The organism is Streptomyces sp. TAA486, from assembly GCF_000426165.1.
Genome location: NZ_KE384503.1, coordinates 57,672 through 171,856 on the forward strand (window position 1 = coordinate 57,672; position 114,185 = coordinate 171,856).

Here is a 114,185-nt window from a genome sequence, read left to right on the forward strand (position 1 = left end):
GCGTTGTCGATGGACACCGCGGCGCGGGAGGCCAGTTCGGCGGCGAGGGAGAGGTCGTCGTCCTCGAACGGCTCGGGCTTCTCCGAGCGCCAGAAGTTGACCACGCCCAGCAGCACCCCGCGGGCGCGGAGCGGCGCGGCGATGAGCGAGTGGATCCCGTACTCCAGGACCCGGTCGGTGCGTTCGGGGTCCTGCTCGCGCCATCCGGCCGCCTCGCTCAGCCGGGGCTCGATCACCGCCTGACCGCTCTCGAAGCAGCGGCCCTGCGGCGAGAGCGCGTCGAACCTGATCAACTCCTTGAGCGGATACAGGGGTTGATCGTCGCGGATCCCGTGGACGGCTGTGCGCCGCATGGACGGCCTGCCGCCGCTCGGTTCGTCCCCGCGCAGCACGGCCTCCGCCAGGTCCACGGTGACGAAGTCGGCGAACCGCGGGACCGCGACCTGCGCCAGCTCCTCGGCGGTGCGCCGCACACCGAGGGTGGTTCCGATGCCGCCGCTGGCGTCGTAGAGCAACTCGAGGCGCTTGCGGGCGACTTCGACCCTGCTGGAGAGGAGTCGCAGTTCGGTGGTGTCACGGATCGTGGCGACCCAGCCGGGAGGCCCTCCGTTGCGGTCGGTGGAACGATTGTTCACGGCGAGCAGCCTGCCGCCCGCAGGCAGCACCTCGTCGGTGGCAACGCGCCCCGGATACAGCAGCGCGCTCATGGGGGCCTCGAGGCCGAGCTCGGAGACGTCGCGCCCCTGGGCGTCGGGGGGCAGGTCGAGCAGCCGGGTCGCCTCGTCGTTGGCGAGCAGCAGCCTGCCCTCGCCGCTGACGATCAGCACACCCTCGTGGACGGCGTGCAGCACCGCGTCGTGGTGCTCGTACATGCGCGTCATCTCGAGCGTGCCGAGGCCGTGGGTCTGTCTGCGCAACCGCCGGCTGACCAGGGCCGTGCCGCCCGTGGCGAGCGCGAGCCCGGCGGCCGCGGCGAAGAGCAGGATCGGCAGCTGCCGGTTCACGACGCCGCTGACCTTGTCGACCTTGATGCCCGCGGAGACGAGGCCGACGACCTTGCCGTCCTGACCGGTCACGGGCACCACGACCTGGACGATGCGGCCGATGGTGCCCTCGATGGTCTCGGCGTGCACACGTCCGGCGAGGGCAGGCCCGAGCGTGCCGACGAACTTCTTCCCGATCCTGTCCCTGAGCGGGTGGGTGTACCGGATGCCCTGATTGTTCATCACGACGACGAAGTCCACGCCCGTACGTTTCCGGGCGGCCTCGGCGGGCCCCTGGAGCCGTGCGCTCGGATCGGACGAGCGGAGCGCGCTCACCGTCCCCGGCGAGTTCGCGAGGGTCTCGGCGACGGCGAGCGACCGGTCGCGGGCCGCCTGCGTACCGTCGCGCCGCACCTGGAGCACCAGCGCGACGACGGCGGCGACGACGAGCAGCAGCACCACGACGACCTGCAGGACGAAGACCTGCCCCGCGACGCTTCCCCCACCCAGCACCGGCCGCCGCAGGCGCCTGCCGGGGTTCAGCGTTGCGGCCAGGGCCCGGGGACGTGTCAGCGGTCCTGCCATTGCCCCTGTTTACACTGCTTGTCCCTGTCAGTCGACAGGCGGTCGGCTGGCTCGAAGGTGTGGTGGAACACGGGGCGGCCTGCCCGCACGCCCCGTGCCCGCTCCTCGTGCGCTCCCTCCGGACTCCTCACGTCATCAGGCTTCGGCCTTCTCGGCGCCGCTCTTCCCGGGGCCCTCGAGCGCCGTGCCCGGCTCGGCGGTGCCGCGCGGCATGAGGATCAGGGCGGCCATGGCAAGCACGCAGCAGCCGACCATGTACCAGCTGATGCCGATGCTGGAGTCGGTGCTCTCGAGGATCGCCGCGGCGATGAGCGGTGCCGGGCCGCCCGCGATCACCGAGGCGAGCTGGTAGCCGAGGCCGGCGCCGCTGTAGCGGACGTTCGCCCCGAAGCTCTCGGCGATCAGCGCGGCCTGCGGCCCGTACTGGATGTCGTGGAAGAACAGCGACAGCACGATGGCGGCCATCACCAGTCCCGAGCTGCCGGTGTTGAGCATCGCGAAGTACGGGAACGCGAAGGCGCCGACGCAGGCGATGCCGATCCCGTACGTCAGCCGGCGCCCGATGATGTCGGAGAGATATCCCCACAGCGGAACGCTGACGAGTCCCACGGCCGCGGCGATGAGGGTGTCGTTGAGCAGCTCTTCCTTGGACAGCCCCACCTTCTCTGTGCCGTAGGTGAGGACGAAGGTGATGAAGAGGTAGAACGGCGCCTGTTCGGAGAGGCGCACGAAGGCGGAGGTGATGACCTCGCGGGGCTGATCGCGCAGCACGCGCAGCACCGGCATCTTCACGACCTCCCGCTCCTCCTTCACCTCCTGGAAGGCCGGGCTCTCCAGCACGCGCAGCCGCACGTACATGCCGATGCCGATCAGCACGAAGCTCGCCAGGAACGGCACGCGCCAGCCCCAGCTCTCGAAGCCGTCGCCCGATGCGGAACTCATCAGCTGGACCATGGCGGTCGAGGCGAGCAGCCCGACCGGGACGCCGAGCTGCGGCCAGCTGGCCATCAGCCCGCGGCGCTTCTTGGAGCCCCACTCCATCGACAGCAGGACCGAACCGCCCCATTCGCCGCCGACGCCTATGCCCTGGACGATGCGGAGGAGCACGAGCAGCACCGGCGCCGCGATGCCGATCGACGCGTATGTCGGCAGCAGCCCGATGAGGAAGGTGCTGACTCCCATCAGCATCAGCGTCATCACCAGGGTCGACTTGCGCCCGACGCGGTCGCCGAAGTGGCCGAATATCGCGGCGCCGATGGGGCGCGCCGCGAAGCCCACGAACTGGGTGCCGAAGGACGCGAGCACGCCGACGTACGCGGACTGGCCGGGGAAGAAGAGCTGCGGGAAGACCAGGGCCGCGGCGGTGCCGTAGAGGAAGAAGTCGTACCACTCGATGGCGGTGCCGACCGTGCTGGCGACCACTGCGCGGCGTCGCTGGCTGCGCACGGTCCCCGGCTCGGTTGCGGGTGTGGACGTGGTCATGGCGGACTCCTCAGGGTGGACTGGCCAGTGATCCACTGAACGAGAGATGCCGGAAGGTTCGAGCCAATGGGGCGCCCTGTCAAGGGAATGCGCCGCACGGCCTGCGGACGGGGCGGCGGCCGGTGGAGAACGAAGCACGACGAGGCGGATCCTGTGAGGAAGTCGGCGGAAGGGTGCCGCCTCAGCCGGCGGGCCGGTGCCTCGCCGGGCGCCCTCAGTGGTCCGGTTCCTCAGTGGTCCCAAGGTCCCCGGTGGTCCTCAGTGGCGGAGTTTCCGGCGGATCCCGTCATAGGTCAGCCCGTCCCAGCCGAGGCGGGCGAGCGTGCGCCCGGTGTGCCGGTAGTCCTCGCCGCCGAGCGTGGAGAACAGGCTGACCAGAGCGTCGGTCATCGGGGTCGGCACGGCGGCGCGTTCCGCGAGCTGCGTCAGGGGGACGAGCGTGGAGGACACGTCCTCCCTGAGAAAGCGGTGGTCCAGGGAGCGCGGCGCGGTGATGTCCCGGTAGACGCGCACGCTGCGCATCGCCTCCAGCAGCGTCTCGCCCTCGCAGCCGTAGTAGCGGTCCAGGAGTTCCACCATGGACGGGACGGGTGCGTCGTACGCCTCGCCCACGCGCTGGAACTCACGTTCCACTTGCTCCATGAGGACCACGGTCCGCTCGGAGAGCCCCTCGCGGTAGAAGAGGAGTTCCTCCGCACGGTCGATGCGGCTGATGTTGGCCAGGGCGATCGTGGCGTGCGCGACGGCGCCGAAGTCCGTGAGACCCCGCTGCACTTGGCAGCCGGCGCGCTCGAGTCCCGGGAAGAGCCCGCGCAGACGCTCTTCGTGCCGTTCGGTAGCCGCGCGGTCGAGGCCTGTGAAGAGGTTCCACTTCTTCTCGCCGTGGATGACCACGCCCTCGTCCTCCCAAGCGCGTGCCGCGAAGAGGGCGTCGGTCTCCACCACGTCGACGGGGCGGCGCCGCATCCGGCCAGCGCATGGCCGAACTCGGCGCTGCCGCAGAGCTTTCCGGAGAAGAGCACGACGACGTGACCGGACCGGAGATGAGGTGCGAGGGCGGCGGCGACGGACCGGTAGGCGGTGGTGACGGTCGCGACGAAGAGCACTCCGCACCGTTCGACGGTCTCCTTCAGGTCGCTGCCGACGGCGGCCAGCGGGAAGCGTCCATGGAGCAGTCCCCGTGCCCGGATCTCACGGGAGCGGCCGATCGCCCGGATCCGCCCGGGGTCGCGGGTGTGCAGATGAACCGGCTCGCCGCGGGACGCCAGGTGAGCGGCGAGAGCCAGACCTTCGCTGCCGGCTCCCAGAACCCCGGTCTCGCCGGAGCGGCGTTCAGGGGACACGCCCGCAGTACCTCCTGTGGTCCTCGCCGGCGGATGGTCGGTCCGCCCGGCGTGCACCAGCGTAGGGCTCGCGGATCATCCGCCCGAAGGCGCCCCCGTCCCTTTCGTGCCGACCTGTACTGCGGTGAACCGACCGGCACCGACCGGCGATCGGCAGGTATGGCCGACGGACCGGTGCGCGCCGCGAACGCCGAACGGGACGGCGCCCGAAGGCGGTTGCTCACTCCCCGGTGGCGCCCGGAGGGGTCCGGCGGCCCATGCGGTCCCGGATCGGCGCGTAGTGCCTGACGATCGCTCCGCGCAGCAGCGCGCTGTCCGCCGCGCCGATCGCGTCCAGGACGGCGACGTGCGCGGAGGCTGTCTGAGCGAGGTCCGTCGTGCCGGGCAGCGCGCCGAGGGCGATGGAGTGGACGTCCCAGAAGGCGCCGGTGAGCTGAACGGCGAGCGCGTTGCCGGTCGCCTGCATCAGCAGCAGATGGAACTCCCGGTCCTCCGCGAGGAACTCCTCCCCGCGCGCCGCCCGTTCGTGCATCGTCGCGGTCAACTCACGCATGGCGGACATCACTTCGGGAGTCGTCCGCTCGACGATCACCTCGGCGAGGCTCGTCTCGATCAGCTCGCGCACGTCGATCAGGTCGGCCATGACGTCCTGGTCGTCCTGCGCGTTGAGCATCCCGCGGAAGGCCAGCGACTCCACCATCGCCGTGAGGCCGAGCCTCCCCACGTAGGTGCCGTAGCCGTGCCGCACCTCGACGATGTCGAGCGCCGACAGCGTCTTCATCGCCTCGCGGATGCGTGACCTGCTCACGGCGAGCTGCTCGCTGAGCTCGTTCTCGGTGGGCATCGGATCGCCGGGCGCGAGCCTGTTGAGGAGGATGTACTCCTTGATCCGGTCCACCACGGACAGCTCCGCCGGGCGGGAGCCGCGCAGATCACCGCCGCGAAGACGGGGCCGGTCACGCGGATCACGGGAGTCGCGGAGGCGGCGGGCATCGAGGGGGCCGTGCTCCGCGGGAAGCTTCTTCGCCGGCATCCGAGGGCGGACCTCCGAGGTCAGGAGCGACCTCGCGGTCGCCCGGGCGTGTGCGTCCCGACATCGGACATCCTATGTCCGCTTCCACAGGTCCCGGCCGGGGGCCAAGGCGGTCTTGCCGCGCCTGACTGCGCCCTCTAGCGTCAGGACATCAGACATCTGACGTCCGATGTGGGGGCGAGGGCAGGCCATGACCGACAAGAGCGAGAGCCCAGAGCGCCGGACGCCCTGGTACCGGGAGATATCCGGCACGCAGTGGCGTTCCTTCACCGCCGCCTGGCTCGGCTATCTGCTCGACGGCTTCGACTTCGTGATCATCACGCTCGTGCTGACCGAGGTGACCGACGAGTTCGGCCTCTCGCCCGTGACCGCCGCAGCACTGGTCTCCGCGGCGTTCATCTCCCGGTGGTTCGGCGGGCTCGCGCTCGGGGCGTTCGCCGACCGCTTCGGACGCAGGAACGCCATGGTCGTCAGCATCGTCCTGTTCTCCGCCGGGTCGGCGCTGTGCGCCGTGGCCCCCGCCTACTGGGTGCTCTTCGCGGCCCGCCTGCTGATCGGGCTCGGCATGGCGGGCGAGTACGGATCGAGCTCGACGTACGTCATCGAGTCGTGGCCGGAGCACCTGCGCAACAAGGCATCGGGCTTTCTGATCAGCGGATTCTCCATCGGGGCCGCGCTGTGCGCCCAGACCTACCGGTTCGTCGTGCCCGAGTGGGGATGGCGGGCCCTCTTCGCCGTGGGCCTCGTACCGATCGTGGTCGCGCTGTGGCTGCGCCGTGCGTTGCCCGAGTCCGGCGACTGGCAGCGGGCGCGTGACGCGCACAAGGCGGGAGCGCGGGGGACGCCCGACATGTTCCGCACGCTCTACCGGAGCGCACGCGCACACATCAACGCCGCCAACACGGCGCTGACGCTCGTCGCCTTCGGCGCCCTGCTGCTCGTCTTCGCCGGAATCGTCCAGGGTGCGGTTCCCGTGACGGGCCTCGCGGTCGTGGTCACCGCGGTCTTCGTCTGCTTCATGGTCCAGTTCTCGGGACGGAGGTGGCCGACGGGAGTCACGCTGATGATCGTCGTCTTCACGGCGTTCCTGTACTCCTGGCCGATCCAGGCCCTGCTGCCGACGTATCTCAAGTCGGATCTCGGGCTCGACCCCGGACACGTGGCCGACCTGCTCTTCTTCTCCGGCTTCGGCGCGGCCGCCGGCTGCGTGCTCGGCGGCTTCCTGGGCGACCGCTTCGGCACACGCAGGGCGTACTGGACGAGCCTCGTCGTCTCGCAGGTCCTCGTCTTCCCGGTCTTCCTCGCCGGGAGCGGGTCGCTGTTCCTGCTCGGGGCGCTCCTCTTCCTCCAGCAGGTCTTCGGGCAGGGCATCTCGGGTCTGCTGCCGAAGTGGATCGGCGGCTACTTCGCGGTGGAGCAGCGCGCGGCGGGCCTCGGCTTCGCCTACAACGTGGGCGCGCTGGGCGGTGCGGTGGCGCCCGTGCTCGGTGCGGGACTGGCGCAGACGATGCCGCTCGGCACGGCTCTGGCGGTGCTCTCCTTCGCGCTGACGGCAGTCGTGATCGTCCTCGTGGCGGTGAACGCACCGCTCCGCGCGCAGCGAGCGCTCGCGCCCGCGCACGTGTGGGAGACGGACGCCCTCGATGTCATTCCACGCGCTCCGGCACCGGCGGCAGTTGCCGACGCCGGGCGGGAAGGCATGACCCCATGACAACCTCCGCGCACTCCGGCCGGTCGTCCGGCAAAGGCCCCGCGACCCGACGCCCACCGCTCACGGGCGGCGTCGTGCCGCCCCTCGTCACCCCGCTCACCGAGGACCGCACGCTCGACATCCCCTCGTTCGAGCGGCTGATCGGCCGGCTCCTCGCGGCCGGGGCCGACGGGCTGTTCGTACTCGGCTCGACGGGCGAAGCGGCGTTCTGCACCGACGAGTTGCGGACCCGGGTCATCAGGGAGGCCGTCCGTGTCACGGAGGGGCGCGCGCCGGTCCTCGCGGGCGTCATCGACACCCAGACGGGCCGGGTCCTGCGGCAGCTCGAAGCCGCTCAGAAGGCGGGTGCGGACGCGGTGGTCGCGACCGCGCCGTTCTACGCCGTCACCCACGCCCCGCAGATCAGGCGCCACTTCGAGATCCTCGGCGAGCGGGCGGACGTACCGGTCTACGCGTACGACATCCCGCTCTGCGTGCACACGAAGCTCGACCCGGACATGCTCGTCGAGCTCGGGCTGAGCGGGGCGCTCGCCGGGGTGAAGGACTCCTCCGGCGACGACATCTCCTTCCGGCGGCTCGCGCTGCGCAACCGCGCCGAGGGCGGACCGCTCACCCTCTTCACCGGGCACGAGGTCGTCGTCGACGGGGCATACCTCGCGGGCGCGGACGGCGTCGTGCCCGGCCTGGCGAACGTCGACCCGGACGGGTACGTACGCATGCACGCGGCCTTCCGCCGAAGCGACTGGGCGGCGGTGCGCACCGAACAGGACCGGCTCGCGGCCCTCATGGAGATCACCCGCGCCGGCTCGTCGGTCACGGGGTGGGGCGCGGGCGTCGGTGCGTTCAAGACCGCGCTGATGCTGCAAGGGGTCATCGCGCACAACCAGCTGCCCGAACCCTTCGAGGCGCTCGACGGCGACGACGTGGAGGCCGTCAAGGCGATCCTCGGTACGGCGGGCCTGCTCCCACCGTCACTCCCCCCGCTTCCCTGACCGCGTTCTTCCGCGTTCTTCCCCGTTGTTCCCCCGCTTCCGTGACCGTGCGAACACGACTCCGCACGGCCCGTGTCACTTGTCTATCGTGGTGGCAAAACCCTGCTGCCAGGGCACCGTCCGCGTCGTACGCTTCCGGCGCGGCGGGTCCGTGATCACTGGTCCGCCGTGACACCACCGCGCCAGGCACGGAAGGACCCTCGGGTTGTCGCTCTTCACGCGTTCGCTTCGGCAGCAGCGGAACAAGGACAAGGAAGATACGGAGAAGGGCGTGAACCCTGAGGCCGGAACCGGCTCCGCCGCGGCCGCGACCACGGACGGGACCACGGACGGGACCACGAGCGGGGCCGAGGACAGGGACGCCGCCGGGTCCACGGGCGCCGCGGATGCGGTCGGCGCCGATGACGCCGCACCCGGCGCGGACGCGCCCGACGCCTCCGCCGGTGACGGCGGCGACAGCAGCACCGGTGCCGGCAGCGGCAGCGGAGGCGGCTGGCGGGAGCGGTACCCCACCGCGGCCCGCTCCGTCTCCGTCACGATCACCGTCCTGGCGGCCGCCCTCGTGCTCGCCGCGCTCCTCCTGCCGAACGCGCTCATGCGGCTCACGCCCAGCGCCTTCGCGCGAATACCCGTGGAGGGGATATTCGGCGCGGTCGTGCTGCTGGTACTGCCGCCCCGGGTGAGACGGTGGGGAGCCGTTCTCGCGGGGGCCCTGCTCGGCCTGGTGACCATCCTGAAGTTCATCGACATGGGCTTCTACGAGGTGCTCGCCCGCCCCTTCGACCTCGTCCTCGACTGGATCCTCTTCGACGACGCGAATTCGTTCCTCAAGGACACCCTCGGCCGGACCGGAGCCGTCGTGGCCCTCGTCGGCATCGTGATCCTGGCGCTCTCCGTCGTCGTCTTCATGGCGCTGGCTGTCAGGCGGTTGAGCCGCATCATGTCCCGGCACAGCGTGGCGACGGGCCGCGCCGCCCTCGCGCTCGGCACCGTCTGGATCGTCTGCGCCGTCTTCGGCGTCCAGACGGGCGACCATGTCGACGTCGCCTCCAGGAACACGGCCCTGCTCGTCCAGCACCGCGTGAAGGCGGTCAAGGCCGGCATGGAGGACGAGAAGGCGTTCGCCAAGGAGGCCCGCGTCGACCGCTTCGACGGCACCCCGGGCGACAAGCTCGTGCCGGCCCTGCGCGGCAAGAACGTCATCTTCGCCTTCGTCGAGAGCTACGGTCGCAGCGCGATCGAGGACCCCGAGATGGCTCCGGGCGTCAACTCCGTACTCGCGGACAGGACCAAGGCGCTGGACGACGCCGGCTTCTCCTCCAAGAGCGGCTGGCTCACCTCACCGATCTCCGGAGCGGGCAGCTGGATGGGCCACTCCACCCTGATGTCGGGCCTGTGGATCGCGAACCAGCAGCGCTACCGCAGCGTCACCTCGAACGACCGCCTCACCATCACCAGGGCGTTCCGCAGGACGGGCGACTACCGGATGGTCGGCATCATGCCGGGCGTGCGCCGCTCGTGGCCCGAGGCGAAGTTCTACGGCATGGACCACGTCTACGACTCCCGCCAACTGGGCTACAAGGGCCCGTACTTCAGCTGGTCGCCCGTGCCCGACCAGTTCACCCTGAAGGCGTTCGAGAAGCTGGAGCACAGCAAGGCCGGCCACAAGCCGCTGATGGCGACGATCATCCTCGCCTCCAGCCACAACCCGTGGTCGCCGCTGCCGACGATGCTGCCCTGGGACGAGCTCGGCGACGGCTCGGTCTACAAGCCGATCCACGACGCCGGTGCACGGCCCACCGAGGTGTGGAAGGACCCGCACCGGGTGCGCGCCCAGTACAGGAAGGCCATCGAGTACTCGGTCGAGAGCCTCACCGAGTACATGGAGAGGTACGCCGACAAGGACACCGTGCTCGTCTTCCTGGGCGACCACCAGCCCGTGCCGACCGTGACGAGCGGCAGCAAGAACAAGGACGTGCCGATCTCCATCGTCGCCAAGGACAAGAAGGTGATGGACAAGGTCTCCGGCTGGGGCTGGAACGAGGGCCTCAAGCCCGACCGCAAGGCGCCGGTCTGGCGGATGGACAAGTTCCGCGACCGCTTCCTGACCGCGTACGGGTCGGAGCCCGAGTCCGGGTCCAAGTCCGGGTCCAAGTCCGGGTCCAAGTAGGCGGATCGCGGCCCGGGCCCCGGGTGGCCCGTTGACCTGCCGCGAACCCTTCGTCCACAGTGGCGGGCATCCCGGCCCGGGCGGTACGCCGTCCGGACCGGCGGCTCCGTGTGCGAGGAGGTTGTGGACGTGACCCCGACGACCCGCCGGCACCCCGCGATCCCGGACCCGGCCGGGCATACGGGCCGCGGGCACCGCCACGCCCGTGCGGTCAGCCACCTCGCTGCCGACGCATTCGCCGGCCCAGCCGTTCCCGTACGCACGGCGGCCGGATGAGCGCCTACGCGGAGCGGCCGTGGCTCGGTCTCTACACGGAGGGCACTCCGTCCGGCATCGTCCCCGAACACGGCACGCTGCTGGAGATGTTCCGCGCGTCCCTCGGACGCGCCCCCGGCGCCGAGGCGATCCGCTACTTCGACGGCGTGCTCACGCCGGCCGACCTGGACGCCGCCTCCGACGCGCTCGCCGTGGCACTCGCGGACCGCGGCTTCGCGCACGGCGACCGGCTCGCGGTGTACGTGCAGAACAACCCCGCCTTCGTCGTCGGCCTGCTCGCGGCGTGGAAGGCGGGTGGCAGCGCCGTGGCGGTCAACCCGATGAACAAGGCGCGCGAAGTGACGTATCTGCTCACGGACTCCGGTGCGACGGCGCTGCTGTGCCTGGACGAGCTCCACGAAAGCGTGGCCTCCGGGGTGGTCGCCTCGGGGGACACACGCGTCGGCACCGTCGTCACGTGCTCGGCGCGGGACTGGCAGACCCGCGACGACCCCCGGCTCTTCGCGTCCCCCGACGGGCGCGGCACAGCGGACGCCGCCCGTGACGCGGGCACGCTCGATCTCCTCACCCTCATCGACGAGAACGCGGGGCGCACGCCCGAACCGCACTCACCCGAACCGGACGACGTCGCCGTGCTCACCTACACCTCCGGGACGACGGGCGTGCCGAAGGGGGCGATGAACACACACGCGGGGATGGTCTTCAACACCTGCACCTACCGGGACTGGATGGGCCTGACCTCGGCGGACAGCGTGCTCGGCGTCGCACCGCTCTTCCACATCACCGGCCTGATCGGTCATCTCACGCTCGCGCTGCTGCTGCCGTGCCCGCTCGTACTGGCCCACCGCTTCCACCCGGAGGTGATGCTCGACGCGCTCCGCGAGCACAGGCCGACCTTCACCGTCGGCGCCATCACCGTCTTCATCAGCCTCTCCACCACGCCCGGTGCCCGGCGGGAGGACTTCTCGTCGCTGCGCGTCGTGTACTCGGGAGGAGCGCCCGTCGCGCCCGCGGTCACGGCCCGTCTGCGGGAGGTCACCGGGATGTTCGTCCACAACTGCTACGGGCTCACAGAGACCACCTCGCCGTCCCACATGGTCCCGTTGTACGCGGACGCGCCCGTAGACCCCGCGTCCGGGGCGCTGTCGGTGGGGGTGCCGGTCTTCGACACCGTCGTACGCATCGTGGGCGACGACGGCCGGGAGGTCCCGGTCGGGGAGGCCGGCGAGATCGCCACGTCCGGCCCGCAGGTGGTCCCCGGCTACTGGGGCAAGCCCGAGGCGACCGCCGAGTCGCTGCCGGGCGGCGAACTGCGCACCGGCGACGTCGGGTTCATGGACGAGCAGGGGTGGTTCTACCTCGTCGACCGCAAGAAGGACATGATCAACGCGGCAGGCTACAAGGTGTGGCCGCGCGAGGTGGAGGACGTCCTCTACGGGCATCCCGCCGTGCGCGAAGCGGCCGTCGTCGGTGTCCCGGACGAATACCGCGGCGAGACGGTGAAGGCCTTCGTGTCCCTCAACTCCCCCGACGTGCAAGGCCCGGAGGGGGCCGGGGGAGGGGAAGCCGTCACGGAGGACGCCCTGATCGCCTACTGCAAGGAGCGGATGGCGGCGTACAAGTACCCCAGGTCCGTCGTCTTCCTCGACGACCTGCCGAAGACGTCGACGGGCAAGATCCTCCGCCGCCAACTGCGCGCGGGCACACGGGAGAACGACCGGCCCGCCTGAGAAACACCCCGCCGGTGCGGCTGCCCCTGCCCGACGCGGCCCCGGCTACGCGGCTCTGTCGGAGCGGGACCGACCCGTGCTAGCTTTTTGGTCAATCGCCCAGGGCGAGTGACCAGTTCCAGAACGGAGGGCTTCACATGCCCCGTGGCTACGAGCGATTCGCCTCCCGCCGACGTGCTGAACTCAATGCCGGCGGCACCCTGCTCACCACGCGCGTCGGAACCGTCGAATACGCCGAGCTCGGCCCGGCCACGGGCCTGCCGGTCCTGTTCTTCCCCGGTGGCCACGCCGGCCACGACCAGACACAGCTCCTCTCCCGCCTCGCCGCGTCGGGGTGCCGCGTCATCGGATGGTCCCGGCCGGGATATCTGCGCACCCCCCTGACGACGGGAAGCAGCTTCGCCGCGCAGGCCGACGCCGCAGCGGCGCTGCTCGACGGACTCGGCGTCCCCGGCGCGGTCGCCTACGGGATCAGCGGAGGCGGGCCCATGGCCATCGAGTTCGCACGCCGGCATCCCACGATGACGCAGGGCCTTGTGCTGGAGTCGGCGGTGAGCAGGCGCTACGCACCGAAGATCTCGCCGCTCGCCAAGGCGCTGTTCCTCACGCCTCGCGGCACCTGGCTGACCACCCGGTTCGCTCATCGCCGGCCACGCGCCTACACGGCCGGCTTCGTCCGCCAGGAGTCGACACTCGACCGCCGGAGCAGGCAGCGGGTCGTCGACTGGATACTCGCCGACAGCGGGCGCCTCGCGCTTCTGCAGGCCGTCACGGACTTCATCACTCCGCACGAGGACCGTGCCGAGGGTTCGCAGAACGACCTGCGCCGGTGGGCCGCGCTCGACGACTCGCTCACCGCCGGCGTCCGCTGCCCCACTCTGGTGGTGCACGGCAGCCATGACGGGGACGTCGATCCCGCGCACGCGCACCACTCCGCCTCCACGATCCCGGGCGCGCGCCTGCACATGGTCGAAGAGGGCTGGCATCTGCTGCCGCTCTCGATGGGTGGTGAGTCAGCGTACGAAGCGACGTGCGCCTTCCTCGGCGTCGACGCCGCGGGCCGGCCGGATCAGTGAGCGCCGTTGCTCAGGCCGCGCATGTAGGTGCGGCGGGCGTGCTCCACGAGGGCGATCAGCACCTCCTTGGCCGATTCCCGCTCCCGGGCGTCGCACAGCACGACGGGTGTCTCCGCGTCCAGGTCGAGAGCGTCACGCACGTCCTGGGACGCGTAAGTGTGCGCTCCCGTGAAGCAGTTGACGGCGACCACGAAGGGCAGGCCCCGGCGCTCGAAGTAGTCGACGGCCGGGAAGCAGTCCTGGAGGCGGCGTGTGTCCGCGAGGACCGCCGCTCCGAGCGCCCCGTTGGCCAGTTCGTCCCACAGGAACCAGAACCGGTCCTGGCCGGGGGTGCCGAACAGATACAGCGACAGGGTGTCCTCGAAGGTGATGCGCCCGAAGTCCATGGCGACCGTCGTGGTCGTCTTGGCCTCGACGCCGCCGAGGTCGTCGATGGGCCGTCCGGCCTCGGTGAGGCGTTCCTCGGTGCGCAGCGGGCGGATCTCGCTGACCGCCCCGACGAAGGTCGTCTTGCCCACGCCGAAGCCGCCGGCCACGAGGATCTTCAACGAGACGAACGAGCCGCCGACCCGGTCGGGCCTTTGCTCTTCAGAGTGCACGGAGTCCATTGATCACTTCCCTGAGAATGCGCTCATCGGGCAACTGGGCCGGTGTCAACGGCCGTCCGACGCTGATGTGGCCGGCGTCCAGCAGATCGCCGAGCAGCACGCGCACGACGCCGACCGGAAGGTCCGAGTCGGCCGCGACGTCGGCGACGGACCGCGAGGCGACGCGGCACAGCGAGACGATCGCGGCGTGCTCGGGCGACGGGAACGGCGGCGCGTCCTCGGGGGCCTCCGCGGCGTGGATGAGCGCGATCAGGTCGAACGACTCGCTGGTGGGACGGGCTCGGCCCGCCGTCATCGCGAACAGGCGGACGAGCGGCCCCGCTTCGTCGTCGAACCACTCCGGATGCTCCGGCGGTGCCTCCGGTTGCGGCCCGAGCGGCGCGACGTCGTGCGAACCGTCGTCGAACCAGTTCCTGTGGGAGTCGGTCATGGCGGTCCGGTCACTCCTGGGCCGCTGTGGCGGGCAGCGATCCGCCGGAGCGTGTCGGCACCCCGAGGTGCTCGGCCACACGCCTCACCAGGCGGGCCATCTCGTAGGCGACCAGGCCCACATCGGCGTCGGCGTCCGTGAAAAGGGAGAGGCACGAACCCTCGCCCGCTGCGGCGACGAAGAGGAACCCGCCTTCCAGTTCGACCATCGTCTGCACGACGTGACCTGCCTGGAAGTGACGGCCGACCCCCTTGGCCAGGCTGTGGAAGCCTGAGGCGATGGCGGCGAAGCGCTCGCCCTCGTCCCGTGAGAGTTCGGCGGACGCCCCAATGGCCAGGCCGTCGCCGGAGAGCACCACCGCGTGTCTGACCTGCGGCACCTGGGAGACCAACTCATCCAGTAGCCAGTTGAGTTCGCCGGTTGTTTCCATCGTCCCGGACATCAGGCGTCGTCTCCTTGTGACGGTGTCTCGGCTGTCTTCCCCGTCTCGGACCTTCCGGCGCTCTCGCCGGGGTGGCGCGGCACGGACGGCGGCCGCTCCTCACCGGCCGCACTCCCGTCCGTGTGGCCGTGCGTGTGGCCGTGCGTGTGGCCGTGCGTGTGGCCGTGCGTGTGGCCGGCCCCGGGTCTGCCCCCATGGCCGTCCGCGTCGCCGCCCGCGGGTCCGCGCGCGTGTTCATCGGCGCGGCCTCCGCTGAGCCAGCCGCTGCGCAGGGCGGACATGGTGGCGCGGGCCCGGTCCGGCGTCCGCTGGGCGGCGGGAGCCGGCGGTGCCGCGGCCGCGGGGTGGTGCGGCGAGGCCGCCGGGGGGCCGGGCGGTGCGTCGCGCAGCTGCGGGGCGAGGCTCGCCTGCCGCACCCGGCGCGGCAGCGGCGCGGGCTCCCCGGGATCGGACGGTGTCTGCGGACCGTCTTCGGACGGTGCCTGCGGACCGGCCTCGGACGGTGCCTGCGGCGCGACAGAGTGAGCCCGCGCCGTGGGGTGGTCCGGCGCCGTGGGCCACTTCGGCTCGATGGGCCGCTCCGGCCGGAAGGGCTGGTCCGGCCGGTCCGGCTCCGCGACGGGCAGCGGCCCCGGAGGCGCCGACGACGCTCCCCCACCGGACTCCAGGACGGTGTGCGCCGGGGCGACATCCCCGTCCCCGGGGTGGGAGATGCGCCCCGCCCCGACCCGGTCGCGAGCCCTCTGTGCGGCGGTCCGCCGGGCCTGCAGTACGGGGAACTCCCCCGTCGACGGCAGGTGTTCGGGCATGCTTCCGTCCGCCGAGCCGGGCTGTGCCGCCGACCCCTCCCTCTCCAACAGCTCCTCGGGGATGAGCACGACGGCCGTGACGCCGCCGTACGCCGAACGCTGCAACGAGACCTGGATGTTGCGGCGGTGAGCGAGCCGGTTGACCACGAACAGGCCGAGGCGGTCCGTGTCGAGCAGGTCGACCTGGGAGGCGTCCGCGATCTTGCTGTTGGCGTCCTCGAGGGACTCGCGGCTCATGCCCAGGCCCCGGTCCTCGATCTCCAACGCGAGGCCGGTGCCCACGCGTTCGCCGCGCACCCGCACCTTGGTGTGGGGCGGCGAGAAGACCACGGCGTTCTCGACGAGTTCGGCGACGAGATGCGTGAGGTCGGCGACGGCCGCACCGGACACACGGACCGACTCCGGCACCCGTACCTCGACGCGGGTGAAGTCCTCGACCTCGGCCACGGCCGCCCGCACGATGTCGAGCATCGGCACCGGCCTGCGCCAGCCGCGCACGGGCGCGGCACCGGAGAGGATGATCAGACTCTCGGCGTGGCGGCGCATGCGGGTCGTGAGGTGGTCGAGCCGGAAGAGGTCCTCCAGCTCGGCCGGATCGTCGACCCGGCGCTCCATGCTGTCGAGCAGGCTGAGCTGCCGGTGCAGCAGCACCTGGCTTCGGCGGGCCAGCTTCACGTACACGCCGGAGATCCCGCTGAGCACCTCGGCACGCTCCGCCGCGGCCTTGATCGCGGCGCGGTGCACCGCGTTCAGCGCGGCGCCGACCTGCCCGATCTCGTCCTCACCGCGGCGCTGGACGGGGGCTTCGGCATCGATGTCCACGTCCTCGCCGGAGTGCAGCCGCCGCAGCGACTGGGGGAGCTTGTGTCCTGCCATCTCCAGGGCCGAGTTGCGCATGCCGACGAGTTCGACGACGAGCCCGCGGCCGATCTGCATCGAGATCAGCAGCGAGAGCAGCACACCTGCCAGGCCGAGGACGACCGCCACACCCGAGCTGCCGATGACGTCGAAGGAGAACGGCTCGGCCTTGCCGGCCGCGGTCGTGCTCGCCTTGCGCTCCGCCCCCCGCAGATCCCGCAGGACGGATCCGGCGGCCTCGTCCCACGAGACGGCGGAGACGCCGGATGCGACGTTGCCCGCTCCTGACTCCTCCAACGCCCGTTCCATGGCGGTCAGTTGCTTGTACTGGTCGCTGCCGGCGGCGGCGCGGTAGGCGGGACGGTCGGCCGGCCGCAGATCCTCGACGGCGGACTTCAGCAGGGTCCGGTGGGCGGCGACGGAGCCCGTGAAGAGGCGGTAGCCCTCCCTGGTCATCTGCTTCCCGGCGAGCGCGGCGCCGACGAGGGCGTCCTCGCGGGCGATCATCTCCCGGGCGCGGGAGAGTTCCTGGACGACGCGTGCCTCGGAGGCGACCGCCTCCTCCTGGTCCTGTCCCGGCCCCGAGGGATTCACGCCAGTCAGCGCGCCTCCCACGGCGAACCCGAGCTCGATGGTCTCGGAGTACGCGGTGTAGGCGTCCTCCCAGCCGGTCTTCTCCGAGGTCACGCCCTTGCGCAGGGCCGGCAGCTCCTTCGACGCATCGGTCAGCCGGTCCGCCCTCGCGGGGAGTTCGGGCTGGATCGCGGCGGTGTCGGTGCTGCTGGCGTTGATGCCGCGCCGGAGGCTCGCGGCGGCGGAGTCGGTGGACTTGGCGCGGGTGTTCAGGACACCGAGTCGCGCGGAGTCCGGCTTCGCCAGATAGCGGGCCGCGGCGCTCCGCTCGGCCTGGACCGCGGTGATGTAGTCGCTCGTGGGGGCGAGGAGGTTGGCGCTGACCTCCTTGAACCGGGAGATGTCGGAGACGCTCTGCGCCGTGGTGACCGTCGCGAAGCCCCACAGCGCCATCAGCGAGACGACGGGGACCATCAGCAGCGAAACGATCTTCGCTCGTACGGACTTGGGACGCAGCCGGCCCGGCACCGGCGACCACGGGCGGCCGGGGCGCGCTGCCTGCGGCTCTCGGAATGCGTGCTTCGGTCCGCTCTGCGCGGGCGGCGGCAGCGGCGGCGGGCTCTCATCGTTGTGGCGGCCCTCGACCAGGACCGGCGCGCGGGTTGGACGCATGACTTCCTCGATCGGGAGTGACGAAAGGGCGGGCGCCTGGTCAGGGCGTGGGTATCTCGGGGAGGGCAGGAATGGCGGTAAGGGACTTCGCGGGCCGGGCGCGTCACGGCGCCATTTCGACTCCGTGCGCCTCGACGTCGTGCAGGCGTTGTACGGCCGACTCGGATTCCCTGCGCTGTTGCGCGGTGGGCGACAGCGCGACGAACGCGGAGGTGAGGAAGAGGAAGGAGCCCAGGACCACCGTGAGCGGGAAGATGAACTCCGTGGCGGTGGCACCGGACAGCACCGCCCGGCCCGGCGAGAGCTGGATGCTCACGGCGGACATGCCGGTGTAGTGCATGCTGCTGACGGCCAGGCCCATGACGAGGGAGGCGGCGGTGGCTCCGGCGGCCCCGTGCACGGTGAGCGCCGCCCACAGGCCGGCGGTCGCGGCGGCCACCGCGATCAGCACGGACAGGCCCACCAGCACCGGGTCGTAGTCGATGCCGCCGTGAAGCCGCAGCGCTGCCATGCCGATGTAGTGCATGGCGGCGACACCGACACCGGTGCCGAGCCCGCCCATCAGCAGGTAGCTCAAGCGTGAACGGCCCTGCCCGACGGTGAAGACTCCGGCTCCCACGACGAGCACGGCGACGAGGAGGCTGAGCACGGTGAGCGGTACGTCGTAGCGGATCGCCGAGCCCGAGACCCCGAAGCCGAGCATCGCCACGAAGTGCATGGTCCAGATGCCCGAGCCGATGGCGAGGGCGGCGGTGAGCAGCCAGTTGCGGCGTGAGCTCGCCGTCGACGCGGCGAGTGCCCGGACGGTACAGCGCAGGCCGAGCGCCGAGCCGACGCACGCCATCACATAGGACAGGACGGGCGTCAGCCATCCGTAAGTGAAGTGATGCATCTGTTCCACAGGGGTCCCCTTCGCGACTGCTGCTCTGGGGCGTCGGACGCTAACACAGGAAATTCACACTCGGCAGAATTCCTTCCGCATTCAACAGCGTGCAGACACGGGTACTCGTTGGTATACCTCTGGTAACGATGCCCACGTCAGAGGTCCCGAGAGGGAGTGCCCGGCAGCACGGGGAAATACGAACTCCGCCCGCGCCGGGGCGAGTTGGGACGGCAGCCGAATTCCTCACCCGGGCCCGGAACATGAATGTGACGGGGAATCAGGAAATCGTTGAAATCAGCCGCGCTTCACGGGATTCCAATTCAGACATTCCGGCCAGCGGGGAACCCGGACGGGGCGCCGCCTTCGGCGCCCCGTCATAGCGGTACAAGTACGCCTTCGAGGCAATTGACGCACTGACACGTGCAAGCCCGGACCGGCACCCTGTGCCCCGTATGGTCGATCGGGCCAGGGGCGTGGCCCCGTGCTCAGCCGGCCGGCGCCAGCACCACCCACACCTGACCGCGCGCGAACGCGAGCCGCTTCCCGTCGGCGTCGGTGAACGTCGTGCCGTCCGTCGCCGACGGACGCTTCCAGCGGGCCTCGTACTCCTTGCCGTCCCGCAGCACCAGCGCCCGTCCCTCGCCCACCGTCTCGTTGAACGGGGTGATGTTGCCGCCCTTGTCGCCGAGCTCGGAATCGCGGATCTTCACGTACTGCACCACCACGGTGGCCGCCTCCAGCCGCCCGTCATCGGTCGTGCGGGCCGGGGAGCCGTCGAAGGAGACGAGCCAGTGCTTCATGTCCGCCGACCAGTCGAAGCTGTAGCGCGCGGACGGGAAGCGGACGGTGCGCCCCGAGGTCTTCTTGCCGCCCTTGGGCGCGGAGCCGAACCGGAAGCCGATGTCCTTCGGCGCCCCCACGTCGGAGGCGGCGTCCGAGTCGAGGGCACGGCCGGGACGCAGATAGAGGTTGTGCGGCGCGGGCCGGTCGCCCTTCCGTACGTACGCCTCGCGGACACGCCCCGGGAACAGCGCGTCCAGCGGCGCGGAATCGATCCTTGAGCGGAGCTTGGACTGGACGCCCGAGTAGGCGAGCCCCGGGTGGTCGTACTGGCGCAGCAGCTCCAGGTCGGACTCGCGGGCACTGCGCACGGGCCCGACGAGCGACGGCAGCCGGGAGGCGAAGACGGCCATTATCCGGGTGAGGCCCGCCTCGACCTGCTCGATGTAGACGATGTCGGCCTTCTCCAGGCCGGTGTGCGGCCGGGCGGCCTCCACGTTGTCGATCTTCACGGCGATCACCTTGTCGCCGACGCCCTTCCGGCCGGTGAACGGCGAACGCTCCGCGTCGTCGTCGCCTCCGCCACCTCCCCCGCCGTCCCCGGAATCACAGGCGGCTCCCAGGAGCGACAGCCCCGCCGCCAGCAGCACCGTGCGCCGCGTCCCCGTCCACTCCATGGCGACCGCCTCCTCCGCGCTCTGGGGTGAGCTTTCCACGTGAGTGGCGCCTGGCGGCACACGGCGGACGAGAATTGTCCGTATGGCCGCCGAGGCTGCCGGGACGGCGGACCGGGGCTGCAACCGGTGGTCAGGGACCGATCGCACGTCGGCATGTGGCCCGGGGGGAGCCGACGTGGGCGGGCCCCGCACACCGGCTGCCGGTGTGCGGGGCCCGCCCACGTGGTGTCCGGCGTGCACTCAGCGGCCCGCGTGCGCCCTGCGCAACGCCTCGATCTCGAACTTGGTCATCGACAGCATCGCCTCCGTGGCGCGCCTGGCCTTCTCCGGATCGGAGTCCGTCATCAGGTCGACGAGCTCGGACGGATCCACCTGCCAGGCCACCCCGTACTTGTCCCTGAGCCAGCCGCAGGCGACCTCCTGCCCGCCGTCCTCGGTCAGCCTGTCCCAGTAGTAGTCGATCTCGTCCTGGTTCTCGCAGTGGATCTGGAACGAGACGGCCTCGTTGAACTTGAACTCCGGCCCGCCGTTCAGACCCAGGAACTTCTGGCCGTTGATCTCGAACTCGACGGCCATGACCGAGCCCACCGGCCCCGGACCGGCCTCGGTGTGGCGCATGACCCTTCCGGGCTTGGAGTCCTTGAAGACGGACATGTAGAACTCCGCCGCCTCTTCGGCCTGCCCGTCGAACCACAGGCATGTGGTGAAGCCGTCGGCCGCCATGGTTGCCTCCCGAAGGTGCGTGTCTGTGCCTGTACGGACCGGGACCGAACGGGGAATTCATCGCAGACGGGTGAGAAATGCCGAATGCGCAAGGTGCGGTCATCTGTGCTCAGGGTTCTCGTGGTCCTGACGGCAGCCCGCCTCCCAGCCCGTCCGCTGGTTTCCGTACGCGGGAATGCCTCCGGCGTCCTTCAGCATCCGGGCCATGTGCATCAGGTTCCACGTCATGAAGGTGACGTTGCGATTGGTGAAGCTGTTCTCCGGGCCGCCGGAGCCGGGGTCGAGGTACGAGGGCCCCGGCCCGGCCTCGCCGATCCACCCGGCGTCGGCCTGCGGCGGGATGGTGTAGCCGAGGTGCTGAAGGCTGTAGAGCACGTTCATCGCGCAGTGTTTGACGCCGTCCTCGTTCCCGGTGATGAGGCAGCCGCCGACGCGCCCGTAGTACGAGTACTGGCCGCGGTCGTTGAGGAGGCTGGAGCAGGCGTAGAGACGCTCGATGACGCGCTTGGTCACCGAGCTGTTGTCGCCGAGCCAGATGGGGCCGGCCAGCACAAGGATGTCGGAGTCCAGGGCCTGCTGGTACAGCTGCGGCCAGGCGTCGCTCTCCCAGCCGTGCTCCGTCATGTCCGGCCACACACCCGTCGCGATGTCGAGGTCGACGGCTCTGACGACGTCGACCTGCACGCCCTGCCCGGTCATGATGGCGGCGCAGCGGTCGATGATTCCGCGGGTGTTGCTTCGTTCCGGGGACCGCTTGAGCGTGCAGTTGAAGATCAGCGCACGCAGGTCGTCGTAGCGCGCGGGCGGCGGTCCCTGCTCCTGCTGGGCCCGCTCGGGTTCGCCGGGGGCGGCGGAAGCGTTCACATGCTCTCCTTCTCGGGTTGATGCCTCCGGTACGACGGGCCGCGGAGCACCGGAGACGGCGCGGGTCAGGGCGCCACCCGCATCGGGCCGTGCGCCGTGACCCCTTGCTCGCCGCTGTGTGCAGCAGCCTCGTCCTGTCAGTGGTGCGCCCGGACGGAGGCGGTGTCCGTGCTGGCCTTGTAGGCGTCGGTCCCGGGGAAGGACGCGCGGTAGCCGTTGCGGAGCAGATCACGGTAGAGACGGTCGACCTGCGACTGGCTGCCGCGGATCGTGGCGTCGCACCGGGCCACACCCGTTCGGTCGGTGACCGCCCGGCACAGCGACCTGCTCTGCGAGGCGTTGCTGAACGTGACCGTCCGCCCGGCGAGAGGCTTGCCGGGCGCACCGGTCAGCTTCGCGGAAAGGCCCTTCACCGTCAGCAGCGGAGGGTGGGACCGGCGTTCGGCGGTGGCGGGCCGTGCCTCGAGCCGGGTGCGGACGGCCTCCTGCCGGGTCACGAGGCCGACGGGCGTGGTCAGCCCCACGAAAGGCACCGTGGCCTGTCCTCCGCCGCTCGCGGCCACCCGCACGACCCGGTCGTTCCCGAAGTCCGCGACGTAGAGGTTGCGTCCGCGGTCGAGCGCCAGCCCCTGCGGGCTCGCGAGGCCGCTGGTGGGCACCGTCGTCTGCCCGGAGCCGACCGTCGGCACCCTCACCACGCGGTTGTTGCCCGAGTCGGAGATGTAGAGCCGGTTGCCGCGCGGGGCGAGTGCCAGGCCGGTCGGCTGGGAGAGACCGGTGGTGGGAACGGTCGTCTGTCCGCCGCCGCCCGTCGGCACCTTCACCACGCGGTCGTTGACGAAGTCGGAGATGTAGAGCTCGTTCCTCTTCTCGTCGAGCGCCAGGCCGTCGGGGTGGAGGAGGCCCTCCGTGGGGACGGTCGTCTGCCCGCCGCCCGCCGCCACCTTCACCACGCGGTCGTTGAAGCTGTCGGCGATGTAGAGGTCTCCGGCCTTGCTGAGTGCCAGACCGAGGGGACGCAGCAGGCCGTCCGTCGGGACCGTCGTCTGCTCGCCGTCGGCGGAGACCTTCACGATCCTGCTGTTCACGGTGTCGGAGATGTAGAGGGCGCCGGTGCGGTCGAGCGCCAGGTAGGTCGGACGGGACAGGTCCGTGGTGGGAACCGTGACCTGCGGGCCTTCGGGCAGGAAGAGCCTCTGGATGTCGTTCGCGGCGAAGTCGCTGACGTACAGGGACTCGCCGCCCGGCCCTGACGGCTTGCCGCTGCCCGGCGCAGGCGACGCGGAGGCGGAGGGAGAAGCCGAGGCGGCGAGTCCTGCCGTGCACAGCACGGCGACCGCCCCCATGGCCGTCGCCCGGCGCCACGAACGGCCGCGCCGGAGAAGGCGTTCGCGCCACGACTCCCGTTCCGCGCGGGGTGCCGGTGACGGTCGTCGCGAGTACGGATCGCCGGAGTCGCCGGGGCGTGAATTGGGGCTCATCGACACCCACCTGTTCTGGGCCGCAGGCGTGTGCCGCGGGCCCGAGGGGACGGCGGGCGCCCCCGGGGATCGCGCCGCAGGAGCGAGGGGAGGCGCCGTTGACATGACGAGCCGTCATCGCGTCCGCGCCTTGAGCGGCTCAGGCCGGGCCACGCGGATCGGTCCGTCAACGCGACACTAGGAAGCCGCTCCGGCGCCGCTGACTCACCACGCCACGAAACGCGGCCGTCCACCCGAAGGCGGGCGGCTGGACAAAGCGCGCGCAGATGGTGTGTAGTCTGTATACAGACTGTATGCAAGAAGCTGTGTGCAGGACGACCAACACGGGGTCCGTGGCCGGGCCGGGCGGCGCACCCCGGGCAGGCCGGGCGCGGACGACGCCGGCGGGGAGGCTGGCTGTGGCATCCGGACGTGAGAAGGCGTACAGGTTTCTCAAGGAGACCGTGCTGACCGATCCCGCCATGCAGGGCGAGTTCCTCTCCGAGCAGATGATCGCCGACCGCGTCGGGATCTCCCGCACCCCCATCCGAGAGGCGCTGCTGCTGCTCGCCGCCGAGGAACTCGTCAGCCTCGTCCCGAAGCGGGGGGCCTACATCGCGCCCCTCTCGGGCCGCGAGATCAGCGAACTGATGGAGATGCGCGCCCTGCTGGAGCGGTACGCCGCCCGCCGTACGGTCGAGTCCGGCACGGCGCCCGTCGCCGAGATGGACAGGATCCTCGAGGAGCAGGCGCAGCTGCGCGGCAGCGAGAAGGCCAAGGAGTTCATCGAGGCCGACCACCGCTTCCACGCGACACTCATCGCCGCCGCCGGCAACAAGCTGATGGCCAAGCAGTACGAGGCTCTGCGCAGCCGCCAGGTCAGGGCCGGCGTCAGCGCCCTCTACCGGTCCCCGGGTCGGCAGAGCGAGGTCTGCGTCGAACACCGCCACATCGTCACCGCGTTGGCGGCCGAACGCGCGGACGTCGCCTGCGCGGCGATCGACGACCACATCGCGGCGACGCGGCGCATCCTCACCGAGGGCTGACCTGGGCGGGCCCGTCCTCGCGGGCCCGCCGCGCGTCGCCGGGACCTGCCGGTCCAAGGGGACCGGGCCCCCACCAAGCGGTTCAGAGGCGGCGGTTGTCCAAAACGGCCACCGCACGGCGAACCGTGGCCACTTCGTCCGCGTCCACGTCGGACACGATCAACTCGGGTGTCTCCCCGGCCTCTTCGTGCACCCGGCCGTCGGGCCCCACGAGCAGGCTGTGCCCGACGCCCGTGGGCGCCTTCGTCGGCTGACGGATGTCCGCGTCCGGGCCGGGCGGCGCCTGACCGACCGCGGCCACCCACAGCGTGGCGTCCAGTGCACGCGCCCTGGTGAGCAGCCGCCAGTGGTCGAGCTTCACGGGGCCTGCGCCCCACGACGCGGGAAGCACGGAGAGCACGGCACCCTCGTCCGCGTGCGCGCGGAAGAGTTCGGGGAACCGGATGTCGTAGCAGGTGGCCAGGCCGACGCGCACGCCCGCGACGTCGATGGTGACGACCTTGTCCCCGGGAGCGACCGTGTCCGACTCGGAGAAGCCGAACGCGTCGTACAGATGGATCTTGTCGTACGCGGCATCGACGTCGGGGCCGGTGGCGAGCAGGGTGTTGGTGACACGGCCGTCGGGCGACGGCGTGAACATCCCCGCCACCACTGTGAGTCCGTGACGGCGGGCGACCTCGCGCACGCCCTCCGCCCACGGCCCGTCCAGCGGCTGGGCCACCGGCCCCAGCGGGATGCCGAAGCGGGCCATCGCCGCCTCCGGGAAGACGGCCAGCTGGGCGCCTTCCCCGGCCGCCTGCCCGGCCATGGTGTCGATGGTGCGCAGGTTCTCCTCCGGGTCGGTGGACGCGGTGAACTGGCACAGCGCTGTGCGGAGCGTCGTCACTGCATGTCTCCTTTCCGCAAGGTCGAGTGGTCGGGTCGAAGGGCCGGCGCGGAGCGGTCGGGCTTCGGACGTCGGGACGGCCGGCCCGCGGTCACCGCGATTTCGAGGCGTACGACGAGGAGGCCGCCGGCTCCGCGCCGCCCGACCCGTGGCTGTGACCGCCGGGGGCGCCGCCGTTGCCGCCGACCAGCCTCGTGTACTCCTCGTCCTCGGCGTGGTCCGCGTCCCGACCGAGCAGCACACCCGTCACCGTAAGCACGGCCGTGAGCACGATGTACCCCGCGAGCGGCAGCCATGTGCCGAACGTGCCCAGCAGCGCCGTGAACACGAGCGGAGCGACTGCTCCGCCGATGACCCCCGCCAGGGTGTACGCGAGCGAGGAACCGGTGTAGCGCAGCCGCGGGCTGAACTGCTCGGCGACGAAGGCCGCCTGCGGGCCGTACAGCATCGAGTGGATGACGAGCGCGCCGATGACGCCGAGCACGATCAGCAGCCACGAACGCGTCTCCGCGAGCGGGAAGAAGACGAACGGCCAGATGCCCGCCGCGACGGCGGCCCCCAGATACAGGCGCCGGCGGTTCCAGCGGTCGGAGAGCGCGCCCGCGAGCGGAATGAGGAAGATCTGCAGCCCGGAGCCGATGAGCACCGCGGTGAGTGCCTGGCCGCTCGGCATGCCGAGCTCCTCCGTCACGTACGTGAGGACGAAGACGGTGAACATCGCGTAGAGGACGTCGGGCGCGACCCGGGAGAGGATCGCGGCGATCAGCGGCCTGCGCTGCTGGGCGAAGACCTCGCGGACCGGAGCCTCGGGGCGTTCGCCGCCCGCTTCCACCGCCTTGAAGACCGGGGTCTCCTCCAGGTGCGTACGGACCCACAGCCCGAAGACGACCAGCACGCCGGAGAGCAGGAACGCGATGCGCCAACCGAAGGAGAGGAACTGCTCCTCCGTGAGCATCGCTCCCAGTGCGGCCAGGGCGCCGTTGGCCATGAGGTTGCCGACGGGCGGCCCGACCTGGGCGGCCGAGGCCCAGAATCCTCGCTGCCTCGTATTGCCGAACTCGCTGGTGAGCAGCACGGCGCCGCCCCATTCGCCGCCGACGCCCACGCCTTGTGCGAACCGCAGCAGGACCAGCATCGCGGGGGCGACCGGTCCGGCCACGGCGTGGGTGGGCAGGCAGCCGATCAGGAAAGTGGCGACGCCGACGAGGACGAGCGTGGCGACGAGGACGCGCTTGCGCCCGATGACGTCGCCGAGGCGTCCGAAGACGAAGCCGCCGACCGGCCGCGAGACGTAGCCGACCGCGTACGTGGAGAAGGCGAGCAGCGTGCCCGTGAGCGGGTCGCCGGAGGGGAAGAACAGCTTGCCGAAGACGAGCGCGGACGCCGCCGAGTAGACGGCGAAGTCGTACCACTCGAGCGAGGTCCCGGTGAGGCTGGCGGTGAACGCCTTCATCAGGTCCTTGCGGTGCGCGCGGCTCCCTACGCCGTCCTCGACCGGATCGCCCGTGCCGCTGTGCGGATGGGGCTCCTCCGCTGCCGCCTTGTGCGACGTGTTGTGGTCCACGGGGGCTTCCTCACGTTCGGGTTCCTTTCGGGTACGGGGCATACTTGCTGTATACAGCTCGTATGCGCAACCCTCGGGGCGCGGAATTTACCCCTGTGAAACCGAGAACGACCTGGAGGAATCCCATGACCGGCCTGTCCTTCACGCTGCCCGACGGCACCCGGCGCACCGTGACCGTGAAGCGTCTCCTCAACGCCGGCTACGCGGGCCGCAGCCAGGAGGACGTGGCCGCGCACGTGGCGGAGCTCGCCGAGCTGGGCGTGCCGGCGCCGTCCACGACTCCGGCGCTCTACCCCGTCTCCCCCTACCTCGCGCAGCAGACCGGAACGGTTCTCGCGCAGCACGGGAAGACCTCCGGCGAGGCCGAGTGGGCGCTCGTCGTCGACGACTCGGGGGACCTGCTGCTGACGGCGGCCTGCGACCACACCGACCGCGAACTGGAGACGTACGGCGTGGCCTGGAGCAAGAACGCCGCCCCCGACGTGCTCGCCACGAGCGCATGGCGGCTCGACGACGTCGCCGACCGGATCGACAGCCTCACCCTTCGCGCCTGGGTGAGCGGCGCAGCTGGGGGTGCGAGCGGCACCGGCACCGGTGAGCAGCTGATCCAGGACGGCACCGGCGCCGACCTGCTTCCCCCGCAGCACTGGGCGGAGGTGCTGCGTGAGCGGGGCGAGCTGGAGCCCGGCACGGTGCTGATCTCCGGGACGATCCCGATGCTGAACGGCGACGGCCAGTTCGCCGCGCACTGGCGCGTCCAGCTCGGCGACCCGGCGACCGGCCGCGAGATCTCCCTGGGCTACGACGTGTTGCCCATGCCGGAGCCCATCGGCTGAGCCCATCACGCGCCTTCGGCGTCCCGGGCCCCCCGGGCGCCCAGGCGTTGGGCGTAGGCGGCGACGATCTGCCTGCGGGAGTCCTCCAGGTACTCCCGCAGCATCCGCTCCGCCCTGGGCGCGTCGCCGGAGCGCAGGGTCAGCAGGATCTCCCGGTTGCGTACGAGGTAGGGCTCGTGGAGGCGGCGCGGGCTGTCCATGACGTGGAGGGCGAGCCGCAGTTCTGCCAGCACGCTGCCCATCACCTCGTCGGTGCGGGGGCTGCGGGCGAGCGCGACCAGTTCGCGGTGGAAGTGGATGTTCGCCGTCGCCAGGTCCTTCCACCGCCACTCCCGCGCGGCGCTCTGTCCCTCGGCGACGGTCGCGGCGAGCGCGTCCAGCGCGAACGGCGGCCCCGCGTCGGCCAGTTGGCGGACCACCCCGCACTCGATGAGTTTCCGCACGCGGTAGATGTCGAGCACGTCGTCGACGGTCAGGACCCGGACGAAGACGCCCCTGTTGAGCTGGTGTTCCAGCAGCCGTTCATGGGTGAGCAGCCGGAACGACTCCCGCAGCGTGTTGCGCGAGACTCCGAGCGCGCCGCCGATGTCGCCCTCCGAGAGCCGGACCCCCGGCGGGAAGAACCCCTCGGCGATGCGGCTGCGCAGCACGTCCGCCACACGTTCCGCCGTGCTGGTACGGCTCAACAGGGCGCGGTCGCCCGCCAGTTCCCCGTGCCGCACGGGAACCGCGGACCTCGATGGGGGTGCCGCCGGTTCCCCGGGTTCCGCGGGAGACGGCACGGCCGAGGGCACCGCCGGTTGTACGGCAGGAAGTCGTGCGAACTCCGGACCGGTCGTCCCCAACTCGCGCCCCCTTCTTGCTTCCCGGCTCCTCCGGGCGTCCGCCGCCGCGCATACAGCGCTACGAACCCCTTGAAGGATCGTTCAACGATCCTCTACGTTATCCCGGACATCGAGCAGGCACCACAGGCCGGCCCACATCCGCGGCGGCACCCTCTTCCCTCTGCGAGGTGCACATGAACAGCAACCCGATACCCGATGCTCCCCAGGAGGGCACAGGGTCCGAGAGTGCCTCCGTCCGGGACTCCGGCAGCGAGTCCGGCCCAGGCCCGGGCGAGGACGGCGGCGGCCCCTTCGCCTGGTTCAAGGAGCTCGGCGCCTCCGGACGGCGGGCCTTCGCGGGCTCGTTCGGCGGCTACGCGCTGGACTCCTACGACTTCTTCACGCTGCCGCTCGGCATGGTCGCCATCGGGGCGTACTTCAGCCTCGACCCCGGCCAGACCGGTCTGCTCACCACCGTCACCCTCGTCGTCTCCGCGGTGGGCGGCGCGGTCGCGGGCATCCTCGCCGACCGCATCGGACGCGTCAGGACGCTGATCCTGACCGTCATCACCTACGCCTTCTTCACGCTGCTGTGCGGCTTCGCGCCCAACTACGAGACGTTGCTGCTCTTCCGCGGCCTGCAGGGCCTCGGCTTCGGCGGCGAGTGGGCCGTCGGCGCGATCCTCGTGGCCGAGTACGCCACGGCCAAGAACCGCGGACGCACCCTCGGCGTCATCCAGAGCTCGTGGGCCGTGGGCTGGGCGTTGGCCGTCATCGTCTACACGGCCGTCTTCCAGCTCTTCGACGAATCGATCGCCTGGCGTGTGCTGTTCTGGACCGGCGCCCTCCCCGCGCTGCTGATCCTCTACGTGCGACGCAACGTCGAGGACGCGCCGCAGGCGGCCGCGCAGCGCAAGAGCAGCCGCGAGCGCGGCTCCTTCTCCGCGATCTTCACGCCTGAACTGCGGCGCACGACGATCTTCGGTGTGCTGCTCTCCACCGGCGTGCAGGGCGGGTACTACACGCTCGCCACCTGGGTGCCCAGCTACCTCAAGACGGACCGCGGACTCACCGTCGTCGGCACCGGCGGATTCCTGACGTTCCTGATCTCCGGCGCCTTCATCGGCTACCTCACCGGTGGCTACCTCACCGACAAGCTGGGCCGGAAGCGCAACGTCGCGGTGTTCGCCGTGCTCTCCGCGCTCGCCGTCCTCGCCTACACCAACGTGCCGACCGGCTCCAACACGCTCGTGCTGCTGCTCGGTTTCCCGCTCGGCTTCTGCATGTCGGCCATCTTCAGCGGCTTCGGCTCCTTCCTGAGCGAGCTCTACCCGACGGCCGTGCGCGGCACCGGGCAGGGCTTCGTCTACAACACGGGCCGCGCCGTCGGTGCCTTCTTCCCCACGCTGGTCGGCTTCCTCGCCAACAGCTGGGGTGTGAGCGGTGCGCTCGTGTTCGGTGCCGCCGGCTACGGACTCGCCCTCGTCGCCCTGCTGGGGCTGCCCGAGACCAAGGGCCGGGCGCTGGTCTGACCCTCTGCCGCACCGACGTGGCCGGGACCGGCGCATCCCGGTCCCGGCCCGCCGGGTCCGCACAGTGCCGCACGCCCCACCGACGGAGGTCACACGCCATGTCCCGTACGACGCACGGCACTTCGCCCGCCCACCCGGCGCGGACGCCCGCACACGCCGGCCCCGCCGAGGCGCGGACGCTGATCCGCGACGGCGACGCGGGCCCCACGACCGGCAGGGCACCCGGATACACACAGGCCAACCTCATCTCCGTACCGCGCGACTGGGCCTACGACGTGCTGCTCTTCTGCCAGCGCAACCCCAAGCCGTGCCCCGTGCTCGACGTGACGGACCCCGGCGAGACCTCCACCGTGCTCGCCCCGGGTGCCGATCTGCGCACCGACCTGCCCGCGTACCGGATCTGGGAGCACGGCGAACTGGTCGAGGAGCCCGAGGAAGTGACAGGCCGGTGGCGGAAGGACCTGGTGACCTTCCTCATCGGGTGCAGCTTCACCTTCGAGTGGGCGCTCGCCGACGCCGGGGTTCCGCTGCGCCACATCGAGCAGGGGCGCAACGTCGCCATGTACGTCACGGACCGCCGCTGCCGCCCCGCGGGCGCGATGCACGGGCCGATGGTCGTCTCGATGCGGCCCGTGCCGGAGGAGTCGGTGACGACCGCGGTCCGGGTGACGGGCCGCATGCCCGCGGTCCACGGCGCCCCCGTGCACACCGGCGACCCCTCGCTGCTCGGCATAGCAGACATCGACGAGCCGGACTTCGGGGACCGCACCGGGATGGTCTCCGGCGACGTGCCCGTCTTCTGGGCCTGCGGTGTGACACCCCAGGCTGCCGTGATGGCGTCCCGCCCGCCCTTCGCAATCACCCACGCGCCCGGCCGGATGTTCATCACGGACATACGGGACGAGGAGTATCTCGTCGCGTGAGAGTCCTGCCGTCGGCGAGCACCCGGAGTTCATGCAGCTCGGGGAGGCCGGGCCAAGGATCCGTCGGGACGGTCGCCGCCGCGCCAGGGACGGAAAAGCGGCCGGGCGTCCGGTAAGCCCCTGCACGTGCGGGTAGGGGAAGGCGCCGCCCCGCCCCCACGGAACCGGAGCACCCTCCGGTGCAAGACGTCGAGAAAGGCACCCGCATGAACGGCTCGCCCGCCACTGCCGCCGTTCACCCTGGAGACCGCACGTCAGAAGGTCCAGGCCGCCGAGGACGCGTGGAACACGCGCGATCCGCAGAAGGTCTCGCTCGCCTAACGGAGAACTCGGTGTGGCGCAATCGCGACGCCTTCGTCACCGGACGGGCCGAGATCGTCGAGCTGCTGACGAAGAAGTGGGAGCGCGAGCTGGACTACGCGCTGCGCAAGGACCTGTGGACCTTCGAGGGCAACCGCATCGTGGTGCGCTTCCAGTACGAGTGCCACGACGCGGACGGCCAGTGGTGGCGTTCGTACGGCAACGAGCTGTGGGAGTTCGACGAGCAGGGCCTGATGGCGCGTCGCGAGGCCAGCATCAACGACGTCCGCATCGACGAGGGCGACCGCCGCATCTTCGGTACGCGCCCGGAGTCCGAGCGCGGAGACGGGATCCCGCTGCGCTGAGGAACGGCCCCGGTGCCGACGGCGGGACATCCGCCCCCCGCCGGCACCACGGGCTGCCCGCGCGTGTGCGCGTGCGGCCCGTGGTGGGCGTTCGCCCAGGCTCAGGCCTCCTCGTAGACGAGCCAGACGTTGCCCCGGTCGAAGGGCATCCGGTCGCCGTCGGGAAGCGTGAAGCTCGTGCCCGACTCCGCGGTCGGCCGCTCCCACTTCGTCTCGTACGCCTTGCCGTCGCGCAGCACCGTCGCCTCGCCGCTGCCGACGGTCTTCTCGTACGGCGTACCGCCGTCGTCCGGCGGCATCTCGACCTTCTGCACGATCACGGTCTTGCCACCCAGGCGCTCTCCACCGGTGCTCGTCGCGGGAGCGCCGTCGAAGGAGGTGAGCCAGCGGTCCTCCTTCTCGGACCAGTTGAAGGTGGTCTCGGCCGAGCCGTAGTCGACCGAGCGCTCCTTCGTGGGCTCACCGCCGGCCGGGGCGTCGTCCGCGAAGCGGAAGCCGATGTCGGCGCTCTTGCTGGCCTCCGGCGCGGTGTCGAGGAGCTCGTCGGGGTGCACGTACAGGTTGTGCGGGGCCTCGTTGCCGCCGCCGCGGAAGTAGGGCGCCGGGTACTTGTCGTGCGAGCGGGCGTGGAGCGTCGACTTCTCTATGAGGTCCTCGACGCCTTCGCGCGCACCCGAGTAGGACAGCGCGGGGCGGTCGAACATCCGCAACTGCTCCACGTTGTACGCGCGGGCGCTGCGCACGGGCCCGAGCGAGTCGGGGAACGTGCCGGAGTAGATGCCGAGCAGCCGGCTCAGCCCGCCCTCGACCTTCTCCACGACGGTGATGTCGGCGTCCTCGAGCGCGGTGTGGGGCCGTGCGTCCTTGTGGTTGTCGATCTTCACCGCCAGCACCGGTGCCGGTTCGGCGGGCAGCCCGGTGAAGGGGGACGTCGCCTCCTTGCGCGACGTGGAGGGTGTGTCCTGGCGGGGCTGCTGGGCACTGTCCGTCTTCTTCGCCGCGGCCGCCGAGTCCTGGGCGGACGAGGGACCCGCACTGCTTCCGGCGGCCAGCGCCACCACTGTCAGCGTGGCCAGGAAGCGTGCGGTCCTGCGTATGCCTCCCGCTCCGCCGTCGGAGGAGGGCGAGCCGGTGGTCATGCCCTGCATGTGAACTGCCTTCCGTCATGTGGGGGGTAGGACAGCCACCTCACCGGCGCCGGGCCGGGCCGTCAATACCCCGCGTAGCTCTTCGCACACGGCGGCAGCCCGGGCGTCGCAACGGACGAGGAGAGGGAGAGGCGCACCGAAGGCCGTGGGCCCGGCCCGGCGGAGAAGTCCCTGGAAATCAGGGACGCGCGGGCCGCGGACCACCCCCCGACGGGCCTCAGTTCTCGGCGGGCACGGACGAGGCAGCGAGCGAGACCCGGATCTTGGACTGGCCGTGCGGCAGCTTCTCCCAGTCGTCCATGAAGCGGGCACTGAGCCCGTGCTTCTCCGCGAGCGCGATGAGCGTCGCCGTCCGGTAGTAGAAGTCCTCACGCAGCACCTGGTGTTCCGCGCCCTCCGTGCGGTCGAAGGTGAAGTCGAAGAAGCCCCGCGGCTTCAGGATCCGCCCGACGTTGGCCAGGCACTCGTCGATGACCTCGATCGGCGAGTGGGAGAAGACGCTGTGCGCGTGCACGACGTCGAAGTGCCCGCTGGGCAGGAAATCGAGCTTCAGGTCGTGCGTGATCGTCAAGTGGGGGAGTTTCTCCTGCAGTTCGTAGTGGGTGAGGGTCTTCTTCGCGGAGATGAGGATGTCGGGGGAGATGTCGATGCCGTAGTAGTTGCCTGCGTCGAGGTACTTGATGAACCGCCAGCCCGCCCGCAGATTGCCGCAGCCGATGTCGAGCATGCGGTGCTGCGGCTGGAGCCCGTGCTCCTTGAGGAAGTCGAACTGCATCTGCCCCAGCGCGAGCCACCGGTCGTGGCTTCCGCTCCCGACCGCCGCCTCGGGGTTGTTCGCGGTGTCCGAGGCCATCACGGCACGGTAGTAGTCGACGTGGTCCGGGTGCCGGAACAGCAGCCAGCGGTCACGGAGCGCCCGGCGTACGTACGGGGCGACGCGTGCCGGGTTGCGCAGGGCGTAGGCGGCCTTGTGCGACAGCCTCGAACGGTTGGCGGCCAGCGATCGTGCGGTCTTCTTGGGCATGACGTTGTACTCCTAGGGTGTTGCTGCGCTGCCCCCGACGGCGCTTTGACACTTGGCGGAACGAATGACAGTCCATGTCGGACACGTTCACGTACCGGGTGCGGTCGGCGACATGGCGATGTGGTGTGGGAAATCGGTGTGGTGAGGGCGCGTGGCCGGCAGTGCCTGGCGCCCCTCGGCTCAGTCGGTGGCCGGGCGTCTACCCTTGTGGACGCCCGTATCCGTGAGATCCGCGCCCGCCTCCGTACCGCGAGCGGCGACAACTCCGCTCTCGTAGGCGAAGACGGCTGCCTGCGTGCGGTCACGCAGCGCGAGTTTGTCGAGGATGCGGCTGACGTGGGTCTTCACCGTCGACTCCGCGACGAAGATGTGCTCGCCGATCTCGGCGTTCGAGAGTCCCTGCGCCACCAGTGCAAGCACCTCCGTCTCCCTCCCGGTCAGTTCTGCGACGCGAGCCACGAGCGGGGCGCGCAGCCCGCCGGGGGCGGCGGGCGTGCGGCTGAACTCCTCGATCAGCCTGCGGGTGACGGTGGGCGCGAGCAGAGCGCCTCCCGTGGCCACGACCCTTATGCCTTCGGCGAGTTGACGTGCCGGGGCGTCCTTGAGCAGGAAGCCGCTCGCTCCTGCCCGCAGCGCCCGGTAGACGTACTCGTCCACGTCGTACGTCGTGAGTATCAGCACCTTCGTCGCTGGGGAAGCCGCGACGATCTCACGGGTGGCCTCCAGCCCGTCCATGCCGGGCATCCGCACGTCGAGCAGCGCCACGTCGGGGCGCAGCGCGGCCGTCTTCTCCACCGCCTCCCGGCCGTCGACGGCCTCGCCGGCGACCTCGATGCCGGGCCGGCTCGTGAGCAGCACGGAGATGCCTTCGCGCACCAACTCCTGGTCGTCGGCGATCAGGACGCGTATCGCGGGCTCGTCAGCCATCGGCGGCCTCCACGCGGTCGTGGCCGCCGGTCCCGGCGACGGCAGCGCTCGGCAGGTGACCCGTCACCTCGAAACCACCTTCCTCCGTCGGCCCGGCGTGCAGTTTCCCGCCCAGCATGGCAACACGCTCCCGCATGCCCGTCAGCCCGTGCCCGGCGCCGGGCGAGGGCGGAGCCGCGTGCTCGGGCGGCTCGTTGACGATGCGGAGGCCCAACCCGTCCCGCATGTATCGGAGTTCGACCGTGACCGGTGCCTTCGGAGCGTGGCGCACGGCGTTGCTCAGCGCCTCCTGCACGATGCGGTACGCCGACAACTCGACGCCGCGCGGCAGTTCACGCACCTCGCCCGTCACCGTCCTGCCGACGGGCGTACCGATGGCGCGTACGCCCGTGAGCAGAGCATCCAGATCGGCGAGGGCCGGTTGCGGCGCCTCGACACCACCGTCACCGGATGCCGCAGCGGGCGGCGCCGACTGCTCCGCCCGCACGACGCCGAGCACGCGACGTAGCTCGGCGAGAGCGGCGACGGCGTTCTCCCGCACATCCCCGAACGCCTTCACGAGTTCGGGCGGCGGCGCCTCCACGCGGTACGGTGCGGCCTCCGCCTGGATCGCGACGACGGACATGTGGTGTGCCACGACGTCGTGCAACTCCCGTGCGATGACGGCGCGTTCCTCCAGCAGCATGCGGCGCGAGCGCTCCTCCTCGGCCGCCGCCGCGTACGCGGCCGCCTCCGCGCGGGCCTCACGCAGACCCGTCGCGGCGAGCGCCGCCAGCGGCATCGGCGCCGAGACCAGCGCCATCGCCCAAGTGCCCACGCTCAACGGGCCGTTGCCCGCTGCCGCGAGCGCGACGACGAGACCCCACAGACAGACCACGGCCCGCAGCCGCAGCCTCAGCGCGACGATCGTCATCACCGCGACGAACGCCAGGAGGCCGGCCGTCGCCCACGGGCGCCCCTGCGAGTCGTAGAAGAGGAAGCCGGGCCAGGACCTGACGTCGGCGAACGGAAAAGGGCCCGCCAGGCCTCCGGGGTGGAAGATGCTGACGGATGTGGCCGCCACCAGCAGCCATCCCGCGAGAACCGGCCGGTGGAGCGTCAGCAGCAGCGAGCCCACGACGAGCGTCACGCCCGCGACCTTGTCGGCGTCCCCGACGCCGGCCTCGTACTGGAAACGCACCAGGAGCAGGACCAGCGCCAGCACCGCGGTGTGCGGCGCCCGTCGAAGCACCGCTCCGGCCGGGGCCGGCAGCACGCGGCGGGCCCGCGCCGGCAGCGGCAGCCGGGCCAGGGGCGGCAGCGGACGCCGGATGAGGGCGTCCCGCACGAGGTCGCCGAAGAGGTCACGCACGAGCTGGACGGGCATGGCAGCGACCATATGAGGGCCGCCGGGCGTGAGCATCCGCCCCAGGTCGCATCGGTTCGCGTCCCTCTCAGGGACTACGCGGAAGCGCGCGAAGGACTTAAGGTCCACGTCAGGGGCGGGGCCACCCGGATTCCCCGCACGGCTCCGCAACCCGGGCGCCGTGGCCGGTGGCTCCCGGATGACAGTGAATCCCCGACAACACCGTGGTCCGCCGAGACCCGTGGTCCCCGTGATCCCGTACGAAAGGAACGACCGTGCGCGTCGCCGTCCTCGACGACTACCAGCAGGCCGCCCACCACTTCGCCGACTGGCAGAGTCTGGACGCCGAAGTCACCTTCCTCCACAAGCACATCTCCGACGACGACGCACTCGCCGAGGCACTGCGCGGTTACGACGTGGTCGTCGCGATGCGCGAGCGCACACCGTTCACCGCCGAGCGGTTCGAGCGCCTTCCCGACCTGCGACTGCTCGTCACGACCGGGATGGCCAACGCCTCGATCGACGTGGCCGCCGCCGAACGCCACGGGGTGACCGTCTGCGGCACACAGAGCCCCGCGACCGCGACGCCGGAACTCACCTGGGCGCTCATCCTCTCCCTGCTGCGCCACATCCCCGCCGAGTCGACCGGGGTGCGCGAGGGGCAGTGGCAGCACTCCATAGGCGGTGACCTGTACGGACGCACCCTCGGCATCGTCGGCCTCGGGCGGCTCGGATCGAGGGTCGCCGCCGTCGGCCGGGCCTTCGGCATGCGCGTACTGGCCTGGAGCAGCAACCTCGAACCCGCCACCGCCCGCGAGCGCGGTGCCGAGCCGGTCAGCAAGCAGACCCTCTTCTCCGAGGCCGACATCGTGACCGTCCACTACAAGCTCAGCGAACGCAGCCGGGGGTTGATCGGCAGCGAGGAATTGTCGTGGATGAAGTCCACGGCGTTTCTCGTCAACACCTCTCGCGGCCCGCTGATCGACACCGAGGCCCTCGTCGACGCCCTGATCGAGGGCCGCATCGCCGGTGCCGGCCTGGACGTCTACGAAGTGGAGCCGCTGCCCGCCGACGCCCCGGTGCGCACCGCGCCCCGCACCGTGCTGACCCCTCATATCGGATACGTGACCGAGGGGACCTACCGGGTCTTCTACGGGGAGGCGGTGGAGGACATCGCCGCCTGGGCGGCGGGAGAGCCGGTGCGCACGCTGACGTCGTGAACGGGCGGGCGTAGCTGCCGGGTCCGGGGCCGACCCGGGTCCGGCTCCGGGTTCGCTCCGGGTCCGGCTCACGCCCTCGGACCGGGCTCCTCCGGCAGCCCCTGGACCTGGTCCTTCGGCTGTTTTCGGCCCGCCGCGCGTACCGCTCCGGCCGATGCGACCCTGGCGGGTGACGGACACCCGAGTGAAGGGACCGCGGCATGGCTAAGCGAGTGGTGGCCGACTCCTACGGCGGCCCTGAAGTCCTCTCCCTGATCGACTCCGACGTACCGGCCCCGGGAGCGGGCGAGGTCACGGTGCGCGCCATGGCCATCGGGGTCAATCCGGTCGACTACAAGCTCTACAGCGGCAACATGGGCGCCGACCCGGCGGCGCTGCCGATGCCCGTGGGGCTGGAGCTGTCCGGAGTGGTGACCGCCGTCGGCCGGGACGCCCGGGGTCCTGCAGGGCCCCTGTCCGTGGGTGACGAGGTGATGGTCAACCCCGCCCCCGGCGCCTACGCGACCGAGGTGACGGTGCCCGCGTCGAGCACCGCGCCGAAGCCCCCGGAACTGTCGTGGGAGGAAGCGGCCGGGCTGCGGCTCGCCGGTTCCACGGCGGTGCACGCCCTGACGGTCATCGGTGTGTCCGCGGGCGAGACCCTGCTGATCCACGGTGCGTCGGGCGGCGTGGGCCTCCTCGCCGTGCAGATCGCCGTGGCGGACGGCGTGAGGGTCATCGGCACTGCGAGCGAGGAGCATCTCGGTGCCGTCGAACGCTACGGGGCGACCGCGCTGCGGTACGGCGAAGGCCTGCGGGAACGCGTACTCGAGGCGGCCCCCGGCGGCGTGGACGCGGTGATCGACACCTCCGGCAGGCGTGAGGCGATCGACCTCTCCCTCGAACTCGTGCCGGATCCCTCCCGCATCGTCTCCATCCTCGCCTTCGACCGTGGCGACACGGGCATCAAGCTGATCGGCAGCGCCCCGAACGCCGACCCCGGCACGGAGATCAGAGCCGCGTCGTGGCAGCGGCTCGCCGACCTCGCGCGCCAGGGCGAGCTGGAAGTCCGCGTGGCCCGCACGTACTCCCTCTCGGAGGCGGCCGAGGCGGACCGCTTCGTCGCGGAGGGGCACCCCGGAGGCAAGGTCGTCCTGCTGCCCTGACGGAACCGGCGGGGGCCCGGCCGCCAGTGGCCAAGGCGCCGCTACGGGGCAAGTGAGCGGGGGCGGTGCGGTCCGGACACCGCGCCGCCGCCGGCCTCCTCCGAAGCAGACCCCGCCGAACCAGCCGATGTCCGGACCGCACCGCCCGCCTGCCGGCTGGCCGGACCGCTCACAGCCGCTCGCCGAGGAAGGCGAGGGTGCGCTCCCAGGCGAGCTGCTTCGAACCCGGGTCGTAGGTGCCCAGGTGGTCCTCCTCGTTCGCGAAGGCGTGGCCCGCGGGATACCGCTCGATGGTCACCTTCGCCCCGGACTCCCTGCGGATGCGCGCGGCGATCTCCTCGGCGCGCTCCGGTGTGGCGTTCTCGTCCAACTCGCCGTAGTGGCCTAGGACATCGGCGCTCAGATTCGCGAAGTTCACCTCGTCGTCGCTGGCCACGCCGTAGTACGGAACGGCCGCGGCGATCTTCTCCCCCGCCTCCGCGGCGAGCGCCAGGACGAAGCCGCCGCCCATGCAGAAGCCCACGGCCCCCACTGCGTCTCCCCGCACGGCCTCGTGGCCGAGCAAGTAGTCGACGGCGCCGACGAGTTCGCGAACCGCACGGCCCATGGGCAGCTCCGAGGCGAGACGTGCCGCGTCGTCGCTGTCGTGGGTGGTGCGGCCGCCGTAGAGGTCGGGCGCGAGCGCCACGTAGCCGGCGGCGGCGAACTGATCCGCCACCTCGGCGATCTGGTCGGTCAGCCCCCACCACTCCTGGATGACGATGACTCCCGGACCGGTGCCGCTCTCGGGGAGCGCCAGATAGCCGTAGATCTCCACGCCGTCGGCGTCGAAGCGCAGGTTCTGGCGCAGCGGTGGTGCAGACACGGGGGTCCAGCCTTTCTGCTCGGTGTCGTCCGTACGGACATGACTGATGACGGGCCGCGCGCCGGCCCGCGAGTCCGGAGAGTGCCCGGCCGCGACGCAGATAACCCGCCATGGCCGAATCACACACATACGGGCCCGGGCGCGAGCCGTTCGTCGTTCGCCCCGGGCTCCGGCACCGTAGGTGCGCAGCGCCCTGACGCGCCAGGACGTGACGTGGCGGTGTGTCAGCACTCCCCGGGCACCGAGGAGTCCGCCGCGAGTTGCCGGACCCGCTCCGGCGTGGGGTAGTCACCGGTGTGTTCGAAGCCGGCGAGCGTCGCGTGGCGGCCGGACAGGTAGCCGGTACGGAAGAAGTCGTTGCCGGTCGTGGCGTCGAGAAGCCAGCTGGCCGCGGTGCGCAGGCGGGCGTTGCCGGTCCTCAGCGCCGCGAGATGGTAGCCGCGTGTTACCAACTGGGCGGGCAGACCGCTCAGTTCGACGCCGAGGGGGCGTGCCACGGCGTCCAGCCCCCCGAGGTCGACGACGAGGCCCAGGTTCTTGTGCTCGTAGGGCCGGGTGGGCCTGCCACGCAGCACGGCCGCGACATTGCTCGCGGCCCGCCGCCCCTGGCGCATGGCGTGCTGCGCGGTGGGCGGGCAAAGGGGAACGCCCTCGTCGCCAGGACGGGCGCCGCGCCTGGCACCGTCCGCCACCAGATCGGGTACGGCCGCCGCGTCGCCGAGCGCGAAGACGCCGTCCCTGCCGGGCACCCGCAGGTCGGCACCGACCGCGAGGCGCCCCTTGACCGTCTCGGCGCCGAGTGTGGCGATCAGCGGGCTGGCGGCCACTCCCGCCGTCCAGATGAGCGTGTGGGTGGGCAGCGAACGCCCGTCGGTGAGCCTGACCGTGCCCTCGGAGACGTCCGACACGGAGACGCCTAGCGAGACCTCCGTGCCGCGTGCCTCGATGATCGCCAGCGCCTTGCGGCCGAGGCGGTCGCCGAGCTCAGGCATCAGCTTCGGGGAGTGGTCGACGAGGTGCCACTTGATCCAGCGCGGATCGATGCGGCGGTAGCGGGACGCCGCTGCGGCCGTCAGGCGCTGAAGGCAGGCGACGCTCTCCGTCCCCGCGTAGCCGCCGCCGACCACGACGAACCGCAGCCGCGCCGCGCGCTCCGCCTCGTCGTGCGTGACGGCGGCGAGGTCGAGCTGTGCGATGACGTGATCGCGGATGTAGGCCGCCTCGGCCAGTGTCTTCATGCCGCGCGCCCGCCGGTCCAGCCCCGGGATGTCGAAGGTGCGGGTGACGCTGCCCGGCGTGAGGACCAGAAGGTCGTAGCGCTGGTTGACCAGCTCGCCGGTGATCATCCGTACGACGCACACCTTCGCGTCGGTGTCCACGCCGATGGCGGTACCCGGGACGATCCGCGTACGCCGCAGGACGCGGCGCAGAGCCGGTGCGACGGCCTCGGGGGTGAGCACGCCCGAGGCGACCTGGGGAAGGAGCGGCAGATAGAGCTGGTAGTCGTCCGGGGTGACCAGCGAGATCTCCGCCTCGCTGTCGGCGAGTTCGCGCTCCAGTCCGAGCGCGCACCGCACCCCCGCGAAGCCGCCGCCCACGATGAACACCCTGGGTCGGTCCATGATTGCTTCGCCGCCCCTCGCTGGCCGGGGTCCGTCGGTCCGGACCCGTCCGTCCGCGCGGGGGCGGCTCCGTGCGAAAAGGCTCGCACGGGGCGGGTGGGGCCGCATCCGCACGCGTACGGACGGCGACGGCGGGTCGGGTCCGCACCGCAAGCCCGCTCGGCTCTCTTCTTGTCAGCGGGCCGGACCCGACCCCGTCAGTGCAGGAGCTTGAGCCCGACCACGCCGGCGACGATGAGCAGCAGACACAGCACACGTGCCGCCGTGACGGGGTCCCCGAGCACCGCCATCCCGTACGCGGCGGTGCCGATGGCTCCGATCCCCACCCAGACGCCGTAGGCGGTGCCGAGCGGGATGTGCACCACCGCGTACGACAGCCCGGCCATGCTGCACGCCAGCGCTCCGACGAAGAGCAGCGAAGGCCACAGCCTGTGGAAGTTGCCGGACGCCTCCAGGGCACTCGCCCAAACGGTCTCCAGCACCCCCGAGACGATGAGAACCACCCAGGCGAGAGTCATCCGACGCGCTCCACTCCGCTCGCTTCGCACGCTGACGTGCCGACTGCCGCTCAGCAGTCGATCACACGCGCACGGCGGCCGGTGCCAGGAGCCCCCGCGTCAGAGGCCGATGTCACCGCCGTCCTTGCGCCAGACGCTGACGACCGAGGGGCGTACGTATGCGTCCGGTCCGTCCGGCCACTGGGAGGCGGGCTTCTCGACGCTCGCGCCGTCCTCCTCGCCGGGGTGCTGCACGGCGACCAGGACGCGCCGGTCCTGAACGATGGGCCCGCAGGTCTCGGCGGCGTTGGGCATGGTCAGGAACTGCCGCACCTCACCGCGCCGCGGCCCCGACGTGGCGACGCCGAACAGGCCGTCGTGGAAGCCGAGTTGGGCGTCGTCCGTGGAGATCCACAGATTGCCGAAGTCGTCGAAGGCGACGTTGTCGGGGCAGGAGATGGGGCTGACCTGGTCCTTGGGGAAGCCGCCGAAGTAGGTGTCCGGGTCCTCCGGATCGCCGCACACCAGGAACAGCCGCCACGTGAAGCGGCGGGCGGCCGGATCGTCACCGTGCTCGGAGAACTCCAGCACGTGTCCGTGCTTGTTGCCCTTGCGGGGGTTGGCCTCGTCCGGGCCCGCCTTGCCCGTGGCGCCGCGGTCGGTGTTGTTGGTGAGGGCGGCGTAGACGCGTCCGGTGCGGGGGCTGGGTTCGACGTCCTCGGGGCGGTCCATCTTGGTGGCCCCGGCCTTGTCGCCCGCGATGCGCGTGAAGACGTAGACCTCCTCCGCGGTCATGCCCTTCACGTGTGACTCGTCGCCGGTGGCCAGCGGGATCCACTTGCCGCGGCCGTCGAACTCGTGGTCGTCCGAGGGGAGTTCACCCGAACCGTCGATGTCGTCCTCCGGGCTGTCACCCGTCAGCTTGGCGACGTACAGCGTGCCGTGGTCCAGGAGCGTCATGTTGTGCTCGTGGTCGGACCGGCTGTCGCCGCGCCGCATCCGCTTCGACGAGACGAACTTGTAGAGGTATTCGAAGCGTTCGTCGTCGCCCATGTAGACCACGGCGCGGCCGTCGCTCGTCAGCCGCGGCTGCGCGCCCTCGTGCTTGAAGCGGCCGAGCGCCGTGCGCTTGCGGGGCTTGGAGTCCGGGTCGTACGGGTCGAGTTCGACGACCCAGCCGAAGCGGTGCGGCTCGTACGGCTCCTTCGTGACGTCGAAGCGGTCGTCGAAGCGCTCCCACTTCCGCTCCGTGTCGGTGCCCTTGAGGGCGTAGCGCTCGAGCCGCTTGCGGTGCTCGTCGTCCTTGACCTTCTCGGTGTTGGCGAAGTACTGGTCGACGTTCTCCTCGCCGTGCAGCGTCGTGCCCCACGGAGTCGTGCCGCCCGAGCAGTTGTTGAGGGTGCCGAGCACCGTGGTGCCGTCCGGGTCCGCCGAGGTGCGCAGCCATGTGCTGCCGGCCGCCGGGCCGGTGACCTCGAAGGGCGTGGTGCCGGTGACGCGGCGGTTGAGGCGGTGGCGCGGCACCGGCCGCAGCGCGCCCGAGTCCTTCTCCCCCTCGACGACCACGACGGAGAGGCCGTGCGCGGCCCAGCCGATCTCGGCCTGCTCACGAGTGGGGTCGTCCGCGTCGTAGCCCGCGAACATCAGGATCTCGTCGGTGTATTCGTGGTTGGCGACGAGCAACTGCCGCCTGCTGCCGCCCTCCTTCTCGCTCAGAGGGAGCAGCGACAGGAAGTCGTTGTTGTAACCGAACTGTCCTTCCTGCGCCTTGGCCGACTGCTTCTCGGGATCGAAGTCGGGGGCACCGCGCAGGATCGGTTCGCCCCAGCGGATCACGATGTTCTGCTCGTACCCCTTCGGGACGGTCACCTTGTCGTCGGTGTTCGGCTCGACCGGCGTGAAGCGCAGGCCCTTGGCGGGCTTGCCCTTGGCCTTGCCGTCCGCGGCCGACACCGCGCCGGCGGAGTCCGAGCTGCAGGCGCCCGTACCGGCGGCGGCCACCACCCCGGCGACGGCACCGGCACGCAGGACTGACCGGCGCGAGAGCGTGCGGGCGATCAGGTCACCGGCGTACTCGTTGCCGCTTGTGTTGGGTGCCTCGTGGAAGCAGGCGTCACCACACCGGTAACGGCAGGTCATGGCCGACCTGCCGCCCGGGTGCGAGCCGAGCACCGTCAGCAGCTTGCGCATGTTCCCCTCCGGATCTCCGTACATACGGCGGTGACGCGACGCTATGGGCGCCGACCCGCGAGGAGACGACCTGACGATGAACCCCGGGTGAATCCCGGCCCAGCCTCAGGAAGCGGCGTCAAGGAGATGCCGGCGCGGGCGGCGCGTCCTCCCGTGCGCCCTGTCGGACCCGCGCTCGCTACTGGTTCGATTGTCGCGCTGCCCCCTGTCCGTCCCCGAGCCCGTGGAACAGGAGTTCCCGTGACGATGACGATCCGCGCCGCCGAGAAGCGCGACGCCCTGGCAGTGGCCGAACTGATCGAGGAGGTCGAGCGGTTCTACGCGGCGCGCGTCAAGGCGCCGGAGCCGCCCCTGGAGGAACGCAGGCGCCAGGTCGAGGAGGCTCTCTTCGGCTCGCCGCCCATCGCCTCGGCGCTTCTGGCGGTCGACGCCGCGGGCGGCGTCGCCGCCCTGGCCGCTTACTCGTTCCTGTGGCCCGCGGCGTGGACGTCCCATTCGCTCTTCCTCAAGGAGCTGTACATCCGCGACGCGGCACGCGGGAAGGGCCTGGGCAGGCGGCTGATGCGGGAGTTGCGGGACATCGCCGCCGCGCGTCCCGGGTGCAGCCGCATCGAGTGGACGTCGGACACCGGCAATCCGGACGCGCGCGCCTTCTACCGGTCGCTCGGCTTCACCGAGCTGGAAGGCAAGGTCATCTACCGGGTGGACGCGGGGACGCCTTGAGCCCGGCGGTTCAGCACGGCGGGTCGGAGCAGGGGTCCGGCGTTATCCAGTCGACGCGGTGCTCCAGCCAGACCGCGCAGGCCCAGGACAACAGCAGCAGTGTCAGGGCCACCACGGCTGCGATGACGACCGCCCGCGTGCCGCGCCGGCCCCGTCCACGGAACACGGCGCGCGTGAGGGACCAGGTGAGCAGAGCGATCAGCGGGAAGCCGGCGACCATGCCCGGCAGTTCGATGTACAGCAGGCTCCAGTCGCGCTGATCCTCGAAGCCCCCGATCACCCCGGAGCGCGCGACGGCGAACCACACCCCGAACCCGGTCGCCGCCGCGACAGCCGCGACGAGGCACCCGGCAGCGGCGGCGGCCGTCCCCTCACGCCCGTCACGATCCTCACGCGATTCCATGCCAACACGGACGCCCGCTTCGGCACGGCAGTTCCCGTGCGCGGCGTCTGCGTGCCATCTCACGGACCGTGCGCCCGGATCGGGCATCGACGGTACGGTCCGCGTGGGCGTGTTCGTGCTCCCGGGCGGGGGCGGGAGCACGCCTCGCGGATCAACGCGCCTGGCGACGCCGCTTCGCGGGCGCGGGCACGGAGGCCTGCGCGGATGCGGGCGCCGGGACCTTCGCGCGGACCATCAGCGTGCCGACGTTGTCCGGATCGGGCGCGGGCAGGACGCAGGCGTCGATGCCCGTGAAGCCGTTGCGCTTCAGCAGATCCGCCCACATCTCGGTGGAGTACGACCAGCGCAGCACCGTCAGCCGGCGACCGCTGAGGCCGTTGGCGTACATCGCCTGGGGGCCGTAGAAGCCCTCGATGGGCTCGGCCTGCGAAAGGGCCAGCACACCACCGGGGTTGAGCCGGCGGCGGGCCAGCGGCACCAGCCGCTCGGGGTCGGTGAACCAGACGGCGCCCCATCGCGAGAAGACCGCGTCGAACGTGGCGGTCGTCTCCGCGAGATAGTCGCAGGCCTCCGCGGTGACGAAGGAGAGCCCGGGGGTGCCCTCCCACCACAGGCGCGCGCGTGCGGTCTGCGCGGGTGAGAAGTCGAGCGCGGTCACCTGGACTCCCGTACGGGCCAGGAAGACCGCCTCCTTCCCCTCGGCGGAGCCCAACTCCAAGGCCGTGCGCGGCTCTCCGATGAAGCCCGCTCCAGGGCCGTGCCCGGGGTACTGCGTCCACTCGAACGAGTCGACAGCGGGGGCGGACGGCGTCCCGTCCCCCTTGTGCGGCTTGTAGGTGTCCCAGTACTCGGGAAGGCTCTTCGACGTGAGAGGCATGTGCGTTTTTCCTCGCGGGGTGCGGGCGCTGATGTCACCTGCCCCGTCACCGTAGGGTCCGCCTCCGCCGGCCAGTGCCGTGACGGCGTTGCTTCACCCGAACGTGCTGCGGCTCGTACGGACGGCTGGGCCGCGGCATGCTCGTCGGCCCGGCAACGGTCCGAACTCGCAGCCGGGCTCCGCCCGTTCGGTCGACGAACGAGCCCCAGGGCTGATCGGCGCGCCGCATCGGTGCGGGCCCCCGCGTCCGCGGGACGACCCGTAGATCGCCGTCACCCGGGGTACGGTCCACGCCCCCGGGTACGGTCCGGTCAGCGCACGCCGTGCCCGGTACGCACATGCCGGGACGGCGCGAGGATCCACAGAGAGGCGGCGAGAGGCCCGTGAGCACATTCGATTCACCCGTCCCGCGGTTCCATCTGGCCATGCCCGTCGACGACTTGGACGCCGCCCGCCGCTTCTACGGTGACGTGCTCGGCCTCGAGCAGGGGCGCAGCTCGGAGACGTGGACGGACTGGAATCTCCACGGGCATCAGTTCGTCACCCACCTCGCCCCCGGCGACCGCGCTCACGGCGCGCACAATCCCGTCGACGGACATGACGTGCCCGTACCGCACTTCGGCCTGATCCTCACCGTGCCCGAATTCCACAAGCTGGCGGACCGGCTGCGCGCGGCGGACACGGAGTTCGTCATCGAGCCGTATGTGCGCTTCGAGGGACAGCCGGGCGAGCAGTGGACGATGTTCCTTCGCGATCCGGCCGGCAACGCCCTGGAGTTCAAGGCGTTCGCCGACGACTCGCAGGTCTTCGCGACGGACTGACGGCCCTCTCCCGACGCCCGCCCGGTTCCGCTCCAAACGCCCGTCCGGTTCCGCTCCCGACGCCCGCCCGGTCACCGCACGGCTCGGGCGAGAGCTGACGGGACAGCGCGCCGGACGCGCGGAGCTGCGCACGATCAGAAGGCCCCTTGTCCGGCTGGTGCCGGGCAGGGGGCTTGTTCCGTTCCGGGCGGGGCCCTGGTGTTTGTCAGGGCGGCTGCCATTCGGGCTGGACCGGCCGGAGGCCGCAGCTCACCCGAAGGCGGCAGAGCCGCCCCAGACACGCGCCGCAGGCGCGTGTCCTTGAGGAACGTGGAGAAGTCGCGACCGATCCGGGGCCGCTGGTGGCGCGATGGACGGGCAGTGGGTTCTGCCAGCGCGGCAGGTTGCTGACGCGCGCGGGACCGTTCGGATGATGTCCCGTCATGTCTCTTTGGCGCCCTTTAGGAATTTTGTATCACTAGCGGTACAGGTCGGGAAGCGCCAGGACTCTCCTGTCCTCCCTACCCCCTGGCCGTCGCCTCTACCACCGACCGGCAGCGCCCCTCGAGGGGCCTGTCCCTCGCAGAAAAGAGAGCCGATGAAGCCCACCCGTGTCGCCCTCACCGCCGTCGGCGCCGCTCTGGCCGCAGGCACCCTCACTGTCCCCGCCGCCCACGCCGCCACCGCGGTGCCGTGCTCCGCAACCGCCCTCATCGAGGCCATCAACGACGCGAACAACAGCAACGGCGACACCCTCACCCTCGCCGCAGGGTGCAACTACGACCTCACCGCCGCCGACAACGACGAGAACGGCCTCCCCGTCATCACCACACCCATCACCATCGTCGGCAACAACGCCACCATCTCGCGCAACGCCACCGCCACCGACCAGTTCCGCATCTTCGAAGTCGGCGACAACGGACGCCTCAGCCTCCAACGACTCACCATCCGAGGCGGGGACACCACCGGAGAGGGCGGAGGCATCCTCACCTCCGCCGGGGGCGACCTCCGCCTCGTCACCGCCGTCACCGTCACCGACAACACCTCCGGCACCTACGGTGGCGGAGTTTTCATCGCCGAGGACGCCAGGGCGACCATCACCAACAGCGCCATCAACGACAACACCACTGACCTGGAAGGCGGAGGTCTCAGCAACAGGGGCAACACCACCCTCAACACCACCACCCTCAACAGCAACAACGCCGGCAACTACGGCGGCGGGCTGGACAGCGACGAGGGAACCCTGACCGCCACCAGAACGACCATCCGCAACAACGAAACCGACGACGGTGCTGCCGTCGACTTCGACGGCAGCACCGTCACCTTCAACAGCAGCACCATCACCGGCAACACCACCAGCAACAACTCTGCCGCCGGCGTCGGTATCTACAACTCCACGGACTCCCTGACCCTCAACCAGACCACCGTCAGTGACAACACCGCCAACGGCGAGGACATCGAAGGGGGCGGCATTCAAAACTTCACCCCCCTGACCCTCCGCCAATCCACCGTCAGCGGCAACACCCTCAACGGCGACGACAGCCAAGGCGCTGGCATCTACAACGACGACGCCGAGGTGAGTCTGATCAGCAGCAGGGTCTCGGGCAACAGCATCACCGGAGCCAACGGACAAACCGGCGGCATCCACAACAACGGCGGGACCCTGTCCCTGAACAGCAGCCGAGTCACCGGCAACTCCTCCACCGAGGCACCCGGCGGCCTCTTCACCGACACCCCCATCACCTTCATCTCCTCCGCCATCACCAGCAACACCCCCACCAACTGCACCGGCAGCCCTGTCATTCCCCCCGGCTGCAACAACTGACCCACCACCGCAACGCCGCGCCGGTCCGCACAGAACCACGCCAACAGTGCGGATCGGCACCCCTACGCACGCACTCACAGCCGACCCCGTCGGCGGACTGTCAGATCCCAACACCGCTGGCAACGCCCTGGAGTTCAAGGCGTTCGCCGACGACTCGCAGGTCCTCGCGACGGACCGACGCCACCCCGTTGGGCCGTCCGGCCGCGGCTCACCGCGCAGCACAACGGCCCCGGCACGCACAACTCGCATGCGTGCCGGGGCCCTTGGCACCAGTGGTGCCGGTGGTGGAGCCGGTCAGCCGACGATGCCGGAGGCGCCCTCGACGGCGGGGACACCGGCGTTCAGCGTGGCGCTGACGCCGCCGACGCCGGGGACGGCGCCGCTCACGGTGGCCGCGGCACCGCCAGGGCCGGGGGTGACGTCGACGCCGGCGAGGCCCCCGGGGAGGGAGGCGCCCACGCCGCCGGAGACGTTGTCGAGGTCGGCGTCGGAGAGCTCGGCGGTCTCGATCTGGTCGCGCATAAAGTTCCAATCAACGAGCGGGGGGACATCTGTCCGGTGATACCGGAGTGAGGGATCACAACATCTCAGCGGTGCCTGCTGCCACTCGTCACACTCGTCTCTTTCATCATCGTCACGTGATCTTCCGATTCGTTACCGATCTCTGCATCGGTGACGGCCCGGGACCGCGCGGACCCGGGACGACCGGGCACGCACAGGGGCCCCGGCACGCATGCTTCACATGCGGCGCGGGGCCCCTGAGAGCGAAGGTGCTCAGGCGCGCGCTCAGCCCACCAGGCCGGTGACGCCGCCGACGTTCGGCACGGCGCCGGTCAGGCCGGGGGCGCTGCCGCTGACGCTGCCCGCGACGCCACCGACGCCGTCGACGGCGCCGGCCACGCTGCCGGTGACGCCTTCCAGGCCTGCGGCGAGGTTCCCGCCGACGGAGGCGCCCACGCCGCCGGAGACGTTGTCGAGGTCGGCGTCGGAGAGCTCGGCGGTCTCGATCTGAGGTGTCATGTCACGCATGGAAGTTCCAATCAACGAGCGGGGGGAACGTCTTTCCGGTGAGACCGGAGGTCCGGGGATCAGAACATCTGAGGAGCGCTCGATTCCACTCGTAGAAACCTTCTCCATTCGATCCTCACGTGATCTCTCGATTTGTCACGGCGATCTGACCGGAGAGCCCGTGACGCACACAGAACCGTTTCATTGAACGCCAGTTGTGGCCGTGACACCTTCCCGCTCGGATGCAGGACCGCACGGCTCGCCAACTCCGTCAGTGCCTCGGACGATTGGGACGGTATGTCTGCGAATACGCCGCGCCCCGGCGGGCGTTCAGCGTCGCGACGTACCGGGGAGATCGAGGCGGGCCCACACCTGCTTGTGGTCGGAGTGCTCCGAGTGGCTCAGGGTGCTCGACCGGACCCGCACCGACGGCGAGACGAACACGTAGTCGATCTTGCCCTTGCTGTGGCTGGGCTGACCGGACCGGCACGGCGCGTACCGGGCGCGCGGCAGCTGAGCGGCACGGCGCTCGGGCTTCATCGCGTCGAGGCAGGGGCCCGATGCCTCCTTGAACGCACCTCGGGCCCCGTGCCCGTAGTCGGGGTGGTAGAGGCGGTCGAGGACACCGGAGAGTGGGAGGTCGTTGATGTCCCCGCCGAGCAGCACCGTGTAGTCCTTGTACCGCGAGGTCAGGATCCGCTGGACCGTGGCGACCTCGCGCTTCCGGCTCGCCAGGTAGTCGCCCCCGGACGGCGTGAGGTGGGCGGAGCAGACCACCAGCTTCCGCGGCTCGGAGCGCACACAGACCATCTCGCGGTACTCGTCACCGGAGGTGGAGCCCAGCTGGTGCACGTCGGCGTCGTCCTTGTCGAACCCGAGGCCCTTGCGGAAGACGATCGTGTTGCCGAAGTCGGTGGGGTGATGGCAGCGCGCGGGCGTTCCCGGATTCCTCTCCAGGTTGTCGACGGGGCTGAACAGCACCGTGTAGCCGGGCAGTCGGTCCTCGAGCCGCTCGTCCCAGTCCTGGCAGGTCTCCTGCATCGTGAGGAAGGCCGCCTTGCGGTCCTTCACGTCCTCGGCGAGCCCGTCGGGCGCGGTGTTGCCCTCGTCGCCGTGCTCGGTCGTCCCGCCGGCCATGTTGAACTGGCCGATCACGAACGTGCCCGGCTCCGGCCCGGACGGTTCATCCGAATCCGACCCGGTGAGCAGCACGACGGCGGCCACGAGGCCCGCCACGACCACGGCGGAGAGCGGGGCGATCACGCGACGGATGGCGCCCTCCATGGTCCGGTCCCCGTGTGTGAAGTTCGGTACGCGCGCAAGCATGCAGAGGCGCGCGAGGAGCGTCAACAGGCGAACCCGGCCGCCGCCCCCATCGGTGCCCGCCCCTCCGCACCGTCGCCCGTGGGGTCACACAGGGTTATGGGAAGGAAACCGGTGCCCCCGGACAGTTAGGATTTCGACCATGGCGGCCACTGGAACAGAGCAGACGGGATCGAAGGCGTACTACGTCACGACCCCCATTTACTACGTCAATGACGCTCCCCACCTGGGCCACGCCTACACGACCGTCGCGGGCGACGTGCTCACGCGCTGGCACCGCCAGCGCGGCGAGAAGGTGTGGTACCTCACCGGCACGGACGAGCACGGTCAGAAGATCATGCGCACCGCCGAGGCGAACGGGGTCTCACCGCAGGAGTGGTGCGACCGCCTCGTCGAGGAGGCGTGGAAGCCCCTCTGGGAGCACCTGGAGATCGGCAACGACGACTTCATCCGTACGACGGAGAAGCGGCACACCGAGCGCGTCGCTGAGTTCGTCCAGGATCTCTACGACAAGGGCGAGATCTACCAGGGCGGATACGAGGGCCCGTACTGCGTGGGCTGCGAGGAGTACAAGACCTACGGCGAACTGCTGGAGGGTGAGGGAGAGTTCGCGGGCCAGAAGCTGTGCCCCATCCACCGCACGCCGGTCGAGATGCTCCAGGAGGAGAACTACTTCTTCAAGCTGTCCGAGTACGGCCCGAAGCTGCTGGAGCACTACGAGCGGCACCCGGAGTTCATCCAGCCCGAGTCCGCACGGAACGAGGTCGTGAACTTCGTCCGGCAGGGCCTGGACGACCTGTCGATCTCCCGCTCGACCTTCGACTGGGGCGTCAAGGTGCCCTGGGACGACAAGCACGTCATCTACGTCTGGATCGACGCGCTGCTCAACTACGCCACGGCGGTGGGCTACGGGGCGGACCAGGAGCGCTTCGAGGGGATCTTCCCCGCGGACGTGCACCTCGTGGGCAAGGACATCCTCCGCTTCCACACGGTGATCTGGCCCGCGATGCTGATGGCCAACGGACTGCCGCTGCCCGGCAAGATCGTCGCCAACGGCTGGCTGATGGTCGGCGGCGAGAAGATGTCCAAGTCCAACCTGACGGGCATCTCCCCGCAGCAGCTCACGGAGCACTTCGGAGTCGACGCCTACCGCTGGTACTTCATGCGGGCCATCGCCTTCGGGCAGGACGGATCGTTCTCCTGGGAGGACTTCTCCGCCCGCTACACCAGCGAACTGGCCAACGACTACGGCAACTTGGCCTCGCGCGTCGCGGCCATGGTCGGCAAGTACTTCGGCGGCACGCTGCCGGAGGCGACGGCGCACGGCGACGCGGAGCAGGCCGTCGTGGACGGGCTCGCGAAGGCGGTCGCCTCGGCGGACGAACGCATCGGCGACGAGCTGGACTTCTCCGGCGGCATCGCTGCGGTCTTCGACTTCATCAAGCAGGTCAACGGCTATCTGACGGAGCAGGAGCCCTGGAAGGTCGCCAAAGACAAGTCCGACGGGGCCCAGGCCCGGCTGGCGACGATCCTCTGCACCGCGGCCGAGTCGCTGCGCGCGTGCGCGGTGCTGCTGAACCCGATCATGCCGGAGTCCTCGGCGAATCTGTGGGCGTCGCTGGGCGCCGAGCCGCACCTCGGCCGGCTCTCCGACCAGAACATGGGCGACACCGCCCGCTGGGGTCAGCTCCCCGCGGGCGCGACGGTCACGAAGGGCGCGGCACTCTTCCCGCGCCTGGAGGACCCGGCGCAGTAGCCGGCACACAGCGGTGAACCCCCGGGCTCTGCCCGGGGGTTCGTCATTTCACGGACCGGTCCGGCCGGGCGGCGTCAGGGTCGTCCAACGAGTTCGATCACACATCGCGCTCCGGTGCCACGTACGAGGCGTCATGCGCCGTGTAGTTCGCTGTCAACTCCCAGATCCTGGGCAGGAGATGCTCACACGACGCCCGCTCGATGGGCAGCAGGGGAAGCGCTCGCAACGCAGGCAGTCCGTCTAAGAGGGGGTGGATCCACCGGAGCCACGACGGCACCGCACAGACCCGGGAACGAAGCGCCACGAGGCGCACGGTGCCGCCCCCCCGAAGGGCTAGAGCTTCGGCTTGCGCACCGACAGGTGCAGCTCCTTCAGCCGCGCCTCGTCGACCTCGCTGGGGGCGCCCATCATCAGGTCCTGCGCGTTGCCGTTGAGCGGGAACGCGATCGTCTCGCGGATGTTGGGCTCGTCCGCCAGCAGCATCACGATGCGGTCGATGCCGGGGGCGATGCCGCCGTGCGGCGGGGCGCCGAAGCGGAACGCCCGCAGCATGCCGCCGAATTCGCGCTCGACGTCCTCGTTGGAGTAGCCCGCGATCTCGAACGCCTTGAACATGATGTCCGGTTCGTGGTTACGGATGGCGCCCGAGGAGAGCTCCACGCCGTTGCAGACGATGTCGTACTGCCACGCCAGGACCGACAGCGGGTCCTGCGTCTGCAGTGCTTCCAGACCGCCCTGCGGCATGGAGAAGGGGTTGTGGGAGAACTGGACGGCGCCGGTCTCCTCGTCCTTCTCATACATCGGGAAGTCCACGATCCAGCAGAAGCGGAAGACGCCTTCCTCGAAGTGCCCGGCGCGCTTCGCGGCCTCGACACGGACCGCGCCCATGATCTTCGAGACCTCGTCGAACTCGCCCGCACCGAAGAAGATCGCCGTGCCCGGCTCGGCCTTGAGCGCGGTCAACAGCTGCGTGACGTCGTTCTCCTCGAGGAACTTGGCGATCGGTCCGGTCAGCGTGCGGTCCTCGCCCACGCGGACCCAGGCCAGACCCTTCGCGCCCTGCTCGACGGCGAACTCGCCCATCTGGTCGAAGAATTTGCGCGGCTGGTCCGCGGTGTCCGGCACGGCCAGCGCCCGTACGTGCTTGCCGGCGAAGGCCTTGAAGCCCGAGGCCTTGAAGATGTCGGAGACGTCCACGAGCTCGAGCTGCGCACGCAGATCCGGCTTGTCGGAGCCGTACTTGAGCATCGCCTCGCGGAACGGGATGCGCGGGAAGGGCGAGGTGCACTCGCGGCCGCCGCCCAGCTCCTGGAAGAGGTCGGTCATCACCTTCTCGATGACCCCGAAGACGTCCTCCTGCTCGACGAAGCTCATCTCCATGTCGAGCTGGTAGAACTCGCCGGGCGAGCGGTCGGAGCGGGCGTCCTCGTCACGGAAACAGGGCGCGATCTGGAAGTAGCGGTCGAAGCCCGCGATCATCAGCAGCTGCTTGAACTGCTGCGGCGCCTGCGGCAGCGCGTAGAACTTCCCCGGGTGCAGCCGGGAGGGCACCAGGAAGTCCCGCGCGCCCTCGGGCGAGGTGGCCGAGAGGATCGGCGTGGCCAGCTCGTTGAAGCCCTCGGCGACCATCTTCTCGCGGATCTTCGCGATGACCTGCGAGCGCAGCACGATGTTGCGGTGCATGCGTTCGCGGCGCAGGTCCAGGAACCGGTATTCGAGGCGCCTCTCCTCGTTGACCCCGTCCTCCGCGTTGATCGTGAAGGGGATCTGCTCGGAGGCGCCGAGCACCTCCACCTCGCCGACCTCGACCTCGATCTCACCCGTCGGCAGCTCGGAGTTGACGTTGTCGGTACCCCGCGCGCGGACCTTGCCGTCGACGCGTACGACGGACTCCTTCGACAGCGAGCTCAGCTGCTCCTGGACCTCGGTCTGCTCGGGCCGTACGACGAGCTGCACGATCCCGTAGTGGTCACGAAGATCGATGAAGAGGATGCCGCCCAGGTTCCGCCGGTTGTGCAGCCAGCCGCTGAGGCGGACGTCGGTACCGACGTCCGGGGCACGGAGCTCGCCGCAGGTGTGGGAACGGTACCGGTGCATCAGTCATCCAGTCGTGGGTCGGCAGCATCTGGGCCAGTTACTTGGGGGCACCCCATGCCGGAGGCTATGGGGGAAGTCGGCCCTTCAGAATACCGCCCTGGCTCAGCCCCACTCGCCCCGATTTCCCCAACGCACATAAAGTGGGGCAATGCACACCGAGGACGTGCTGAGGGCCACCGGGACCGGGCTGTGGCGTTGGGACAGCGAGACCGGTGCTTCCACCGTAGACGTCCTCACCGCGGAGCTCCTCGGCGTCCCCGTCAGGCGGGGGCACGTGACGGACACCGAGCGCTCCGTCTCCGTCGCCGGACCGGGCTCGGACACCCCCTCGGAAGAGGCCGAACGGGACCGCCCGGTGAACGTCCCCGTCGAGGGCGGCACCCTCACACTGGCCGAGCCCTCCATCCGCTCCCGGATCCACTTCTCCGACTACGTGGAGCTGACCGAGACCGCAACCCTCGCCCTGGCCGAGTGGACCCTCGTCGAAGCGGTGCTGCGCATCGTCGACGAGCAGGGGGACGTCGCGCGCAGGGTGCGGACCCGGATGATGCCCGTCGACGAGGACGGGACGATCTCCCTCATCGGGACGATCTCGCTGGTGCCCGAACCGGGCACCGCGGAGCCTGCGGCCGCCGAACGCGTGCGGCCGTCCGGGGAGCCGTCCGGGGAGGAGGACACCCTCCACCAGAACCGGGACGCCTTCCTGCTGCACACAGGCCTGGCGCTGGCGGAGGCCCGTACCACCGCGGAGGTGCTGCGGATCGGGGGCTCGCTGGTCATCCCCGGCTTCAAGCCCCGCGCCCTCGCCGTCTTCAGCCTCGAACGGGGCCGGCTGATCCTGGTCGGGCCTCCGGGCCAGCGGCCGGTGCCGCAGCATCTGCTTCCGTTCCTCGAGATGCCCGTCGAGACCGACCATCCGGCCGCCGCCGTCGTACGGTCCGGGCGGCCGGTCTACCTGCCGTCCCCGGAGGACTACCAGCGCGAGTTCCCGGCCGCATGGCCGCAGGTGGAGCCGGTCGGCAACCGGGGCTGGGCGTTCCTGCCGCTCACCGTCTCCAAGCGCACGCTGGGCGCGTGGATGGTGGCCTTTCCGGAGCCCGTCCGGTTCACCCCGGAGGGCCGGTCGCTGCTGGCCAACGTCGCGCGCATGCTCGCCCAGGCGATCTCCCGCACGTCCATGCACGAGACGGAGCTCCAGCTCTCGTCCGGTCTGCAGCGCACGCTGAGGCCCACGCGCAAGCCCGGCATCGAGGGCATGAAGCTGGCGGCCCGGTACATGCCCTCGGGCGGCGGGCTGGAGGTCGGCGGCGACTGGTACGACGTGATCCCGCTGCCATCGGGACGCACGGGCCTGGTGATCGGCGACGTGCAGGGCCACGACGTGCGCGCGGCCGGTGTCATGGCGCAGCTGCGCATCGCGCTGCGGGCGTACGCGGCGGAGGGCCACCGCCCGGACGCGGTCCTGGCACGTGCCTCGCGCTATCTGGCGGGGATCGGGCGGCCCGAGGTGATGACCGGCGGCCCGGGGGAGAAGCCCAGCGAGGAGGCGCCCGCGGCCGGGGCCTTCGGAGGTCTCCTCGAGGACGAACGTTTCGCCACCTGTCTCTACATGGAGGCCGACCCCGTCACCGGAACTCTCGACATCGCGCGCGCGGGCCATCCCGACCCCGCGATCTGGCTGGCCGACGGGACGATGCTGATCAGAGCCACCGCGGGCGGACTGCCGCTGGGGGTGGAGCCGGGCACCGAGTACCCGACGACGCGGCTCGTGCTGGAGCCGGGCGAGACGCTGCTGGTGTGCACGGACGGGCTGATCGAGGTCGGCGGGCACACCATGGACACCGGGTGGCGGCGCATCCAGGCCGTCTTCAGGGATCAGTCCGTCAAGGACTCGGGAACACCCACCGACCTGGAGCAGCTCGCGGACGCGCTCATCGGCTCGGCTCAGCAGCCGCTCACCGGGGAGGCCACCGGCCCGCTGGCCGACCGCCGCGCGGACGACATCGCGCTGCTGCTGCTCACCCTTGACCCCACCTTTGCCGCCGAGCGAGCGGCGGCCGCGGTCGGCGTCGTTCGCCGTACGACGTTCACCGTCGCGCAGGCGGAGCCGGACCGCATCGGCGAGGCCCGGCACCAGCTCCAGGGCATGCTCTTCGACTGGGAGAGCGAGGACCAGATCGACGGGGCCGTGCTGATGCTCTCCGAGATGCTGACGAACGTGCTGGTCCACACCGAGGGCGACGCCATGATGGTCGCCGAGTGCAGCGGCGAACGGGGCAACAGGCTGCTGCGCGTCGAGGTGGCCGACACCAGCGACGCACTGCCGCACCGCCGCACGCCCGGCGAGCTGGCCTCGTCCGGCCGGGGGTTGATGATGATGGAGCTGCTGGCGGGCTCGTGGGGCGTGGACCCGCGCGGCGAGGGCAAGAGCATCTGGTTCGAGATGCGCGAGAACGTCTCGTCACCGGCCTGGGCGTGATGCCGTTTCCGGCGCCTCGGCCGAACGCGCAGGCCGGGGCGGGCCATGTTCACGCCGCCGGACCCTCACTGTGCAGGCCACCGTGGAGCAGGCGGGATTTGTCAGACGCCGCCCAGCTAGCCGTACATGCGGCGCATCGCGAAGTCGACCATCTCCTCGACGGCCTTCGCATCGATGACCACGCGGTGCTCGCCCTCCATGTCCAGCACGAAGCCGTAGCCGGATGGCAGCAGGTCCAGCACCTCTGCACCCGTGATCACGAAGTAGCGGGACTCCTTGCCCGCGTAGCGCCGCAGCTCCTTGAGCGTCGTGAACATCGGGATCACCGGCTGCTGGGTGTTGTGCAGCGCAAGGAAGCCCGGGGTCTCACCGCGCGGGCAGTAGACCTTCGACGTCGAGAAGATCGACTGGAAGTCCTCCGAGGTGAGGGTTCCGTTGGTGAACGCGCGCACGGTCTCGCGCAGCGACGGCGGCGACGCCTGCTCGGGGTAGAGCGGCTGCCCGTTCCCCGGCTGACCTTGCTGCCCGTAAGGGGGAGGGGGCGCCTGCTGGGCTGCGTACTGCTGGTGAGCGGCCTGCTGATGTCCGGCCTGCTGCTGGTGGCCGTACTGCTGCCCGGCGTGTGGATAGCCCTGCCCCGCGGCGGCGGTCTGGTCGTAGCCGTACATAGGAGAAAGAGTAACGAGTCACAGATGGGCGGTGAGGGGTTGCTTCTTATTACCGGCCGGTAGCATCATTGTCCGTAGACACAGTTGACTACCTGTCCGTCGAGTGAGACCACACGGAGCCGTTGCCATGGGGCACTACAAGTCGAATCTCCGCGACATCGAGTTCAACCTCTTCGAGGTGCTCGGCCGCGACACGGTGTACGGCACCGGACCGTTCGCGGAGATGGACGTGGACACCGCGAAGAGCGTGCTGACCGAGATCGCGCGCCTCGCCGAGAACGAGCTGGCCGAGTCGTACGAGGACTCCGACCGCAACCCGCCGGTCTTCGACCCGGAGACCAACACGGCTCCCCTTCCTGAGTCGTTCAAGAAGAGCTACAAGGCCTACATGGACGCCGAGTGGTGGCGCCTGGGCACGCCGGAGGCCATCGGCGGCACCACCGCACCGCGCTCGCTGCTGTGGAGCTTCGCCGAGACCGTGCTGGGCTCCAACCCGGCGGTCTGGATGTACGCGTCCGGCCCGGCCTTCGCCGGTGTCATCCACGACGAGGGCACCGAGGAGCAGCTGAAGGTCGCCCAGCTGATGGTGGACAAGCAGTGGGGCTCCACGATGGTGCTGACCGAGCCGGACGCCGGCTCGGACGTCGGCGCCGGCCGCGCCAAGGCCACCCGGCAGGACGACGGCAGCTGGCACATCGAGGGCGTCAAGCGCTTCATCACCTCCGGTGAGCACGACCTCTCCGACAACATCGTGCACTTCGTGCTCGCGCGCCCCGAGGGCCACGGCCCCGGCACCAAGGGCCTCTCGCTCTTCCTCGTCCCGAAGTACGACTTCGACTGGGAGACCGGCGAACTGGGCGACCGCAACGGCGTCTACGCCACCAACGTCGAGCACAAGATGGGCCTGAAGGCCTCCAACACCTGCGAGCTGACCTTCGGCGCCAACGCCCCCGCAAAGGGCTGGCTGCTCGGCGAGAAGCACGACGGCATCCGTCAGATGTTCAAGGTCATCGAGTTCGCGCGGATGATGGTGGGCACCAAGGCCATCGCGACGCTCTCCACGGGCTACCTCAACGCCCTCGAGTACGCCAAGGAGCGCGTGCAGGGCGCCGACCTGGCACAGTTCACCGACAAGAGCGCGCCCCGCGTCACCATCACGCACCACCCCGACGTGCGCCGCTCGCTGCTCACGCAGAAGGCGTACGCGGAGGGCATGCGCGCGCTCGTCCTCTACACGGCGTCCGTGCAGGACGAGATCGTCATCAAGGAGTACCGCGGTGAGGACGCCTCCGCCGCGGAGCGGCTGAACGATCTGCTCCTGCCGATCGTGAAGGGCTACGGCTCGGAGAAGTCCTACGAGCAGCTCGCGCAGTCGCTCCAGACCCTGGGTGGCTCCGGCTACCTGCAGGAGTACCCGGTCGAGCAGTACATCCGCGACGCCAAGATCGACACCCTGTACGAGGGCACCACCGCGATCCAGGGTCAGGACTACTTCTTCCGCAAGGTCGTCCGCGACCAGGGCCAAGCGCTCACCACGCTGTCCGAGGAGATCAAGAAGTTCCTGGCCGAGGCGAAGGGCGGCGAGGAGCTGGCCGGCGCCCGCGAGGAGCTCTCCCGCGCGGCGGTGGAGCTGGAGGCGATGGTCGGCGCCATGCTGACCGACCTCGCCGCCACGGAGAAGGACGTGAAGTCGATCTACAAGGTCGGCCTGAACACCACGCGCTTCCTCCTCTCCTCCGGCGACGTGGTCATCGGCTACCTGCTGCTGCGCGGCGCGACGGTCGCCGCGGAGAAGCTGGCCGACGCCTCGCTGACGCTCTCCGCCAAGGACAAGGCGTTCTACCAGGGGAAGGTCGCCGCGGCGAAGTTCTTCACCGGGAACGTGCTGCCCTCCGTGGCCGTCGAGCGCACCCTGGCCGAGAACGTCGACTCCTCCGTGATGGAGCTCGACGAAGCGGCCTTCTGACCCGCTCTTCCGCCCGCTCGCACCGAGCGCCGGATCCCCCCATGCGGAACGTCCTTCTCCTCCCTCCGGGGCAGGGGAAGGACGTTTCGCCTTCGTATGCTGACCGTATGACCCCACGCTCCCAGAGCCCCGCGCCGCCGCACCACGCGGGCCGGGCACACACCGACGGCCTCATCGGCTTCCTCTCGGACTCACCCACGCCGTACCACGCGGTGCGCAGCGCGGCGGAGTTGCTGGAGAAAGCGGGCTTCCGGCAGCTCGACGAGACGGAAGCCTGGGACGCGGCCGGCGGCGGCACGAGCGGCCGCGGCCACTACGTCGTGCGCGGCGGCGCCCTGATCGCCTGGTACGTGCCGGTCGGCGCCGGCCCGGCCACTCCGTACCGCATCATCGGCGCCCACACCGACTCCCCCAACCTGCGCGTCAAGCCGGTCCCCGACACCGGGAACAACGGCTGGCGGCAGATCGGCATGGAGATCTACGGCGGCACGCTGCTCAACACCTGGCTCGACAGGGACCTCGGCCTGGCCGGACGCCTCTCGATGCGCGACGGAACGACGCGGCTGGTGGACATCAGCCGGCCGCTCCTGCGCGTGCCGCAGCTCGCCATCCACCTCGACCGGCAGGTCAACGACGGGCTCAAGCTGGACCGTCAGCGCCACATGACGCCCGTGTGGGGCCTCGGCACGCCCCGCGAGGGCGACCTGATCGGCTTCGTCGCCGAGGAGGCCGGCGTGGCCGCCGAGGAGATCACCGGCTGGGACCTGATGGCGCACAGCGTGGAGCCACCCGCGTATCTCGGACGGGACGAGGAACTGCTGGCCGGCCCGCGCATGGACAACCTCCTCTCCGTGCACGCCGGTGCCGTCGCGCTCGCGGAGGCGGCCGCGCACGGCGAACTTCCCGCCATTCCCGTGCTGGCGGCCTTCGACCACGAGGAGAACGGCAGCCAGTCGGACACCGGCGCGGAGGGACCGCTCCTCGGCTCGGTACTGGAACGCTCCGTCTTCGCCCGCGGCGGCGGCTACGAGGACCGCGCGCGGGCGTACGCGGGGAGCGTGTGCCTCTCCTCGGACACCGGCCACGCGGTGCACCCCAACTACGCGGAGAGGCACGACCCCGGGCACCTGCCGAAGCCCAACGGGGGACCGATCCTGAAGGTCAACGTCAACCAGCGCTACGCCACGGACGGTTCGGGCCGGGCGGTCTTCGCGGCGGCCTGCGAGCGGGCCGGGGTGCCCTGGCAGACGTTCGTGTCGAACAACGAGATGCCGTGCGGAACGACGATCGGGCCCATCACCGCGGCCAGGCACGGCATTTCGACCGTCGACGTCGGCGTGGCGATCCTGTCCATGCACTCGGCGCGCGAGCTGTGCGGCGTGGACGACCCGCACCTGCTGACCCGTTGCATGCGCGGATTCCTCACGGGCTGAACTGCCGGCAGGCGGAGCGCGGGCGGGTGCACGCATCTCAACGCCCGCTCTCCGCCTTCCCGTTGGCGCCACTGCCCGGGTGCGGACTGATTGACGTTCACTTCGGGGGGCACCCGTACCGCGTACGAAAGCCGTACAGCAGGACAACCGCCAATCGGAGGCAAGGAATCCATGGGCATCGTCTTCTGCATCGGCATGCTGGCAGTGGGGGCCATCCTGACCTTGGCCGTCGACGTGAACACCGACGTCGTCAATCTCGATGTGGTGGGGCTCGTCCTGATGGCCGTCGGGCTGATCGGTCTCTCCGTCTACGTCAGCATCTTCAAACGCCGCAAGACTCAGCCGCCGTCCCCGGCCGCACCGGTGATGGTGGAAGAGGAGCGCCACCACCTGCAGTGACCGGTGAACCGCCGGAACGCGCCCTGCGCGGACCGGTGAGACCGGCACACTCGCGGCCCGCGGCCTCCGCACACAGCGGAAGCCGCGGGTCGCTTCGTCCTCAGGGCGGGACCGGGCGGGCTCAGGGCGGGCTCACGGAACAAGTCCCGCTGTCAGGAAGCCTCCGCGTCGGCAGACGCCGCCCCCGAGTCCATGCCCGCGAGCACGAGCGGCAGCCGGGAGGTGCCCGACGCCGTGACACGGACGGGGACGCCCCAGTCCTGCTGGTGCACATGGCAGGCCGGGTACTCCACCGGTTCCGCCGCCCCGCCGGGGTCGTCACACGAGGCCGCCATGGCCGACACGTGCAGCACGCCCTCCGTCACGCCGTCGGCGAGCCGCAGGCCGCGACGCAGGTCCGTGCCGGCACCTGCTCCCTCCGCCAGCAGGTTCTCCGGCGTCGAGCCGACCAGCAGCCGGGTCGCGGGACCGTACCGGTCGTCGAGCTTCTGGCCCGCCGGCGCCTGGAAGACGACCTCCAACAGCAGTTCCCCGGGCGCCACTTCGGTCGCCGAGCGCTGGGTGCGGTGGGCCACCGGCTCGACCCGTACCGCCTCCTCGGGGAGCCGCAGCCGCGTCAGCCGGTGACGGGCCGACTCGACGACCACAATCTCGACCCCCTGCCCGGGTCCGTCCTGGCCGCCCTGGCTGTCCTCGTCGTCCACGAGCAACGCCCCGGACGGCTCCCGCAAGTCCGTGGCCAGGGTGGTGACTTCGCCGCTGTCCGGGTCGTAGCAGCGCAGCGCGTTGTTGTAGGTGTCGCTGACGGCGACCAGCCCGCCGGGCAGCGCCGTGACGCCCAACGGGTGCTGGAAAAGCGCCTGTTCGGCGTCGCCGTCCCGGTGCCCGAAGTCGAACAGGCCCGTGCCCACCGCTGTGCGTACGTGGAGCGCCCCGTCGGCTCCCGCCCGCTCGACCCGGCGCAGTGCGCTCGTCTCCGAGTCGGCGACCCACAGCCGCTCACCGTCGGCCGAGGCCGACAGGCCCGAGGGCTGGGCGAACCACGCCTCGGCCGCCGGCCCGTCGACCAGACCCTCGTTGGTGGTCCCCGCCTCGACCCGCACGCGTCCCTGCCCCCAGCTACCGCTGGGCGGGGCCCCCAGCTCACCCGCCTCGGGCGGCGTGAACGACCACAGCTGGTGCACGCCCGCCATGGCGATCCACAGCCGCCCGTCGAACCACTCCACGTCCCACGGCGAGGAGAGGGCGACCTCAAGAGCAGGCCCCTCCGTCGCGGCGCCCTGCCACCACTGCTCGCCGGTGCCCGCGAGCGTGCCCACCTCGCCGGTGACCCGATCGTAGGAGCGCAGCGCGTGATTGACGGTGTCGGCGACGACGACCGTTCTCCCGTCGGGCAGCAGCGCGAGTCCCTGGGGCTCGCTGAAGCGCGCCTGACCGGGGCCGCCGTCCACCAGACCGCGCTCGCCGGTGCCCACGCGGCGCAGCACGGTCTCACCGTCGGGGGCCAGCTCGACCAGCTGGTGCCGGGTGGTGTCGGAGACGAGGAAGTTCCGTCCCTCAGAGCCCGCGGCCCCGGTGGGGCCCCCACCGGGCAACCGGAGCGCCTTCCCGGGGAAGCGCAGGGGGGTCGGCTCGGGCTCCGGGAGAAGGGGAGCGGAGCTCGTTGAGGGGTGGTGGCCGGGCGACGGGCGGGCGTACGGGCCGTCGCCGCGCCGCAACGTGCCCTTCGCGTCGTGCTCGCGCTCCAGCTCCTCCACGAGCGTCGCAATGGCGTGGGCGTGGCCCTCGCCCGCGTGCTGGGCGACGACATAGCCCTCGGGGTCGATCACGACGAGTGTGGGCCAGGCCCGCACGGCGTACTGCTTCCAGGTCGCCAGCTGCGGATCGTCCAGGACCGGGTGCTCGACCTGATAGCGCTCCACGGCGTCCACGACCGCCCCGTGGTCGGCCTCGTGCGCGAACTTCGGCGAGTGCACCCCCACGATCACGAGGGTGTCGCGGTGCCGCTCTTCCAGCTCCCGCAACTCGTCGAGCACGTGCAGGCAGTTGACGCAGCAAAAGGTCCAAAAATCGATCAGAATGATGCGTCCCCGCAGGCCGGCGAGGGTGAGGTCCCGGCCGCCGGTGTTCAGCCAGCCGCCCTCCCCTTGCAGCTCGGGCGCCCGTACACGTGCGTGAGAAGCCATGGCCGGAGCAACAATCAGCTCCGGGTGAGCATTCCGCCGCCGTGCGGGGAAGTCGTCTGTCATGAGGTATCTCGTACGCGAACGGATCTTCGGCATCGGCGACGACTACTGGATCGACGACGAGCACGGGGAGCACGCCTTCCTCGTCGACGGAAAGGCGCTGCGGGTACGGCAGACGTTCCAGCTCAAGGACGTACAGGGGGAGGTCGTCGCCGTCATCCGGCGAAAGATGATCAGCCTGTGGGAGACGATGGAGATCGAGCGCGGCGGCCAGAAGCTGGCGACGGTGCGCAAGAAGCGGTTCACGCCGCTGCGCCACCGTTTCAAGGCGCAGCTCGCGGACGGCGGTGCGCTGTCGGTGCACGGGAACGTGCTCGACAAGGAGTACGACATCGAGTTCGGCGGCGGGCGCCTGGCGCGCATCTCGCGCAGGTGGTTCAGGGTGCGCGACACCTACGCTGTGGACATCGAACAGCCGGGCGCCGACGTGCCGTTGCTGCTGTCGCTCGCGGTGTGCGTCGACGCTCTGACGGGCGAGGACTGACGGGAGCGCGGGGCACCCACAAGGCACCCTCGGGACACCCGCGTACCCGGTGCTGCGGTCCGACGAACCGGGGCGCACGGCAGGCGAATCGACCGTTTCGCGGAGCTTCGTACATGTTCGTACCGAACAGGCGCGCACCGTACCACCGCCGGTGCGAAAAAGGGGTGCGAATGGGCCTAGCATCGTGCCCCGAAAGCACTGCCGCGTGGGCCGCGCGCAGCGTAACTTGAGAGCACCGCACGCACCGAAGACGACGAACGTCCGTACCGCCCGAGGGGTCTCGTGACCGACCACCCAAGCCTTCAGCCATACGTCGACGCCTGGACCGAGTCCATCGAAGCGATATCCGAACTGGTGAGGCCGCTCGTAGAGGGCGAGTGGAACCGGCGCACCGCTTGCCCCGCGTGGTCGGTCCGGGATGTGGTCTCTCACATCATCGGCATGGAGTGCGAACTTCTGGGCGATCCGCGGCCGATCCACACTCTGCCGCGCGACCTCTACCACGTCGTCGACGAGCCCAGCCGGCACATGGAGATCCAGGTCGACGTGCGGCGGCACCACACCGGTCCGGAGATGACGGGCGAGCTGGAGTACACGATCATCCGCCGCTCCCGTCAGCTGCGTAACGAGAAGCGTGCGCCGGACGCCGAGGTGCGGGACATCATGCCGGGCGGCTCGAAGATCACCCTCGAACACCAGCTGCGGCTGCGGGCGTTCGACCTGTGGGTGCACGAGCAGGATCTGCGCCGGGCGCTGGGAAAGCCGGGCAACCTCGACTCGGCGGGCGCGACCGTGGCGCGCGATCTGATGGTGCAGGGCCTGCCGAAGGTGGTCGCCAAGAAGGCGGGCGCTCCCCCGAACACGGCGGTGGTCTTCGACGTCAGCGGTCCGTTGGAGTTCATGCGCACCGTGCGGGTCGGCTCGGACGGACGGGGCACGGTTGACGGCAGCCCGTCCCTGGGTCCCGCGGTGACGCTGTCGCTGGACTGGGAGACCTATGTGCGGCTCGCGGCCGGGCGGGTGCGTGCCGATGCCGTCGCGGACCAGGTGAAGGTCGAGGGCGACGCGAAGCTGGCGACGGCGATCCTGGAGAACTTCTCCGTCACGCCGTGATGGGGCCGGTCACGGCCTGACGCGGGCAGTCATGGCGTGAACGGGCGGCGGGCGGCGCCGTGAGCGCGCCGCCACCTGCCCGTTCCGGCCGCTGCCCGCCCCGTTCGAGGGCGCTCACCGGCCCGGCACCGGCCGCCGCACAGCCCGCCGGCCCCGTGCCGGGAGCGTCCCGCCCGTCGCGTCCGCAGGTCAGGAGACCGGGACGTGCACCGCCTCCACGCGGCTGGCGACCACGCGCTCACGCTCACGACGGTGCGCCTTCTTGCGGAGCCTCAGGATCTGGGCGACGCCCAGCGCCTCCAGCACGAAGATGCTCGCGAAGCCGGCCCGGAAGCTGCCACCGGTGAGGTCCAGCAGGACGCCGACGGCCAGCAGAGTCGTCATCGAGGCAGTGAATCCACCCATGTTGACGATTCCCGAGGCCGTGCCCTGACGCTCCGGAGGGTTGGCCGGCCGTGCGAAGTCGAAGCCGATCATGGACGCCGGTCCGCAGGCGCCCAGCACCGTGCACAGCAGCACCAGCAACCAGACCGGGGCGTGGCCCGGCCAGAGCAGGACCGTCGCCCAGACCCCGGCGGTCACGGCCACCGTGCCGAGCGCGAGCGGGGCGCGGGCCGCGTGGTGACGGGCGATCAGCTGCCCGTAGACCAGGCCCACGACCATGTTCGACAGCACGATGAGCGTGAGGAGTTCACCCGCCGTGGCGCGTGCGAGGCCCTGCCCCTGCACGAGGAAGGGCATCCCCCACAGCAGCAGGAAGACCATGCCGGGGAACTGCGTCGTGAAGTGCACCCACATGCCCAGGCGGGTGCCGGGCTCACGCCAGGCCCGCACGATCTGGCGCCGGATGTAGCCGCCGCCCATGTGCGGCACCGGGACCGGCGCGTACGACGTCGGGTGGTCCCTGAGGAACGCCACGACGAGCACGAGCAGCAGCACGCCGCCCACCGCGCTGCCCGCGAACGTGACCGTCCAGCCGAAGGCGTCGAGCACGCGGGCCAGCACCAGCGTGGTGACCAGGTTGCCCGCCATGCCGATGAGGCCGGCGACCTGCGCGATGACCGGGCCGCGCCTGGCCGGGAACCAGCGCGAGCCGAGCCGCAGCACGCTGATGAACGTCATCGCGTCGCCGCAGCCCAGCAGGGCGCGGCAGGCCAGCGCCGCGGCATAGGAGCCGGAGAAGGCGAAGCCCAACTGCCCCAGGGTGAAGAGCACCACGCCCAGGGTCAGCACCTTCTTGGTGCCCAGCCTGTCCACCAGCAGCCCGACCGGTATCTGCATCCCGGCGTAGACGAGCAGTTGGAGGATGGAGAACGTGGAGAGGGCGGAGGCGCTGATGTCGAAGCGCTCGGCGGCGTCGAGCGCGGCCACGCCTAGGCTCGTGCGGTAGGTGATGGCGACGAAGTAGACGGTGACGCCCAGGCCCCAGACCGCGACCGCGCGGGAGCCCCCGGGCGGGTCGCTGTGGACCGGGAGGCCCGCGGAGGTGGGTGCGCTCACCGCACATCACCGTGCACCAGATCACGCACCCATGTGACGTGGCGGCGTACGGCGCCCGCGGCGGCGTCCGCGTCCCCGGCGCGCACCGCCTCCATGATCTCCGCGTGCTCGGCGATGCTCTTGGCGATCCTGTCCGGCTGCGCGTGCATCATGGCGACGCCCATCCGCAGCTGCCTGTCGCGGAGTTGGTCGTACAGGCGGGTGAGGATCTCGTTGCCGGTGCTCCGGACGATCTCCGCGTGGAAGCAGCGGTCGCTGACCGCGAACGCCGTCAGATCGCCGGCGTCGGCGTGTGCTCGCTGCTCTTCCAGCAGTTCCTCGAGGCGGCCGATCAGCCCGGCACGCACGGGGTCCGAGGACTTGCGGACGGCGTGCTGCTCGACGAGGAGCCGCGTCTCGACGACGTCGGTGATCTCCTGCGCCGACACGGGCAGTACGAGGGCGCCCTTCTTCGGGTAGAGCTTGATCAGCCCTTCGACCTCGAGGCGCAGCAGACCCTCCCGTACGGGCGTTCGCGAGACGCCGACGGCCTCGGCGAGCTCGCCCTCCGTGAGCAGCATCCCGCCCTCGTAACGGCGGTCCAGCACGGCCTGTTTGACGTGCGTGTACACGCGCTCGGCGGCGGCCGGACGGCGTGATGAGGCAGGGGTCGTAAGGTCGGTGGAAACGGACATGTGCACAGCTTAGATACAACAAAGATGCGTGCGCGTTTGCGTCCGGGATGTGGACGCGGGTGCTCCCACGGCGGGAACCCCCGGTCCTCGATCTCGGCGAAACTCCCCCACCGGAGCGCGACGCGCAGCAGCATGTGTTGCCGGGGGAGAACAGCGGAACAGCCAGGGGGAAAGAGAGAAAGACCATGGACCTGCAGAAAAGACCCGAACAGGACGCGCAAGGGGAGCGGTTCACCGTGCTCGCCCAACCGCGTTGGGGCACCGTGCTCCTCTACGTCCTCTGCGTGTCGGCGGGGGCGGTTGCCGGCTGGCTCATCGCCCTGCTGGCGGGATGGCTCGTGACGCTGCCCTGGATTCCGATGCAGGAGCTGGTCCGGTTCATCGCCTCCCTCCCCTCCCCGGTGTTGCCCGTCGCAGGGACGGTGGCCGGATTGGCCGTCGGATTCATCGCCCACCGCGAGCTGTTGGCGATCCGCCTGTCGGACGACCGTGTCGTGCTCATACGCAAGGGCCGTGAGCAGGAGTTCACGCGCGACGCCGTCGCCGCGGCCTTCCAGGACGGCGACCAGCTCGTCCTGCTCGGCACCGACGGGGGCGAACTGACCCGGCAGGACTGCGACCTGGAAGCCGACGACGTCGCAGCCGCGTTCACCGAGCACGGCTATGCCTGGAGGGACGCCGACCCGCACAAGGACGAGTTCCGCCGCTGGGTCCCGGACGCTCCCGGGCTGCCCGAGGGGGCGAACGCCATCCTCAAGGCGCGCCAGAAGTCGCTGGAGAAGAAGGACCCCTCCGAACGCGACATCCGTGAACTCCGTGAGGAGCTGGCCCGTCTCGGCGTCGTCGTGAAGGAAGAGAAGCGACGCCAGTACTGGAGGACGTTCAGGAAGGCGGATCCCGCCCTGGAATGAACGGGCCCGCGCGGCCGGGCTCTCCCGCCAGGAGCCCACGCCCCAACACGCAGATGCCGGGCACCTCCTGAGGAAGGTGCCCGGCATCATGCTTACTGCCTTGCGCGTGTGCCCCGGCGTCAGGTCCAGGTCATCAGGCGCTTGGGGTGTTCCAGGACCGCCGCCACGTCCGCCAGCACCCTCGAGCCCAGCTCGCCGTCGATCAGGCGGTGGTCGAAGGCGAGCGCGAGCGTGGTGACGTCCCGCGGCTTGACCTTGCCCTTGTGCACCCAAGGCTGCTGCCGGACCTGCCCGAAGGCCAGGATCGCCGACTCGCCGGGGTTGAGGATGGGCGTCCCGGTGTCGACGCCGAAGACGCCGACGTTGGTGATGGTCACCGTGCCGCCCTGCATGTCCGCCGGACTCGTCTTGCCCTCGCGGGCCGTCGTCACCAACTCGCCGAGTCCTTGCGCGAGTTCGGGCAGCGTCTTGGCCTGTGCGTCCTTGATGTTGGGGACGATCAGACCGCGCGGCGTGGCCGCGGCGATGCCCAGGTTGACGTAGTGCTTCTGCACGATCTCCTGATTCGCCTCGTCCCAGGCGGCGTTGGCCTCCGGGTGACGGCGCAGGGCTACCAGGAACGCCTTGGCGACCAGCAGCAGCGGGTTGACCCGCAGCCCCTGCATGTCCGGGTCCTGCTTCAGTTCCCGTACGAGCTTCATCGTGCGCGTCACGTCGACGGTCACGAACTCCGTGACCTGCGGCGCGGTGAAGGCGCTTTCGACCATGGCCTGAGCCGTGGCCTTCCGTACGCCACGCACCGGGATCCGCGTCTCGCGCGCCGCGGAGCCGGCGGCCTGGGCCCCGGTCTGCGGTGCGGCGGCGGGAGCGGCGGCCGGTGCCGGACCCGCCGGGGCGGGGACGCGGGCGCCCACGGCGGCCGCGGCCGCGTGCACGTCATCACGCGTGATGACGCCGTCGGGCCCCGTCGGCACCACCGCGGTGAGGTCGATGCCGAGGTCCTTTGCCAGCTTGCGCACCGGCGGCTTGGCCAGGGGACGGTCGAGGGCGCCGGGCGCCTCCGCCACCGCTCCGGCGGCGGGAGCGGCGTCCTCGCGGTGACCGTTCAACTCGCCCTGGACGGCCTCCTGTACGGATTCCTGCGCGCCGTTCCCGTTCTGTGCGGCGTCCGCCGCGGGCTGCTTGCGCGGGCGGCGCTTCGTCGGGGACGCCGCGACGCCGTAGCCGACCAGCACGGGCTTCCGGCCCTCGCCCTCTCCTTCGTCGGCGTCCGCCTCGGCAGGCGCCGCCGCGCCTGCTCCGCCCTCAGGCGGCCCGGCCGAGGGGTCGGTGTCCACCGCGATGATCGCGGTGCCGACGTCCACGGTCGTGCCCTCGGTGAAGCGCAGCTCGTGCACGGATCCGTTGTAGGGGATGGGCAGTTCGACAGCCGCCTTGGCCGTCTCGACCTCGCAGACGACCTGGCCGTCCGTGACCGTGTCACCGGGCTGGACGTACCACTTGAGGATCTCCGCCTCCGTGAGGCCCTCACCCACATCGGGCATCTTGAACTCGCGGATGCGGGTAGCGCTCTCAGTCATCGTCACGACTCTCCTCAGTACGCCAGCGCGCGGTCGACGGCATCGAGCACCCGGTCGAGCCCCGGAAGGTACTCGTCCTCCAACCGGGCCGGCGGATACGGCGCGTGGAAGCCTCCCACGCGCAGCACCGGAGCCTCCAGGTGGTAGAAGCACCGCTCCGTGATCCTGGCAGCCACCTCCGAGCCGGTTCCCAGGAATACGGGTGCCTCGTGCACCACCACAAGCCTTCCGGTCTTTTCGACCGACTTCTGGATGCTGTCGAAGTCGATCGGCGACATCGAGCGCATGTCGATCACTTCGAGGGAACGTCCCTCCTCCTGCGCCGCGGTCGCAGCCTCCAGACAGGTCTTCACCATCGGCCCGTAGGCGGCCAGGGTCACGTCACTGCCCTGGCGTGCCACGCGTGCCGCGTGCAGCGGCGCCGGGATCGCGGTGACGTCCACCTCGCCCTTGTCCCAGTAGCGGCGCTTGGGCTCGAAGAAGATGACGGGGTCATCGCTCTCGATGGACTGACGCATCATCCAGTAGGCGTCCGAAGCGTTCGACGGCGAGACGCACTTGAGGCCGGCGACGTGCGCGAACAGCGCCTCCGGGGACTCGCTGTGGTGCTCGACGGCGCCGATGCCGCCCGCGTACGGGATGCGGATCACGACGGGAAGCTTGATCTTGCCCAGTGCGCGGGCGTGCATCTTCGCGAGCTGCGTGACGATCTGGTCGTACGCCGGGAAGACGAAGCCGTCGAACTGGATCTCCACGACGGGGCGGTAGCCGCGCAGCGCGAGTCCGATCGCGCTGCCGACGATGCCGGACTCGGCGAGCGGCGTGTCGATGACCCTCTGCTCGCCGAAGTCCTTCTGAAGGCCGTCCGTGATGCGGAAGACCCCGCCGAGCTTCCCGACGTCCTCCCCCATGACCAGGACCTTCGGGTCGTTCTCCATCGCTGTGCGCAGGGATTCGTTGAGCGCCTTGGCGATGGGCATCTTCCGCACGTCCGGGGTGGTGGACGCGGCGGCGGTCGAAGTAGCGGCAGCGGCCATGTCAGCGGCCCTCCCCTGCGGATTCGGCTGAGTCGGCTGGGTCCGCGAACGTCGCGAGGTACTCGGCGAACTGGGCGCGCTCCTCGTCGACCAGCGCGTGACCGTCCGCGTAGACATTCTCGAAGATGGCCATGGTGTCAGGATCGGGCATGGTGCGGATCGCTTCGCGCACGTGCTTGCCCATGGCCTCGCTCTCCTCCTCGATGGAGGCGAAGAACGCGTCGTCGGCGAGCGCGTCCTTCTCCAGGTACGCGCGCAGACGCGCGATCGGGTCCTTGGCCTCCCACTCCGCGCGCTCCTCGTCCCGGCGGTAGCGGGTCGGGTCGTCGGAGGTGGTGTGGGCGCCCATCCGGTAGGTGAACGCCTCGATCAGCATCGGCCCTTGGCCGCTCCGCGCCCGTTCGACGGCGGCGCGGGTGACGGCGAGACAGGCCAGCACGTCGTTCCCGTCGACGCGTACGCCCGGGAAGCCATAGCCGGCGGCACGCTGGTAGAGCGGCACGCGGGACTGGCGCTCGGCGGGCTCGGAGATCGCCCACTGGTTGTTCTGGCAGAAGAAGACGACCGGGGCGTTGTAGACCGCGGAGAAGGTGAACGCCTCGGCCACGTCGCCCTGCGAGGAGGCGCCGTCGCCGAAGTAGGCGATGACCGCGGAGTCGGCGCCGTCCAGGGTGACGCCCATCGCATAGCCGGTGGCGTGCAGGGCCTGGGAGCCGATGACGATCGTGTAGAGGTGGAAGTTGTTCGACGTCGGGTCCCAGCCGCCGTTGTTCACTCCTCGGAACATGCCCAGCAGCTTCGTCGGGTCGACGCCGCGGCACCACGCGACGCCGTGCTCGCGGTAGGTGGGGAAGACGTAGTCGTCGTCGCGCAGCGCTCGCCCCGAGCCGATCTGCGCCGCCTCCTGGCCCAGCAGGGAGGCCCACAGGCCGAGTTCGCCCTGGCGCTGGAGCGAGGTCGCCTCGCTGTCGAAGCGACGGGTGAGAACCATGTCGCGGTACAGGCCGCGGAGTTCCTCGGCGGTCAGGTCGATGGCGTAGTCGGGGTGTTCGACCCGGTCGCCCTCAGGGGTCAGCAGCTGTACGAGTTCGGTGCCGGCGGATCCGTTCCCGGCGGCCCCCGCGGCGCGCGGCTTCGCGGACTTGGCCGCCTTCGCCGTCCGGGCGGTCTTCGCGGGCTTGGCCGTCTTCGCGGGCTTCGAACGCTTCGCAGCCTTCGCCGTCGTTCCGGTCGTGCTTCCGGCCTCGCCCGGCGCGGACGCCGCCTTCTTCGTCTCGCGCTTACCTCCGGCGCCGCTGCGGCGCGACGTGCTGCGCGCGGCAGTGCTCTCCACGGTCACGTGTGCTCCTCTTCTGTCCGGCCCCCGGGGTCGCCGGTGGCCTGGGGTTCCTCCACCCGGGGGGTGGAGGGAGGCTCGCCCGGTCCCGTACGGCGCACGGGGTGGGTGCGGCACGGACGGCAACCGGACGGTGAAGCTGTCTCGGTTGAGGCCCGCTGAAGCAGTTCCCAGGACTCCATACATGCATGAAGCAGCCCTGACCTGCAACTTTGCTCGGATTTCCAAGTAAACGAACCGGAAGTCCTGGCGAGCTGAAGGATCAGGGACATCACTGGTCACAGCCTCGCGGGCCTCGTAGACCCTTCCCCTACGCCTTCGGCGCGGGGAGGCCCCAAGCACGTTATCCCGCGGCTCCAGAGTGCGGGAAGGGCGGAGCGGAGACCAGTGTGTGAGACTGAAAAAATGGAAGAAAGCACGCAAATCACTGCCTTCCTGCTCGATGATCACGAGGTGATCCGCCGGGGTGTGCACGAGATGCTCGCCGCGGAGACCGACATCGAGGTGATCGGTGAGTCGGACAACGCGACCGACGCGGTGAAGCGCATCGCGGACGCCCGTCCCGATGTCGCGGTGCTCGACGTACGCCTCCCGGACGGCAGCGGGATCGAGGTCTGCCGTGAGCTGCGCTCCCGCAACCCGGGCATCGCGTGTCTGATCCTCACCTCGTTCCCGGACGAGGAGGCGCTGGTGCACGCCGTGCTGGCCGGGGCCTCCGGCTACGTACTGAAGGGGATCCGCGGCAAGGAGCTCCAGTCGGCGGTTCGGGACGCCGCCGCCGGAAAGGTGCTGATCGGCCCCGACGCCGCTCGCCGGGTGGTGGAGCGGCTGCGCAGAGGGGCGAGCCGCGCGGACGGGGGCGGCGACGGCAAACTCTCCTCGCTCACCGGTCAGGAACGCATCATCCTGGATCTGATCGGCGCGGGCATGACCAACAGGGCCATCGGCGACGAGCTGAACCTGGCCGAGAAGACGATCAAGAACTACGTCTCGCAACTGCTCTCGAAGCTGGGGATGAGACGCAGGTCCCAGGCGGCCGCGTACGTCGCCCGCATGCAGGCGGAAAGCGGCGGAGGGGACGAGCCGGGCGTCTGAGCCATTCCCAGGTGAGCGGTTCGCCGGCGGACGCGCGGAGCCCGGCCTCGAGGTGACCCCGACCCCGTTCGGGCCGGCCGCCGCGTCGCCTCCGACGGCGGGTCCGGCCGGCCACGTCAGTCCTCGGGTTCCCCTTGGCCGCTGTTCTCGCCGCCCTCGTCGGCGCCGCCGGTGTCGCTGGGCGTCTCGGTCGGCGTGCCGGTGGGGCCGCCCTGGCCGCCGCCGTTGCCGGAGTTGCCGCCGTTGCCGGAGTCCGTCTCGCTCGGGGTGCCGGTCGGCTCGTCGGAGGGCGAGCTCTCGGTCTCGCTCGGCGTCTGCGACGGCGTCTGGCTGGGCGTGTTCTCGCCGGTGTCGCCCGTCGTGGTGCCCGGCTCCTGCTCGGTCTCCGTCGGCGTGGGGGTCGGCTTGTCCTTGGTCTTCTTGTCCTTCGGCTCCGTCGTGGAGGAGTCCGGGGTGGTCTTGTTGCCGCTGTCGTCGTTGAAGGCCGTCGCGAAGTAGATGCCCGCCGCGGCCACGATCACGGCGACAAGGGCGATGAACGCGTTCCTCACGCCGTTGCCGCGCCTGCCGTCACGGCGCGGTCCGCCCTCGAAGCCTCCGTCGTCCCGGCCGGGGGCGCCCATCAGCATCCCGGGGGCCAGCTGCGAGGTCTCGCCGTGCGCGGGGTGCTGCATGGCGCCGGCGCCGGGGACGCCCATCGCCGGGGTCGAACCGCCGGCGTGTGCGACGGGGCCGGTGTTCCACATCCCGCCCGTGTGACTGCCCTGCTCGTGCAGCATCTGGAGCGCGTACTGGGCGAGGCCGCGCATCTCCTCGGCGCTCTGGAACCGGTCGTCCGGGTCCTTCGCCAGGGCACGCATCACGAGGCCGTCCAGCTCCGGCGGGACGGTCTCGGAGGATTCGGACGGCGGCGCCGCCTCGTCCTGGACGTGCTGATACACGACGGACAGAGGCGTCTCACCGGTGAACGGCGGTCTGAGGGTGAGCAGTTCGTAGAGAAGGCAGCCGGTGGCGTACAGGTCGGAGCGGATGTCGACCGTCTTGCCCAGCGCCTGCTCGGGGGAGAGGTACTGCGGTGTGCCCATCACCATGCCGGTCTGCGTCATGGTGTTGGAGGCGCCGTGCAGCGCCCGGGCGATGCCGAAGTCCATCACCTTCACCGCGCCGGTGTTGGTGATGATGACGTTGGCCGGCTTGATGTCGCGGTGCACGATGCCGTGCTGGTGGCTGTAGGCCAGGGCCTCCAGGACGCCGGAGACGATGATCAGCGCCTGGTCGGGCGGCGGCGCCTCCGCGTTCATCAGCAGGTCGCGGATCGTGCGGCCCTCGACCAGCTCCATCACGATGTACGGCGTGACGCTGCCGCCGATGATCTCCTCGCCGGAGTCGTAGACCGCGACGACGGCGTGATGGTTGAGGCCCGCGACGGACTGTGCCTCACGCGTGAAGCGGGCCTTGGAGACCGGGTCCTCCGCGAGGTCGGAGCGCAGCAGCTTCACCGCGACCGTACGGCCCAGGCGGAGGTCCTCGGCGGCGAAGACCTCCGCCATGCCGCCCCGCCCGAGACGGTGCGTGAGGCGGTAGCGGCCGTCGCCGACTAGGCCGTTCCTCCCCCACAGCTCCGGCGATTCGGCCATGGAGCCGCCCATGGCGTCAGGGTCCGAGGGACCCCCGCCGGCCTGCGTCTGTGCCATCTGTCCTCGCCGTGGATCGAAATGCCGTCATGCCCGGGTCGCGCGGATGCCCCTACCCCCTGACCCTTCACTCATGCCCGTACGCCGGGAGCGCCCCGCTCCCGCTTTGGAGGCTACAGGCTCGGGGGAGTCGCATGGACGGGGACGGATCAGCCATCCAATCGGCTGCGGTACCCGACTGGCAAGTTCGCAGGCGACGGGCTCAGGGCCTGGCCGGACGGGTTCGGAGCCCATGTACACCGCGGCGCACACCCGGCTTCGTGGCGCAAGAGTCACGAAGCGGCAGTGCTGCCACAGTTGTGGCCTCAGGTTGCGCATCCGGTTACGGAACGGGCACTGCGCTTGACGTAGAGGTGCCCTCCGGCAGACTTGGGCGGGTATAAGAATCAGGGAGTTTCCGGGGCTTGAAATCTGCCCTGAAAAAACTGTGCGGGGGCATGCCGCCGAGGGGGAGCAGTCAGATGAGTGACGACGGCGGACAGACAGACGCGGAGTACGCGGGCCGCACGGTCGGAAACGGCCGATTCCAGCTGCAGAGTCTGCTCGGCGCCGGCGGAATGGCCTCGGTCTACCTCGCATACGACTCCGTTCTCGACCGCAAGGTAGCGGTCAAGACCCTCCACACCGAGCTGGGCCGCGAGCAGTCGTTCCGCGAGCGGTTCCGCCGCGAGGCACAGGCTGTCGCGAAGCTCACACACACCAACATCGTCTCGGTCTTCGACTCCGGCGAGGACGAGATCGACGGCTCGATGGTGCCGTACATCGTCATGGAGTACGTCGAGGGCAAGCCGCTGCGCTCCGTGCTGGACGAGGACATCGCGAGCCTCGGCGCGATGCCCGCCGAGAAGGCGCTGAAGATCACCAGCGACGTGCTGGCGGCGCTCGAGGTCAGCCACGAGATGGGGCTGGTCCACCGTGACATCAAGCCCGGCAACGTCATGATCACCAAGCGCGGCGTCGTCAAGGTCATGGACTTCGGCATCGCGCGGGCCATGCAGTCCGGGGTCACGTCGATGACGCAGACCGGCATGGTCGTCGGCACGCCGCAGTACCTGTCACCGGAACAGGCATTGGGACGGGGAGTGGACGCCCGTTCCGACCTGTACTCGGTCGGCATCATGCTCTTCGAACTGCTCACCGGGCGGCTGCCGTTCGACGCCGACTCCCCGCTGGCCATCGCGTACGCGCACGTACAGGAGGAAGCGCCCACGCCCTCGGCGATCAACCAGTCGCTGACTCCCGCCGTCGACTCGCTGGTGGCGCGGACACTGCGGAAGAACCCGAACGAGCGCTTCGCCTCCGCGGAGACGATGAACGAGGAATGCACACGCGTCACCCGGCAGGCCGCCGGCGGCGCTCCCTCGATCATCCAGGGCGGCCCGCCGTCACAGAGCGGCGCGGGTGTCGGGCATGCCGTCTTCCCGCAGGTGGGCGAGGGCACCCCGCCACCGCCCGGAGCGCAGCAGCCCTACCAGCCGCAGCAGCAGTACGGGTTCGGGCCCTCCACGCCTCCGCCGCCCAGCACAGCTCCGATGGGTCAGTACGCGCCGTACGGTCAGCAGCGGAGCGTGGGCCAGCACACTCCTCCGCCGTACACGCTCTCCCCGCAGCCGCCGGGCGGCGGCGGGCGCAAGAACAACGCCCCGTTGATCGTCGGTTCGGTGGTCGCGGTGGTCGTCGCGCTGACCGCGGTGATCGTCGCGGTGCTGGTGAGCAACGGCTCGGAGAAGGAAGACCCGAACGCCATCGACACCAGTCCCTCCACGTCGGTACAGGCCCCCGAGGTGGAGCCCACCGACACAGGCGAGACCGGCGACGATGACGACGGGGTCGGCGGGTTCAAGCCCGAGGACAAGTCCAAGACCATCGAAACCACCCGGTGCACGAACGCGTCCGACAGCTACTCGGACAAGGGGAAGAAGATCGTCCCCGACTTCACCTACAAGAACCTGGACTCGGTGAAGAAGTGCATCAGGGCGGCGGGCTGGAAGCTCGGCGAGATCTCGCACGAGGACGAGAACATCTGGGGCAAGAACATGGTCCTGGAGCAGTCGCCCGACGGCATCGAGTACCTGGACCCGAAGAAGGACAAGATCGACCTGACCGTCTCCACCGGCAAGCCCAGCGACTGACGGGCTCGCACAGCCAGTTCCGCAGTCGGCCGAGCCGGCCGGGGCGCCCGCCGCGCATCGCGTGCGCCGGGCGCCCCTTCTCTCTGATGGGGCCCGCCTGCCGATTCCGTCCGAGGGGCCCGGCGGCCGACAGGCCCTCTGCCGGTTCCGGCTGCCGGTCGCGTCAGCCTTCCGCGGGCGCGGGCTCCGCGGGCCGACGGACCTCGACCGTACGGAAGCGGTCGGCCACGAAGGCGCCGTCGCACAGGGCGGCGTTCGCGGCCGGATTGCCACCGGAACCGTGGAAGTCGGAGAAGGCCGCCGTCTGATTGACGTAGACCCCGCCGGTGAGGTTGAGGGAGAGCTGCGCGCACTCGTCCATGCAGGCGTCCTCGATCAGGCGCTCGGCGGCCGGCGACGTGGTGTACGCACCGACCGTCATCGCGCCCTTCTCACGCACCGTGCGCCGAAGCAGCGCCACGGCGTCGGCCGTGGAGTCGACGGCGACCGCGAAGGAGACCGGGCCGAAGCACTCCGAGAAGCACACCGCCTCCGACTCCGGCTTCGCGGACTCCAGCTTGACGATGACAGGTGTACGCACCTGGGCCCCCGGGAATTCTGGGTGCTCGACCGGCCGTGATTCCAGGGCCACTTCGCCCAGCGAGGACGCCGACTCGACGCGCTCACGCACCTGTTGGCTGACGATGGCGCCCAGAATCGCGTTCGCACGGGCGTCGTCGCCGAGCAACTTGCCCACGGAGGTGGCCAGATCGGCGACCACCTCGTCGTAGGTCTTCTCACCGGCGTCCGTGCTGATGCCGTTCCGCGGGATCAGCAGATTCTGCGGGGTGGTGCACATCTGACCGCTGTAGAGCGAGAGCGAGAAGGCGAGGTTGCCCAGCATGCCCTTGTAGTCGTCGGTGGAGTCGATGACCACCGTGTTGACCCCGGCCTTCTCGGTGAAGACACGGGCCTGAGGGGCGTTGCTCTCCAGCCAGTCACCGAAGGCCGTCGAGCCGGTGTAGTCGATGATGCGGATCTCGGGGCGGACCGCCAGCTCCTTGGCGATGCCCTCGCCCTCCCGCTCGGCGGCGAGCGCCACGAGATTGGCCTCGAAGCCGGCCTCCGTCAGCACCTCGCGCGCGATGCGGACCGTCAGCGCCAGCGGCAGCACAGCACGCGGATGCGGCTTGACCAGCACCGGATTGCCCGTGGCGAGGGAGGCGAAGAAGCCGGGGTAGCCGTTCCAGGTCGGGAAGGTGTTGCAGCCGATCAGCAGCGAGATGCCGCGGCCGACCGCCGTGAACCGCTTGCTGAGTTCGAGGGGCTCGCGCTTGCCCTGCGGCTTGGACCATCCCGCGGCCTCCGGCGTGCGGACCTGCTCGGCGTAGGCGTAGGCCACGGCCTCCATGCCGCGGTCCTGAGCATGCGGGCCGCCGGCCTGGAACGCCATCATGAAGGCCTGGCCGCTGGTGTGCATGACCGCGTGCGCGAACTCGTGCGTACGGGCGCTGATGCGGGCCAGGATCTCCAGGCAGACCGCCGCCCGCACCTTGGGACCTGCCTCGCGCCACGCCGGCATCGCCTTGCGCATCTCCGGCAGCAGCACGTCGATGTCCGGGCGCGGATACTCGATGCCCATCTCGAGGCCGTAGGGCGAGACCTCGGTCGAGGCCCAGCCGCCCTGCGGACCCGCCGTGCCGGGCTGACCGTCGATCTCGAAGCGGCTGCCGCGCAGCGCGTCGAACGCGGCCTGGCCCTGCCCGGCGCTCAGCGAGCCGGCGATGCCCGACTCCTCCCCGTACGCCTTGGGGTGCTCGGGGTGCGGCGACCAGTACTCGCGGCTGCGGATCGCTTCCAGCGCGCGGTCGAGCGTGGGACTGTGCTTCTCGATCAGCCCGGCCGCGGAGAGCGGGGGGCTGCCGGCCGTAGTCGCGGATGTGGTCACGGGTGCGGTCACGAACGACCAACTCCTCGTCGAGCTGGGGGCTGGGTGGCTGGCGCTGTGCTGCGCTGCATCGCCTGCTCGGCCCTGCGTGGATGTGCACGGCTGTGCAGGCCCTGCATGGCTGCGCGGGCTGTCGGTCCTGCAGCGACAGGTAGATACTGCAACCGAACGATCGGTCGGTGCAAGGGGGGGAAGGTCAGCCTGTGGACAACGTGGATAGCATCGGCCGCATGCCGGTCAAGCGCGACACCTACACGCCCGATTCGCTGCTGAAAGTCGCCGTGGAGGTGTTCATCGAGCGCGGTTACGACGGCACCTCCATGGAGCACCTGTCGCAGGCCGCCGGCATCTCGAAATCGTCGATCTACCACCACGTGCGCGGCAAGGAGGAACTGCTGCGCCGCGCCATAAACCGCGCCCTCAACGGGCTGTTCGGCGTCCTCGACGAGCCGCGGGCGCGGGAGGGCCGTGCGATCGACCGGCTCGAACACGTCACGCGTCGCACGGTCGACGTGCTCATGGCGGAGCTGCCCTACGTGACACTGCTGCTGCGCGTGCGCGGCAACACCGATACGGAGCGATGGGCGATGGCGCGCCGCCGCGAGTTCGACCACCGCGTCTCCGAGCTGCTGAAGCAGGCGGTGGCGGACGGCGATCTGCGCGGCGACGTCGAGGTCCGGCTGGCGACCAGGCTCCTCTTCGGCATGATCAACTCCATCGTGGAGTGGTACCGGCCCTCCCGCGCCGGCCGTGCCGGCGCGGCCACCAGCGACGAGGTCGCGGAGGCCGTCGTGCGCGTCGCCTTCACCGGCCTGCGCAACTGACCGGCCGTCACAAGCACGGACAGCCGGCACGACCGTGGCCCGCACCGCTGGACCGCCACCGGAAACAGCGGCCGACAGGCCCCGGCGCCGAAGGACCCCCGTCAGGCCTCCTGTCGTGGCGGCGGGTCCACCAGGACGCCCGGGTTGAGGATGCCTCGCGGGTCGAGCGCCGACTTGGCGGCCCGCAGGGCGAGCGCGAAGGGCTCGGGGCGCTGCCGGTCGTATCCCGGCCTGTGGTCCCTGCCGACCGCGTGATGGTGGGTGACCGTGGCGCGGTGCGTCGCGAGGATCTCCATGGCGGCGCTCTTGATCTCGTCCCACATCGCGGCCTCCGCTCCGCGGCGGCCCGTGGCGATCACGGTGAAGTACGGGGCGGCGCCGTCCGGATACACGTGCGTCATACGGCAGTTGACGAGCCCCGGGCTGCCGGTGACCTCCTCCACGGCCGCCCCGATCCCGGTGCGTGCGGCCTCGTAGAGTTCCGTGAACCGGTCCCAGGTGCACGCGGTCTCGAACGTCTCGGTGATCGCGCTCATCCGCGCCAGCCCGTCCCGCAGGTACGGCATGCGCAGGAAGGCCGAACGCCAGGCGCTCACGGCCGCGTCGCCGCCCCCTGAGTCCTCGCCGCCGGGACCGCTCACCGCGCCGCCGTGGTCGCCGGCGAGGGTGCGCAGCTCCGCGAGCCGCCCGTCCACCGGGTGGTGCGCCGACTCCACGCCGAGCACCAGCACGCTCTCCCCCTCGTGTGCGGCGCCCGCGAGAGCCGCCTCGCCCGGATCGAGCAGCCTGCAGTTGGCCGGATGGAGCCCGGCCTGCGAGATCGCGCGCACGGCCTCCACGGCGTCACCGAATTCGGCGAAGCGGACGGCGGTCGACGCCTTGTGAACGGGACGGTCCTGCAGTCGCATCCACGCCTCGGTGATCACGCCGAGGGTGCCCTCGGAGCCCAGGAACAGCCGGTCGGGGGACGGTCCCGCGCCCGAGCCGGGCAGCCGCCACGACTCGCTGGTCCCGGCCGGGGTGACCACGCGCATCGATTCCACGAGGTCGTCGATGTGCGTGTGCAGGGTCGCGTAGTGGCCGCCGGCGCGGGTGGCCAGCCAGCCGCCCAGCGTGGAGAACTCGAAGCTCTGGGGGAAGTGGCGCAGCGTCAGGCCCCCGCCCTGCTCGCGCAGCTGGTCCTCCAGGGCGGGCCCGAACACGCCGGCCTGGATGCGGGCGGCCCTGCTCGTGGTGTCGACCTCCAGCACCCGGTCCATGGCGGACAGATCGAGGGAGAGGACGCCGGCGTGGTCACCGCCGCGGTACTCGACCCCACCGGTGACCGAACTGCCGCCGCCGTAGGGGATGACGGCAACGTCCGCGGTGCCCGCCCAGTCGAGCAGGTCCACCAGCTCGGGCTCCGATCGCGGGTGGGCGACGAGGTCGGGTGCGGCGGTCATGTCGCCGTGCAGGGCGCGTACGACGTCCCGGTAGGCCTTGCCGTAGGTGTGGGCGGCGCGGTCCGCCGGCTCGTCCGAGACCAGATGCGCGAGCGCGCCGGGCGGCCGGACGCGCGGCGGCGCAAGGGTCAACTCGCCGACGCCGGGCACCGGAAGGGGATCCGGCGGGAGACCCGGGAGCAGTGCGGCGAGAGCCGTGCATTCGCTGTCCGGCAGGGCCTCGTCCGTACGTCCCCAGCCCCACCAGGACCTGCCAGAACCGGCAGGTGCCGTGCCGCCGGGGCGGGCGGGACCGCCGTTCGCGACCGGTGAGTCCTCCGTAGCCGCCATGAGTGACCTTTCGCTCCGGCCGGGCCGCGGCCCGGGGCGACCCCGCGCGCGGAAAGTTACCGAAGGGTAAGGACGCGCGGGTCCCCGGCGCAAGATCCTCCGGGCCCCCGTCCACGTCCATGCGAGACCTCGTTCCACGCCCACGCGAGATCGTGTCCAAGGACGTGAACAGCCCGCGTCCAGCCGGGCCCTCGCGCCACGGGGCGGAACCATTGCCTCCGTGACCACCCGCTCGTCCTCGCATGCACGTCGGCAGAGGTCTTGACGCACCGATTCCGCACTTCTACGTTGTGTCCGCCACCTTGGACTGCGTTTTCATATATGAACAACTCCACTTCACCCCTGCTGCATCCACGCTGTGTCCCGGCCGCCGACCCGATGCACGACGGCCCTGGAGGAACGAGATGCCACTGCCCTCGACGCCCGAGCTGCACCCGCCGCCGCGGCGGTCCCGGTGCCGCCCCGGGCCCCGGTCCGGCGTCGCCCTCGTGCACCGGCGCCGCACGGCGGTCGCGCTCCTCGCCGCGGGCTCCGCGGTCCTCGCCTCCTCGTGCACCGTGGCCAACAGCGACTCCCTGGGCGGCAGCGGTTCAGGGCTGCGCATCGTGCTGCCGGAGGAGCCGCCGACCCTCGAACCGTGCGAGTCCTCGCTCACCTCGACCGGCGTCGTCGTCCGCTCCAACATCACGGAGCCGCTGATCGAGCGCGACCCGAGCACGGGCGACCTCGATCCCCTTCTGTCCACGGGCTGGAAGCGCACCTCGGACACCGAGTGGACGTTCACGATGCGCAAGGACGTCACCTTCCAGGACGGCTCCCGGTTCGACGCGCGTGACGCCGCCTTCTCCATCGAGCGCGCCGTCAACTCCAAGCTCGGCTGCAACGTCGACGGTTACGTCTTCGGCGAGGACCCGCTCGACGTGGAGGTGGCCGACGCGAGGACGCTGACCGTGAAGAGCAAGGAGCCGGACCCGATCCTGCCGCTGCGGCTGTCGTTCGTGGAGATCGTCCCCACCTCCACCAGCACGGCCAAGAAGGTGCGCCGGCCGGTGGGCACGGGCCCGTACGAGATCGGGCGCTGGGACACCGGCCTCAAGCTGCGCCTCGACCGGAACAAGCACTACTGGGGCAAGGCGCCCGCGTACGAGGACGTCACCTACCAGTGGCGCACCGAGGGCACCGTACGGGCAGCGATGGTCACCAGCGACGAGGCGGACATCGCCCTGAAGCTGGGGCCGCTCGACGGCGCGGGCGACCTCGGCGTCAACCACCCCAACAACGAGACGACGGCGCTGCGCCTGTCCGGCAAGGAGCCGCCGCTGGACGACCCGCGCATCCGCCGCGCGATCAACTACGCGCTCGACAAGAGGGGAATCGTCAAGTCCCTCTTCAGCGGGCTCGGGGAGCCCGCAGGACAGCTCGTGCCGCCCCGCGTCGTCGGCCACAACCCGGCGATCAAGCCGTGGCCGCACGACCTGAGGAAGGCCAGGGCACTGGTGAGGGCCGCGAAGGCGGACGGCGTGCCCACCGACAAGCAGATCCTGATGGTCGGCCGGCACGAGCTCTTCCCACGGGTCTCGGAGACCTCCGAGGTGCTCCAGGAGCAGCTGACGCAGGCCGGTCTGAACGTGAAGCTCAAGATGGTCGACGAATCCGCCCATCTCGAGTACCAGCTGCGGCCGTTCGTGCCCGGCGCCGGGCCGGTCGCACTGCTGATGCAGCACGGCAACCAGGCGGGCGACGCGGCCTTCACCGTCGACCAGTACATGACGTCGAAGGGTGCGCAGAGCGTCATGGGCACCAAGGACTTCGACAAGACGATCGAAGAGGCCGGCCGGAAGTCGGGCAAGGAGCGGCAGGACGCGTACGCGACTCTGCTGAAGCAACAGAACAGCGAAATCACGCAGTTCGCCCACATCGCACACATGCGCGGCGTCATCGCGGTCTCGCCGCACGTCTCCTACGAGCCCAACCCCGCGACCAACGACGAGATGCGTCTCGCCGACGTACGGCCCAAGGGCTGAGAGGAGAAGCCGGTGATCACCTTCCTGCGGCGCCGTGCCCTCTCGAGCGTCGTCCCGCTGATCGTCGTCGTGCTCGGCGTGTTCTGCCTGGCGCGGCTGACGGGCGATCCCGCCAGCCTCTATCTGCCGCTCAACGCGACGGACCGGATGCGCGAGGAGTTCGCCGAGCGCAACGGCTTCGACCAGCCCGTGCTGTCCCAGATGTTCGACTACCTCGGGGGCGTGCTGCACCTCGACTTCGGTGAGTCGCTGCGTACGGGACAGGCCGCGGGCGGCATGGCGCTCGACGCCTTCCCGGCCACGCTTCAGCTCGCCGGGTTCACGATGCTGATCGCCGTCCTCGGGGCGGCGGTTGTAGGAAGCTGGGCGGCGCTCCGGCCGAACGGACTGGCCGACCGTGTGTGCAGCACGATGTCGATGGTCGCCGCCAGCGTGCCCGACTTCTGGCTGGCCATCGTCGGCGTGTGGATCTTCGCGGTCACGCTGGGCTGGCTGCCGACGTCCGGCGTGACGGGCCACGGCATCTGGATCCTGCCGATAGCCACCCTCGCGGTGCGGCCCTTCGGGGTGCTCGTCCAGGTCGTGCGGGGGGCGATGGTCTCGGCACTGTCGTCCCCGTACGTGAAGCTCGCGCGCAGCAAGGGGGCGGACGACCGCCGCGTCGTCACGCACCACGCGTTGCGCAACGCCGCCGCGCCCGCGCTGACGGTGGCCGGCGACCTCACGGTCGGGCTGGTCAACGGCGCTGTCGTGGTCGAGACGATCTTCGGCTGGCCGGGCATCGGCAAGCTCATGATCGACTCGATCCTCCAGCGGGACTTCGCGGTCCTCCAGGCCGCGGTCCTGGTGACGGCCGTGGCGATCTTCGTCCTGAACATCCTCATCGACGTCTGCTACACCCTGCTCGACGCACGCGTTCGCCAGACCGCCGAGGCGACCTGATGAGCGGCGACGTGACCGGCGACGTGACGAGAGGACGCCCCATGTCCCACACCGCACAGGAACCGCAGGACACCCCCGCCGAGGGCGGTTCCGGGCCTGCGGCAGGCCACACGGACGGACCGGGCGGGGAGCCCGCTTCCGGTGCGGGGGCCGCAGCCGGGTCCGGCCCCGGCGCCGGTTCGTCCCGCGGGGCGCGAGGCCGTGGACTGGTCGCACTGCTGCTGCGCGACCGCGCGGCCGTCGTCGCCGCCGGCACCCTGCTGCTGGTCGCGCTGACGGCGGTCTTCGGTCCCTGGATGATGAGCGATCTCGCCACCAGACAGAACCTCGACGCCGTGAACACCGAGCCCTTCGACCCTGACAACGGCTGGGCCTACATCCTGGGCAGCGACTCCCTCGGGCGCTCCATGCTCGCCCGGCTCGTCGTCGCGACCCGGACCACGCTCTCCGTGGCGGTACCGGCCGTCGCGATCTCGCTGGTCGCAGGATCGGTGTGGGGCATGTGGGCCGGATACCACCGGGGGCGGCGCGAGACCGTCAGCATGCGGATCGGCGACATCATCCTCAGCTTCCCGTCGCTGCTGCTCGCGGTCGTCGTCCTGTACGTCTTCTCGCCGAGCGCCGCCAACATCGTCGCGATCCTCGCCATCGCGCGTATCCCGGTCTATCTGCGCACGGCGCGCGCCGAGTCCGCGGAGCTGCGCAGCCGGCTGTTCGTGGACGCGGCCCGCACCTTCGGCACCCGCAGCGGCGCGATCATCCGCAGGCACGTGCTGCCGACGGTGCTGCCGACCCTGCTGACCGTCGCGACGGTCGACTTCTGCTTCGTGATGCTCTCGGAGTCCTCGCTGAGCTTCCTCGGCATAGGCATCCAGCCGCCGGACGTCAGCTGGGGGCTGATGACCGCTCAGGGACGGCAGTACCTGCAGACGTCCTGGTGGATGTCGATCTTCCCCGGGCTCGCCATCGTCATCACCACGGTCTCGGCGTCCGTACTGGCGTCCTGGTTCCGCATGGCCACCGACCCCGCCCAGCGGCGGCTGCTCGGGCTGCCACGCCGGAAGCGGTCGTCCCGCAAGTCCGGCCAGGAGGTAGGGCGATGAGCACCGAGGCGACCACCACCGCCCCCGGCCCGGCCGCGGCGTCCGCCGTCGCGCTGGAGGTGACGGGCCTGACCGTGCGCATCGACACCGCACGCGGTCCGGTCGTCGCGGTCGACGACGTCGGGTTCCGGGCGCACTCCGGGGAGACACTCGCGCTCCTCGGGGAGTCCGGGTGCGGAAAGAGCATCACGGCGCAGGCGATCGCCGGGCTCCTCGATCCCGTCGCGGAGGTCTCCGGCGGCGAGGCACGGCTCGGGGACGTCGATCTGCTCGGGCTGGACCCCGCCGCCCGGCGCGCGACGGCCGGGCCGGAGCTCGCGATCGTCTTCCAGGACGCGCTGACCGCGCTCAACCCCGTCTATACGGTCGGCACCCAGCTCGCAGAGCCCTTCCGGATCCACCAGGGGCTGAGCGCCGCGAAGGCACATGAGCGGGCAGTCGAACTGATGCGCCGGGTCGGCATACCCGAGCCGGAGAACCGGGCCGGTGACCACCCGCACCAGTTCTCCGGCGGCATGCGTCAGCGCCTGCTGATCGCGATGGCGGTCGCCCTCGGTCCGCGGGTTCTGCTGGCGGACGAGCCGACCACAGCTCTCGACGTGACCGTCCAGGCGCAGATCATGGAGCTGCTGCGGGACCTGCGCACCGAGCACAGAATGGCCGTCGTGCTGATCACGCACGACCTCGCCCTCGTCTCCGAGCAGGCCGACCGGGTGGCGGTCATGTACGCGGGGGCCGTCGTCGAGACCGGGCCGGTGCACGAGGTGTTCGGCCGGCCCCTCCACCCGTACACACGGGGGCTGTTGGACTCGGTGCCCTCGGCGGGGCCCCGGCCCGGGGGAGACGGATCCGCGGAGGGGGCGGGCACGGGCCGCCGCCGGGAGCTGGCGTCGATACCGGGTGCCCCTCCGGACCTCCACTCGATCCCCTCCGGCTGCGTCTACCAGGACCGCTGCCCGCTGGTGCGGGACGTCTGCCGCACGCGGCGGCCCGCCCTCGAGGCCACCGGTGAGGACCGGACGTCCGCCTGCCACTTCTGGAAGGAGCTGGAACATGGCTGACGCCGCTCCGCTGCTGGAGGTCTCCGGCCTGACCAAGACCTTCCGCGTCTCGAAGGGCCCGTCGGGCGACGGATCTTCGTCCGGCAGGCTGCGCGCCCTGGACTCCGTCGGCCTGACGCTGGGACGGGGCGAGACGCTGGGCCTCGTGGGCGAGTCCGGCTGCGGCAAGTCCACGCTGGCGCGCACGCTGCTGCGGCTGGAGCGGCCCGACGAGGGGCGCATCCGCTTCGACGGCGTGGACCCCTTCCGTCTCAAGGGGAAGGAACTGCTGGGCTGGCGGCGGCGGATCCAGATGGTCTTCCAGGACCCCTTCGCCTCGCTCAACGCCCGCATGACCGCGGCGGAGATCATCAGCGAACCCTGGTCGGTCCACAGGGACCTGTACCCGACCGCTCGTCAACGGGCCGCACGCGCCGCCGAGTTGCTGGAAATGGTCGGACTGCGGGGCTCCGACGCGGGCCGCTGTCCGCAGGAGTTCTCCGGCGGGCAGCGCCAGCGCATCGGGATCGCGCGTGCGCTCGCCCTCGACCCCGACGTGATCGTCTGCGACGAACCCGTCTCGGCGCTGGACCTGTCGGTGCAGGCCCAAGTCGTCAACCTGCTCGGTGAGTTGCAGCGGCAGCTGTCGGTGTCGTACCTCTTCATCTCGCACGACCTTTCGGTGGTGCGGCACATCGCGGACCGGGTCGCGGTCATGTACCTGGGCCGGATCATCGAGACGGGCAGCACCGAGGACGTCCTGGACCGGCCACGGCACCCCTACACCGCCGCGTTGACGGCGGCGGCGCCCGTCCTGGACGTCACACGGAGTGGTGGGGGTACCGCCCGGGCCGCCAAGGCCCAGGGGGAGGGGCCGAGGCCCGTGCTGAAGGGCGAGGTCCCGTCACCCACGAACCCGCCCTCCGGCTGCCACTTCCGCACCCGGTGCGAACGGGCGGAGGACCTCTGTGCGCAGCGGACACCCGCGCGGGAGCCGGTGCACGAGCCGGACGGCGGGACGGACGGCAGGGCGGACGGCGGGGCGGACCGGGCTGCGGGCGCGGCGGTACACACCGCGGCCTGCCACTTCCCGCTCGGCGGCGGCACTTCCCCTCGCTCTGCTGGGGGGACCCCCGCCCGTACGGAGTCCGGGGGAGGACCGGACGACGGGACAGCGGAGGGAACACAGCTCACGGTGAACCCGTGAGCGGTCCCGACTTCGCACTCGTCGCGGTGGCCATCACCGCCGCTTCCTGCCTCCAGGCATCGATCGGGTTCGGCATCGGCATGCTCGCGGCGCCCGTGATCGCCCTCGTCGATCCGACGCTGATCCCGGGGACCATCATCATGCTCGCGACCGTGGTCACCTTGCTGATCACCGTCCTCGACCGCACCCACCTGGACCTCGGCGGCACCGGTTGGGCGCTCGCGGGGCGGCTGCCCGGTTCGGCGCTGGGAGCGGTGCTCGCCGTGCGGCTGCCGTCCCGGCTGCTCGCGCTGCTGATCGCCGGCGTGGTGCTCGCGGGGGTCGTGGTGACGGCGGCGGGCTGGAGGCCGAGACCCCGGCGGCTCGCCCTGCTGTCCGCGGGCGCCGTCTCCGGCGTCATGGGAACGGCGACCTCGATCGGCGGCCCGCCCATGGCACTGGTCTGGCAGCGATATCCCGGGCCGCGGCTGCGGTCGAACATGAGCGCGTTCTTCCTCGTGGGCTCGGTGGCCTCGTTGGCGGCCCTGTGGCTGACCGGCGGCGTGGACGGTTCCACGGTCGGGACCTTCGCGACGCTGCTGCCTGCCGCGTTCGTGGGGTGCGTGCTGTCGCGGTTCGTCAACCGCCGGATGAACCGTGAACGCCTCCGGTGGACGGCGATCACCGTGTCGGTCGCCGGAGCGGTCACCCTCGTCGTCCAGCAGTTCGTCTGAGAGATCCGGTCCTGTGAGGGTCCCGGTCCTCAGGGCCGGGGGCCGGTCGCGGCCCAGCGGGTCAGCCTGTTGCGGCCCGTACGACGTTGAGGAGGGGCTCCCCCTGCGCCAACCGCCGGATGTTCTCGGCGATTTCGCGGGCCCGCGCCTCGAACGTGTCCCGGGTGTGGCCCGAGTTGTGCGGTGTGAGCACGACGTTGTCCAGCTTCTCGAACGGGTGGCGCGACGGGATCGCCCGACCGTCCTCCTGGGCGTCCCACCACACGTCGAGCGCGGCCCCCGCGATCGCGCCGCCGCTGAGGGCGGCGAATGCGGCGTCCTCGTCGACGACGGGCCCGCGGGCGACATTGATCAGGAACGCCGTGGGCTTCATGGCACGGAACTCCTCGGCACCGACCAGGCCACGCGTGTCCTCCGTGAGCGGCGCGCTGACGACGACGGCGTCGGACGTGGCCATCAGCCGGCGGAGTTCGCCCACGCCGCCCGTCCAGTCCAGCTCGACGCCTGGAGGCGGCGGGGCGTCCGGGTTCCTGCGCACCGCCTGAACGCGCATCCCCAGCGCCGACGCCAGGCGCGCCGTGCGGGACCCGGTCTCGCCGAGCCCGATCAGCCCCATCGTCCTGCCCTCGAGCGTCGTCCCGAAGGAGGTCCCGGGAGCGGTCGCGACGGTGCGCCAGAGCCCGGAGCGCAGTTCGCGGTCGGCCGTCAGCACCCTGCGGGAGAGCATCATGAGGCACATCAGCACGTGTTCGGAGAGCGAGCGCCCGTGGTGGTAGGTGTTGGCGACCGCCGTGGACGGGGCGAGGGAGCCGAAGGGGATCCCCTCACACCCCGCGCCGCCGACCTGCACCAGCCGCAGTGCCGAACCCGCACGCGCCATGTCCGCTGTCATTCCGCCGCCTGTGCAGACGAGGACGTCCATCTGCGGCAGCAGCTCGCAGACCTCGGCGGGCGGGAGACCGGTGGCCGTCGTCCAGACGTTGCCGTCCCGGCCCTCCGAGGTCAGCTCGGACTCGAACCGGCCGATGATCTCGTCCGTGACGAGGATGCGCAGCGGCGGAAGGGGCGGCGACGAGGGCACGGGCGGGTGCGTCGGGTCGGTCGGGTCGGCCACGGAGGACGTCCCTTCGGTCTCGGCGTATGCCGTCCGTACGGGCGCCCTGAGTCTCCCATTGGTTCATGGATGAGGACAACGGACAGGGTCCGTTCCTGTATGCGACCGCACCTGATCACGCCTGCGGTCGCCCCACGTTCCGGCGCCTCGACCGGTCACCGCCCGTCAGATGTCGGGCTCCAGGTGGGTCTCCTCGAAGACCAGCAACGTGCGCGTACTGATCACTTCCGGGATCGAATGGATCCGCGTGAGGACCAGTTCGCGCAGCGACCTGTTGTCAGCCGTGTGCACCAGCAGCAGCACGTCGAAGTCGCCGCTGACCAGCGCCATATGGACGGCTCCCGGCAGCCGCAGCAGTTTCTCGCGGACGCTGCGCCAGGAGCCCTGCACGATCTTGAGCGTGATGTACGCCGAGGCTCCCTGCCCCGCCCGCTCCTCGTCGATGCGGGCACTGAAGCCGCGGATGACGCCGTCGTCCACCAGACGGTTGATCCGGGCGTAGGCGTTGGCGCGTGAGATGTGGACCTGCTCCGCCAGGGCGCGTACAGACATCCGGCCGTCCGCGCGGAGCAGCCGCAGTATGTCCCTGTCGACGGGGTCGAGCGGGCGGACCGGAGGGCGTACTTCCAGTCCGTCGGGCCCGGTTGGGCCGGCGCCCTCGGGACCGCTGGACGAATCGGCAATCTGTCCGTCCGGCATGCCCTGCGACCTCCCCTCGTTGGACGTCTTGCATCCATCGAACGCACGATCGCTCAACTTGTCCACAGCCTGGCGCCGCCTGTAGCCAAAATGTGCCGTCAACCGAACAATCGGTAGGGGAGCGCAGGAGCAACATGCCTCCACGCCCATCGGGGCCTGTCCGGGTACCCGCACCCGGACAGGCCCTGGCTCCGATCAAACCCGGCCCCCTTCGAGTGAGGTGCTCACCCATGACGGTTCTCGAGCAGTCCGGTGCCTACCACCTCGCACCACCCCCGGCCTGGCGCCCCCGCCGAGACCCTGAACCGCTGCTGCCCGACCGCGAGCCGCTGCGGCTGCTCGGCACGGGTGCGGAGCTCGACGGCGGGCTGCTTCTCAAGCTGTACGGGCAACTGGTGCGGGGCCGCCGGTTCAACGAGCAGGCCACGGCGCTGACCAAGCAGGGCCGCCTCGCCGTCTACCCGTCCTCCACGGGCCAGGAGGCCTCCGAGGTCGCTGCGGCGCTGGCCCTGCAGGAGCAGGACTGGCTCTTCCCCAGCTACCGGGACACCCTCGCCGCCGTCGCGCGGGGCCTCGACCCGGTCGCCGTGCTGTCGCTGCTCCGCGGCGACTGGCACAGCGGATACGACCCGCGCACCAGCCGCGTCGCCCCGCTCAGCACGCCCCTGGCCACCCAGCTTCCGCACGCGGTGGGGCTGGCGCACGCGGCCCGTCTCAAGGGCGACGACGTGGTCGCACTCGCGATGGTCGGTGACGGAGGCACGAGCGAGGGCGACTTCCACGAGGCCCTCAACTTCGCCGCCGTGTGGCAGGCCCCCGTCGTCTTCCTCGTGCAGAACAACGGCTTCGCGATCTCCGTACCGCTGGCGAAGCAGACCGCCGCGCCGTCCCTCGCGCACAAGGCGGTCGGTTACGGCATGCCCGGCCGCCTCGTCGACGGCAACGACGCGGCAGCCATGCACCATGTGCTCACGGACGCCGTCGAGCGGGCCCGCAGGGGCGAGGGCCCCTGCCTCGTGGAGGCCGTGACGTACCGCCTGGACGCACACACCAACGCCGACGACGCCACCCGCTACCGGGAGGCCTCCGAGGTGGACGCCTGGCGCGAGCACGATCCGCTCGTGCTGATGGAACAGGAGCTGCGCTCGCGCGGGCTCCTGGACGACGCGGGCGCGCAGCAGGCCGGAGAGGAGGCCGAGCGGATGGCCGGCGACATGCGCGAGCGCATGCACCAGGAGCCGGAGCTGCACCCGATGGACCTCTTCGACCACGTCTTCGCCCACAGGACGGCGCAGCTGCAGCAGCAGGCCGAGCGGCTGCGCGCGGAGCTCGAGGCAGCCGAGGCGGAGGGGATCCCGGCGGCCGGCGAGCAGGACCCGCACGGTCAGGCGCACACCGACGAGCAGGGGAGCCGGAAATGAGCACAGCGACGGGCACGTCGTTGCAGCCCGGTGCGCAGCCGCCACAGGAGCCCGCACGCAAGCCGTCCACGATGGCGCAGGCCCTCAACCGCGCGCTGCGGGACGCCCTCGCCGCCGACCCGGACGTGCACGTCTTCGGTGAGGACGTCGGCACGCTCGGCGGTGTCTTCCGTGTGACGGACGGTCTGGCGGCGGAGTTCGGGGAGGACCGCTGCACCGACACCCCGCTCGCCGAGGCCGGCATCCTCGGCACGGCCGTCGGCATGGCCATGTACGGCATGCGTCCGGTGGTCGAGATGCAGTTCGACGCCTTCGCGTACCCCGGTTTCGAGCAACTGGTCTCGCACATCTCCCGGATGAGGAACCGCACACGGGGCGCCCTTCCCATGCCGCTCACCGTCCGCGTGCCGTACGGCGGCGGGATCGGCGGCGTCGAGCACCACAGCGACTCCTCCGAGGCGTACTACATGGCCACGCCCGGGCTGCACGTCGTCACCCCGGCGACGGTCGCCGACGCGTACGGGCTGCTGCGCCGCGCCATCGCCAGCGACGACCCGGTGATCTTCCTGGAGCCGAAGCGGCTGTACTGGGGCAAGGACGACTGGTCGCCTGAGCGGCCGGCCGAGGTGCCCGCCATCGGCCGCGCCGTGGTCCGCCGCCCTGGCACCTCGGCGACGCTCATCACCTACGGCCCCTCGCTGCCCGTCTGCATGGAGGCCGCCGAGGCCGCCGCGCGGGACGAGGGTATGGAGCTGGAGGTCGTCGACCTGCGCTCGCTGGTCCCCTTCGACGAGGAGACCGTGGTGGCGTCCGTGCGGCGCACCGGGCGGGCCGTGGTCGTGCACGAGTCGACGGGCTTCGCCGGTCCGGGCGCGGAGGTGGCGGCACGCGTGAGCGAGCGCTGCTTCCACTATCTGGAGGCCCCGGTGCTGCGCGTCGCGGGCTTCGACATCCCGTATCCGCCGCCGATGCTGGAGAAGCACCATCTGCCGGACGTGGACCGGGTGCTGGACGCCGTCTCCAGGCTCCAGTGGGAGAGCGAGTGGCGCGACGGCGAGGGCGTCGGAAGCGCAGGGGAAGGGGTCCGCTGATGGCCTCCGTACGGGAGTTCACCCTTCCCGACCTGGGAGAAGGGCTGACGGAAGCGACCGTCGTGCGGTGGCTCGTGGCCGTGGGCGACGTGGTGGCGGTGGACCAGTCCGTCGTCGAGGTCGAGACGGCCAAGGCACTCGTGGATGTTCCCTGCCCCTACGGCGGCGTCGTCACGGCGCGATACGGGGACGAGGGCACGGAGATCCCGGTCGGCGCACCCCTGTTGACGGTCGCCGTGGGCGCGCCGCAGGACGAGACTCAGCCCGCCGTCACCGGCACCGGCACCGGCACCGGCACCGGCACGGAAGCGGACGTCCTGGCGGGCGCGGGCGCCGCCGCGGAGAGCTCCGGCAACGTGCTGGTCGGCTACGGCACGGCAGCCCCGGCGGGCCGCCGTCGCCGCGCTCGGCCGGTGGACGGCTTCCGTCCCGGTGACACCACGCCCCCTGCTGCACCGCCTGCCCGCACGGCGGTGCAGCAGGGTTCCATCGCGGTCATCTCGCCGCTCGTGCGGCGGATCGCCCGTGAGCACGACCTCGATCTGCGCGGTGTCACAGGATCGGGCCCGGACGGGCTGATCCTCCGCGCGGACGTCGAGCGGGCGGCGCGCTCCCGCACCGCGCCGACCGCCCAGCCGCCGGCTCAGCCGCCGGTGCGGCCCGCGCCGCTGCCCGAGGCCCGGCCCGTCGCGCCACAGGCCGAGGAGTCGGCAACCCGCATTCCGCTGACGGGATTCCGCCGCACCGTCGCCGACAAGATGTCCCGCAGCCGCCGGGAGATCCCCGACGCCACCTGCTGGGTCGACGTCGACGCGACCGAACTGCTCGCCGCCCGCAGGGCGATGAACTCCCACTCGTCGGTGGCGCAGGGCGACGCACCCAAGGTGTCCCTGCTGGCACTGCTCGCCCGCATCTGCACGGCGGCACTGACCCGCTTCCCCGACCTCAACGCGACCGTCGACACCGAAGCCGGCGAGGTGGTGCGCCGCTCCGCGGTGCACCTCGGATTCGCCGCGCAGACCCCGCGGGGCCTCGTCGTCCCGGTCGTACGGGACGCACACACGCTCGACGCCGTCCGGCTCAGCGAGGAGCTCACCCGGCTCACCGGGTCCGCCCGCAACGGCGAACTCAAGCCCGGCGACATGACCGGCGGCACCTTCACCCTCAACAACTACGGCGTCTTCGGCGTCGACGGCTCGACCCCGATCATCAACCACCCCGAGGCGGCCATGCTCGGCGTGGGCCGGATCGCCGAGAAGCCGTGGGTCCACGAGGGGCAGCTGGCCGTACGCCAGGTCGTGCAGCTCTCCTTCACCTTCGACCACAGGGTGTGCGACGGTGGAACGGCGGGCGGCTTCCTGCGTCACGTCGCGGACTGCGTCGAACGGCCCGCGGTGCTTCTCCGTACGCTCTAGGGCGTGACACCTGACGCCCATGCGCACACGCACGACGCCGTCGTCCTCGCGGGCGGCGGCGCCAGGCGCCTCGGCGGCACCGACAAACCGTCGCTGACCGTCGGCGCCCGCACCCTCCTCGACCGGGTGCTGGCTGCCTCCGCCGACGCGTCCACCACGGTCGTCGTCGGCCCGCGCCGGCCCACGTACCGGCCGGTGAAGTGGGTGCGGGAGGACCCGCCGGGCGGCGGTCCGCTCTCGGCGCTCGACGCGGGTCTGCACGGCGTCACAAAGGAGACGGTGCTCGTCCTCTCCGCCGATCTTCCCTTCCTGCGCCCGGAGACCGTACGGACGCTCCTCTCGGCCGTGGCAGCCGCGCAGGGCACGTACGGGGAAGATGGCGCGAGAGGAACCGGGGAGGTCGACGGGGACGAATCCATCGAGGGTGCGCTGGTCAACGACGGCCGCGACCAGCCGCTCCTCGCCGCCTACCGCACCGAATCCCTGCGCCGCGAACTGGCTCTGCTGCGCACCGAATACGGAAGCCTCACGGGTCTCCCCTTGCGGCTGATCCTTCCTGAGCTGAGACTTCGTCGCATCGACATCGATGTTGGTCGCCTACCGACCGCCTCCGATGCCCTCGACTGCGACACCTGGGAAGACGTCGCCGCGGCGAGGGCCCGTATCAGGGAGCATGACACTGTGCTGGACGAATGGATGGCCGCAGTGAAGGCCGAACTCGGCATCGACCTCGATGTCGACACCGCCGCACTGCTCGACCTGGCCCGCGACGCGGCACACGGCGTCGCCCGCCCCGCGGCGCCGCTGACGACCTTCCTCGTGGGTTATGCCGCCGCCCAGCGGGGCGGCTCCCCCGAAGACGTCGCTGAGGCCTTGCAGAAGGCGGCCCGGCTGGCCGCGCGTTGGGCCGAGGAGGGCGAAGGGGAGCAGGGCGACGGGCGATGAGCGGCGCCGACGAACTCGACGAGGCCATCGCCCTGGCCAACGGCGCTGTCGGCGGGGCCCGCCGCGGTGACGGCCGGGCGGCTCCGGCGGGGGGCGAGGCTCCGCGACCCCGAAGCGGCGATGGGAGCACCGGGGGCGGCGGCCACGAGCCCGGCCCAGGCGCCCACGGCTCCGGCACCACCGCCAATTCCGGCTCCGGAAGCCCGACCTCCGGAAGCTCGGCCTCGGCGTCCGATGACGGCGACGAACTGGCGGCCCCGGACTGGCTCAACCCCCGCTCCGCCCGAGCGGGCGGCCGCAGTTCGGCCCAGCAGGCGGAGGAAACCCCGTCCCACGCCCGCGACGCCCCCTGGCCCGACGCCCGCACGTACGCCTCACGCGCCGCCGGCCCGCTCCCCTCCCTTGCCCTGCCCCTCGAGCAGGCGCTGCACCACACCCTCGCCGCCCCGATCGACGCCCTCACCGACCTGCCGTCCTTCGACACCTCGGCCATGGACGGCTGGGCCGTCGCCGGCCCGGGCCCGTGGACCCTCGAAGAGGACCCCACGGGCACCGGGATACTCGCCGGGGCCACGTCCGAGCCCCGCCAGCTCCCCGACGGCCGCGCGATCCCCATTGCTACGGGTGCGCGCATCCCGCCCGGCGCGAGCGCGGTGCTGCGGTTCGAGTACGGCGAGCGCGACGGAAGGCGTCTGCGCACGACGCGGCGGCCGCAGCCCGGAACGGACATCCGGCCACGCGGCCAGGAGTGCCGCTCCGGCGACCGGCTGCTGCCCACCGGCACCCGGGTCACTCCCGCCGTGCTCGGACTCGCCGCCGCGGCGGGCTACGACCGGCTGACCGTCACCAGGCGCCCGCGCGCCGAAGTCCTCGTGCTGGGTGGCGAGTTGCTGCACGGCGGCGTCCCGCACGAAGGCCGCATCCGCGACGCGCTCGGCCCGGCGGTCGCGCCCTGGCTCTCGGCCCTCGGCGCCGACGTGATCGTCACCCGCCGTCTCGGCGACGACGCCGAGGCGCTCCACGAAGCCGTCGCCACGACGACCGCCGACATCCTCATCACCACGGGAGGCACCGCGCGCGGCCCCGTCGACCATCTGCGTCCCACGCTCGCCCGCGTCGGAGCGCGTCTCCTCGTCGAGGGCGTACGCGTACGGCCGGGGCACCCCATGCGGCTGGCCCGGCTCCCGGAGCGGCGGGACTCCGGCCCGGGCGGCGGTCCGCTGCTGGTGGGCCTGCCCGGCAATCCCCTCGCGGCGATCTCCGGTCTGATGACGCTCGCCGCACCGCTGATCCGTACGCTCGGCGACCAGCCCGCCGAGCGGGAGGTGTTCGCGCGGATCACCGATGACGTGCAGGGGCATCCGCGCGACACGCGGCTCGTGCCGGTCGCCTTCGCGGCCGCTGCCTCGCGGGCCCGGCCGCTCCACTACAACGGGCCGGCCATGCTCCGCGGTGTCGCCACTGCTACCGCCCTCGCCGTGATCCGGCCCGGCGGCGCCGCCTCCGGCACCGACGTCCAGGTGCTGCCGCTCCCCTGGTTCGCCTGGTGAGGGCCAGGACCGACGGGAGCGACCAGTACCGGATCCTGCTGCCGCGTTCCGAGGTCAGCCCGCAACTTCAGGTCGGACGCCGCATCCTGGCGGCGCTCACCGTGCTGTTCCTGACCGTCCTGATCGTCTACCTCGACCGCGCCGGCTACAACGACAACGCCGACGGCAAGGTCTCCTTCCTCGACGCCGTCTACTACACGACCGTCACCCTCTCGACCACCGGCTACGGCGACATCGCGCCCGCGAGCGACAGCGCCCGCATCGCGAACGTCCTGCTCGTCACGCCGCTTCGCATCCTGTTCCTGATCATCCTCATCGGCACCACGCTCGAAGCTCTCACCGACCGCACCCGCGAGCAGTGGCGCCTGACCCGTTGGAGGTCCCAGTTGCGCGACCACACCGTCGTCGTCGGCTTCGGCACGAAGGGCCGCTCGGCGGCGCAGACGCTGCTGTCCACCGGGGTGCGCAGGGACCGGGTCGTGGTCATCGACCCGAACCACCACGTCGCGAAGGCCGCGAACGACGAGGGCTATGTGAGCGTCGTCGGCGACGCCACCCGCAGCGACGTGCTCACGCGCGCCGAGGTGCGCCGCGCGAAGCAGATCGTGATCGCGACACAGCGCGACGACACCGCGGTGCTGGTCACGCTCACCGCGCGTCAGCTCAACCGCCGCCTGAAAATCGTGGCCGCGGTGCGTGAGGAGGAGAACGTGCCTCTGCTGCGGCAGTCGGGAGCGGATTCCGTGATCACGAGCGCCAGCGCCGCCGGCCGTCTCCTCGGGCTCTCCGTGCTCAGCCCGAACGCCAGCTCCGTCATGGAGGACCTGATCCAGCAAGGCTCGGGACTCAGCCTCAGCGAACGTCCCGTCACCAAGGCCGAGGTGGGCAGTTCGCCGAGGGAGTGCAGGGATCTGGTGGTCACGGTCGTACGGGGTCACCGTCTGCTCGGGTACGACGATCCGCAGGCGGACCCGCTCCAGTCCACTGACCGCCTCGTGGTGATCCACCGTTCGGCGGCGCCGCACCCGACGGAAGCGCGCGGCAGCACCGACCCGACGCACAGCGGCACCGGCGGCGTCACGGGCGGTCCCGGCGATTCCGGGGACGGGCGGGGTCCGGGCGGTCCGTCCGGTCCCGGCACCGTCGGCTTCTGGCGCGGCGAGCGCGGAGGCGGGAGCTGAACCACCCTCCGCGGCTGACCACCCGCTTCCGCGGTTCTGTGCCCCGGCGCGGCAGCGCCCGCGGAAGCGCCGGGAGTTGGGGCGCTGCGGTCACTCGCCGCCGGAATCGGGCGGCGCGCAGACAGGCGGAGACGGCCCGCGAGCGCGGAAGTTGAGCGCGTGCCCGTACGCCGGACGCATGGGCCGGCCACGGATGCGACGGTCCGGGGCGGTGCCGTACCGGTGAGGCCTGGGAGTAGCGTTCGGCCCCATGGGTACGTCCAACTCCACGATGCACGCGGTCACCATTCCCGAACCAGGCGGTCCCGAGGCCCTCGTCTGGGCCGAGGTCCCCGTCCCCGAACCCGGCGAGGGCGAGGTGCTGGTCGAGGTCGCGGCGAGCGCCGTCAACCGCGCCGACACCCTCCAGCGGCAGGGCTTCTACGATCCGCCGCCCGGCGCCTCCCCGTATCCCGGCCTCGAGTGCTCGGGCCGGATCTCGGCACTCGGCCCTGGCGTGAACACATGGGCCGTCGGCGACGAGGTCTGCGCGCTGCTCGGCGGTGGCGGTTATGCGGAGCAGGTTGCCGTCCCGACCGGCCAACTGCTGCCCGTACCGGACGGCATCGACCTGAAGACCGCCGCGTCGCTGCCCGAAGTGACCAGCACGATCTGGTCGAACGTCTTCATGGTCGCGCATCTGCGTCCCGGTGAGACGCTGCTCGTGCACGGCGGCGGCAGCGGCATCGGCACCATGGCGATCCAGCTGGCGAAGGCCGTCGGCGCGAAGGTGGCGGTGACCGCGGGCAGCAAGGAGAAGCTGGACCGCTGCGCGGAACTCGGCGCGGACATCCTGATCAACTACCGCGAGCAGGACTTCGTCGAGGAGGTGCGCGCGGGGACGGACGGCAACGGTGCCGACGTCATCCTCGACATCATCGGCGCCAAGTACCTGGAGCAGAACATCAAGGCGCTCGCCGTCAACGGACGTCTCGCCATCATCGGTCTCCAGGGCGGACGCAAGGGCGAGTTGAACCTGGGCGCCCTGCTCGCCAAGCGGGCTGCCGTGACGGCGACTTCGCTGCGGGCACGTCCCGCCGCGGAGAAGGCGGCGATCGTCGCGGCCGTGCGCGAACACGTGTGGCCGCTGGTCTCGGACGGCCGGGTGCGGCCCGTCGTCGACAGGACCGTGCCGATGAGGAACGCCACGGACGCGCACATCGCCATGGAGGAGAGCAGCCACGTGGGAAAGATCCTGCTGGTTCCTTAGAGTTCTTCGGAGCACAGGACGCGGCCGACAGGGACTCTTCCGGATGCCGGACTTGTCCAATTATGTAACGCTGATTGCATTATTGGACGCTCCGCAACGGGAGGGTCTCTGCCGTGCGGCACAGACGCAACACCCTCACCCCTGCCCGAACCCGCAGACTCCGCGCGACCGCGGTGATGCCCTGCGTGGCCGCGATGCTGATCGCGGCTCTCACGGGGGCGGCACCCGCTCCGGAATCACCCGCCGACGGATACCGGGGCTTGTCGAGGGACTCCGCAGTGATGCGCGAGGACACGGGCACGGCGAAGTCGCCGGATGATCACGGTACTTCGCAGGACGGGCCCGCTCCCGCGGCCCCGTACCGTCCGGAGGCGGACGGCGGCCTCGAGAGCGACGGCACCGGCGAGGACACCGGAGACGGCCCAGGGGCCTTCGGCACTCACGATCTCTACGAGCCCGACCCCGGCGCCGAGGAGGACTCCGGTCCGTCCTCGCAGCATCCCCCCACGACGGCCGCCACGGGCGAGGTCTCCCCCGTACTCCCCCTCGGCGCCGGGATGACGCTCATCGGCCTGGGATTCGCCCTGATCGCGGTGAGGTTGAGGCACGTGTGACGCGCGAGGCGACGGCGGGCGGCTCCGCCGGCCCCTGACCCGTGCGAGCCCTTGAGGGACTCCGAGGACATCCGGCCACGGCATGAGTGCAGAATGGGGTCATGACACAGCCGAGCAACGAACGCCCGAAGGAGAGCAAGCACGTCCTGGTGGTCGGACCGGACGGCATGGCTCTGGGCAGCGCCGACTCCACGGCCGGCGGCGAGGACGGCGAAGAGCAGGCTGAGGTCCCGGTCACGGAGATGGTCGAGCAGCCCGCGAAGGTCATGCGCATCGGCAGCATGATCAAGCAGCTGCTCGAAGAGGTGAAGTCGGCCCCGCTCGACGAGGCGAGCCGGGTGCGGCTGAAGGAGATCCACACCAGCTCCATCAAAGAGCTCGAGGACGGTCTCGCACCGGAGCTGATCGAGGAACTGGAAAGGCTCTCGCTGCCCTTCACCGAAGACACGGTGCCGACCGACGCCGAGCTGCGCATCGCACAGGCACAGCTGGTGGGCTGGCTCGAAGGGCTCTTCCACGGCATCCAGACAGCGCTCTTCGCCCAGCAGATGGCCGCGCGGGCCCAGCTGGAGCAGATGCGCCGGGCGCTGCCGCCGGGGACGCTCCCCGAGGACGGCACTCTCGGCGACGAGGAGCCGGGGCGCCCCACCCGCTCGGGCGGCCCGTACCTGTAGGGACCCTGTGGACCCCTCCGGCCGGAAACGGCCGCCGGGCGCTCAGTCCTGCCCGGAGGCGCCCGCGACGGGCTCCTGCGCCCGCCCCGCCATCCAGTGGTAGAGCGTCATCGCGACGCTGGTGGCCAGGTTGTAGCTGGAGACCTGCGGATGCATCGGCAGGGCCACCAGATGGTCGGCCCGCTCGCGCAGCCCGTCGGAGAGCCCGTGCCGCTCCGAGCCGAACGCCACGAGCGCGTCGTCGGGCAGTACGAGACCACGGATGTCCCGCCCGTCCGGATCGAGCGCGTAGAGCGGCCCCGGCGGCAGGCCGGACGGTTCGCACCGACGCACGGCCGTCGCGAAGTGCAACCCGGCGCTCGCCCTGACCACGTTGGGGTGCCACGGGTCGACGGTGCCGGTCGTGAACACACCCGCCGCACCGGCTCCCGCGGCGAGCCGGATCACCGCGCCCACGTTGCCCAGATGGCGCGGGTTGTCGAGCACGACGACGGGGGCCGCACGGACATCCGGCACCTGCCCGGAGCCGCGCACGGCGAGGGCCGCGACGCCCGTGGGATGGGGGCGCGGCACCAGCCCGTTCAGCGTTCCCGGCGGCACCTCGCTCAGCAGCCCGTCCAGCGTCTCCGTGAGATCGGGCGCGAGTCCGCCGGCGAGCGTGAGCAGCGCCGCGCGGTCCTCCGTCAGCGCGAGCGGGACGCCCGCGCCGAAGCGCAGTGCGTGCTTGAGCGCGTGGAAGCCGTCGAGCAGCACGCTGCCGTCCGCAAGCTCCCGCCACTGCCGCAGCACCGGGGCAGTGGACGGGCCGCTGCCACCCCGTCCCGGGGAGGCGGCGGCCGCCCCTGTGTCCTCTCCGGCGGTCATGGCGTCAGCGTACGGAAATCCCGTCGCCGCTCCGCTGCTGAGGCACCTGCGAGGCATGGGAAGTCCCGCCGCCTTCACCCTCACCGGTGTCACCGGGACCGCCGCTGCCACGCTTACCGCCGCCCCGTCCGGGAGCCAGCCGCGCGAGCACCCGGCGCCAGCCACCGTGGAAGCGGTCCCCGACCCAGATGAGAAGGACGGTCGGCAGGAAGACAGCATCGGCCGCGACCATGGCCATGGAGAAGAACGGCAGCCCGAGCAGCACCGCGATGCTCAGATGCTCCGCGATCATGGCGGCGAGGAGCGCGTTCTTGACGCGCCTGTTGAACAGCGTGAACGGGAATGCCACCTGGACCGCGACCGTGCCATAGGTGATCAGCAGTATCAGCAGGCCACTGGCCGCCATGAAGGAGCTGATCTCCGGCCAGGGTGAGAAGTAGTCCAGGTTCATCGGGTAGTAGACGGCCGTGCCGTCCTGCCACCGCGAACCCTGGATCTTGTACCAGCCGGCCGTCGCGTAGATCAGGCAGACCTCGACGACGATGACCAGCAGCGTCGCGTTGTGCACGAGGTTGGCCAGCATGTCGCAGACGGTCCGCGCCTCGCTGCCGGGCATGTAGCGGTTGACCATCCACCACGCGGCCTGTGCGGCCCACAGCGCCCAGAAGAACAGGCCCCAGCCGATGCTGAGTCCGCCGCCGACGGTCGACACGAGCATGATCACGCCGAACACGGACCACAGCACGACGCCGGTCGCGTCACGCCCGCGGGGAGCGTACGGGTCGCCGTCGGCAGCGGCCGCCTTCCTCCGCTGCCGCCGCGCGTCCAGGGACCAGACCTCGGCGCAGCGCGTGAGGACCACGTACATCGCCATCAGGTGGATCACGTTGTCGCCGCCGTCGCCCATGAAGACGCTGCGGTTCTGCAGAGCGAGCACGCCGACCATGTAGACGACGGAGGCGGTGCGCGTGCGCCAGCCGAGGACCACGGCGAGGCTGGCGGCGACGGCCACCAGGTAGACGAACTCGAACCATGCGGCGCTGTCCGACCACATCAGCACGGTGAAGGCGTTGTTGGACCCGATCAGCCGCTCGGCCAGCTTCCAGCTCCAGGGGCCGTCGGGCCCGTACAGCTCGTGGCGGTGCGGGAATTCTCGAAGGAGGAAGAAGAGCCAGGTGGCGGCGAAGCCGATCCGTACGACAGCCGTCTGGTACGGGGCGATCGCCTCCGAGGTCACCCGGGCGATACCGCGCGCGACGAAGCTCTCGTCCGCCGGCTCGGCCGGGGACTCCTCGGGACGGGGGCGCTGCAGTCCGGTCACTTGTCCCAGCCCCCCGGAAGGTCGGCGCTGGCGATCTGCCACCAGGGCTGCACCTGGTAGTCGGTCTTCGAGTCCGTCTTCTCGTCACTCCAGGAGGGAGGAGCGACGGGCGTCGTCGCGGAACGGACCTGTATTCGCTCCACCGTTCCGCCGTTGAGTTCGGAGCCGAAGCGCAGCATCACTATTCGCTTGATGTAGCTCTCGGACAGCTCGCCGCGCAGGCCGACGGGCTTGCCCTTGTCGTCGTGCGAGCCGCGGTAGAACTCCCAGCCCCTGCGGAGTTCGTTCTGCTCCGTGTGGCTGGGCGCGAGGCTGTGGTCGATGGCCTCGCCGTCCATCTTCGAGAGGTTGACCCAGCCGGTCGTCTCGGTGCTGCCGTCGTCCTTGGCGACGCGGGCGCGCGCGTGCACGTGGATGTTCTGCTGCAGGGGGTTGGGCGCGAAGAGCTTCCAGTTCTGCTCGAACTCGGGATAGACGTAGTCGTCGATGCCCTGCCCGTGCTTCTTGGTGAGCGTGTTCGAGGGAGCTACGTGCAGGAAGACCATGGACAGGTGCACGGCGACGGCGAGGACCGCGGCCGCGGCGGCCACCGCCACGATCGTGCGGCCGAGGCGGGACAGCCCCGCCGGTCCCGGAGCCCCCGCTTCCGCCCTGGCGGGCCACGGGGGACCCCCACCCTCATGCGGTGGCCCGCGCCGCGCCTCCGACTGCGGCACCTGCTGCTCTTCGTGCTCCATGCCCTCCCCTGCTCCCCGCGTTCATGCGTCGATCGGCCGATACGACCTCAGACATTATCGAGCCTTGACACCCTGTGGGCCCTCAGCTCACCATTGAACCGAACGATCGGTCGGCTGGGATCGCGGCTTCGGCCGCCGGCAAGGGGGTCGGGATGACATCGGTGCTGCTCGGCGAGGGCGCACAGGCCGCCGGAGAGTCGGCGGAGCCGCTCGCGGCCTTCGACGGCGCCATCGCCGCGGACGAGCGGATCGAGCCGCGCGACTGGATGCCGGACGACTACCGCAGCACGCTCGTACGTCAGATGGCCCAGCACGCGCACTCCGAGATCATCGGCATGCAGCCCGAGGCGAACTGGATCTCCCGGGCGCCGTCCCTGCGCCGCAAGGCCATCCTCATGGCCAAGGTGCAGGACGAGGCGGGGCACGGGCTGTATCTCTACAGCGCCGCGGAGACGCTCGGCACCAGCCGCGAGGAGCTGCTCGACAAGCTGCACTCCGGCCGCCAGAAGTACTCGTCGATCTTCAACTACCCGACGCTGACCTGGGCCGACGTCGGCGCGATCGGCTGGCTCGTCGACGGCGCCGCGATCACCAACCAGGTGCCGCTGTGCCGCTGTTCCTACGGTCCGTACGCACGGGCGATGATCCGCATCTGCAAGGAGGAGTCCTTCCACCAGCGGCAGGGCTTCGAGCTGCTGCTCGCACTGAGCCGCGGCACCGAGGCCCAGCACGCCATGGCGCAGGACGCGGTGGACCGCTGGTGGTGGCCCTCGCTGATGATGTTCGGCCCGCCGGACGACGAGTCCGCGCACAGCGCCCGGTCCATGGAGTGGAAGATCAAGCGGCATTCCAACGACGAGCTGCGCCAGCGCTTCGTCGACATCTGCGTGCCGCAGGCCGAGGCGCTCGGCCTCACCCTCCCCGACCCCGAGCTGAGCTGGAACGAGTCTCGCGGGCACTGGGACTTCGGCCCGATCGACTGGGAGGAGTTCCGCCAGGTGCTGAAGGGCAACGGGCCGTGCAACGAGGAGCGGCTGAGGCGCCGCCGGGAGGCCCATGAGAACGGCGCCTGGGTGCGTGACGCCGCGGCGGCGTACGCGGCGAAGAACGCGGCCCCGGGCCGTGGCAGGGTGCGTGAGCAGGATCTGACGGAGACGGCGGTGAGCGCGTGATGAGCGGTACGGACTGGCCCCTCTGGGAGGTGTTCGTACGCAGCAGGCGCGGCCTGTCGCACACGCACGCCGGGAGCCTGCACGCCCCCGACGCCGAGATGGCGCTGCGCAACGCGCGGGACCTCTACACACGGCGCTCCGAGGGCGTGTCGGTGTGGGTGGTGCCGTCCCACGAGATCACCGCGTCCTCGCCGGACGAGAAGGACCCGTTCTTCGGGCCCGCCGCCGACAAGCCCTACCGCCACCCGACCTTCTACGAAGTGCCGGACGGGGTGCGGAACCTGTGACGGGCTCCGAGGGGCTCTCCGCGCGCAGCGCGGCCGCGCTCGACGACCCGCTGCTGCCGCTGGCGGACGACGCGCTCGTCCTCTCCCACCGCCTGGGGGAGTGGGCCGGGCACGCCCCCGTGCTGGAGGAGGAGCTGGCGCTGGCCAACATCGCCCTCGACCTGCTCGGCCAGGCGCGCGCCCTCTACGCCGAACTCGGGGACGAGGACGAGCTGGCCTTCCTCCGTGAGGAACGCGCCTTCCGCAACTGCCAGTTGGCCGAGCAGCCCAACGGCGACTTCGCCCACACGATGATCCGCCAGCTGTACTTCTCCGCCTGGCAGGAGCTGCTGTACGGACAGCTCGCCGAGCTCGGGCAGCCGCTCGCCGCCAAGGCGGTCAAGGAGTCGGAGTACCACCGCGACCACGCCGAGCAGTGGACGCTGCGCCTCGGCGACGGCACGGAGGAGAGTCACGAGCGCGCCCAGCGCGCAGCGGACTCCCTCTGGGGGTTCACGGGTGAGCTCTTCGAACCCGTCGTGGGTCCCGGACCGGTCGGCGAGGTCGACTGGGATGCGCTGCGCACGGGCTGGACGCAGCGCATCACGGGGACGTTCGAGCGGGCCACGCTTTCGGTGCCCGCGTCCCCTCAGCTCGGGGGCTGGAAGGCCGGAGCCGGCCGTCAGGGTCTGCACACCGAACCCTTCGGCCGGATGCTCGCCGAGATGCAGCATCTGCACCGCAGCCATCCCGGAGCGTCGTGGTGACCGTCCCCCTCGGCCCCGGAGGGCCTGAGGGGATCCCCACCGGGGCCGGCGTACGGGCGGGCGGGGACCGGCAGCGCGACCTCGAGGCGTGGGCCGGGTCCGTTCCCGACCCGGAGCTTCCCGTCATCACCCTCGCCGAGCTGGGAGTGCTGCGCGGCGTCCACGAGACGGCACCGCACGGCCCCGTCGAGGTCGAGCTGACCCCGACCTACACGGGCTGCCCGGCGGTGGAGGCCATGACCACCGACATCGAGCACGTCCTGCGTGAGCACGGCGTCCCCGAGGTCACCGTGCGCGTCGTCTACGCGCCTCCGTGGAGCACCGACGACATATCCGACGAGGGCCGGCGCAAGCTCGCCGCCCACGGCATCGCACCGCCACGCGCCGGCGTCGCGGGCGGCAGCGCCTCGCGGGCGCCGATCCCGCTGACGCTCGCCATCCGCTGCCCCAACTGCGGCTCGACGGAGACGACGCTGCTCAGCCGCTTCTCGTCCACGGCTTGCAAGGCGCTGCGCCGCTGCGAGTCCTGCCGGGAGCCGTTCGACCACTTCAAGGAGGTGTGAGGGCGCCGTGAGCACCTTCCATCCGCTGCGCGTCACGGCCGTCGACCGGCTCACCGACGACTCCGTCGCCCTCACCTTCGCCGTGCCGCCCGAGCTGCGTCCCCTCTACGGCTACTCGCCGGGTCAGCACATCGCGCTGCGCCGGCACCGTGCCGGGGCGGACACCGTCGCGGCGAGCGCCGAGGTCCGGCGCACGTACTCGCTCTGCACGCCCGCCCAGGACGAGCCGCCGGAGCTGCGCATCGGCATACGCGGAGTCGAGGGCGGCGACTTCTCCAGCTACGCGGTGAAGGAGCTGAGGCCCGGCGACACCGTGGACGTGCTGCCGCCCACGGGCCGCTTCGTCCTGGAGCCGCGCCCCGGCCGCTTCGCGGCGGTCGTCGGAGGCAGCGGCATCACTCCCGTGCTGTCCATCGCGTCCACGCTGCTCGCGCGTGAACCGGAGGCGCGCTTCTGCCTCGTACGGAGCGACAGGTCCGCGGCGTCGACGATGTTCCTGGAAGAGGTCGCCGACCTCAAGGACCGCTTCCCCGACCGCTTCCAGCTGGTCACGGCGCTCTCCCGCGAGGAGCAGCAGAGCGGCCTGCCGAGCGGTCGTCTGGACGAGGCGCGGCTGAGCGGGCTGCTGCCGTCACTGCTGTCCGTGCAGGACGTGGACGGCTGGTATCTGTGCGGGCCTCTCGGCCTGGTCGAGGAGGCCTCGCGGGCGCTGCGCGGCCTCGGGGTACCGCGTGCCCGCATCCACCAGGAGATCTTCCACGTCACGGAGGCGCCCTCGGCACCTGCCGCGTCCAGGCGGGACGCGGGCGGTTCCCGCTCGGCGTCCGTGACGGCCAACCTCGACGGCCGCTCGGGCTGTTGGCCCATGGACGACGGGGAATCGGTGCTGGAGACGGTGCTGCGCCACCGCGCGGACGCGCCGTTCGCGTGCAAGGGCGGGGTCTGCGGCACCTGCCGGGTGCGCCTGGTCTCCGGTGAGGTGCGCATGGAGCGCAACTACGCGCTGGAACCGGACGAGTTGGAGGCCGGCTATGTGCTGGCCTGCCAGTCCCACCCCGTGACCGAGGCCGTGGAGGTCGACTTCGACGGCTGAGGCGCCGCCGCGCCGCCGGGACCGAGCCGGGCGCTCCGGCGGTGCAGCCGGAGCTCCGGCGCGCACTCAGACCCCGGAGTCAGAACCCGGACTCAGAGCACGTACGCGCTCTCGGCGTCGGCCTTCAGCGGCCGTCCGGCCGCCTCCCACGCGAGCATGCCGCCGTCGACGTTGACCGCGTCCACGCCCTGCTGCCGCAGATACTGCGTCACCTGCGCGGAGCGCCCGCCGACCCGGCAGACCACGTAGACCCGCTCGTCCTCACCGGCACGCTCGGTCAACTCGCCCAGCCTGCCGACGAATTCACTCATCGGAATGTGCAGTGCGCCCTCGGCGCGCCCGGCTGCCCACTCGTCGTTCTCCCGGACGTCCAGCAACAGCGCGTCCGCCGGCACCGATGCGACATCGACCTGCGGCAACTGACCGAATTCCATGACGAAAAACTCTCTCTCAGCTCTCTTGCTCACCGGCGCCGGCGTTCCCGGCCGCTGCGGCGTCGCGCTGCTCCACGAGCCGCTCCAGTTCGCGCTCGCGATCGGCCACCTGTTCAAGCAGCTGCTCGGCGATCTCGTCGAGCAGCGCGTCGGGATCGTCGGGCGCCATCTTCAGCATGGCGCCGATGGCGCTCTCTTCCATCTCCGCGACCATCGCCGTGAGCACTTCCTTGCGCTCCGCCAGCCACTCCAGACGGGCGTAGAGGAGTTCGCTCTGCGGCACCCGCGGTTCCGGTTCCTCTTCGCGAGGACCGTTCTCCCACTCCTTCAGCAGGTTCCGCAGAGCCTCCGCATCGCCGTCCGCGTAGGCCTTGTTCACGCGTACGAGGAAGTCCTCGCGGCGCTGCCGCTCCCCCTCCTCCTGCGCCAGGTCGGGGTGCGCCTTGCGCACCAGCTCCCGGTACGCCTTGCGCGCCTCCTCGCTGGGACGCACGCGGGCGGGCGGCTGCACGTTCTGCCCGGTGAGCATGGCGGTGGCCTCGGGCGGCATGCCGTCGGAGTCGATCCACCCGTGGAAGAGCTCCTCGACCCGGGGCATCGGCAGCACGGCGGCCCGCGCCTCCTGCGCCCTGCGCAGATCCTCGGGGTCTCCGCTGATCTCGGCGGTGACCTCGAGTATCGCGGCGTCCAGCTCGTCGAGACGCGCGTACATCGGTCCGAGGCGCTGGTGGTGCAGCCGCGAGAAGTTCTCCACCTCGACCCGGAAGGTCTCCACCGCGATCTCGAACTCGATCAGCGCGGTCTCGGCCGCCCGCACGGCCTTTTCCAGGCGCTCCGTGCCGGGTTCCGCGGAGCCGGCCCCTTGCGGCGCCGGGGCTTCGCCCGACGGCTCGGGCTTCTCGGGCTGTTCCGGCGGCTGCTCCGGCTCTTCGGCTTCCGCTTCCGGGTTCGCTGTCATCGGGCCCACCCTACGGAAGCACTACCGGCCTTTCCCAGCTCGCCGGTGGATCAGGCCCTGAACTCCGTGGGGCAGCCCACCGCTTCGTCCGGAAGGTGTGTGTCGGCCCACCGCGTCAGCTCCGTCATCGCGGGACGCAGCGCCAGCCCGGCCCCCGTGAGCTTGTAGCTGACCCGCAGCGGCGGGCCCTCCTCCACGGTGCGTACGACGAGGCCCAGCGACGCCAGCTCGGTCAGCCTGTCGGAGAGCATCCGCTCGCTGATGCCGGGCACCGCACGGCGCAGCTGCGCGAAGTGACCCGGCCCGTTCATCAGCGCCGCGAGAACGAGCCCCGTCCAGCGCTTGCCCAGCACCTGGAAGACGCGCGTGATGCTGCTCTCGGGCTCGCTGCACCCGCCGACGGTGCCGAGCGTCCCCTCCTGCTGCGTCTGTCCCCGGGGCTCTGCCATGCCTCAAGAGTACTGCGCCCACACAAGGGCGTGCAGAAAAGTAAGTACCTGTGTTATTAATAGCTACGTACGCAACACCACCTCCTTACGTACCCCAAGGAGCTTCTTTCATGGCCACACTGCTTCACCTCGACTCCTCCGTCTTCCCGCAGGACGCGTCCGTCTCCCGCGACGTCGCCGCGTCCTTCCGCAAGGCATGGGAGGCGCAGCACCCGGACGGGACGGTCGTCCACCGCGACCTGGCCGCCGACCCGCTGCCGCACCTCGACGGCGTGGCCGCCTCCTCGGCCTTCGTGTCCCCCGAGGCCCGCACTCCCGAGCAGGCCACGGCCTACGCGCTGCGTGACGAGCTGGCCCGCGAACTGGAACAGGCTGACGCCGTGCTGATCGGCGCCCCCATGTACAACTTCACGATCCCCTCGACCCTCAAGGCGTGGATCGACCAGGTGGTCCTCAACGGGCGCACCTTCGGGACCGACTCGCCTTCGGCGGCGGGCACCCCCACCGTCGTCGTGGCCAGCCGCGGCGGCGGCTACGGGCCCGGGACGCCCCGTGAGAGCTGGGAGTTCGTGCAGAACTACCTGGGCAAGGTCCTCGGCGAAGGCATGGGCCTGGAGCTGGAGTTCGTCGTGCCGGAGCTCACGCTGGCCGCCCGCACCCCCGGCATGGAGTCCCTGGTCGACGTCGCCGAGGCCTCACGGACCAGGGCCCACGAGGAGGCCGGCACCCACGGCAAGTCCCTCGCGGCCCGTCTGACGGCGGCAGCCTGACGCCGGCGCGATGCGCCCGTCTTGCTCCCGCCCCGCCCGTCCCCGGACGGCCTGGCTCACGGTCCGCCGCAGGACCGTGAGCCCGTCGGGCCGGGCCGGCGCAACAGCCACGGCGGCCCGCCCGCGTCCGCTCACCCCAGGTCGAACCGCACGTCCACGACGCCGGCGACCGAGCGGATGAGCCGCGCGGCGACCGGTGCCAGAGAGGAATCGGGCAGCCGCCCGCGCACGGTGGCCACCCCCTTCTCGACCTGGACCCGAAGCTCGGCCCCCGCGCCGGGCAGCAGAGCGAACGCGTCCCGCCGGATCTCCTCGGCGATCTCCTCGTCCTCCCGCAGGAACACCTTCAGAAGATCACTGCGGCTGACGATGCCGGTCAGCCTGCCCTCGCCGTCCACGACCGGCAGGCGCTTGACCTGCTTCCGCGCCATGATGCGGGCGGCCTCGGTCAGCTGAGCGTCCTCATGGACGGAGACGGCGGGGCTGCTCATGAGGTCGCCGGCCGTCTGCGCACCCGACTTCAGCAGCCGCTCCATGCGCTCGCGCGACTCACTCAGGCCCGGGGCCCCCTCGCGGTACTCCTCCTTGGCCAGCAGATCGGCCTCGGAGACCACGCCGATGACGCGTCCGTCGGCCTCCAGGACCGGGAGCGCACTCACGCGCCACTCCTGCATGTTTCTCGTGACGTCCTTGAACGTGGCCTGCCGCCCGACGGCGATGGCGGCGTGCGTCATGACGTCACCGACGGTTCGTGGCGACGCTCCTGGCTCCGGTTCCTGTCCATGATCGCCGACGGGCCGCCGGGCCTGGTCGCGTACGTCGGCATCGTGTGCCATGCCGGCTCCCCTTCCCGGGTTGGGCTCCTTCGGACGGAACAGCGAGCGGCGGTGCGGGGCTCTCCCTCGGCTCGGCTCCCTGCCTCCAGCGTGGGATCCGTCCGGCACGGCGAACCAGCTCCGAAGGGTCCTTCCCGGGGGAGCCGAAGGTCCCGGCCGCCGCACAGCTGCCGACGTCACGCGGCCTTCCGGTCGCCCGGGCCGCCCGCACCTCCGGCCGCGGCGGCACCGTCCCGCGGTGCGGCACCGTCCCGCGGTGTCCCGTATCCGCCGCCGCCCGGGGTCTCCACCACCAGCACGTCGCCGGCGGCCACCTCGGCCGAGTCGCATGCGCCCATGACGAGGCTGCTGCCGTCGGCGCGTTCGACGCGGTTCGAGCCGAGTGCGCCCGTGCCGCCGCCCGCCATTCCGTACGGAGGCACCCTCCGGTGGCCCGAGAGCGTGCTCACTGTCATCGCCTCGAGGAAGCGGATCCTGCGCACCGCGCCGTCGCCGCCCCTTCGCCGGCCCGCTCCTCCGCTGCCGTGCCGGACGGCGAACTCCTCGACGAGCACGGGCAGTTGCCATTCGAGGACCTCGGGGTCCGTGAGCCGCGAGTTGGTCATGTGCGTCTGCACGACGGACGCCCCGTCGAATCCGTCGCCCGCGCCCGAACCCGACGCGACGGTCTCGTAGTACTGGTGCCGCTCGTTGCCGAACGTGACGTTGTTCATCGTCCCCGAGCCCTCCGCCTGCATGCCCATGGCGGCGTAGAGCGCACCGGTGATCGCCTGTGAGGTCTCGACGTTGCCCGCGACGACGGCGGCCGGGTGCACCGGGGCGAGCATCGATCCGGGCGGGATGATGATCCGCAGCGGCCTCAGACAGCCGTCGTTGAGCGGGATGTCGTCCGCGACGAGTGTGCGGAAGACGTAGAGGACGGCCGCGGTCACCACGGAGGTCGGCGCGTTCAGGTTCGATGCGAGCTGCGCCGAGGTGCCGGTGAAGTCCACTGTCGCGGACCGGTGTTCGCGGTCGACCGAGACCCGTACGGAGATGACCGAGCCGGAATCGGTCTCGTAGCGGTACTCGCCGTCCTCCAGCGCGTCGATGACCTTGCGCACGGCCTCCTCGGCGTTGTCCTGCACGTGCCGCATGTACGCCTGCACCACGTCCAGGCCGAAGTGGCCGATCATCTGGGCGACTTCCTCGACGCCCTTCCGGTTGGCGGCGATCTGCGCCCGCAGGTCGGCGAGGTTCGTGTCCGGGTTGCGGGAGGGGTACGGCGCCTCGGTGAGCAGCCTCCGCGTCTCCTCCTCACGGAGTCTGCCGTCCTCGACGAGCAGCCAGTTGTCGAAGAGCACGCCCTCCTCGCGGATCTCCCGGCTGTCCGCGGGCATCGAACCGGGCGTCAGCCCGCCGATCTCGGCGTGATGCCCGCGCGAGGCGACGAAGAAGAGGATCCGCGCGTCGGCCGGGTCCTCGCGGCCCGCGGGATCCTCGAAGGCGGGGGTCACCACAGTGACGTCCGGCAGGTGCGTGCCGCCGTTGTACGGGTCGTTGACGGCGTAGGCCTCACCGGGCTTCATCGTCCCCGCCCGGCGCCGGATCACCTCCTGGACGGTGGTGCCCATCGAGCCGAGATGCACGGGGATGTGCGGCGCGTTGGCGACGAGATTGCCTTCCGGATCGAAGAGCGCACACGAAAAGTCCAGCCGCTCCTTGATGTTGACCGACTGCGCCGTCGACTCCAGCCGCGCGCCCGTCTGTTCGGCGATGGACATGAAGAGGTTGTTGAAGATCTCCAGCAGGACGGGATCGGCCTCGGTCCCGACGTCGGCCTCCCTGGGGGTCCCCCCAGGCCCCCCGGGGCCGAGGGGGAGCCCCACACGCTCCACGAGCAGGTGTCCCGTCGGCGTCATGGACGCGCTCCAGTCCGCGTCCACGACCGTCGTGGCGTTCGCCTCGGTGATGATCGCCGGCCCCGTCACGCGATCGCCGGGGCGCAGCGATCCGCGGCGGTGCAGGGGGGCGTCACGCCATTCCCCGCCCGAGCAGAGCCGCACGGTGCCTCCGGCGGGCACCTCGCCCCCGCCCGGGTCGCCGGTCCCGTCGTCCGCATGGCCGTCCGCTTCGCCGAGGTCGCCGAGGCCGGGCTCCTCCGTGATGCCGACCGCCTCCACCGCGACGGCCTCCACGACGACGGGACGGTCCAGGAGGAACGAGTACATCGCGCGGTGACTCGCCTCGAACTCCTCGGTCATGGCGGCGCGTTCGGTGAGTTCGACGGGCACGGTCGTGTCGGTCCCGTCGTAGCGGAGCTGTGCGCGCCGCGCCACGCGGACGTGCTCCTCGCGGATGTCCTGGTCCCGTAGTTCGGCGCACGCCGCCTCCTCCAGGTCCGCGGCCACGTCCCGAATCCGCTCCATGTGCCGCTCCTCCAGCGTGAGTTCGACCGACTGCTCACGCATGGCTGTGGTGTCGGCGAGGCCCATGCCGAGGGCGGAGAGCACACCTGCCATCGGCGGTACGAGGACCGTTCGGATGCCCAGGGAGTCGGCGACGGCGCACGCGTGCTGGGCGCCGGCGCCGCCGAACGTGGTCAGTGCGTACCGCGTGACGTCGTGGCCCTTCTGGATCGAGATGCGCTTGATCGCGCTGCCGATGCTGGCCACGGCGATGTCGAGGAAGCCCTCGGCGACCTGCTCGGGGGAACGGTTGTCGCCCGTGCGGGCGTGGATGTCCTCGGCCAGCTCGGCGAACCGCTGCCGCACGGTCTCACGGTCCAGGGAGCGGTCGCCTTCCGGCCCGAACACATGGGGGAAGTAAGCGGGTTGGACTCGTCCCAGCATCACGTTGGCGTCGGTGACCGTCAGCGGGCCGCCGCCCCGGTAGGAGGCCGGGCCGGGATGAGCGCCCGCGGAGTCCGGTCCCACCCGGTAGCGGCTGCCGTCGAAGTGCAGGACCGACCCGCCGCCCGCGGCGACGGTGTGGATGTCCAGCATCGGAGACTGGAGGCGTACGCCGCCCACCTGTGTGCTGAACACCCGCTCGTAGTCGCCCGCGTAGTGCGACACGTCGGTGGAGGTGCCGCCCATGTCGAAGCCGATCACCTCGTCGTAGCCCGCCAGCCGTGACATCCGGGCCATCCCGACGATGCCGCCCGCCGGGCCGGAGAGGATCGCGTCCTTCCCGCGGAAGTGCCCCGCCTCGGCGAGACCGCCGTTCGACTGCATGAACATCAGGCGCACGCCCCGCATCCGGTCGGCGACCTGCTCCACGTAGCGCCGCAGAACCGGGGACAGGTAGGCGTCGACCACAGCGGTGTCACCGCGCGGCACGAGCTTCATGAGAGGGCTGACCTCGCTGGAGAGCGAGACCTGCGGGAACCCGGTCCGTTCGGCGAGTTCTCCGACGGCCCTCTCGTGTGCCGGGTGCAGATGGCTGTGCAGGCACACCACCGCGACCGCCCGGATGCCGTCGTCGTAGGCGC

The 114,185-nt window shown here is 71.0% G+C and carries 98 protein-coding genes and 2 pseudogenes (2 of these 100 cut by a window edge); 48 read left to right on the forward strand and 52 right to left on the reverse strand.

Annotation, left to right across the window (positions count from 1 at the left end; genetic code table 11):
- The 5 genes and pseudogenes from I004_RS0128040 to I004_RS0128055 all read right to left on the reverse strand — a co-directional run.
- Nucleotides 1-1,568, reverse strand: the 5' portion of a protein-coding gene (locus I004_RS0128040; RefSeq protein WP_051345529.1) for a SpoIIE family protein phosphatase/ATP-binding protein. Its footprint begins 1,129 nt before the window's first position; only the first 1,568 of its 2,697 coding nucleotides appear in the window; it begins with the start codon at nt 1,566-1,568; the stop codon falls past the left edge of the window.
- A 135-nt stretch (nt 1,569-1,703) separates the two neighbouring features.
- Nucleotides 1,704-3,050, reverse strand: coding sequence for an MFS transporter (locus tag I004_RS0128045; protein WP_051345530.1), 1,347 nt, complete (start codon nt 3,048-3,050; stop codon nt 1,704-1,706).
- Between the two features lie 258 nt (nt 3,051-3,308).
- Nucleotides 3,309-4,016: an NAD/NADP octopine/nopaline dehydrogenase family protein gene (locus I004_RS36605; protein WP_199779477.1), complete on the reverse strand. Its 708-nt coding sequence runs from the start codon at nt 4,014-4,016 to the stop codon at nt 3,309-3,311.
- A 59-nt stretch (nt 4,017-4,075) separates the two neighbouring features.
- Nucleotides 4,076-4,450 (reverse strand): annotated as a pseudogene (locus I004_RS39995) (NAD(P)-binding domain-containing protein); the annotation flags it as partial.
- A gap of 163 nt (nt 4,451-4,613) precedes the next feature.
- Complete coding sequence (locus tag I004_RS0128055) at nt 4,614-5,426, reverse strand: FadR/GntR family transcriptional regulator (protein ID WP_078511882.1); 813 nt, start codon at nt 5,424-5,426, stop codon at nt 4,614-4,616.
- Nucleotides 5,427-5,616: 190 nt separating this feature from the next.
- On the opposite strand from I004_RS0128055, the gene I004_RS0128060 reads away from it, so the two are divergent.
- The 6 genes from I004_RS0128060 (at nt 5,617) to I004_RS36615 (ending at nt 13,381) form a co-directional block, all read left to right on the forward strand.
- Entirely contained in the window at nt 5,617-7,137 is a 1,521-nt protein-coding gene (locus tag I004_RS0128060; protein WP_106965461.1) for an MFS transporter, read from the forward strand.
- The gene (locus I004_RS0128065) at nt 7,134-8,129 is read left to right on the forward strand and encodes a dihydrodipicolinate synthase family protein (protein ID WP_078511883.1); all 996 of its coding nucleotides are present in this window, start codon (nt 7,134-7,136) and stop codon (nt 8,127-8,129) included. Before I004_RS0128060 ends, I004_RS0128065 begins: the two co-directional genes overlap by 4 nt.
- A gap of 205 nt (nt 8,130-8,334) precedes the next feature.
- Complete coding sequence (locus tag I004_RS36610) at nt 8,335-10,299, forward strand: sulfatase (RefSeq protein WP_199779478.1); 1,965 nt, start codon at nt 8,335-8,337, stop codon at nt 10,297-10,299.
- Nucleotides 10,300-10,428: 129 nt separating this feature from the next.
- The gene (locus I004_RS39695) at nt 10,429-10,575 is read left to right on the forward strand and encodes a hypothetical protein (protein WP_158677135.1); all 147 of its coding nucleotides are present in this window, start codon (nt 10,429-10,431) and stop codon (nt 10,573-10,575) included.
- Nucleotides 10,572-12,305 (forward strand): AMP-binding protein, encoded by a 1,734-nt coding sequence (locus I004_RS0128075; protein WP_028438203.1) that lies wholly within the window; start codon nt 10,572-10,574, stop codon nt 12,303-12,305. Before I004_RS39695 ends, I004_RS0128075 begins: the two co-directional genes overlap by 4 nt.
- Nucleotides 12,306-12,442: 137 nt before the next feature.
- Nucleotides 12,443-13,381, forward strand: a complete 939-nt coding sequence (locus I004_RS36615) for an alpha/beta fold hydrolase (RefSeq protein WP_051345531.1) — start codon at nt 12,443-12,445, stop codon at nt 13,379-13,381.
- Here the strand turns inward: I004_RS36615 and I004_RS36620 are convergent.
- From I004_RS36620 to I004_RS36645, 9 genes are all read right to left on the reverse strand, one after another.
- The gene (locus tag I004_RS36620) at nt 13,375-13,989 is read right to left on the reverse strand and encodes an ATP/GTP-binding protein (protein ID WP_037978211.1); all 615 of its coding nucleotides are present in this window, start codon (nt 13,987-13,989) and stop codon (nt 13,375-13,377) included. The genes I004_RS36615 and I004_RS36620 overlap by 7 nt on opposite strands.
- A complete protein-coding gene (locus tag I004_RS36625; protein WP_078511884.1) occupies nt 13,970-14,419 on the reverse strand; it encodes a DUF742 domain-containing protein in 450 nt (149 codons plus the stop codon). The genes I004_RS36620 and I004_RS36625 overlap by 20 nt, the downstream gene beginning before the upstream one ends.
- A 10-nt stretch (nt 14,420-14,429) precedes the next feature.
- Nucleotides 14,430-14,861, reverse strand: coding sequence for a roadblock/LC7 domain-containing protein (locus tag I004_RS0128095; protein ID WP_028438204.1), 432 nt, complete (start codon nt 14,859-14,861; stop codon nt 14,430-14,432).
- Entirely contained in the window at nt 14,861-17,773 is a 2,913-nt protein-coding gene (locus I004_RS36630; RefSeq protein WP_051345532.1) for a nitrate- and nitrite sensing domain-containing protein, read from the reverse strand. Before I004_RS36630 ends, I004_RS0128095 begins: the two co-directional genes overlap by 1 nt.
- A 103-nt stretch (nt 17,774-17,876) precedes the next feature.
- Nucleotides 17,877-18,665, reverse strand: a complete 789-nt coding sequence (locus I004_RS36635; protein WP_037978290.1) for an MHYT domain-containing protein — start codon at nt 18,663-18,665, stop codon at nt 17,877-17,879.
- A gap of 476 nt (nt 18,666-19,141) precedes the next feature.
- Nucleotides 19,142-20,152, reverse strand: coding sequence for a DUF3048 domain-containing protein (locus tag I004_RS36640; protein WP_486580519.1), 1,011 nt, complete (start codon nt 20,150-20,152; stop codon nt 19,142-19,144).
- 201 nt (nt 20,153-20,353) lie between these two features.
- Nucleotides 20,354-20,836, reverse strand: coding sequence for a VOC family protein (locus tag I004_RS0128115; RefSeq protein ID WP_028438205.1), 483 nt, complete (start codon nt 20,834-20,836; stop codon nt 20,354-20,356).
- A gap of 99 nt (nt 20,837-20,935) precedes the next feature.
- Complete coding sequence (locus I004_RS0128120) at nt 20,936-21,700, reverse strand: flavodoxin family protein (RefSeq protein ID WP_078511885.1); 765 nt, start codon at nt 21,698-21,700, stop codon at nt 20,936-20,938.
- 137 nt (nt 21,701-21,837) lie between these two features.
- On the reverse strand, nt 21,838-23,181 hold the full coding sequence (locus I004_RS36645; RefSeq protein WP_486580521.1) for an SMP-30/gluconolactonase/LRE family protein: 1,344 nt from the start codon (nt 23,179-23,181) through the stop codon (nt 21,838-21,840).
- Nucleotides 23,182-23,579: 398 nt separating this feature from the next.
- Between I004_RS36645 and I004_RS0128130 the strand changes: the two genes are divergently transcribed.
- Nucleotides 23,580-24,206: a GntR family transcriptional regulator gene (locus tag I004_RS0128130; protein WP_028438207.1), complete on the forward strand. Its 627-nt coding sequence runs from the start codon at nt 23,580-23,582 to the stop codon at nt 24,204-24,206.
- Nucleotides 24,207-24,288: 82 nt separating this feature from the next.
- On the opposite strand, the gene I004_RS0128135 is transcribed toward I004_RS0128130, so the two are convergent.
- Nucleotides 24,289-25,092 carry a carbon-nitrogen hydrolase family protein gene (locus I004_RS0128135; RefSeq protein ID WP_028438208.1) on the reverse strand — a complete coding sequence of 268 codons (804 nt, stop codon included), beginning with the start codon at nt 25,090-25,092 and terminating at the stop codon, nt 24,289-24,291.
- Nucleotides 25,093-25,183: 91 nt separating this feature from the next.
- The gene (locus tag I004_RS36650) at nt 25,184-26,545 is read right to left on the reverse strand and encodes an MFS transporter (RefSeq protein ID WP_078511921.1); all 1,362 of its coding nucleotides are present in this window, start codon (nt 26,543-26,545) and stop codon (nt 25,184-25,186) included.
- 236 nt (nt 26,546-26,781) lie between these two features.
- On the opposite strand from I004_RS36650, the gene I004_RS0128145 reads away from it, so the two are divergent.
- Nucleotides 26,782-27,492 carry a DUF2848 domain-containing protein gene (locus I004_RS0128145; RefSeq protein ID WP_028438209.1) on the forward strand — a complete coding sequence of 237 codons (711 nt, stop codon included), beginning with the start codon at nt 26,782-26,784 and terminating at the stop codon, nt 27,490-27,492.
- Between the two features lie 5 nt (nt 27,493-27,497).
- On the opposite strand, the gene I004_RS0128150 is transcribed toward I004_RS0128145, so the two are convergent.
- A complete protein-coding gene (locus tag I004_RS0128150; RefSeq protein ID WP_028438210.1) occupies nt 27,498-28,214 on the reverse strand; it encodes a GntR family transcriptional regulator in 717 nt (238 codons plus the stop codon).
- Between the two features lie 296 nt (nt 28,215-28,510).
- Between I004_RS0128150 and I004_RS36655 the strand changes: the two genes are divergently transcribed.
- The 3 genes and pseudogenes from I004_RS36655 (at nt 28,511) to I004_RS36660 (ending at nt 31,436) form a co-directional block, all read left to right on the forward strand.
- Complete coding sequence (locus tag I004_RS36655) at nt 28,511-29,848, forward strand: MFS transporter (protein ID WP_078511886.1); 1,338 nt, start codon at nt 28,511-28,513, stop codon at nt 29,846-29,848.
- A gap of 98 nt (nt 29,849-29,946) precedes the next feature.
- Nucleotides 29,947-30,771 carry a putative hydro-lyase gene (locus tag I004_RS0128160; protein WP_051345534.1) on the forward strand — a complete coding sequence of 275 codons (825 nt, stop codon included), beginning with the start codon at nt 29,947-29,949 and terminating at the stop codon, nt 30,769-30,771.
- 225 nt (nt 30,772-30,996) lie between these two features.
- A pseudogene (locus I004_RS36660) lies at nt 30,997-31,436 on the forward strand (nuclear transport factor 2 family protein).
- Between the two features lie 101 nt (nt 31,437-31,537).
- Here the strand turns inward: I004_RS36660 and I004_RS36665 are convergent.
- The 4 genes from I004_RS36665 to I004_RS36675 form a co-directional block, all read right to left on the reverse strand.
- Nucleotides 31,538-32,575: a DUF3048 domain-containing protein gene (locus I004_RS36665; protein ID WP_078511922.1), complete on the reverse strand. Its 1,038-nt coding sequence runs from the start codon at nt 32,573-32,575 to the stop codon at nt 31,538-31,540.
- A 226-nt stretch (nt 32,576-32,801) separates the two neighbouring features.
- Nucleotides 32,802-33,608: a class I SAM-dependent methyltransferase gene (locus tag I004_RS0128175; protein ID WP_028438212.1), complete on the reverse strand. Its 807-nt coding sequence runs from the start codon at nt 33,606-33,608 to the stop codon at nt 32,802-32,804.
- Nucleotides 33,609-33,788: 180 nt separating this feature from the next.
- Complete coding sequence (locus I004_RS36670; RefSeq protein ID WP_078511887.1) at nt 33,789-34,535, reverse strand: response regulator transcription factor; 747 nt, start codon at nt 34,533-34,535, stop codon at nt 33,789-33,791.
- Complete coding sequence (locus I004_RS36675; protein WP_037978303.1) at nt 34,528-35,901, reverse strand: histidine kinase; 1,374 nt, start codon at nt 35,899-35,901, stop codon at nt 34,528-34,530. Before I004_RS36675 ends, I004_RS36670 begins: the two co-directional genes overlap by 8 nt.
- Before the next feature lie 254 nt (nt 35,902-36,155).
- On the opposite strand from I004_RS36675, the gene I004_RS0128190 reads away from it, so the two are divergent.
- Both I004_RS0128190 and I004_RS0128195 read left to right on the forward strand, forming a co-directional pair.
- The gene (locus I004_RS0128190) at nt 36,156-37,100 is read left to right on the forward strand and encodes a D-2-hydroxyacid dehydrogenase family protein (RefSeq protein WP_028438213.1); all 945 of its coding nucleotides are present in this window, start codon (nt 36,156-36,158) and stop codon (nt 37,098-37,100) included.
- Between the two features lie 200 nt (nt 37,101-37,300).
- Nucleotides 37,301-38,245, forward strand: coding sequence for a zinc-binding dehydrogenase (locus I004_RS0128195; protein ID WP_028438214.1), 945 nt, complete (start codon nt 37,301-37,303; stop codon nt 38,243-38,245).
- Nucleotides 38,246-38,414: 169 nt separating this feature from the next.
- On the opposite strand, the gene I004_RS0128200 is transcribed toward I004_RS0128195, so the two are convergent.
- The 4 genes from I004_RS0128200 to I004_RS0128215 all read right to left on the reverse strand — a co-directional run bounded on the left by I004_RS0128200 (nt 38,415) and on the right by I004_RS0128215 (nt 43,419).
- A complete protein-coding gene (locus I004_RS0128200) occupies nt 38,415-39,110 on the reverse strand; it encodes a dienelactone hydrolase family protein (protein WP_028438215.1) in 696 nt (231 codons plus the stop codon).
- Between the two features lie 224 nt (nt 39,111-39,334).
- Nucleotides 39,335-40,732: an NAD(P)/FAD-dependent oxidoreductase gene (locus I004_RS0128205; protein ID WP_028438216.1), complete on the reverse strand. Its 1,398-nt coding sequence runs from the start codon at nt 40,730-40,732 to the stop codon at nt 39,335-39,337.
- Nucleotides 40,733-40,929: 197 nt separating this feature from the next.
- Entirely contained in the window at nt 40,930-41,250 is a 321-nt protein-coding gene (locus I004_RS0128210; RefSeq protein WP_028438217.1) for a DMT family transporter, read from the reverse strand.
- Between the two features lie 99 nt (nt 41,251-41,349).
- Nucleotides 41,350-43,419, reverse strand: a complete 2,070-nt coding sequence (locus tag I004_RS0128215; RefSeq protein WP_028438218.1) for a PhoX family protein — start codon at nt 43,417-43,419, stop codon at nt 41,350-41,352.
- 246 nt (nt 43,420-43,665) lie between these two features.
- Here I004_RS0128215 and I004_RS0128220 point away from each other — a divergent pair, with 246 nt between their 5' ends.
- Nucleotides 43,666-44,142, forward strand: a complete 477-nt coding sequence (locus tag I004_RS0128220; protein ID WP_486580637.1) for a GNAT family N-acetyltransferase — start codon at nt 43,666-43,668, stop codon at nt 44,140-44,142.
- Nucleotides 44,143-44,152: 10 nt separating this feature from the next.
- Here the strand turns inward: I004_RS0128220 and I004_RS37795 are convergent, their stop codons facing one another.
- Nucleotides 44,153-44,545, reverse strand: a complete 393-nt coding sequence (locus tag I004_RS37795) for a hypothetical protein (RefSeq protein ID WP_051345536.1) — start codon at nt 44,543-44,545, stop codon at nt 44,153-44,155.
- A gap of 151 nt (nt 44,546-44,696) precedes the next feature.
- On the reverse strand, nt 44,697-45,422 hold the full coding sequence (locus I004_RS36685; RefSeq protein ID WP_051345537.1) for a class I SAM-dependent methyltransferase: 726 nt from the start codon (nt 45,420-45,422) through the stop codon (nt 44,697-44,699).
- A 383-nt stretch (nt 45,423-45,805) separates the two neighbouring features.
- Between I004_RS36685 and I004_RS0128235 the strand changes: the two genes are divergently transcribed.
- Both I004_RS0128235 and I004_RS36690 read left to right on the forward strand, forming a co-directional pair.
- Nucleotides 45,806-46,243, forward strand: coding sequence for a VOC family protein (locus tag I004_RS0128235; RefSeq protein ID WP_028438220.1), 438 nt, complete (start codon nt 45,806-45,808; stop codon nt 46,241-46,243).
- A gap of 577 nt (nt 46,244-46,820) precedes the next feature.
- Nucleotides 46,821-48,047 carry a right-handed parallel beta-helix repeat-containing protein gene (locus I004_RS36690; RefSeq protein WP_051345538.1) on the forward strand — a complete coding sequence of 409 codons (1,227 nt, stop codon included), beginning with the start codon at nt 46,821-46,823 and terminating at the stop codon, nt 48,045-48,047.
- Nucleotides 48,048-48,341: 294 nt separating this feature from the next.
- Here I004_RS36690 and I004_RS39700 read toward each other — a convergent pair whose 3' ends face one another.
- The 3 genes from I004_RS39700 to I004_RS0128255 all read right to left on the reverse strand — a co-directional run bounded on the left by I004_RS39700 (nt 48,342) and on the right by I004_RS0128255 (nt 50,339).
- A complete protein-coding gene (locus tag I004_RS39700) occupies nt 48,342-48,569 on the reverse strand; it encodes a hypothetical protein (RefSeq protein WP_028438221.1) in 228 nt (75 codons plus the stop codon).
- A 264-nt stretch (nt 48,570-48,833) separates the two neighbouring features.
- Complete coding sequence (locus I004_RS0128250) at nt 48,834-49,067, reverse strand: type A2 lantipeptide (RefSeq protein ID WP_486580528.1); 234 nt, start codon at nt 49,065-49,067, stop codon at nt 48,834-48,836.
- A 318-nt stretch (nt 49,068-49,385) separates the two neighbouring features.
- Complete coding sequence (locus I004_RS0128255) at nt 49,386-50,339, reverse strand: endonuclease/exonuclease/phosphatase family protein (RefSeq protein WP_028438223.1); 954 nt, start codon at nt 50,337-50,339, stop codon at nt 49,386-49,388.
- A gap of 181 nt (nt 50,340-50,520) precedes the next feature.
- Here I004_RS0128255 and metG point away from each other — a divergent pair, with 181 nt between their 5' ends.
- Nucleotides 50,521-52,134 (forward strand): methionine--tRNA ligase, encoded by a 1,614-nt coding sequence (metG, locus tag I004_RS0128260; RefSeq protein WP_028438224.1) that lies wholly within the window; start codon nt 50,521-50,523, stop codon nt 52,132-52,134.
- 97 nt (nt 52,135-52,231) lie between these two features.
- Here metG and I004_RS40575 read toward each other — a convergent pair whose 3' ends face one another.
- Both I004_RS40575 and aspS read right to left on the reverse strand, forming a co-directional pair.
- Nucleotides 52,232-52,360: a hypothetical protein gene (locus I004_RS40575; RefSeq protein WP_486580531.1), complete on the reverse strand. Its 129-nt coding sequence runs from the start codon at nt 52,358-52,360 to the stop codon at nt 52,232-52,234.
- 107 nt (nt 52,361-52,467) lie between these two features.
- On the reverse strand, nt 52,468-54,231 hold the full coding sequence (gene aspS / locus I004_RS0128265) for an aspartate--tRNA ligase (RefSeq protein ID WP_028438225.1): 1,764 nt from the start codon (nt 54,229-54,231) through the stop codon (nt 52,468-52,470).
- 148 nt (nt 54,232-54,379) lie between these two features.
- Here aspS and I004_RS0128270 point away from each other — a divergent pair, with 148 nt between their 5' ends.
- Nucleotides 54,380-56,710: a SpoIIE family protein phosphatase gene (locus I004_RS0128270; protein WP_028438226.1), complete on the forward strand. Its 2,331-nt coding sequence runs from the start codon at nt 54,380-54,382 to the stop codon at nt 56,708-56,710.
- Between the two features lie 116 nt (nt 56,711-56,826).
- Here the strand turns inward: I004_RS0128270 and I004_RS0128275 are convergent, their stop codons facing one another.
- Nucleotides 56,827-57,378: an SseB family protein gene (locus I004_RS0128275; protein ID WP_028438227.1), complete on the reverse strand. Its 552-nt coding sequence runs from the start codon at nt 57,376-57,378 to the stop codon at nt 56,827-56,829.
- Nucleotides 57,379-57,505: 127 nt separating this feature from the next.
- Here I004_RS0128275 and I004_RS0128280 point away from each other — a divergent pair, with 127 nt between their 5' ends.
- The 3 genes from I004_RS0128280 to I004_RS0128290 all read left to right on the forward strand — a co-directional run bounded on the left by I004_RS0128280 (nt 57,506) and on the right by I004_RS0128290 (nt 61,176).
- On the forward strand, nt 57,506-59,344 hold the full coding sequence (locus tag I004_RS0128280; protein ID WP_028438228.1) for an acyl-CoA dehydrogenase: 1,839 nt from the start codon (nt 57,506-57,508) through the stop codon (nt 59,342-59,344).
- Nucleotides 59,345-59,451: 107 nt separating this feature from the next.
- Complete coding sequence (locus I004_RS0128285) at nt 59,452-60,777, forward strand: M18 family aminopeptidase (protein ID WP_028438229.1); 1,326 nt, start codon at nt 59,452-59,454, stop codon at nt 60,775-60,777.
- Nucleotides 60,778-60,948: 171 nt separating this feature from the next.
- Nucleotides 60,949-61,176 (forward strand): hypothetical protein, encoded by a 228-nt coding sequence (locus I004_RS0128290; RefSeq protein WP_028438230.1) that lies wholly within the window; start codon nt 60,949-60,951, stop codon nt 61,174-61,176.
- A 152-nt stretch (nt 61,177-61,328) separates the two neighbouring features.
- Here I004_RS0128290 and I004_RS0128295 read toward each other — a convergent pair whose 3' ends face one another.
- Complete coding sequence (locus I004_RS0128295) at nt 61,329-63,362, reverse strand: NHL domain-containing thioredoxin family protein (protein ID WP_028438231.1); 2,034 nt, start codon at nt 63,360-63,362, stop codon at nt 61,329-61,331.
- 61 nt (nt 63,363-63,423) lie between these two features.
- Between I004_RS0128295 and I004_RS0128300 the strand changes: the two genes are divergently transcribed.
- Both I004_RS0128300 and I004_RS0128305 read left to right on the forward strand, forming a co-directional pair.
- Complete coding sequence (locus tag I004_RS0128300; protein ID WP_028438232.1) at nt 63,424-63,906, forward strand: LURP-one-related family protein; 483 nt, start codon at nt 63,424-63,426, stop codon at nt 63,904-63,906.
- 282 nt (nt 63,907-64,188) lie between these two features.
- Nucleotides 64,189-65,019, forward strand: coding sequence for a maleylpyruvate isomerase family mycothiol-dependent enzyme (locus tag I004_RS0128305; RefSeq protein WP_028438233.1), 831 nt, complete (start codon nt 64,189-64,191; stop codon nt 65,017-65,019).
- Nucleotides 65,020-65,208: 189 nt separating this feature from the next.
- Here I004_RS0128305 and I004_RS0128310 read toward each other — a convergent pair whose 3' ends face one another.
- Nucleotides 65,209-66,519, reverse strand: coding sequence for an MFS transporter (locus tag I004_RS0128310; RefSeq protein WP_028438234.1), 1,311 nt, complete (start codon nt 66,517-66,519; stop codon nt 65,209-65,211).
- Nucleotides 66,516-67,193 (reverse strand): GntR family transcriptional regulator, encoded by a 678-nt coding sequence (locus I004_RS0128315; RefSeq protein WP_028438235.1) that lies wholly within the window; start codon nt 67,191-67,193, stop codon nt 66,516-66,518. Before I004_RS0128315 ends, I004_RS0128310 begins: the two co-directional genes overlap by 4 nt.
- Before the next feature lie 185 nt (nt 67,194-67,378).
- On the opposite strand from I004_RS0128315, the gene I004_RS0128320 reads away from it, so the two are divergent.
- Nucleotides 67,379-68,104 carry a YqeB family protein gene (locus I004_RS0128320; RefSeq protein WP_028438236.1) on the forward strand — a complete coding sequence of 242 codons (726 nt, stop codon included), beginning with the start codon at nt 67,379-67,381 and terminating at the stop codon, nt 68,102-68,104.
- Nucleotides 68,105-68,223: 119 nt separating this feature from the next.
- Here I004_RS0128320 and I004_RS0128325 read toward each other — a convergent pair whose 3' ends face one another.
- The 3 genes from I004_RS0128325 to pdhA (I004_RS0128335) are packed head-to-tail and all read right to left on the reverse strand — an operon-like array spanning nt 68,224 to nt 72,060.
- Nucleotides 68,224-69,684: a dihydrolipoamide acetyltransferase family protein gene (locus tag I004_RS0128325; protein WP_028438237.1), complete on the reverse strand. Its 1,461-nt coding sequence runs from the start codon at nt 69,682-69,684 to the stop codon at nt 68,224-68,226.
- Nucleotides 69,685-69,698: 14 nt separating this feature from the next.
- Complete coding sequence (locus tag I004_RS0128330; protein ID WP_051345539.1) at nt 69,699-70,721, reverse strand: alpha-ketoacid dehydrogenase subunit beta; 1,023 nt, start codon at nt 70,719-70,721, stop codon at nt 69,699-69,701.
- Between the two features lies 1 nt (nt 70,722).
- Nucleotides 70,723-72,060, reverse strand: a complete 1,338-nt coding sequence (gene pdhA / locus I004_RS0128335; RefSeq protein WP_028438239.1) for a pyruvate dehydrogenase (acetyl-transferring) E1 component subunit alpha — start codon at nt 72,058-72,060, stop codon at nt 70,723-70,725.
- Between the two features lie 402 nt (nt 72,061-72,462).
- Here pdhA (I004_RS0128335) and I004_RS0128340 point away from each other — a divergent pair, with 402 nt between their 5' ends.
- Nucleotides 72,463-73,152, forward strand: a complete 690-nt coding sequence (locus tag I004_RS0128340) for a response regulator transcription factor (RefSeq protein WP_028438240.1) — start codon at nt 72,463-72,465, stop codon at nt 73,150-73,152.
- A 116-nt stretch (nt 73,153-73,268) separates the two neighbouring features.
- On the opposite strand, the gene I004_RS0128345 is transcribed toward I004_RS0128340, so the two are convergent.
- Nucleotides 73,269-74,846 carry a protein kinase domain-containing protein gene (locus I004_RS0128345; RefSeq protein WP_028438241.1) on the reverse strand — a complete coding sequence of 526 codons (1,578 nt, stop codon included), beginning with the start codon at nt 74,844-74,846 and terminating at the stop codon, nt 73,269-73,271.
- 461 nt (nt 74,847-75,307) lie between these two features.
- Between I004_RS0128345 and I004_RS0128350 the strand changes: the two genes are divergently transcribed.
- Nucleotides 75,308-76,978 carry a protein kinase domain-containing protein gene (locus I004_RS0128350; protein ID WP_028438242.1) on the forward strand — a complete coding sequence of 557 codons (1,671 nt, stop codon included), beginning with the start codon at nt 75,308-75,310 and terminating at the stop codon, nt 76,976-76,978.
- 163 nt (nt 76,979-77,141) lie between these two features.
- Here the strand turns inward: I004_RS0128350 and paaN are convergent, their stop codons facing one another.
- A complete protein-coding gene (paaN, locus tag I004_RS0128355; RefSeq protein WP_051345587.1) occupies nt 77,142-78,905 on the reverse strand; it encodes a phenylacetic acid degradation protein PaaN in 1,764 nt (587 codons plus the stop codon).
- A 230-nt stretch (nt 78,906-79,135) separates the two neighbouring features.
- Between paaN and I004_RS0128360 the strand changes: the two genes are divergently transcribed.
- Nucleotides 79,136-79,729 carry a TetR-type transcription factor C-terminal domain-containing protein gene (locus I004_RS0128360; RefSeq protein ID WP_028438244.1) on the forward strand — a complete coding sequence of 198 codons (594 nt, stop codon included), beginning with the start codon at nt 79,136-79,138 and terminating at the stop codon, nt 79,727-79,729.
- 101 nt (nt 79,730-79,830) lie between these two features.
- On the opposite strand, the gene I004_RS36695 is transcribed toward I004_RS0128360, so the two are convergent.
- Nucleotides 79,831-81,501, reverse strand: coding sequence for an FAD-binding oxidoreductase (locus tag I004_RS36695; protein WP_051345540.1), 1,671 nt, complete (start codon nt 81,499-81,501; stop codon nt 79,831-79,833).
- A gap of 404 nt (nt 81,502-81,905) precedes the next feature.
- Between I004_RS36695 and I004_RS0128370 the strand changes: the two genes are divergently transcribed.
- Genes I004_RS0128370 through I004_RS0128395 form a run of 6 tightly spaced genes read left to right on the forward strand, consistent with a single transcriptional unit; the run spans nt 81,906 to nt 88,530 of the window.
- Nucleotides 81,906-83,525: an ABC transporter substrate-binding protein gene (locus tag I004_RS0128370; protein ID WP_078511889.1), complete on the forward strand. Its 1,620-nt coding sequence runs from the start codon at nt 81,906-81,908 to the stop codon at nt 83,523-83,525.
- A 12-nt stretch (nt 83,526-83,537) separates the two neighbouring features.
- Entirely contained in the window at nt 83,538-84,467 is a 930-nt protein-coding gene (locus I004_RS0128375; protein WP_028438246.1) for an ABC transporter permease, read from the forward strand.
- Between the two features lie 41 nt (nt 84,468-84,508).
- Nucleotides 84,509-85,570, forward strand: coding sequence for an ABC transporter permease (locus I004_RS36700; RefSeq protein WP_037978318.1), 1,062 nt, complete (start codon nt 84,509-84,511; stop codon nt 85,568-85,570).
- Entirely contained in the window at nt 85,567-86,631 is a 1,065-nt protein-coding gene (locus I004_RS0128385) for an ABC transporter ATP-binding protein (protein ID WP_028438247.1), read from the forward strand. The genes I004_RS36700 and I004_RS0128385 overlap by 4 nt, the downstream gene beginning before the upstream one ends.
- The gene (locus I004_RS36705; RefSeq protein ID WP_078511890.1) at nt 86,624-87,817 is read left to right on the forward strand and encodes an ABC transporter ATP-binding protein; all 1,194 of its coding nucleotides are present in this window, start codon (nt 86,624-86,626) and stop codon (nt 87,815-87,817) included. Before I004_RS0128385 ends, I004_RS36705 begins: the two co-directional genes overlap by 8 nt.
- Nucleotides 87,814-88,530, forward strand: a complete 717-nt coding sequence (locus I004_RS0128395) for a sulfite exporter TauE/SafE family protein (protein ID WP_028438248.1) — start codon at nt 87,814-87,816, stop codon at nt 88,528-88,530. Before I004_RS36705 ends, I004_RS0128395 begins: the two co-directional genes overlap by 4 nt.
- 61 nt (nt 88,531-88,591) lie before the next feature.
- Here I004_RS0128395 and I004_RS0128400 read toward each other — a convergent pair whose 3' ends face one another.
- Both I004_RS0128400 and I004_RS0128405 read right to left on the reverse strand, forming a co-directional pair.
- Nucleotides 88,592-89,644: a 2-hydroxyacid dehydrogenase gene (locus tag I004_RS0128400; protein ID WP_199779480.1), complete on the reverse strand. Its 1,053-nt coding sequence runs from the start codon at nt 89,642-89,644 to the stop codon at nt 88,592-88,594.
- Nucleotides 89,645-89,809: 165 nt separating this feature from the next.
- Nucleotides 89,810-90,343: an Lrp/AsnC family transcriptional regulator gene (locus tag I004_RS0128405; RefSeq protein ID WP_051345541.1), complete on the reverse strand. Its 534-nt coding sequence runs from the start codon at nt 90,341-90,343 to the stop codon at nt 89,810-89,812.
- 230 nt (nt 90,344-90,573) lie between these two features.
- Between I004_RS0128405 and pdhA (I004_RS36710) the strand changes: the two genes are divergently transcribed.
- The 9 genes from pdhA (I004_RS36710) (at nt 90,574) to I004_RS0128455 (ending at nt 100,483) form a co-directional block, all read left to right on the forward strand.
- Nucleotides 90,574-91,764, forward strand: a complete 1,191-nt coding sequence (pdhA, locus tag I004_RS36710) for a pyruvate dehydrogenase (acetyl-transferring) E1 component subunit alpha (RefSeq protein ID WP_051345542.1) — start codon at nt 90,574-90,576, stop codon at nt 91,762-91,764.
- Nucleotides 91,761-92,855: an alpha-ketoacid dehydrogenase subunit beta gene (locus tag I004_RS0128415; RefSeq protein WP_051345543.1), complete on the forward strand. Its 1,095-nt coding sequence runs from the start codon at nt 91,761-91,763 to the stop codon at nt 92,853-92,855. The genes pdhA (I004_RS36710) and I004_RS0128415 overlap by 4 nt, the downstream gene beginning before the upstream one ends.
- Nucleotides 92,855-94,270, forward strand: coding sequence for a dihydrolipoamide acetyltransferase family protein (locus I004_RS0128420; RefSeq protein WP_028438252.1), 1,416 nt, complete (start codon nt 92,855-92,857; stop codon nt 94,268-94,270). The genes I004_RS0128415 and I004_RS0128420 overlap by 1 nt, the downstream gene beginning before the upstream one ends.
- Before the next feature lie 3 nt (nt 94,271-94,273).
- Nucleotides 94,274-95,215, forward strand: a complete 942-nt coding sequence (locus I004_RS0128425; RefSeq protein WP_028438253.1) for a DUF6457 domain-containing protein — start codon at nt 94,274-94,276, stop codon at nt 95,213-95,215.
- Nucleotides 95,212-96,765: a molybdopterin molybdotransferase MoeA gene (locus I004_RS36715; RefSeq protein WP_028438254.1), complete on the forward strand. Its 1,554-nt coding sequence runs from the start codon at nt 95,212-95,214 to the stop codon at nt 96,763-96,765. Before I004_RS0128425 ends, I004_RS36715 begins: the two co-directional genes overlap by 4 nt.
- Complete coding sequence (locus I004_RS36720) at nt 96,762-97,946, forward strand: potassium channel family protein (protein ID WP_486580542.1); 1,185 nt, start codon at nt 96,762-96,764, stop codon at nt 97,944-97,946. Before I004_RS36715 ends, I004_RS36720 begins: the two co-directional genes overlap by 4 nt.
- A 271-nt stretch (nt 97,947-98,217) precedes the next feature.
- Nucleotides 98,218-99,195, forward strand: a complete 978-nt coding sequence (locus I004_RS0128440) for an NAD(P)H-quinone oxidoreductase (protein ID WP_028438255.1) — start codon at nt 98,218-98,220, stop codon at nt 99,193-99,195.
- 113 nt (nt 99,196-99,308) lie between these two features.
- Complete coding sequence (locus I004_RS37800) at nt 99,309-99,809, forward strand: hypothetical protein (protein WP_158677136.1); 501 nt, start codon at nt 99,309-99,311, stop codon at nt 99,807-99,809.
- Between the two features lie 101 nt (nt 99,810-99,910).
- Nucleotides 99,911-100,483 carry a bacterial proteasome activator family protein gene (locus I004_RS0128455; protein WP_028438256.1) on the forward strand — a complete coding sequence of 191 codons (573 nt, stop codon included), beginning with the start codon at nt 99,911-99,913 and terminating at the stop codon, nt 100,481-100,483.
- A gap of 42 nt (nt 100,484-100,525) precedes the next feature.
- Here the strand turns inward: I004_RS0128455 and I004_RS36730 are convergent, their stop codons facing one another.
- From I004_RS36730 to I004_RS36740, 3 genes are read right to left on the reverse strand one after another with little or no spacing between them, the layout of a single operon-like run.
- Nucleotides 100,526-101,347, reverse strand: a complete 822-nt coding sequence (locus I004_RS36730) for a TrmH family RNA methyltransferase (RefSeq protein WP_051345545.1) — start codon at nt 101,345-101,347, stop codon at nt 100,526-100,528.
- 4 nt (nt 101,348-101,351) lie between these two features.
- Nucleotides 101,352-102,659: an HTTM domain-containing protein gene (locus I004_RS36735; protein ID WP_486580639.1), complete on the reverse strand. Its 1,308-nt coding sequence runs from the start codon at nt 102,657-102,659 to the stop codon at nt 101,352-101,354.
- 5 nt (nt 102,660-102,664) lie between these two features.
- The gene (locus tag I004_RS36740; protein WP_486580545.1) at nt 102,665-103,405 is read right to left on the reverse strand and encodes a DUF5819 family protein; all 741 of its coding nucleotides are present in this window, start codon (nt 103,403-103,405) and stop codon (nt 102,665-102,667) included.
- Nucleotides 103,406-103,557: 152 nt separating this feature from the next.
- On the opposite strand from I004_RS36740, the gene paaA reads away from it, so the two are divergent.
- The 5 genes from paaA to I004_RS0128495 are packed head-to-tail and all read left to right on the forward strand — an operon-like array spanning nt 103,558 to nt 107,266.
- On the forward strand, nt 103,558-104,577 hold the full coding sequence (gene paaA, locus I004_RS36745; protein WP_051345547.1) for a 1,2-phenylacetyl-CoA epoxidase subunit PaaA: 1,020 nt from the start codon (nt 103,558-103,560) through the stop codon (nt 104,575-104,577).
- Entirely contained in the window at nt 104,577-104,864 is a 288-nt protein-coding gene (gene paaB / locus I004_RS0128480) for a 1,2-phenylacetyl-CoA epoxidase subunit PaaB (RefSeq protein ID WP_028438257.1), read from the forward strand. Before paaA ends, paaB begins: the two co-directional genes overlap by 1 nt.
- The gene (paaC, locus tag I004_RS0128485; RefSeq protein ID WP_051345548.1) at nt 104,861-105,610 is read left to right on the forward strand and encodes a 1,2-phenylacetyl-CoA epoxidase subunit PaaC; all 750 of its coding nucleotides are present in this window, start codon (nt 104,861-104,863) and stop codon (nt 105,608-105,610) included. Before paaB ends, paaC begins: the two co-directional genes overlap by 4 nt.
- Before the next feature lie 32 nt (nt 105,611-105,642).
- Nucleotides 105,643-106,173, forward strand: a complete 531-nt coding sequence (paaD, locus tag I004_RS0128490) for a 1,2-phenylacetyl-CoA epoxidase subunit PaaD (protein ID WP_028438259.1) — start codon at nt 105,643-105,645, stop codon at nt 106,171-106,173.
- Nucleotides 106,174-106,180: 7 nt separating this feature from the next.
- On the forward strand, nt 106,181-107,266 hold the full coding sequence (locus I004_RS0128495; protein ID WP_028438260.1) for a 2Fe-2S iron-sulfur cluster-binding protein: 1,086 nt from the start codon (nt 106,181-106,183) through the stop codon (nt 107,264-107,266).
- A 92-nt stretch (nt 107,267-107,358) separates the two neighbouring features.
- Here the strand turns inward: I004_RS0128495 and I004_RS0128500 are convergent, their stop codons facing one another.
- From I004_RS0128500 to I004_RS0128510, 3 genes are read right to left on the reverse strand one after another with little or no spacing between them, the layout of a single operon-like run.
- Nucleotides 107,359-107,700, reverse strand: coding sequence for a rhodanese-like domain-containing protein (locus tag I004_RS0128500; protein WP_028438261.1), 342 nt, complete (start codon nt 107,698-107,700; stop codon nt 107,359-107,361).
- A 16-nt stretch (nt 107,701-107,716) separates the two neighbouring features.
- Nucleotides 107,717-108,658 carry a J domain-containing protein gene (locus tag I004_RS36750; RefSeq protein ID WP_051345549.1) on the reverse strand — a complete coding sequence of 314 codons (942 nt, stop codon included), beginning with the start codon at nt 108,656-108,658 and terminating at the stop codon, nt 107,717-107,719.
- A 50-nt stretch (nt 108,659-108,708) separates the two neighbouring features.
- The gene (locus tag I004_RS0128510; protein WP_028438262.1) at nt 108,709-109,107 is read right to left on the reverse strand and encodes a winged helix-turn-helix transcriptional regulator; all 399 of its coding nucleotides are present in this window, start codon (nt 109,105-109,107) and stop codon (nt 108,709-108,711) included.
- Nucleotides 109,108-109,217: 110 nt separating this feature from the next.
- Between I004_RS0128510 and I004_RS0128515 the strand changes: the two genes are divergently transcribed.
- Entirely contained in the window at nt 109,218-109,877 is a 660-nt protein-coding gene (locus tag I004_RS0128515; RefSeq protein ID WP_028438263.1) for an NAD(P)H-dependent oxidoreductase, read from the forward strand.
- Between the two features lie 131 nt (nt 109,878-110,008).
- On the opposite strand, the gene I004_RS0128520 is transcribed toward I004_RS0128515, so the two are convergent.
- A complete protein-coding gene (locus I004_RS0128520; protein WP_028438264.1) occupies nt 110,009-110,611 on the reverse strand; it encodes a CBS domain-containing protein in 603 nt (200 codons plus the stop codon).
- A gap of 278 nt (nt 110,612-110,889) precedes the next feature.
- Nucleotides 110,890-114,185: the 3' portion of a hydantoinase B/oxoprolinase family protein gene (locus I004_RS36755; RefSeq protein WP_051345550.1), read on the reverse strand. 466 nt of this gene lie beyond the right edge of the window; the window shows 3,296 of its 3,762 coding nt (coding positions 467-3,762); the start codon falls outside the window, past its right edge; it ends in the stop codon at nt 110,890-110,892.

What these genes read in the sequence shown, in the direction of transcription:
- I004_RS36655 (WP_078511886.1), top strand. Translation starts at nt 28,511, where the DNA reads ATGAACAGCAACCCGATACCCGATGCTCCCCAGGAGGGCACAGGGTCC.
- I004_RS0128210 (WP_028438217.1), bottom strand. Translation starts at nt 41,250, where the DNA reads ATGACTCTCGCCTGGGTGGTTCTCATCGTCTCGGGGGTGCTGGAGACC.
- I004_RS0128510 (WP_028438262.1), bottom strand. Translation starts at nt 109,107, where the DNA reads ATGGCAGAGCCCCGGGGACAGACGCAGCAGGAGGGGACGCTCGGCACC.
- I004_RS0128360 (WP_028438244.1), top strand. Translation starts at nt 79,136, where the DNA reads ATGCCGGTCAAGCGCGACACCTACACGCCCGATTCGCTGCTGAAAGTC.
- I004_RS36700 (WP_037978318.1), top strand. Translation starts at nt 84,509, where the DNA reads ATGTCCCACACCGCACAGGAACCGCAGGACACCCCCGCCGAGGGCGGT.
- I004_RS0128250 (WP_486580528.1), bottom strand. Translation starts at nt 49,067, where the DNA reads ATGACACCTCAGATCGAGACCGCCGAGCTCTCCGACGCCGACCTCGAC.
- I004_RS36630 (WP_051345532.1), bottom strand. Translation starts at nt 17,773, where the DNA reads ATGCGTCCAACCCGCGCGCCGGTCCTGGTCGAGGGCCGCCACAACGAT.
- I004_RS36730 (WP_051345545.1), bottom strand. Translation starts at nt 101,347, where the DNA reads ATGACCGCCGGAGAGGACACAGGGGCGGCCGCCGCCTCCCCGGGACGG.
- I004_RS36690 (WP_051345538.1), top strand. Translation starts at nt 46,821, where the DNA reads ATGAAGCCCACCCGTGTCGCCCTCACCGCCGTCGGCGCCGCTCTGGCC.
- I004_RS0128280 (WP_028438228.1), top strand. Translation starts at nt 57,506, where the DNA reads ATGGGGCACTACAAGTCGAATCTCCGCGACATCGAGTTCAACCTCTTC.
- I004_RS36740 (WP_486580545.1), bottom strand. Translation starts at nt 103,405, where the DNA reads ATGGAGCACGAAGAGCAGCAGGTGCCGCAGTCGGAGGCGCGGCGCGGG.
- I004_RS0128325 (WP_028438237.1), bottom strand. Translation starts at nt 69,684, where the DNA reads ATGACTGAGAGCGCTACCCGCATCCGCGAGTTCAAGATGCCCGATGTG.
- I004_RS0128095 (WP_028438204.1), bottom strand. Translation starts at nt 14,861, where the DNA reads ATGTCCGGGACGATGGAAACAACCGGCGAACTCAACTGGCTACTGGAT.
- aspS (WP_028438225.1), bottom strand. Translation starts at nt 54,231, where the DNA reads ATGCACCGGTACCGTTCCCACACCTGCGGCGAGCTCCGTGCCCCGGAC.
- I004_RS0128145 (WP_028438209.1), top strand. Translation starts at nt 26,782, where the DNA reads ATGACCGGCCTGTCCTTCACGCTGCCCGACGGCACCCGGCGCACCGTG.
- I004_RS36750 (WP_051345549.1), bottom strand. Translation starts at nt 108,658, where the DNA reads ATGACAGCGAACCCGGAAGCGGAAGCCGAAGAGCCGGAGCAGCCGCCG.
- I004_RS0128520 (WP_028438264.1), bottom strand. Translation starts at nt 110,611, where the DNA reads ATGACGCACGCCGCCATCGCCGTCGGGCGGCAGGCCACGTTCAAGGAC.
- I004_RS0128215 (WP_028438218.1), bottom strand. Translation starts at nt 43,419, where the DNA reads ATGCGCAAGCTGCTGACGGTGCTCGGCTCGCACCCGGGCGGCAGGTCG.
- paaB (WP_028438257.1), top strand. Translation starts at nt 104,577, where the DNA reads ATGAGCGGTACGGACTGGCCCCTCTGGGAGGTGTTCGTACGCAGCAGG.
- I004_RS36650 (WP_078511921.1), bottom strand. Translation starts at nt 26,545, where the DNA reads ATGAAGGCGTTCACCGCCAGCCTCACCGGGACCTCGCTCGAGTGGTAC.
- I004_RS0128060 (WP_106965461.1), top strand. Translation starts at nt 5,617, where the DNA reads ATGACCGACAAGAGCGAGAGCCCAGAGCGCCGGACGCCCTGGTACCGG.
- I004_RS0128315 (WP_028438235.1), bottom strand. Translation starts at nt 67,193, where the DNA reads ATGTCCGTTTCCACCGACCTTACGACCCCTGCCTCATCACGCCGTCCG.
- I004_RS0128385 (WP_028438247.1), top strand. Translation starts at nt 85,567, where the DNA reads ATGAGCACCGAGGCGACCACCACCGCCCCCGGCCCGGCCGCGGCGTCC.
- pdhA (WP_051345542.1), top strand. Translation starts at nt 90,574, where the DNA reads ATGACGGTTCTCGAGCAGTCCGGTGCCTACCACCTCGCACCACCCCCG.
- I004_RS36685 (WP_051345537.1), bottom strand. Translation starts at nt 45,422, where the DNA reads ATGCCTCTCACGTCGAAGAGCCTTCCCGAGTACTGGGACACCTACAAG.
- I004_RS36715 (WP_028438254.1), top strand. Translation starts at nt 95,212, where the DNA reads ATGAGCGGCGCCGACGAACTCGACGAGGCCATCGCCCTGGCCAACGGC.
- I004_RS0128175 (WP_028438212.1), bottom strand. Translation starts at nt 33,608, where the DNA reads ATGCCCAAGAAGACCGCACGATCGCTGGCCGCCAACCGTTCGAGGCTG.
- I004_RS0128220 (WP_486580637.1), top strand. Translation starts at nt 43,666, where the DNA reads ATGACGATCCGCGCCGCCGAGAAGCGCGACGCCCTGGCAGTGGCCGAA.
- I004_RS0128515 (WP_028438263.1), top strand. Translation starts at nt 109,218, where the DNA reads ATGGCCACACTGCTTCACCTCGACTCCTCCGTCTTCCCGCAGGACGCG.
- I004_RS0128205 (WP_028438216.1), bottom strand. Translation starts at nt 40,732, where the DNA reads ATGGACCGACCCAGGGTGTTCATCGTGGGCGGCGGCTTCGCGGGGGTG.
- I004_RS0128270 (WP_028438226.1), top strand. Translation starts at nt 54,380, where the DNA reads ATGCACACCGAGGACGTGCTGAGGGCCACCGGGACCGGGCTGTGGCGT.
- I004_RS0128075 (WP_028438203.1), top strand. Translation starts at nt 10,572, where the DNA reads ATGAGCGCCTACGCGGAGCGGCCGTGGCTCGGTCTCTACACGGAGGGC.
- I004_RS0128455 (WP_028438256.1), top strand. Translation starts at nt 99,911, where the DNA reads ATGACACAGCCGAGCAACGAACGCCCGAAGGAGAGCAAGCACGTCCTG.
- I004_RS0128370 (WP_078511889.1), top strand. Translation starts at nt 81,906, where the DNA reads ATGCCACTGCCCTCGACGCCCGAGCTGCACCCGCCGCCGCGGCGGTCC.
- I004_RS36705 (WP_078511890.1), top strand. Translation starts at nt 86,624, where the DNA reads ATGGCTGACGCCGCTCCGCTGCTGGAGGTCTCCGGCCTGACCAAGACC.
- I004_RS0128500 (WP_028438261.1), bottom strand. Translation starts at nt 107,700, where the DNA reads ATGGAATTCGGTCAGTTGCCGCAGGTCGATGTCGCATCGGTGCCGGCG.
- I004_RS37795 (WP_051345536.1), bottom strand. Translation starts at nt 44,545, where the DNA reads ATGGAATCGCGTGAGGATCGTGACGGGCGTGAGGGGACGGCCGCCGCC.
- I004_RS0128115 (WP_028438205.1), bottom strand. Translation starts at nt 20,836, where the DNA reads ATGGCGGCCGACGGCTTCACCACATGCCTGTGGTTCGACGGGCAGGCC.
- I004_RS0128330 (WP_051345539.1), bottom strand. Translation starts at nt 70,721, where the DNA reads ATGGCCGCTGCCGCTACTTCGACCGCCGCCGCGTCCACCACCCCGGAC.
- I004_RS0128320 (WP_028438236.1), top strand. Translation starts at nt 67,379, where the DNA reads ATGGACCTGCAGAAAAGACCCGAACAGGACGCGCAAGGGGAGCGGTTC.
- I004_RS36645 (WP_486580521.1), bottom strand. Translation starts at nt 23,181, where the DNA reads ATGAGCCCCAATTCACGCCCCGGCGACTCCGGCGATCCGTACTCGCGA.
- I004_RS36665 (WP_078511922.1), bottom strand. Translation starts at nt 32,575, where the DNA reads ATGACCACCGGCTCGCCCTCCTCCGACGGCGGAGCGGGAGGCATACGC.
- I004_RS0128045 (WP_051345530.1), bottom strand. Translation starts at nt 3,050, where the DNA reads ATGACCACGTCCACACCCGCAACCGAGCCGGGGACCGTGCGCAGCCAG.
- paaA (WP_051345547.1), top strand. Translation starts at nt 103,558, where the DNA reads ATGACATCGGTGCTGCTCGGCGAGGGCGCACAGGCCGCCGGAGAGTCG.
- I004_RS0128300 (WP_028438232.1), top strand. Translation starts at nt 63,424, where the DNA reads ATGAGGTATCTCGTACGCGAACGGATCTTCGGCATCGGCGACGACTAC.
- I004_RS0128415 (WP_051345543.1), top strand. Translation starts at nt 91,761, where the DNA reads ATGAGCACAGCGACGGGCACGTCGTTGCAGCCCGGTGCGCAGCCGCCA.
- I004_RS0128065 (WP_078511883.1), top strand. Translation starts at nt 7,134, where the DNA reads ATGACAACCTCCGCGCACTCCGGCCGGTCGTCCGGCAAAGGCCCCGCG.
- metG (WP_028438224.1), top strand. Translation starts at nt 50,521, where the DNA reads ATGGCGGCCACTGGAACAGAGCAGACGGGATCGAAGGCGTACTACGTC.
- I004_RS36635 (WP_037978290.1), bottom strand. Translation starts at nt 18,665, where the DNA reads ATGCATCACTTCACTTACGGATGGCTGACGCCCGTCCTGTCCTATGTG.
- I004_RS36615 (WP_051345531.1), top strand. Translation starts at nt 12,443, where the DNA reads ATGCCCCGTGGCTACGAGCGATTCGCCTCCCGCCGACGTGCTGAACTC.
- I004_RS0128345 (WP_028438241.1), bottom strand. Translation starts at nt 74,846, where the DNA reads ATGGCACAGACGCAGGCCGGCGGGGGTCCCTCGGACCCTGACGCCATG.
- I004_RS36605 (WP_199779477.1), bottom strand. Translation starts at nt 4,016, where the DNA reads ATGCGGCGCCGCCCCGTCGACGTGGTGGAGACCGACGCCCTCTTCGCG.
- I004_RS0128340 (WP_028438240.1), top strand. Translation starts at nt 72,463, where the DNA reads ATGGAAGAAAGCACGCAAATCACTGCCTTCCTGCTCGATGATCACGAG.
- I004_RS0128195 (WP_028438214.1), top strand. Translation starts at nt 37,301, where the DNA reads ATGGCTAAGCGAGTGGTGGCCGACTCCTACGGCGGCCCTGAAGTCCTC.
- I004_RS39700 (WP_028438221.1), bottom strand. Translation starts at nt 48,569, where the DNA reads ATGCGCGACCAGATCGAGACCGCCGAGCTCTCCGACGCCGACCTCGAC.
- I004_RS0128290 (WP_028438230.1), top strand. Translation starts at nt 60,949, where the DNA reads ATGGGCATCGTCTTCTGCATCGGCATGCTGGCAGTGGGGGCCATCCTG.
- I004_RS0128405 (WP_051345541.1), bottom strand. Translation starts at nt 90,343, where the DNA reads ATGCCGGACGGACAGATTGCCGATTCGTCCAGCGGTCCCGAGGGCGCC.
- I004_RS36620 (WP_037978211.1), bottom strand. Translation starts at nt 13,989, where the DNA reads ATGGACTCCGTGCACTCTGAAGAGCAAAGGCCCGACCGGGTCGGCGGC.
- I004_RS0128295 (WP_028438231.1), bottom strand. Translation starts at nt 63,362, where the DNA reads ATGGCTTCTCACGCACGTGTACGGGCGCCCGAGCTGCAAGGGGAGGGC.
- I004_RS0128275 (WP_028438227.1), bottom strand. Translation starts at nt 57,378, where the DNA reads ATGTACGGCTACGACCAGACCGCCGCCGCGGGGCAGGGCTATCCACAC.
- I004_RS36695 (WP_051345540.1), bottom strand. Translation starts at nt 81,501, where the DNA reads ATGGCGGCTACGGAGGACTCACCGGTCGCGAACGGCGGTCCCGCCCGC.
- I004_RS0128160 (WP_051345534.1), top strand. Translation starts at nt 29,947, where the DNA reads ATGTCCCGTACGACGCACGGCACTTCGCCCGCCCACCCGGCGCGGACG.
- I004_RS36625 (WP_078511884.1), bottom strand. Translation starts at nt 14,419, where the DNA reads ATGACCGACTCCCACAGGAACTGGTTCGACGACGGTTCGCACGACGTC.
- I004_RS0128440 (WP_028438255.1), top strand. Translation starts at nt 98,218, where the DNA reads ATGCACGCGGTCACCATTCCCGAACCAGGCGGTCCCGAGGCCCTCGTC.
- I004_RS36670 (WP_078511887.1), bottom strand. Translation starts at nt 34,535, where the DNA reads ATGGCTGACGAGCCCGCGATACGCGTCCTGATCGCCGACGACCAGGAG.
- I004_RS0128420 (WP_028438252.1), top strand. Translation starts at nt 92,855, where the DNA reads ATGGCCTCCGTACGGGAGTTCACCCTTCCCGACCTGGGAGAAGGGCTG.
- I004_RS0128055 (WP_078511882.1), bottom strand. Translation starts at nt 5,426, where the DNA reads ATGCCGGCGAAGAAGCTTCCCGCGGAGCACGGCCCCCTCGATGCCCGC.
- I004_RS0128285 (WP_028438229.1), top strand. Translation starts at nt 59,452, where the DNA reads ATGACCCCACGCTCCCAGAGCCCCGCGCCGCCGCACCACGCGGGCCGG.
- I004_RS36675 (WP_037978303.1), bottom strand. Translation starts at nt 35,901, where the DNA reads ATGCCCGTCCAGCTCGTGCGTGACCTCTTCGGCGACCTCGTGCGGGAC.
- I004_RS0128350 (WP_028438242.1), top strand. Translation starts at nt 75,308, where the DNA reads ATGAGTGACGACGGCGGACAGACAGACGCGGAGTACGCGGGCCGCACG.
- I004_RS0128255 (WP_028438223.1), bottom strand. Translation starts at nt 50,339, where the DNA reads ATGGAGGGCGCCATCCGTCGCGTGATCGCCCCGCTCTCCGCCGTGGTC.